General features: G+C 59.5%; 102 protein-coding genes and 1 pseudogene (2 of these 103 running past the window's edge). 48 read left to right on the forward strand and 55 right to left on the reverse strand.

Annotated elements, in window-relative coordinates:
* The 3 genes from FS804_RS09740 to aroQ form a co-directional block, all read left to right on the forward strand.
* Nucleotides 1–383, forward strand: partial view of an amino acid ABC transporter ATP-binding protein gene (locus FS804_RS09740; protein ID WP_063947049.1) — the 3' portion only. The gene continues 376 nt to the left of window position 1, outside the view; 383 of the gene's 759 nt are visible here — the last part of the coding sequence; its start codon lies off the left edge, out of view; the stop codon is at nucleotides 381–383.
* Between the two features lie 72 nt (nucleotides 384–455).
* Nucleotides 456–1,325, forward strand: coding sequence for a shikimate dehydrogenase (locus FS804_RS09745; RefSeq protein ID WP_144576433.1), 870 nt, complete (start codon nucleotides 456–458; stop codon nucleotides 1,323–1,325).
* Nucleotides 1,322–1,765: a type II 3-dehydroquinate dehydratase gene (aroQ, locus tag FS804_RS09750; RefSeq protein ID WP_063946984.1), complete on the forward strand. Its 444-nt coding sequence runs from the start codon at nucleotides 1,322–1,324 to the stop codon at nucleotides 1,763–1,765. The genes FS804_RS09745 and aroQ overlap by 4 nt, the downstream gene beginning before the upstream one ends.
* Here the strand turns inward: aroQ and FS804_RS09755 are convergent.
* Entirely contained in the window at nucleotides 1,740–2,432 is a 693-nt protein-coding gene (locus FS804_RS09755) for a TetR family transcriptional regulator (protein ID WP_144576434.1), read from the reverse strand. The two genes, aroQ and FS804_RS09755, sit on opposite strands and share 26 nt — an antisense overlap.
* A 124-nt stretch (nucleotides 2,433–2,556) precedes the next feature.
* Here FS804_RS09755 and FS804_RS09760 point away from each other — a divergent pair, with 124 nt between their 5' ends.
* Entirely contained in the window at nucleotides 2,557–4,458 is a 1,902-nt protein-coding gene (locus tag FS804_RS09760) for a bifunctional sugar phosphate isomerase/epimerase/4-hydroxyphenylpyruvate dioxygenase family protein (protein WP_144576918.1), read from the forward strand.
* A gap of 63 nt (nucleotides 4,459–4,521) precedes the next feature.
* Here FS804_RS09760 and FS804_RS09765 read toward each other — a convergent pair.
* Nucleotides 4,522–4,820 (reverse strand): annotated as a pseudogene (locus tag FS804_RS09765) (putative quinol monooxygenase).
* A gap of 478 nt (nucleotides 4,821–5,298) precedes the next feature.
* On the opposite strand from FS804_RS09765, the gene FS804_RS09770 reads away from it, so the two are divergent.
* The 5 genes from FS804_RS09770 (at nucleotide 5,299) to FS804_RS09790 (ending at nucleotide 12,290) form a co-directional block, all read left to right on the forward strand.
* Nucleotides 5,299–7,119, forward strand: a complete 1,821-nt coding sequence (locus tag FS804_RS09770) for an ABC transporter ATP-binding protein (protein ID WP_144576435.1) — start codon at nucleotides 5,299–5,301, stop codon at nucleotides 7,117–7,119.
* 41 nt (nucleotides 7,120–7,160) lie between these two features.
* Nucleotides 7,161–8,696 (forward strand): ABC transporter substrate-binding protein, encoded by a 1,536-nt coding sequence (locus tag FS804_RS09775; RefSeq protein WP_144576436.1) that lies wholly within the window; start codon nucleotides 7,161–7,163, stop codon nucleotides 8,694–8,696.
* A 77-nt stretch (nucleotides 8,697–8,773) separates the two neighbouring features.
* Nucleotides 8,774–9,697: an ABC transporter permease gene (locus tag FS804_RS09780; protein WP_063946978.1), complete on the forward strand. Its 924-nt coding sequence runs from the start codon at nucleotides 8,774–8,776 to the stop codon at nucleotides 9,695–9,697.
* Between the two features lie 6 nt (nucleotides 9,698–9,703).
* Complete coding sequence (locus FS804_RS09785; protein ID WP_144576437.1) at nucleotides 9,704–10,552, forward strand: ABC transporter permease; 849 nt, start codon at nucleotides 9,704–9,706, stop codon at nucleotides 10,550–10,552.
* 4 nt (nucleotides 10,553–10,556) lie between these two features.
* The gene (locus tag FS804_RS09790; RefSeq protein ID WP_144576438.1) at nucleotides 10,557–12,290 is read left to right on the forward strand and encodes a M14 family metallopeptidase; all 1,734 of its coding nucleotides are present in this window, start codon (nucleotides 10,557–10,559) and stop codon (nucleotides 12,288–12,290) included.
* A gap of 27 nt (nucleotides 12,291–12,317) precedes the next feature.
* Here the strand turns inward: FS804_RS09790 and FS804_RS09795 are convergent, their stop codons facing one another.
* Nucleotides 12,318–12,692 carry a hypothetical protein gene (locus tag FS804_RS09795; RefSeq protein WP_144576439.1) on the reverse strand — a complete coding sequence of 125 codons (375 nt, stop codon included), beginning with the start codon at nucleotides 12,690–12,692 and terminating at the stop codon, nucleotides 12,318–12,320.
* A 289-nt stretch (nucleotides 12,693–12,981) separates the two neighbouring features.
* Between FS804_RS09795 and FS804_RS09800 the strand changes: the two genes are divergently transcribed.
* The 5 genes from FS804_RS09800 to FS804_RS09820 all read left to right on the forward strand — a co-directional run bounded on the left by FS804_RS09800 (nucleotide 12,982) and on the right by FS804_RS09820 (nucleotide 17,576).
* Complete coding sequence (locus FS804_RS09800; RefSeq protein ID WP_144576440.1) at nucleotides 12,982–14,154, forward strand: ABC transporter substrate-binding protein; 1,173 nt, start codon at nucleotides 12,982–12,984, stop codon at nucleotides 14,152–14,154.
* Nucleotides 14,155–14,245: 91 nt separating this feature from the next.
* Entirely contained in the window at nucleotides 14,246–15,109 is an 864-nt protein-coding gene (locus tag FS804_RS09805; RefSeq protein ID WP_063946974.1) for a branched-chain amino acid ABC transporter permease, read from the forward strand.
* Between the two features lies 1 nt (nucleotide 15,110).
* Nucleotides 15,111–16,118 carry a branched-chain amino acid ABC transporter permease gene (locus tag FS804_RS09810; protein WP_144576441.1) on the forward strand — a complete coding sequence of 336 codons (1,008 nt, stop codon included), beginning with the start codon at nucleotides 15,111–15,113 and terminating at the stop codon, nucleotides 16,116–16,118.
* On the forward strand, nucleotides 16,115–16,879 hold the full coding sequence (locus FS804_RS09815) for an ABC transporter ATP-binding protein (protein WP_063946972.1): 765 nt from the start codon (nucleotides 16,115–16,117) through the stop codon (nucleotides 16,877–16,879). The genes FS804_RS09810 and FS804_RS09815 overlap by 4 nt, the downstream gene beginning before the upstream one ends.
* Nucleotides 16,860–17,576: an ABC transporter ATP-binding protein gene (locus FS804_RS09820; protein WP_063946971.1), complete on the forward strand. Its 717-nt coding sequence runs from the start codon at nucleotides 16,860–16,862 to the stop codon at nucleotides 17,574–17,576. Before FS804_RS09815 ends, FS804_RS09820 begins: the two co-directional genes overlap by 20 nt.
* A gap of 114 nt (nucleotides 17,577–17,690) precedes the next feature.
* Here the strand turns inward: FS804_RS09820 and FS804_RS09825 are convergent, their stop codons facing one another.
* Both FS804_RS09825 and FS804_RS09830 read right to left on the reverse strand, forming a co-directional pair.
* Entirely contained in the window at nucleotides 17,691–19,541 is a 1,851-nt protein-coding gene (locus tag FS804_RS09825) for an ABC transporter ATP-binding protein (RefSeq protein WP_144576442.1), read from the reverse strand.
* A gap of 47 nt (nucleotides 19,542–19,588) precedes the next feature.
* The gene (locus tag FS804_RS09830; protein WP_063946969.1) at nucleotides 19,589–20,752 is read right to left on the reverse strand and encodes a M20 aminoacylase family protein; all 1,164 of its coding nucleotides are present in this window, start codon (nucleotides 20,750–20,752) and stop codon (nucleotides 19,589–19,591) included.
* A 306-nt stretch (nucleotides 20,753–21,058) separates the two neighbouring features.
* Between FS804_RS09830 and FS804_RS09835 the strand changes: the two genes are divergently transcribed.
* From FS804_RS09835 to FS804_RS09845, 3 genes are all read left to right on the forward strand, one after another.
* A complete protein-coding gene (locus FS804_RS09835) occupies nucleotides 21,059–22,768 on the forward strand; it encodes a peptide ABC transporter substrate-binding protein (protein ID WP_144576443.1) in 1,710 nt (569 codons plus the stop codon).
* Nucleotides 22,769–22,909: 141 nt separating this feature from the next.
* The gene (locus FS804_RS09840; protein WP_144576444.1) at nucleotides 22,910–23,920 is read left to right on the forward strand and encodes an ABC transporter permease; all 1,011 of its coding nucleotides are present in this window, start codon (nucleotides 22,910–22,912) and stop codon (nucleotides 23,918–23,920) included.
* Complete coding sequence (locus FS804_RS09845; protein ID WP_144576445.1) at nucleotides 23,913–24,833, forward strand: ABC transporter permease; 921 nt, start codon at nucleotides 23,913–23,915, stop codon at nucleotides 24,831–24,833. The genes FS804_RS09840 and FS804_RS09845 overlap by 8 nt, the downstream gene beginning before the upstream one ends.
* Before the next feature lie 38 nt (nucleotides 24,834–24,871).
* Here the strand turns inward: FS804_RS09845 and FS804_RS09850 are convergent, their stop codons facing one another.
* The 14 genes from FS804_RS09850 to FS804_RS09915 form a co-directional block, all read right to left on the reverse strand.
* A complete protein-coding gene (locus FS804_RS09850) occupies nucleotides 24,872–25,222 on the reverse strand; it encodes a ribbon-helix-helix domain-containing protein (RefSeq protein WP_065117712.1) in 351 nt (116 codons plus the stop codon).
* Nucleotides 25,223–25,294: 72 nt separating this feature from the next.
* Nucleotides 25,295–25,861 carry a DJ-1/PfpI family protein gene (locus FS804_RS09855; RefSeq protein ID WP_186376750.1) on the reverse strand — a complete coding sequence of 189 codons (567 nt, stop codon included), beginning with the start codon at nucleotides 25,859–25,861 and terminating at the stop codon, nucleotides 25,295–25,297.
* Nucleotides 25,862–25,958: 97 nt separating this feature from the next.
* Complete coding sequence (locus FS804_RS09860) at nucleotides 25,959–27,353, reverse strand: amidase (protein WP_144576446.1); 1,395 nt, start codon at nucleotides 27,351–27,353, stop codon at nucleotides 25,959–25,961.
* A 56-nt stretch (nucleotides 27,354–27,409) separates the two neighbouring features.
* Complete coding sequence (locus FS804_RS09865) at nucleotides 27,410–28,231, reverse strand: ABC transporter permease (protein WP_186376751.1); 822 nt, start codon at nucleotides 28,229–28,231, stop codon at nucleotides 27,410–27,412.
* Entirely contained in the window at nucleotides 28,228–29,178 is a 951-nt protein-coding gene (locus FS804_RS09870) for an ABC transporter permease (RefSeq protein WP_144576447.1), read from the reverse strand. Before FS804_RS09870 ends, FS804_RS09865 begins: the two co-directional genes overlap by 4 nt.
* A 193-nt stretch (nucleotides 29,179–29,371) precedes the next feature.
* Nucleotides 29,372–30,907, reverse strand: coding sequence for an ABC transporter substrate-binding protein (locus FS804_RS09875; RefSeq protein ID WP_144576448.1), 1,536 nt, complete (start codon nucleotides 30,905–30,907; stop codon nucleotides 29,372–29,374).
* Between the two features lie 186 nt (nucleotides 30,908–31,093).
* On the reverse strand, nucleotides 31,094–31,996 hold the full coding sequence (locus tag FS804_RS09880; RefSeq protein WP_144576449.1) for a LysR family transcriptional regulator: 903 nt from the start codon (nucleotides 31,994–31,996) through the stop codon (nucleotides 31,094–31,096).
* Between the two features lie 167 nt (nucleotides 31,997–32,163).
* Nucleotides 32,164–32,913, reverse strand: a complete 750-nt coding sequence (locus FS804_RS09885; RefSeq protein ID WP_144576450.1) for an ABC transporter ATP-binding protein — start codon at nucleotides 32,911–32,913, stop codon at nucleotides 32,164–32,166.
* Complete coding sequence (locus FS804_RS09890) at nucleotides 32,910–33,746, reverse strand: ABC transporter ATP-binding protein (RefSeq protein ID WP_144576451.1); 837 nt, start codon at nucleotides 33,744–33,746, stop codon at nucleotides 32,910–32,912. The genes FS804_RS09885 and FS804_RS09890 overlap by 4 nt, the downstream gene beginning before the upstream one ends.
* Nucleotides 33,743–34,675: an ABC transporter permease gene (locus FS804_RS09895; protein WP_144576452.1), complete on the reverse strand. Its 933-nt coding sequence runs from the start codon at nucleotides 34,673–34,675 to the stop codon at nucleotides 33,743–33,745. Before FS804_RS09895 ends, FS804_RS09890 begins: the two co-directional genes overlap by 4 nt.
* Nucleotides 34,672–35,739 (reverse strand): ABC transporter permease, encoded by a 1,068-nt coding sequence (locus FS804_RS09900; RefSeq protein WP_004445291.1) that lies wholly within the window; start codon nucleotides 35,737–35,739, stop codon nucleotides 34,672–34,674. Before FS804_RS09900 ends, FS804_RS09895 begins: the two co-directional genes overlap by 4 nt.
* Before the next feature lie 18 nt (nucleotides 35,740–35,757).
* Nucleotides 35,758–37,398, reverse strand: a complete 1,641-nt coding sequence (locus tag FS804_RS09905) for an ABC transporter substrate-binding protein (protein WP_144576453.1) — start codon at nucleotides 37,396–37,398, stop codon at nucleotides 35,758–35,760.
* A gap of 50 nt (nucleotides 37,399–37,448) precedes the next feature.
* Nucleotides 37,449–38,504 (reverse strand): dipeptidase, encoded by a 1,056-nt coding sequence (locus FS804_RS09910; RefSeq protein WP_144576454.1) that lies wholly within the window; start codon nucleotides 38,502–38,504, stop codon nucleotides 37,449–37,451.
* A gap of 205 nt (nucleotides 38,505–38,709) precedes the next feature.
* Nucleotides 38,710–39,417, reverse strand: coding sequence for a phosphoribosyltransferase (locus FS804_RS09915; protein ID WP_144576455.1), 708 nt, complete (start codon nucleotides 39,415–39,417; stop codon nucleotides 38,710–38,712).
* A 209-nt stretch (nucleotides 39,418–39,626) separates the two neighbouring features.
* Here FS804_RS09915 and FS804_RS09920 point away from each other — a divergent pair, with 209 nt between their 5' ends.
* Nucleotides 39,627–40,799 (forward strand): M20 aminoacylase family protein, encoded by a 1,173-nt coding sequence (locus FS804_RS09920; protein ID WP_186376752.1) that lies wholly within the window; start codon nucleotides 39,627–39,629, stop codon nucleotides 40,797–40,799.
* Between the two features lie 216 nt (nucleotides 40,800–41,015).
* The gene (locus tag FS804_RS09925; protein ID WP_144576457.1) at nucleotides 41,016–41,717 is read left to right on the forward strand and encodes a DNA helicase; all 702 of its coding nucleotides are present in this window, start codon (nucleotides 41,016–41,018) and stop codon (nucleotides 41,715–41,717) included.
* 51 nt (nucleotides 41,718–41,768) lie between these two features.
* Here FS804_RS09925 and FS804_RS09930 read toward each other — a convergent pair whose 3' ends face one another.
* From FS804_RS09930 to FS804_RS09965, 8 genes are all read right to left on the reverse strand, one after another.
* Complete coding sequence (locus tag FS804_RS09930; protein WP_144576458.1) at nucleotides 41,769–43,562, reverse strand: adenine deaminase; 1,794 nt, start codon at nucleotides 43,560–43,562, stop codon at nucleotides 41,769–41,771.
* Nucleotides 43,559–44,479 (reverse strand): nucleoside hydrolase, encoded by a 921-nt coding sequence (locus FS804_RS09935; protein ID WP_144576459.1) that lies wholly within the window; start codon nucleotides 44,477–44,479, stop codon nucleotides 43,559–43,561. The genes FS804_RS09930 and FS804_RS09935 overlap by 4 nt, the downstream gene beginning before the upstream one ends.
* A gap of 2 nt (nucleotides 44,480–44,481) precedes the next feature.
* The gene (locus FS804_RS09940) at nucleotides 44,482–45,507 is read right to left on the reverse strand and encodes an ABC transporter ATP-binding protein (protein ID WP_144576460.1); all 1,026 of its coding nucleotides are present in this window, start codon (nucleotides 45,505–45,507) and stop codon (nucleotides 44,482–44,484) included.
* Nucleotides 45,500–46,279 (reverse strand): ABC transporter permease, encoded by a 780-nt coding sequence (locus FS804_RS09945; protein WP_006315562.1) that lies wholly within the window; start codon nucleotides 46,277–46,279, stop codon nucleotides 45,500–45,502. The genes FS804_RS09940 and FS804_RS09945 overlap by 8 nt, the downstream gene beginning before the upstream one ends.
* Nucleotides 46,276–47,103 (reverse strand): ABC transporter permease, encoded by an 828-nt coding sequence (locus tag FS804_RS09950; protein ID WP_144576461.1) that lies wholly within the window; start codon nucleotides 47,101–47,103, stop codon nucleotides 46,276–46,278. Before FS804_RS09950 ends, FS804_RS09945 begins: the two co-directional genes overlap by 4 nt.
* A 161-nt stretch (nucleotides 47,104–47,264) precedes the next feature.
* Nucleotides 47,265–48,287, reverse strand: coding sequence for an ABC transporter substrate-binding protein (locus tag FS804_RS09955; protein WP_063946947.1), 1,023 nt, complete (start codon nucleotides 48,285–48,287; stop codon nucleotides 47,265–47,267).
* Complete coding sequence (locus FS804_RS09960) at nucleotides 48,284–49,345, reverse strand: LacI family DNA-binding transcriptional regulator (RefSeq protein ID WP_063946946.1); 1,062 nt, start codon at nucleotides 49,343–49,345, stop codon at nucleotides 48,284–48,286. Before FS804_RS09960 ends, FS804_RS09955 begins: the two co-directional genes overlap by 4 nt.
* A gap of 133 nt (nucleotides 49,346–49,478) precedes the next feature.
* The gene (locus tag FS804_RS09965) at nucleotides 49,479–50,399 is read right to left on the reverse strand and encodes a LysR family transcriptional regulator (protein ID WP_144576462.1); all 921 of its coding nucleotides are present in this window, start codon (nucleotides 50,397–50,399) and stop codon (nucleotides 49,479–49,481) included.
* Between the two features lie 96 nt (nucleotides 50,400–50,495).
* Between FS804_RS09965 and FS804_RS09970 the strand changes: the two genes are divergently transcribed.
* Nucleotides 50,496–51,683 carry an acyl-CoA dehydrogenase gene (locus FS804_RS09970; protein ID WP_063946944.1) on the forward strand — a complete coding sequence of 396 codons (1,188 nt, stop codon included), beginning with the start codon at nucleotides 50,496–50,498 and terminating at the stop codon, nucleotides 51,681–51,683.
* 340 nt (nucleotides 51,684–52,023) lie between these two features.
* Nucleotides 52,024–53,937, forward strand: a complete 1,914-nt coding sequence (locus tag FS804_RS09975; protein WP_144576463.1) for a PhoX family phosphatase — start codon at nucleotides 52,024–52,026, stop codon at nucleotides 53,935–53,937.
* Nucleotides 53,938–54,151: 214 nt separating this feature from the next.
* On the opposite strand, the gene FS804_RS09980 is transcribed toward FS804_RS09975, so the two are convergent.
* Nucleotides 54,152–55,186, reverse strand: coding sequence for a LacI family DNA-binding transcriptional regulator (locus FS804_RS09980; protein ID WP_063946942.1), 1,035 nt, complete (start codon nucleotides 55,184–55,186; stop codon nucleotides 54,152–54,154).
* Between the two features lie 139 nt (nucleotides 55,187–55,325).
* On the opposite strand from FS804_RS09980, the gene FS804_RS09985 reads away from it, so the two are divergent.
* The 6 genes from FS804_RS09985 to FS804_RS10010 all read left to right on the forward strand — a co-directional run bounded on the left by FS804_RS09985 (nucleotide 55,326) and on the right by FS804_RS10010 (nucleotide 61,491).
* Nucleotides 55,326–56,360, forward strand: coding sequence for a Gfo/Idh/MocA family protein (locus FS804_RS09985; RefSeq protein WP_063946941.1), 1,035 nt, complete (start codon nucleotides 55,326–55,328; stop codon nucleotides 56,358–56,360).
* Nucleotides 56,361–56,371: 11 nt separating this feature from the next.
* On the forward strand, nucleotides 56,372–57,274 hold the full coding sequence (locus tag FS804_RS09990; protein WP_144576464.1) for a sugar phosphate isomerase/epimerase: 903 nt from the start codon (nucleotides 56,372–56,374) through the stop codon (nucleotides 57,272–57,274).
* Nucleotides 57,275–57,336: 62 nt separating this feature from the next.
* On the forward strand, nucleotides 57,337–58,569 hold the full coding sequence (locus FS804_RS09995; RefSeq protein WP_144576465.1) for a sugar ABC transporter substrate-binding protein: 1,233 nt from the start codon (nucleotides 57,337–57,339) through the stop codon (nucleotides 58,567–58,569).
* Between the two features lie 113 nt (nucleotides 58,570–58,682).
* A complete protein-coding gene (locus tag FS804_RS10000; RefSeq protein ID WP_063946938.1) occupies nucleotides 58,683–59,585 on the forward strand; it encodes a carbohydrate ABC transporter permease in 903 nt (300 codons plus the stop codon).
* Entirely contained in the window at nucleotides 59,582–60,409 is an 828-nt protein-coding gene (locus FS804_RS10005) for a carbohydrate ABC transporter permease (RefSeq protein WP_144576466.1), read from the forward strand. The genes FS804_RS10000 and FS804_RS10005 overlap by 4 nt, the downstream gene beginning before the upstream one ends.
* Nucleotides 60,406–61,491, forward strand: a complete 1,086-nt coding sequence (locus tag FS804_RS10010; protein ID WP_144576467.1) for an ABC transporter ATP-binding protein — start codon at nucleotides 60,406–60,408, stop codon at nucleotides 61,489–61,491. Before FS804_RS10005 ends, FS804_RS10010 begins: the two co-directional genes overlap by 4 nt.
* A 58-nt stretch (nucleotides 61,492–61,549) precedes the next feature.
* Here the strand turns inward: FS804_RS10010 and FS804_RS10015 are convergent, their stop codons facing one another.
* Nucleotides 61,550–62,221 carry a transglutaminase-like cysteine peptidase gene (locus tag FS804_RS10015; RefSeq protein WP_144576468.1) on the reverse strand — a complete coding sequence of 224 codons (672 nt, stop codon included), beginning with the start codon at nucleotides 62,219–62,221 and terminating at the stop codon, nucleotides 61,550–61,552.
* Nucleotides 62,222–62,267: 46 nt separating this feature from the next.
* Between FS804_RS10015 and FS804_RS10020 the strand changes: the two genes are divergently transcribed.
* The 4 genes from FS804_RS10020 (at nucleotide 62,268) to proP (ending at nucleotide 66,626) form a co-directional block, all read left to right on the forward strand.
* Complete coding sequence (locus FS804_RS10020) at nucleotides 62,268–62,609, forward strand: hypothetical protein (RefSeq protein ID WP_144576469.1); 342 nt, start codon at nucleotides 62,268–62,270, stop codon at nucleotides 62,607–62,609.
* Entirely contained in the window at nucleotides 62,545–64,506 is a 1,962-nt protein-coding gene (locus tag FS804_RS10025; RefSeq protein WP_186376753.1) for a bifunctional diguanylate cyclase/phosphodiesterase, read from the forward strand. Before FS804_RS10020 ends, FS804_RS10025 begins: the two co-directional genes overlap by 65 nt.
* Nucleotides 64,507–64,638: 132 nt before the next feature.
* Nucleotides 64,639–64,935, forward strand: coding sequence for a PRC-barrel domain-containing protein (locus tag FS804_RS10030; protein WP_144576470.1), 297 nt, complete (start codon nucleotides 64,639–64,641; stop codon nucleotides 64,933–64,935).
* 170 nt (nucleotides 64,936–65,105) lie between these two features.
* On the forward strand, nucleotides 65,106–66,626 hold the full coding sequence (proP, locus tag FS804_RS10035; protein WP_063946932.1) for a glycine betaine/L-proline transporter ProP: 1,521 nt from the start codon (nucleotides 65,106–65,108) through the stop codon (nucleotides 66,624–66,626).
* A 133-nt stretch (nucleotides 66,627–66,759) separates the two neighbouring features.
* On the opposite strand, the gene FS804_RS10040 is transcribed toward proP, so the two are convergent.
* The 9 genes from FS804_RS10040 to FS804_RS10080 form a co-directional block, all read right to left on the reverse strand.
* Complete coding sequence (locus tag FS804_RS10040) at nucleotides 66,760–67,485, reverse strand: SDR family oxidoreductase (RefSeq protein ID WP_144576471.1); 726 nt, start codon at nucleotides 67,483–67,485, stop codon at nucleotides 66,760–66,762.
* Between the two features lie 57 nt (nucleotides 67,486–67,542).
* Nucleotides 67,543–69,153, reverse strand: a complete 1,611-nt coding sequence (locus tag FS804_RS10045) for an FGGY-family carbohydrate kinase (protein WP_144576472.1) — start codon at nucleotides 69,151–69,153, stop codon at nucleotides 67,543–67,545.
* Between the two features lie 89 nt (nucleotides 69,154–69,242).
* Nucleotides 69,243–69,974 (reverse strand): SDR family oxidoreductase, encoded by a 732-nt coding sequence (locus FS804_RS10050; RefSeq protein ID WP_144576473.1) that lies wholly within the window; start codon nucleotides 69,972–69,974, stop codon nucleotides 69,243–69,245.
* Between the two features lie 39 nt (nucleotides 69,975–70,013).
* Nucleotides 70,014–70,991 (reverse strand): ABC transporter permease, encoded by a 978-nt coding sequence (locus tag FS804_RS10055; RefSeq protein ID WP_063946929.1) that lies wholly within the window; start codon nucleotides 70,989–70,991, stop codon nucleotides 70,014–70,016.
* On the reverse strand, nucleotides 70,981–72,483 hold the full coding sequence (locus tag FS804_RS10060) for a sugar ABC transporter ATP-binding protein (protein WP_144576474.1): 1,503 nt from the start codon (nucleotides 72,481–72,483) through the stop codon (nucleotides 70,981–70,983). Before FS804_RS10060 ends, FS804_RS10055 begins: the two co-directional genes overlap by 11 nt.
* Nucleotides 72,484–72,554: 71 nt before the next feature.
* Nucleotides 72,555–73,466: an ABC transporter substrate-binding protein gene (locus FS804_RS10065; RefSeq protein ID WP_003522008.1), complete on the reverse strand. Its 912-nt coding sequence runs from the start codon at nucleotides 73,464–73,466 to the stop codon at nucleotides 72,555–72,557.
* A 96-nt stretch (nucleotides 73,467–73,562) separates the two neighbouring features.
* A complete protein-coding gene (locus FS804_RS10070; RefSeq protein ID WP_144576926.1) occupies nucleotides 73,563–74,447 on the reverse strand; it encodes an AraC family transcriptional regulator in 885 nt (294 codons plus the stop codon).
* 369 nt (nucleotides 74,448–74,816) lie between these two features.
* Nucleotides 74,817–75,869: an NAD(P)-dependent alcohol dehydrogenase gene (locus FS804_RS10075; RefSeq protein WP_144576475.1), complete on the reverse strand. Its 1,053-nt coding sequence runs from the start codon at nucleotides 75,867–75,869 to the stop codon at nucleotides 74,817–74,819.
* A 246-nt stretch (nucleotides 75,870–76,115) separates the two neighbouring features.
* Nucleotides 76,116–76,709, reverse strand: coding sequence for a TetR/AcrR family transcriptional regulator (locus FS804_RS10080; RefSeq protein ID WP_186376754.1), 594 nt, complete (start codon nucleotides 76,707–76,709; stop codon nucleotides 76,116–76,118).
* A 121-nt stretch (nucleotides 76,710–76,830) separates the two neighbouring features.
* Between FS804_RS10080 and FS804_RS10085 the strand changes: the two genes are divergently transcribed.
* The 9 genes from FS804_RS10085 (at nucleotide 76,831) to FS804_RS10125 (ending at nucleotide 87,750) form a co-directional block, all read left to right on the forward strand.
* Complete coding sequence (locus tag FS804_RS10085; RefSeq protein WP_144576476.1) at nucleotides 76,831–78,057, forward strand: MFS transporter; 1,227 nt, start codon at nucleotides 76,831–76,833, stop codon at nucleotides 78,055–78,057.
* Between the two features lie 503 nt (nucleotides 78,058–78,560).
* Nucleotides 78,561–80,438: a TRAP transporter large permease subunit gene (locus FS804_RS10090; protein WP_144576477.1), complete on the forward strand. Its 1,878-nt coding sequence runs from the start codon at nucleotides 78,561–78,563 to the stop codon at nucleotides 80,436–80,438.
* 63 nt (nucleotides 80,439–80,501) lie between these two features.
* Entirely contained in the window at nucleotides 80,502–81,512 is a 1,011-nt protein-coding gene (locus FS804_RS10095; protein WP_144576478.1) for a TRAP transporter substrate-binding protein, read from the forward strand.
* Nucleotides 81,513–81,587: 75 nt separating this feature from the next.
* Nucleotides 81,588–82,391: an SDR family NAD(P)-dependent oxidoreductase gene (locus tag FS804_RS10100; protein ID WP_186376755.1), complete on the forward strand. Its 804-nt coding sequence runs from the start codon at nucleotides 81,588–81,590 to the stop codon at nucleotides 82,389–82,391.
* Nucleotide 82,392: 1 nt separating this feature from the next.
* Nucleotides 82,393–83,253 carry an IclR family transcriptional regulator gene (locus FS804_RS10105; RefSeq protein ID WP_063946922.1) on the forward strand — a complete coding sequence of 287 codons (861 nt, stop codon included), beginning with the start codon at nucleotides 82,393–82,395 and terminating at the stop codon, nucleotides 83,251–83,253.
* Nucleotides 83,250–84,419, forward strand: a complete 1,170-nt coding sequence (locus FS804_RS10110; RefSeq protein WP_144576480.1) for an acetyl-CoA acetyltransferase — start codon at nucleotides 83,250–83,252, stop codon at nucleotides 84,417–84,419. Before FS804_RS10105 ends, FS804_RS10110 begins: the two co-directional genes overlap by 4 nt.
* Nucleotides 84,416–86,056, forward strand: coding sequence for an acyl-CoA synthetase (locus tag FS804_RS10115; protein ID WP_144576481.1), 1,641 nt, complete (start codon nucleotides 84,416–84,418; stop codon nucleotides 86,054–86,056). The genes FS804_RS10110 and FS804_RS10115 overlap by 4 nt, the downstream gene beginning before the upstream one ends.
* A 30-nt stretch (nucleotides 86,057–86,086) precedes the next feature.
* Nucleotides 86,087–86,866: an SDR family NAD(P)-dependent oxidoreductase gene (locus tag FS804_RS10120; protein WP_144576482.1), complete on the forward strand. Its 780-nt coding sequence runs from the start codon at nucleotides 86,087–86,089 to the stop codon at nucleotides 86,864–86,866.
* Entirely contained in the window at nucleotides 86,863–87,750 is an 888-nt protein-coding gene (locus FS804_RS10125) for a DUF296 domain-containing protein (protein WP_144576483.1), read from the forward strand. Before FS804_RS10120 ends, FS804_RS10125 begins: the two co-directional genes overlap by 4 nt.
* A 133-nt stretch (nucleotides 87,751–87,883) precedes the next feature.
* Here FS804_RS10125 and FS804_RS10130 read toward each other — a convergent pair whose 3' ends face one another.
* The 6 genes from FS804_RS10130 to FS804_RS10155 all read right to left on the reverse strand — a co-directional run bounded on the left by FS804_RS10130 (nucleotide 87,884) and on the right by FS804_RS10155 (nucleotide 94,967).
* Nucleotides 87,884–88,258: a VOC family protein gene (locus tag FS804_RS10130; RefSeq protein ID WP_144576484.1), complete on the reverse strand. Its 375-nt coding sequence runs from the start codon at nucleotides 88,256–88,258 to the stop codon at nucleotides 87,884–87,886.
* A 285-nt stretch (nucleotides 88,259–88,543) separates the two neighbouring features.
* Nucleotides 88,544–89,809, reverse strand: a complete 1,266-nt coding sequence (glyA, locus tag FS804_RS10135; RefSeq protein WP_144576485.1) for a serine hydroxymethyltransferase — start codon at nucleotides 89,807–89,809, stop codon at nucleotides 88,544–88,546.
* Between the two features lie 17 nt (nucleotides 89,810–89,826).
* Nucleotides 89,827–90,381, reverse strand: coding sequence for a sarcosine oxidase subunit gamma family protein (gene soxG, locus FS804_RS10140; RefSeq protein ID WP_186376756.1), 555 nt, complete (start codon nucleotides 90,379–90,381; stop codon nucleotides 89,827–89,829).
* Nucleotides 90,382–90,395: 14 nt separating this feature from the next.
* Nucleotides 90,396–93,386 carry a sarcosine oxidase subunit alpha gene (locus FS804_RS10145; protein WP_144576487.1) on the reverse strand — a complete coding sequence of 997 codons (2,991 nt, stop codon included), beginning with the start codon at nucleotides 93,384–93,386 and terminating at the stop codon, nucleotides 90,396–90,398.
* Nucleotides 93,383–93,703, reverse strand: a complete 321-nt coding sequence (locus FS804_RS10150; protein WP_144576488.1) for a sarcosine oxidase subunit delta — start codon at nucleotides 93,701–93,703, stop codon at nucleotides 93,383–93,385. The genes FS804_RS10145 and FS804_RS10150 overlap by 4 nt, the downstream gene beginning before the upstream one ends.
* A gap of 10 nt (nucleotides 93,704–93,713) precedes the next feature.
* The gene (locus FS804_RS10155; protein ID WP_144576489.1) at nucleotides 93,714–94,967 is read right to left on the reverse strand and encodes a sarcosine oxidase subunit beta family protein; all 1,254 of its coding nucleotides are present in this window, start codon (nucleotides 94,965–94,967) and stop codon (nucleotides 93,714–93,716) included.
* Nucleotides 94,968–95,052: 85 nt separating this feature from the next.
* On the opposite strand from FS804_RS10155, the gene FS804_RS10160 reads away from it, so the two are divergent.
* On the forward strand, nucleotides 95,053–96,099 hold the full coding sequence (locus FS804_RS10160) for a GlxA family transcriptional regulator (protein ID WP_186376757.1): 1,047 nt from the start codon (nucleotides 95,053–95,055) through the stop codon (nucleotides 96,097–96,099).
* A gap of 173 nt (nucleotides 96,100–96,272) precedes the next feature.
* Entirely contained in the window at nucleotides 96,273–97,202 is a 930-nt protein-coding gene (locus FS804_RS10165) for an MYG1 family protein (protein ID WP_144576491.1), read from the forward strand.
* A 40-nt stretch (nucleotides 97,203–97,242) separates the two neighbouring features.
* Here FS804_RS10165 and FS804_RS10170 read toward each other — a convergent pair whose 3' ends face one another.
* Both FS804_RS10170 and FS804_RS10175 read right to left on the reverse strand, forming a co-directional pair.
* Nucleotides 97,243–97,923, reverse strand: coding sequence for a DUF2161 domain-containing phosphodiesterase (locus tag FS804_RS10170; RefSeq protein ID WP_144576492.1), 681 nt, complete (start codon nucleotides 97,921–97,923; stop codon nucleotides 97,243–97,245).
* Between the two features lie 83 nt (nucleotides 97,924–98,006).
* Nucleotides 98,007–99,290, reverse strand: a complete 1,284-nt coding sequence (locus FS804_RS10175; protein ID WP_144576493.1) for a cystathionine gamma-synthase family protein — start codon at nucleotides 99,288–99,290, stop codon at nucleotides 98,007–98,009.
* Between the two features lie 120 nt (nucleotides 99,291–99,410).
* Here FS804_RS10175 and FS804_RS10180 point away from each other — a divergent pair, with 120 nt between their 5' ends.
* Nucleotides 99,411–99,869, forward strand: a complete 459-nt coding sequence (locus FS804_RS10180; RefSeq protein WP_144576494.1) for an Lrp/AsnC family transcriptional regulator — start codon at nucleotides 99,411–99,413, stop codon at nucleotides 99,867–99,869.
* 67 nt (nucleotides 99,870–99,936) lie between these two features.
* On the opposite strand, the gene FS804_RS10185 is transcribed toward FS804_RS10180, so the two are convergent.
* Nucleotides 99,937–101,625, reverse strand: a complete 1,689-nt coding sequence (locus FS804_RS10185) for a dihydroxyacetone kinase family protein (protein ID WP_144576495.1) — start codon at nucleotides 101,623–101,625, stop codon at nucleotides 99,937–99,939.
* 199 nt (nucleotides 101,626–101,824) lie between these two features.
* Here FS804_RS10185 and FS804_RS10190 point away from each other — a divergent pair, with 199 nt between their 5' ends.
* Nucleotides 101,825–102,187 (forward strand): hypothetical protein, encoded by a 363-nt coding sequence (locus FS804_RS10190; protein ID WP_144576930.1) that lies wholly within the window; start codon nucleotides 101,825–101,827, stop codon nucleotides 102,185–102,187.
* Nucleotides 102,188–102,384: 197 nt separating this feature from the next.
* Here the strand turns inward: FS804_RS10190 and FS804_RS10195 are convergent, their stop codons facing one another.
* The 5 genes from FS804_RS10195 to FS804_RS10215 all read right to left on the reverse strand — a co-directional run bounded on the left by FS804_RS10195 (nucleotide 102,385) and on the right by FS804_RS10215 (nucleotide 109,171).
* The gene (locus FS804_RS10195) at nucleotides 102,385–103,647 is read right to left on the reverse strand and encodes a hypothetical protein (RefSeq protein ID WP_144576496.1); all 1,263 of its coding nucleotides are present in this window, start codon (nucleotides 103,645–103,647) and stop codon (nucleotides 102,385–102,387) included.
* Nucleotides 103,648–103,709: 62 nt separating this feature from the next.
* Nucleotides 103,710–105,677, reverse strand: coding sequence for a glycosyltransferase family 2 protein (locus FS804_RS10200; protein WP_144576498.1), 1,968 nt, complete (start codon nucleotides 105,675–105,677; stop codon nucleotides 103,710–103,712).
* Between the two features lie 128 nt (nucleotides 105,678–105,805).
* Nucleotides 105,806–107,266, reverse strand: coding sequence for an HlyD family efflux transporter periplasmic adaptor subunit (locus tag FS804_RS10205; protein ID WP_246665868.1), 1,461 nt, complete (start codon nucleotides 107,264–107,266; stop codon nucleotides 105,806–105,808).
* Between the two features lie 358 nt (nucleotides 107,267–107,624).
* Entirely contained in the window at nucleotides 107,625–108,440 is an 816-nt protein-coding gene (locus tag FS804_RS10210) for a sugar phosphate isomerase/epimerase (protein ID WP_144576499.1), read from the reverse strand.
* Nucleotides 108,437–109,171 carry a GntR family transcriptional regulator gene (locus FS804_RS10215; RefSeq protein ID WP_144576500.1) on the reverse strand — a complete coding sequence of 245 codons (735 nt, stop codon included), beginning with the start codon at nucleotides 109,169–109,171 and terminating at the stop codon, nucleotides 108,437–108,439. Before FS804_RS10215 ends, FS804_RS10210 begins: the two co-directional genes overlap by 4 nt.
* A 241-nt stretch (nucleotides 109,172–109,412) precedes the next feature.
* Between FS804_RS10215 and FS804_RS10220 the strand changes: the two genes are divergently transcribed.
* Genes FS804_RS10220 through FS804_RS10235 form a run of 4 tightly spaced genes read left to right on the forward strand, consistent with a single transcriptional unit; the run spans nucleotide 109,413 to nucleotide 112,557 of the window.
* Nucleotides 109,413–110,306, forward strand: coding sequence for an intradiol ring-cleavage dioxygenase (locus FS804_RS10220; RefSeq protein WP_144576501.1), 894 nt, complete (start codon nucleotides 109,413–109,415; stop codon nucleotides 110,304–110,306).
* Between the two features lie 14 nt (nucleotides 110,307–110,320).
* The gene (gene hpaH / locus FS804_RS10225; protein WP_144576502.1) at nucleotides 110,321–111,103 is read left to right on the forward strand and encodes a 2-oxo-hept-4-ene-1,7-dioate hydratase; all 783 of its coding nucleotides are present in this window, start codon (nucleotides 110,321–110,323) and stop codon (nucleotides 111,101–111,103) included.
* 9 nt (nucleotides 111,104–111,112) lie between these two features.
* Entirely contained in the window at nucleotides 111,113–111,883 is a 771-nt protein-coding gene (gene hpaI, locus FS804_RS10230) for a 4-hydroxy-2-oxoheptanedioate aldolase (RefSeq protein WP_144576503.1), read from the forward strand.
* 2 nt (nucleotides 111,884–111,885) lie between these two features.
* Entirely contained in the window at nucleotides 111,886–112,557 is a 672-nt protein-coding gene (locus FS804_RS10235; RefSeq protein ID WP_144576504.1) for a transporter substrate-binding domain-containing protein, read from the forward strand.
* 26 nt (nucleotides 112,558–112,583) lie between these two features.
* On the opposite strand, the gene FS804_RS10240 is transcribed toward FS804_RS10235, so the two are convergent.
* The 3 genes in view from FS804_RS10240 to FS804_RS10250 are tightly spaced (at most 4 nt apart) and all read right to left on the reverse strand, a layout consistent with a single transcriptional unit that may run on beyond the window.
* Nucleotides 112,584–113,621, reverse strand: coding sequence for a sensor histidine kinase (locus FS804_RS10240; RefSeq protein WP_063946897.1), 1,038 nt, complete (start codon nucleotides 113,619–113,621; stop codon nucleotides 112,584–112,586).
* 4 nt (nucleotides 113,622–113,625) lie between these two features.
* Nucleotides 113,626–114,063, reverse strand: a complete 438-nt coding sequence (locus tag FS804_RS10245; protein WP_063946896.1) for a response regulator — start codon at nucleotides 114,061–114,063, stop codon at nucleotides 113,626–113,628.
* Nucleotides 114,060–115,343, reverse strand: partial view of a CHASE3 domain-containing protein gene (locus tag FS804_RS10250; protein WP_144576505.1) — the 3' portion only. Its footprint extends 171 nt past the window's final position; 1,284 of the gene's 1,455 nt are visible here — the last part of the coding sequence; its start codon lies off the right edge, out of view; the stop codon is at nucleotides 114,060–114,062. The genes FS804_RS10245 and FS804_RS10250 overlap by 4 nt, the downstream gene beginning before the upstream one ends.

Here is a 115,343-nt window from a genome sequence, read left to right on the forward strand (position 1 = left end):
CGCGCAAATATCTGGAACGCGTACGGATTCTCAATCAGGCAGACAAATACCCGGCCCAGCTGTCCGGTGGCCAGCAGCAGCGTGCGGCGATCGCGCGTGCGCTGTGCATGGAACCGAAGGCCATGCTGTTTGATGAGCCAACGTCGGCGCTCGATCCGGAAATGGTCAAAGAAGTGCTCGACACCATGATCGGTCTTGCCCGCGACGGCATGACGATGATCTGCGTGACCCATGAAATGGGTTTCGCCCGGCAGGTTGCCGATAGAGTGATCTTCATGTCGGAAGGCGAGATCATCGAAGAAGGTCCGCCGGACGAATTTTTCCGCGACCCCAAGCACCAGCGTACGCGCACGTTCCTCGGCGAAATTCTCGCACACCACTGAGGTTCGCGCGCTCTTAAGGCGGGCGGGCACCGTCCCGCCTCTCCCACACCGTCCGATGAGCGACACCTGATCATGACAGAAAAAACATCCTTCAAGGTCGGCCTAATAGGCGCCGACATCCAGCTATCGAAATCGCCTGCTCTGCATATGCGCGAGGGGACGGCCCATGGTCTCGATTATTCCTATGAGCTTGTGGATGTCGCCGCCCGCAAACTGCCGGAAACGGCGCTTCCGGAGCTTCTTTCCGAGCTCGAAGCACGCGGGTTTGCCGGCACAAACATTACCCATCCGTTCAAGCAGGCGGTCATCGCGCATCTGCACGAACTGTCGGACGATGCCCGGATGCTGGGAGCCGTCAATACGGTGGTCTTCCGCGACGGACGACGGATCGGCCACAATACGGACTGGTATGGCTTTCACGAAAGCTTTGTCCGTGGCCTGCCGGATGCGAAGCGCGATCGGGCACTGTTGGTCGGCGCAGGTGGCGCGGGGGTCGCCGTCGCACACGCGGCGCTGAAGCTCGACATTGCTCGTGTTGATATTTTTGATCGGGATATGGCAAGGGCTGAGCGCCTGGCCCAGGATCTCAACGGCCGTTTTGGTGAGGGCCGCGCCTTTGCGGTGAAGGACCCGGAAGTGTCCCTGCCCTATGCAGATGGCCTGATCCACGCAACCCCGATGGGCATGCCCGCCCACCCCGGCATGCCGGTTGACGCTGATCTCATCGAACAGCGGCATTGGGTGGCCGACATTGTCTACATGCCGCTCGTAACAGCGCTTTTGGCAACCGCGGCGCAGAAGGGTTGCCGCACCTTGCCAGGCGGCGGCATGACCGTGTTCCAGGCCGTTGGCGCCTTCCGGCTCTTCTGCGGGCGCGAGCCGGACGCCGAGCGCATGACGGCGCATTTTACCGAACTATGCATGGCGGAGGGCGTAGCATGAGCCTCTTCACGATCCTCAACGGTCCCAATCTTAACCTGCTTGGCCAGCGCCAGCCGGAAATCTATGGCTATGAAACGCTTGCCGACGTCGAAGCAAACTGCCGCGCCATCGCCGACGCTGCCGGCCACACGCTGTTTTTTGCCCAGAGCAACCGGGAATATGAGATCATCGACTGGATCCATGAAGCCCGCGGCAAGTCCGCGGGCATCGTCATCAATCCCGGCGCGTTCACACACACGTCTGTTGCAATCCTCGATGCCTTGAATACCTTCGAGGCTCCCGTCATCGAGGTGCACATCTCGAACATTCACAAGCGCGAGGCCTTCCGGCACCACTCCTATATTTCGCCCCGTGCAGAGGGCGTGATCGCTGGATTGGGGATCGAAGGATACGAGGTGGCTCTCAGCCACCTTATCAAGCGTCTTTCACGATCTTCGTGAGATGGGCGGGCGCCAGCACATAACGCAGCACCATGTCGCTGGCGTGCCGCGACAATGTCTCCTGACCGTCATCGGTAAAGAGGCTGTCGCCAAAGATAAAAGAGAAAGTCGCGGCGTTGGAAACGTTGAAAAACGACAGCGCGCTGATCTGCCAGTGCAGCTCCAGTGGATCGATGCCCTGCCGGAATACACCGCTCTTCTGGCCACGCAACAGAACGCTTTCCAGCGCATCGATGGCCGGGCGGTTGAGCTGGCGGATCGTTTCCGACGACTGCATGTGCCGACCGTGATGGATATTCTCAATCATCACCATGCGGATAAAAGCCGGATTACGCCGGTGGTGATCGAAGGTGAACCGACAGAGCTTGTCGAGTGCCGCCACGGGCTCCAGATCGTCCAGTTGCAGATCGCTTTCACCACCACGAATCTTGGAATAGGCCTCCTGCAGCACATGCTGGTAAAGGCTCTCCTTGTCGGTGAAGTAATAATAGATCATGCGCTTGGACGTGCGCGTGCGCGCGGCGATCTCATCGATCCGCGCTCCCGACAGACCGTTTTGCGAAAATTCTTCCATCGCCACGGACAGAATATCGCGCCGCACACCCTCCGGGTCCCGTTTCGCCGGGCGGGTCTCTGCTGCGCCTTTGGAAGTCGCGGTTTTCGTCATGGTCGATCAATCCACCCTTGGGCTTGCGGTTCCCGCCCACGCCCCTATTATTAACCAATCAGTACATAAGGCTGAAAAGGAAGGCAATATGGCGAGCTATGACACAGGAAGACACGGCATGCCAATGCGCACATCCATTGCAACCGTATCGATCAGTGGCGAATTCCCCGAAAAACTAGCGGCGATTGCCAAGGCGGGCTTTTCGGGCGTTGAGATTTTCGAAAACGATTTCCTGACCTACGATGCTTCGCCGCGCGAGGTGAAGGCGCTGGCCGCCGATCACGGCCTTGAGATTACCCTTTTTCAGCCCTTCCGCGACTTCGAGGGCATGCCGGAGCCGCACCGCGCTCGCGCCTTTGAGCGCGCTCAACGCAAATTCGACATCATGGGCGAACTCGGCACCGATCTGATGTTGATCTGCTCGAATGTGTCGCCGGTCTCGCTCGGCGGCATCGACCGGGCCGCCGCCGATTTCCATCAGCTGGGAGAGCTTGCCGCAAAACATGGCGTGCGCGTCGGTTACGAGGCGCTGGCCTGGGGCCGCCATATCAGCGACCACCGTGATGCCTGGGAGGTGGTGCGCCGTGCCGACCACGCCAATGTCGGTATCATTCTTGACAGTTTTCACACGCTGTCGCGCAAGATCGATCCCAATTCGATCCGTTCCATTCCCGGCGACAAGATCTTCATCGTGCAGCTGGCCGATGCGCCGCTGATCGACATGGACCTGCTCTACTGGAGCCGCCATTTCCGCAACATGCCGGGCGAAGGCGATCTACCTGTCGTGGATTTCATGCGGGCTGTGGCGGCAACCGGCTATAGCGGGCCGCTTTCGCTCGAAATCTTCAACGACCAGTTCCGTGGCGGCTCGGCCCGGCTACTTGCCGAAGATGGTCACCGCTCGCTGATCAACCTCATGGACCAGGTGCGGCGTCTCGAACCCGATATCCGCATCGACGTACCAGCGATGCCGGAACGGGTTAACACGCAGGGCGTCGAATTCGTCGAATTCACCACGGCGCCGGAGGAAAAGGCCAATCTGGAAGCGTTGCTTGCCACGCTCGGCTTTGAGAAATCGGCGCAGCACCGCAACCGCGCGGTCGATCTCCATACGCAGGGCGACATCCGCATCGTCATCAATACCAGCGATGACGGCGACAGCTTCGCCGGCGCCTCCTATTCGATCCACGGCACGAATGCCTATGCCTTCGGGTTGAAGGTCGATGATGCCCAAGCGGCACTGGCGCGGGCAGAAGCGCTGGGGGCCCCGACCTTTGCCGAACCGCGCAGATCTGGCGAAGTCGCCGTTCCCGCCATTCAGGGCGTGGGCAACGGCGTCATCTATTTCCTCGATGCTTCGCCGGCGCTCGCCTCTATCTGGGACACGGAATTCGTGCCGACACAGGGGCACAAGACGGGCAGCGATGCCGGCCTGACGCGTATCGATCATCTCGCGCAAACAACGCATTATGATGAAATGCTGACCTGGCTCCTGTTTTACACCTCGCTGTTTTCCTCCCGCCGGACACCGATGATCGATGTGGTCGATCCGGGCGGGCTGGTGCGCAGTCAGGCGATTGAAAGCGTACCCTCGCCGCATTTCCGCCTGACCATGAACGGTGCCGACAATCGCAAGACCTTCGCCGGCAAATTCCTGGCTGAAGGTTTCGGCACCAGCATCCAGCACATCGCCTTCGCCACCAACGATATTTTCGCGACGGCCAAGACGATGCAGGCGCGCGGTTTTCAGGCCCTGCCGATCTCGCGCAATTATTACGACGATCTGGAGGCCCGTTTCGGTCTGGAACCGGAATTTTCCGATGCGCTCAGAGCGGCAAGCATCCTTTATGACCGCGACGACAATGGTGAATACTTCCAGATTTACAGCCGCACCTTCGGCGAAGGCTTCTTCTTCGAGATCGTCGAAAGGCGTGGTGCCTACGGCGGCTATGGCGCCATGAACGCCCCCTTCCGCATCGCCGCGCAACGACGCCTTGCGCCGCCCGTCGGCATGCCGAGGGAATAAGTCTCGGCAGCGAAATCCGAACAGGCCGCAGCGGGCAGGAATGTCGCTGCGGCCTGTTCTCATTTATTCCAATGTCGTTATCTCGTAATCGCGTGGAATGGCACAGGTCGCCATAAACCACTCCGACGCCCGCGTCCGCCGCTGATGAAAATCAAAGGCGGCACGATCAGCAAAAAGCTCCTCAACCCGCCAGATCAGGGGATCGTCTGTCTCGGATACCTCAAAGGAAATGCAGCCGGGTTCCTCTCACGTCAGACGAAGATGTTCAGGTGGCGCCGGACCAGTTCGACATCATCCCTGGACAAGCATCGTAGAAAGCCCCTCAGCCTAACTGCGCCTGCACTATTGTTCACGCTAGGCATTCCCTTTCCTCTTCATTCTTCTCAGCGTTTTAGTGACACCAAGGCGGAATACGCGCCTCTTTGCGCAGCATTATGCAGGATCACGGGTTCAAAATCGGTGCATTTGCGCATTTGTAGAGCAGTACACAAAAATTGTTCAACACTATGGACATGATTGTTCTGTTTTGTTAGCTTTTTTCTATAAAACAAAGGTGGGGAGAATAAGGTTTCATGCGCATTGTCGAATTGGCGTCCGGCGTTTCGCGTCGGGCGGTGGCCATCGATGTAAAAGGCACGGCTGCGGGAGTAGTGCGGCTACTAATCCGGGGCATCGCTTGTCGTACGGCCCTCTGTGAAAAAACATCCTAAAGATGCGATCTCACCCGACATTTTCGACATTTCCGCCCGGCGTTGCGCGAAGCTCGCCTGACCATCACTCTTTTCTTTTTCCAGACCACCGCGCCCTTTCACCGGCGCAAGCCACGCCGGAGAAACTGCCATGACTGCCGCATACGCAAACGCCCTCCTCTCCGTCGAAGGCCTGAGCGTCGAGTTTGGCAACAGCCGCGTCGTGGACGATATTTCCTTTCGCGTCGAGCCTGGCCGTACGGTGGCGATCGTCGGCGAATCCGGTTCGGGAAAGTCGGTCACGTCGCTCTCCACCATGCGCCTTGCGGACATGATGGGCGCGACCTACCCCACCGGCAAAATCATGTTTGAAGGCAGGGACTTGCTGAAGGTCTCTCAGAAAGAGATGCGCTCGATCCGCGGCAAGGAGATCGCCATGATCTTCCAGGAGCCGATGACCTCGCTCAACCCTGTGTTCACCATCGGCGACCAGATCTGCGAAGTGCTTGTCCTGCATGAGAAGATGAGCAAGCAGGCAGCGATGGCAGAAGCACAGAAGCTGCTCGAAATGGTGCGCCTGCCCGATGCAGCCGAACTTCTGAAGCGATACCCGCACCAGCTTTCCGGCGGTATGCGTCAGCGTGTGATGATCGCCATGGCGCTCGCCTGCCGGCCGAAGCTGCTGATCGCTGACGAGCCGACGACGGCTCTTGACGTGACCATTCAGGCGCAAATCCTCAACATCATGCGCGACCTGCAAAAGAAGCTCGGCATGGGCATGGTCTTCATCACCCATGACATGGGCGTGGTGGCGGAAATGGCCGATGAAGTGGTCGTCATGTGGAAGGGCAAGAAGGTTGAGGAAGGGCCGGTGAAGGATATCTTCGCCAACCCACAGCACCCTTACACGCGCGCCCTGCTTTCCGCCGTTCCGCGCCTCGGCAGTATGGAAGGCGAAGAATACCCGAAACGCCTGCCGCTTACCGTCCTACAGGATGGCCAGCCGATCGTAATCGGAGAGGAACGTGTCCAAAACACCGTGAAATCTGGTGAAAAGCCGCTGCTCTCGGTCAAGGACCTGTTCGTGCGCTTCGATATCCGCAAGAACCTGTTCGGCAAGGCAACGCACCGCCTCAGCGCCGTGCAGAAGGTCAGCTTCGATATTCATCCCGGCGAAACGCTGGCGCTGGTGGGCGAATCCGGTTCCGGCAAATCCACCATCGGCCGCACCATTCAGCAGTTGCAGTCGGCCATCTCGGGCGAAATAACCTTCAACGGCCGCAGCTTTGCGCAGATGTCGGCGGCGGAACGCTTCCGCATGCGTCAGGAGGTGCAATATATCTTCCAGGACCCCTTCGCCTCGCTCGATCCGCGCAAGACGGTCGGTTTTTCCATTGCCGAGCCGATCAACACCCATGGTTTGATCAATGATCAGAAGGCGGTAAAGCGGCGGGTGGATGAATTGCTGGAGCGTGTGGGTCTCTCCTCCGAGCACGCCGCACGCTATCCGCACGAGTTTTCCGGCGGTCAGCGCCAGCGCGTCTGCATTGCCCGCGCGCTTGCCTCGGATCCGAAGCTGATCATTGCCGACGAGGCTCTGTCGGCGCTTGATGTTTCCATTCAGGCGCAGATCATCAATCTGTTCATGGATTTGCAGGCCGAGCGTGGCCTCGCCTATCTCTTCATCAGCCATGACATGGCGGTCGTGGAAAAGATGAGCCATCGCGTCGCCGTGCTTTATCTTGGCCAGATCATGGAAATGGGCAGCCGCCGCCAGGTCTTCGAAACGCCGACGCATGATTATACGCGCCGCCTGCTTTCAGCTGTGCCGGTTGCCGATCCAACCATCGAGCGCCGCATCGCCATGATCGAGGGCGAAATACCCAATCCGGTGCGCCGTGTCGGCGATGAGCCAGCCATTCTCGCTCACGAGGAAATCAATCCGGGCCACTTCATCGCGAAGAGCGCCTGAGCAACAACCAGAACCACAACCATCTGAAGAGGAACAGGTAGATGACAATGATAAAGAAGGGGATGACGACAACGTTCGTCGCACTTGCCATGGCCGCAACGGCCTTGACCGCCGCACCGGCTTTTGCCGCCGGCAAGATGACCATTTCCAGCCCGCAGGATCCGGGCAGCTGGGATCCGATCGACACCTTCCTCGTGCAATGGGCAGCTGTCGCCACCAACATCTTCGATGGCCTCACCTATCGCGGCCCGGATCTGAAACTTGTGCCCGGCCTTGCCGAATCCTGGGAAGAGCTGGATGAGGGCAAGCGCATCCGCTTCAAGCTGCGCCAGAACGTCAAGTTCCACAATGGCGAGCCCTTCAACGCCGCCGCCGTCAAGTTTACCTTCGAGCGCCTCCTCGGCGAACAGGGCGCCAAGGGACCGCAGCGCTCTAACTATGTCGCCATCGAAAGCGTTGATGTCATCGACGATTACACCGTCGACATGAAGCTGAAGGCGCCGGATCCCGTGCTTCTGACCAAGCTTGCCGGTTATGGCGGCATGATCGTGCCGCCGAAATACATTCAGGAAAAGGGCGAGGACAATTTCAACCTTAACCCCGTTGGCACCGGCGCATTCAAATTCGTCTCCTATGCGCCGAAGACCAACATCAAGCTGGAAGCCAACCCGGATTACTGGGGCGGTGCACCGAAGCTTTCCGAACTGGAATACCGCTTCATCTCCGAGCCAGCGACCGCCGTTGCCGAATTGCAGGCCGGTCGCGTCGATCTCGTCATTCCGCCCACCATACCGATCGGCATGATCCCGGTCATTGAAGGCGATTCCAAGCTTCAGATCGTCAGCGTTCCCGGCCCGACGGTCGATGCGCTGCGTTTCAACACCCGTGACGGCATTACCGCCGATCCGAAGGTGCGCAAGGCCATCATCATGGCGGTCGACCGTGGCACCATCGTCAAGTCGATCCTTGCCGGTCAGGCCTCGGAAATCGCCAGCTTCCAGAGTGCACTGTCCTTCGGTTACGATGCCGATCTGAAGCCGCTGCCTTACGATCCGGAAGGCGCGAAAAAGCTGCTCGCGGAAGCCGGCGTCAAGCCGGGTGCGGCGTTGCAGATCGACATCCGCGGCAATGACGCGACGATGAACGAGGTGGCGCAGGTCATTTCCAGCTATCTGTCCATGGTCGGCATCACCGCCACCATCAAGCCCTATGAGACCAACGTTCTCTTGAACGACATCATCCCGCAGGGCAAGACCGGCGCGATGTTCCAGCAGAAATGGGGCGGCTGGACCTTCGATTACGACAACACCGCCTACTCCATGTATCACTCGGGTGAAAAGTGGAACCCCTATGACAAGGACGAAAAGCTGGACAAGCTGCTGGAATCCCAGCGTCCGCTGACCGACCGTGCCGAGCGCGAAAAAATCCTCAAGGAAATCGGCAGCTATACCGCCGAACGCGCGCTCGAAATCCCGCTTTACAACACCAATGCCATTTACGGCATCAACAAGCGGGTCAAGGGTTTCGTCGCACCGCCGGATAACCGTCTGAAGCTGACCGACGTCACCGTCGAATAATCAGGCTGGTTTTCTGATCAACACACCTTGCCCGCCGCGACGCGGGCAAGGCCGGGTCTCTCTTCAAGGTAAAAAACGTGGCCGGTTTCCTCATCAAGCGATTGCTGCAGGCGATTTTTGTCGTCATAGCCATCACCCTTCTCGTTTCCTTCGCCATCCGCCTAACGGGTGACCCCGCCGTCACCATGTTCCAGGGCGGCGGCAGCATGACGGAAGATGATCTGGCGCGCATCCGTGCGGCGCTCGGAACCGACCGGCCCTTCTTCGTGCAATATTTGAGCTTCCTGAAGGGTCTCGTGACGCTGGATTTCGGCCGCAGCTTCACCGGCAGCACGCCGGTCTCGCGCCTCATTGCCGATGCCCTGCCCGCAACGCTGCTTCTCGCCTTCATCTCCATGGCGGTGTCAATTGCGCTTTCCATTCCGCTCGGCATCAAGGCGGCGACCTCGCGCGGCAAGACGGCCGATCAGGTGATCCGCATCTTCTCGCTCATCGGTCTGTCCTTCCCGAATTTCTGGCTGGCCACGATGCTCGTGCTCCTGTTCTCCATCACGCTCGGCTGGCTGCCGCCCAGCGGCATGGGTGGTTTTGCGAGCTACATCATGCCCGCGGTCACCATGGGCGTCATCCTCACCGCCACCAATGTCCGCCTTGTGCGTACCGCCATGCTCGATACGCTGCGCTCGCAATATGTCATGGTGGCGCGCGCCAAGGGGCTGAGCGAAAGCAAGGTTCTCTACAAACACGCGCTGCGCAACTGTGCCATTCCGCTCATCACCTATTTCGGCCTGCAATTCGGCGGGCTGCTCGGCGGCATCGTCGTCATCGAGCGCGTCTTCAACTGGCCGGGCCTCGGAACGCTCGCCTTCGATGCCGTCGGTGCGCGTGATTATCCTGTGCTCCAGGCCGTCATCACCGTGCTGTCGCTGATGATCGTCGGCATCAACCTTCTGGTCGATATCGCCTACGGGCTTGTCGATCCGCGCATCCGCACGGAGTAAGTGACGATGGCTGCCAAAACCTCGCGTCTCGCGCGCTTCACCAATCTCGAATTCGTCCTCGGCGCGTCACTGACGACAATCATCTGCCTCGCCGTCCTCTTTTCCGACGTGCTGTTTCCGGGCGGGGCCGACAAGATCGACCTGATGGCGCGCCTTGCCAAACCCTTCGCCAATGCCGCCCATCCTCTCGGCACCGATCCGCTCGGGCGTGATGTGCTCGCCCGCGTTGTCGCCGGCGGCAAGATTTCGCTGCTGGTCGGTTTCACCTCGGTCATCGGTGCTGTCATCTTCGGCGTCGCTGTCGGACTTGTTGCCGGTTATTATCGCGGCTTCTGGGATATGCTGGTCATGCGCTTTGCCGATATCCAGCTCGCCATGCCCTTCATCCTGCTTGCCATCACCTTTATCGCCATTGTCGGCGGCAGCCTCACCAACACCATCATCCTCCTGATCGTCTCGCAATGGGTGCAATATGCCCGCCTCGTGCGCGGCTCGGTACTGACGCTGCGGGAGCGGGAATTCATCCTTTCCGCCCGCGCTATTGGCGTGAAAGACTGGCGCATCATCCTTCAGCACCTGCTGCCGAACCTCATCGGCCCCGTCATCGTGCTGATGACGCTGAATGTCGCCAACAACATCCTGCTGGAAAGCAGCCTCACCTTCCTTGGTCTCGGCGTTGATCCGACAATTCCAAGCTGGGGCGGCATGCTGGCGGATGGGCGTACCTATCTGCAGACGGCATGGTGGGTCAGCGTCTTTCCAGGCCTTGCTATCCTTCTCACCGTGCTTGGCCTTAACCTTCTCGGCGACTGGCTGCGCGACAGCCTCGACCCGACAGGCAGAACCTCGAGGTAACCAGATGAGCCAGATTTTCGACCAGACTTTCGCGCGCACTCTGGATACCTTGATCGCCCGCGCCGAGCCCGGCCAGTCCTTCGAGGTATGGACCTTCGATGACGCCAAAAGCCGCCGCGAGACCGAAGAGAGGCTGAAGAAAAAAGGCGTCTGCGCCCGCATCCGCAGCGCCTACAAGCCGCTTCTCTTCACCTTTCTGGAAGAGATCAATTTCGATGGCGTCGACGCCATCGAGGTGCGTTACCCGGTGCACGAAAACGCCCCCGCCAACCGATTCCGGCTGGAGGCCTATCCGCTGGCGGCGCTGGTAGGCGATGCGAAGCTGGATTTCATCGCCCGTAAGGACGATGCCTTCCATTATGACGTTACGCTAAGCCGCAACGGCAAAACGGAAACTCTCAAGGTTCTCGCTCCAAACCGGGTCCATACCGATATCGTGGGTGAAACCAATGTCTCCCCCACCGGCTGGTTCCGGCTTGCCGGTGATGCCTCGGGCGAGCGGCTGGAGACGGAATACGAACAACTTTTCGAAGCAGCAATTCATGCCGTCGCCAATCATGGCTGGGGTAATGACGAGCCTTATTTCGAAGAACTGAACATCCGCGTCGCTCATCCTGCCGAGGAAATGGCCCTGCCGATCGGCGACGAAGTGATCAGCTTGCGCGAAGCGCTGCATGAGGATTTTTACTTCTCGCTGCTGGAGTTCTTCCAGAAGAAGTCTGGCCGTCCATTGGGTGACAGGGGCCTGAAACCGGGCCAGATCGTACCGGAAATCGTGAAAAGTGAAGGCGAGGTCTCCGTTCGCATCGAGACACGTCCGCTCACCACAGCCTTTCTTGACGGTGGCGAACAGCTGATCGATGAGGCACGCGAACCGATCGCTGCGGGCCAGATCGCAAAACTGCTCTCAGGCATCGGCGGCGAGGCTTTCGAGGCACGTTCCCGCTCCGGTCGCACCCTTGCCGCCCGATATTTTGCCGGCAGCGATGCTGCCGTGATGATCAGCGGTGGCCAGCATCCGAACGAAACCACAGGCGTCGTCGGCGCGATTCGCGCGGCCCGCAAACTCGTCGCACGCGAGGGCGCGCATTTCACGATTTCTCCGCTGGAAAACCCTGACGGTTATGCCCTGCACCAGCGCCTTCGCGTCGATAATCCCCGCCATATGCACCATGCCGCGCGCTACACGGCACTCGGTGATGATCTCGAATATCGCACGCCGGAAAATTCAGGCAGCCACCTGAACGAGAAGGAAATCCGCTTCAAGGCGCAGGAGATAAGCGGCGCGAAGCTGCATGTGAACCTGCACGGTTATCCTTCGCATGAATGGACCAGACCACTATCCGGTTACGTGCCGCGCAATTTCGCCATGTGGACGCTGCCGAAGGGTTTCTTCCTCATCATCCGCCACCATGCGGACTGGGAAAGGCAGGCCGAAGCCCTGCTCGACAGGGTAACCCGTCATCTCGGCGCCATTCCCGGCCTGCTCGACTACAATAACCGCCAGATCGCGCTTTATGAGACCCACGCCGGCGAAACCGGTTTCCGCATCATCAACGGCTTCCCTTGTCTGTCGTCCATCGACGACCGCCACACCGTGCCGATGACGCTGATCACGGAATATCCAGATGAGACCATCTACGGCGACGATTTCATCACCGGCCACACGGCGCAAATGGAAACGGTTCTATCGGCCTATGATGCCTGGCAGGAGATTATGTCCGCCGAAACCGCCTGAATTCTCAGCCGCCCCGCAGTGGGCGGCTCATTTCGCCGGATTCGCGGCAGCGAGCTTCTGATCCCGCTGCTTCTCAAGCAACTTCTTGCCCTTGCTGAGAATGTGAAGATTAGCAGCGTCGAGCTTGTTGTAACCGGCTTGAATGATATCGAGATCGGCGACATGGCCGATGGCCGCCAGATTGTGCATGACATCGCCAACCGCGACATCGATGCTTAGGGCTGGCTTAATCCCCATGTCCTTTGCCGCAGCTTGTAGGTCTTCTACCGTTCCGCCCATGACGTGATACAGGGTGAGCGCCTTGCGCAGAAACTCTTCCCGTCGCTCCACTTTATTGTTGAGCATCTTTTCCCCGACGAGCGTCCGCATCAGCTCGACAGCTTTGTTCTGATATTCGCCCATCAAGACACCGAATAAAGTTCAAAAATATGCTTTGGGACACTACCGAAAATCCCCTTAGAACTCGTTAAAGCGTGGGTTGCACCCAGCGAGGGGTCAGGCTGCGGCCTCAGCTGGTTTGCGACGCGGCCGCGCTCTGAAGTCCTAAACGCGAATAACGCCAAGCGACGGCTTATTGATAACCATCAGGTTATCTATTTTCCCCCTTAATTCATTTTACATCAGCGACTACACTCCTCACTCTGCAGGCTGGGCCAGTGGATGGGAGCCAAGGGCCGCTTGGGAGGAAATCATGAAGTTGCCGATTATCGCCGCGCTCGCGGCCACTCTTTTCAGTTCCGTCGCCGCGGCAGACACGATCAAGGTCGGTGTCATTGGGCCGATGTCGGGTCCCTTCGCAATCCACGGCAAAAATTTCAAGGCGGGCATCGATGCATGGCTTGCGCTGAACGGTAACAAGATCGGCGATAACACGATCGAAGTTGTCTACCGCGATGTTCCGCAGCCGGACCCCGCGCAATCCAAGGCGCTCGCACAGGAACTCGTGGTCAAGGAAGGCGTGCAATATCTGGGTGGTTTCATGTTCACGCCCGATGCGATGGCTGTGACGCCGCTTTTGAAACAGGGCAACGTTGCTATGGTTGTCATGAACGCTGCAACCTCCGCCATTGTGACCAAAAGCCCCTACGTCGTGCGCACTTCCTTTACGACGTGGCAGACCTCGACCCCGATCGCGAAGGTGGCGTTTGATGGTGGTGTGAAGAAGGTGATTTCGCTTGTCACCGACTACGGTCCTGGCGTGGACGCCGAAAACGCCTTCAAAGCGGCATTCACCGCAGCGGGGGGCGAAGTGGTGGAAAGCATTCGCATGCCACTTGCCACCAACGACTTCAGCCCAATCATGCAGCGCGCGAAGGATTCTGGTGCGCAAGGCGTCTTCGCCTTCTTGCCATCCGGCCCCACGACGCTTGGCTTCGTCAAGGCATTTAACGACAACGGCCTGAAATCGGCAGGCATCAAGCTTTTCGGTCCCGGCGATCTTACGCAGGAGCCAGATCTGCCAGCGCTCGGCGAAGCCGCGCTCGGGATGCAGACGACCTTCCATTATTCAGTCTCGCACGATTCGCCTGAAAACAAGGCCTTCATCGAAGCTGTCGGCAAGGCCATCGGTAATCCGAAGGACATCTCGTTCACGTCGGTCGGGGCTTACGACGGCATGTACGTCATCAGCAAGATGATCGAAGCGACCGGCGGAAAGCAGGATGCGGAGAAGGCGGTCGACGCCGTGAAAGGTCTGTCCTGGACAAGTCCCCGTGGCCCTGTCAGCATCGATCCCGAAAGCCGGCATATCACCCAAAACATCTATCTGCGTGAAGTCGCCAAGGCGGATGATGGGTCCTATTATAACAAGGAAACACGGACCTTCGAAAAGCAGGGCGATCCGGGCCTTGCGGCGGCGAAATAAAGCAAGGCTTCCAGCAAGCTTGTCGGGCCGCCGGTAGCGGCCCGTCTCCAGCCCATAGGGGCGTATGTGGCACGGGAGGAGCTCTTTCAGTATGCAGACGGTTTTCAGCATCCTCATCGATGCGCTCGCCTATGGCATGGTCCTGTTCATCATCTCCATCGGACTTTCCGTCACGATGGGGCTGATGCGTGTGGTCAACCTCGCGCATGGCGCCTTTGCCATGATCGGCGGCTATCTCGCTTCCTACGCTGCCCATGGCCTTGGCCTTGGTTATGCCGTTGCGATCCTCGTCGCCATCGTCGGCACCATCGTCATCGCCATTCCGCTTGAGCGTTTCCTCTACCGTCGCATCTACGGTGCGCCAGAGCTGACGCAGGTGCTGATGACCATTGGCATTACCTTCTGCATCATCGGCATCGCCAACTTCGTGTTCGGGCCGACGCTCAAGACCATCCCCTTACCGCCGCAGCTGGCGGGGCCGACCGATCTCGGTTTCCGTACCATCGCGACCCACCGCATCTTTGCAATTGCCTGCGGCCTCGCCGTGGCCGGGGCGCTTTGGTTCACATTTGAAAAGACCGCGTTTGGTATCAAGCTGCGGGCGGCGGTCGACAACGCCGCCATGGCGGCGGCACTCGGCGTGCGCACCGAGGTCATCTATGCCGTCAGCTTCGCCATCGCAGTGGGCCTTGCCGCCATGGGCGGGGTCATCGGGGCCGAGCTGCTGCCGGTCGAACCCTATTATGCGCTGCGCTACATGGTCACCTTCCTCGTGGTGGTTTCGGTCGGCGGCGCAGGCTCCATTCCGGGTGCGCTGATCGCGTGCCTCCTGCTTGGCGCCATTGACACAACCGGGCGGTATCTTGCACCCGAATACGGCGAATTCTTCTTTTATCTGGCGGTCATCGTGATCATCACGCTGTTCCCGCGCGGCCTTCTTGGAAGGGCGAAATGAGATGGCGGTGCTCATGAACGAAGCGACTGAAATTGCCGCAGCTTCCACGGCACGCTCGCCGCTGCGCGCGCTCGTGGGACCAGCGCTCATTATCGCTGCCGCCACCATCGGCTATTTTCTGTTTCCCGATAATCTGGCGCTCCTGACCCGTATCATCGCCATTGCACTTCTGGTGCTTTCGATCGATCTGGTGACCGGCTATTGCGGTGTCGCGACGCTCGGACACGCGGCCCTGTTCGGCGCGGGCGCCTATGCCGCCGGCATCGCAGCCGCGCATTTTGAAATCACCGATCCGCTTCTCATGACAGCGATCGGCGCCGTCGCAGGCGGCATTTCCGGTCTTTTATCCGGCGCCGTGTTGCTGCGTGCCCATGGCCTGCCGCAGCTCGTGCTTTCCATCGCCGTCATCCATCTGTTTCACGAGGCGGCCAACAAGGCATCAGGCTGGACGGGCGGCAGCGACGGCCTCTCGGGCATTTCTCCCGACGCCCTTTTCGGCACGTTCGATTTCGATCTCTTTGGACGTACCGCCTATATTTATGGCGTTTGTCTTTTGCTCCTCGTCTTCGTAGCTCTGAAGATCGTGGTTCACTCTCCCTTCGGCATGTTGTGCCGCGGCGTCAAGCAGGACAGCATTCGCATCCAGGCCATGGGCGGCTCCGTCAACGGTACGATCTTGAAGATGTTCGTGATATCGGGAATCGTCGCAGGCATCGGGGGCGCGCTCAACGCCATTTCCACACAGGTCGTCGGTCTCGACAGCCTCTCCTTTACGCTCTCTGCCGAGGGCCTGGTCATGCTGGTGCTGGGCGGCGCAGGTTCCCTTTACGGCGCACTCATCGGAACCGTCACCTTCATGTGGTTTGAGGATGTCGTTTCCGCGGCCAATCCCTTCCACTGGCTCACAATTGTCGGCCTGCTGCTGATCGCCGTGGTGCTTTTTGCACCGCGTGGACTTTACGGTGCAGGCGAGCAAATCATTGCTCGCATCCGGGGAGGCCGCACATGAACGCCATTTTCGAGGTCTCTGGCCTCCAGAAAAATTTCGGTGGTCTCGTCGTCACCAACAATGTCTCGCTGTCGCTTTCGCCGGGCGACCGCACGGTACTGATCGGCCCCAATGGTGCCGGCAAGACGACCTTCGTCAACCTCGTCACCGGCAATATCAAGCCGTCAGCCGGCACGGTTCGCATTGCCGGGGAAGACGTCACCGGCCTCAGCGCCAGCCAGCGGGTCAAACGCGGCCTCGTGCGTTCCTTCCAGGTTACCCGTCTGTTTCAGGATATGACGCCGGAAGAACACGTCGCGCTCGCCATCCTCCAGCGTGAGGGCAAGACGGGTCGAATTTTCGGCCGTTACCGCGCCATGCCCTCGGTCATGAGCGAAGCCCGCGATATTCTTGGGACGCTCGGACTCCTCGCCCTTTCGCAAACCCGGGTGCGTGAGATTGCCTACGGCCAGCAAAGGCTCATCGAGATTGCGCTTGCCATGGCACTTCGCCCGAAAATCCTGCTGCTCGATGAGCCCGCCGCAGGCGTGCCTTCCACGGAAACGGCGCGCATCGAACAGGCGCTCGACCGGCTGCCCGCAGACCTCGCCATCCTGATGATCGAGCACGACATGGATCTGGTCTTCCGTTTTGCCAAACGTGTGGTGGTGCTTGCTGCAGGTGCGGTGATCTTTGATGGTTCGCCTGAAGACGTCACCAGCAATGCGGAAGTCCGCCAAGCCTATCTGGGAAGTTACGCCGATGCCCGCAGCGCCGCTTGAAATCGTCAACCTCACGGCCGGTTATGGCCCGACAAAGGTCATCGAGGGCATGTCGCTTTCCGTGCCATCAGGCTCGCGTTTCGCCGTGCTCGGCCGCAACGGCGTCGGCAAGACAAGCCTCTTCGCCACGCTGGCCGGTCAGACGAAGCGCTTTTCCGGCGATATCCGCATCGGCGGACTGGATATTGCCACCCTGCCGAGCGCCGCGCGTGCACAGGCTGGCCTCGGTTACGTGCCGCAAACACGCGATGTCTTCCCGACGCTGACTGTCGAGGAAAATCTATTTGTCGGCCTCAAGGGGCGTCCAAAGTCCGCGATCGACGAAGCCTACACGCTGTTTCCGCGTCTGAAGGAGCGCCGCCGAAATCTCGGTTCGCAGCTATCTGGCGGCGAGCAGCAGATGCTGTCGACAGCAAGAACGATTCTTGGCCAGCCGCGCGTGCTGCTCCTGGACGAGCCACTTGAGGGTCTTGCGCCGGTTATCTGCGAAGAGCTGATGGCCGCCTTTTCCAAACTCGCCCAGTCAGGCGAGATGACCATTCTTCTCGTCGAGCAGCGCATTCAGATGGCCATCGATTTTGCCGATCACGCCATTATCATGGAACGCGGCCGTATCGTCTGGAACGGGCCATCAGGCGATCTTGTTGAGAACCCTGCGCTCATCGATACCCATCTCGGCGTGGGTGGGCTGCACTGAGCGGCTTGTCTCTTGCTTCCGTGCCCTGCCGAGCAGGCACGTAGTCCGTTGTCTCATCACCGTGTTCATCGGTCCGGTGCGCAAGGCGCCCTCGCTGATGAGGAACACCATCGATTATGCCGCCTCCTGCACCAGATGCCCGGCCGAAACTTCCCGATAACGTCGTTCAGGTGCCACATAGTCCACCGGCCGTATCGGGCTTTTGATCTCATCTGTCGCCATGTTGCGCTTGATCTGTCGCCGCGCGGGATCTGGCACTGGAACGGCGGACATCAATTTCTTCGTATAGGGATGTTGCGGGTTGTCGAAGACTGCCGCACGTGGGCCGATTTCGACAATTTCACCCAGGTACATGACTGCCACACGATGGCTCACGCGTTCTACCACCGCCATGTCATGGCTGATGAAGAGAAAGGCGAGGTTCAGGCTTTGCTGCAGATCGAGCAGCAAATTGCAAACCTGGGCTTTGATTGAAACGTCGAGCGCCGAGACCGCCTCATCGGCCACGATGACCTTCGGATCGAGCATCAGTGAGCGGGCAATGGCGACACGCTGGCGCTGACCGCCGGAAAATTCGTGCGGAAAACGCCGCATCATATCCGGATTTAGGCCCACCTTTTCGATCAGGTCCGCGGCTTTGTCACGTGCCTGCTGCTTACTGCCGAGCCGATGCTCCACGAACGGCTCCATGATCGCCGTGCCGACGCTCATGCGCGGATCGAGGCTGGCAAAAGGATCCTGAAAGATCATCTGCACGCTACGGCGCATCGTGCGCAGCGTCATCCTGTCGAGCTTCAGCACCTCGTAGCCGTCGAGCGTAACATCGCCCGAAGTCGGCTCGATCAACCGCGTGATAGACCGGCCCGTCGTGGATTTGCCGCAGCCGGATTCGCCAACCAGCGACAGGGTTTCCCCCTCAGCCAGATCGAACGAGACTTTCTCCACCGCATGGACAGCGCCGGATTTGCGACCGAAAAGACCTGAGCGAATATCAAATCGGGTCGTCAGGTCTTTGACCGAAAGGATCGGCGTCTTGCCGCCAGCAACGGTATCTTTCACCTCGACTGCTGGCTGGCTTTCGCCGGTCTTGATGTCGATGATCGGGAAACGGGCGGGGAGTGCCCTTTCCTTCATTGAGCCAAGCATCGGCACTGCAGAAAGCAGCGCGCGCGTATACGGGTGCTGGCCGCGATGGAAGATATCGTCCGTCGTACCGGTTTCCACCACATCGCCGCGGAACATGACGATGGTACGATCGGACACTTCCGCCACAACGCCCATATCGTGCGTGATGAACAGAACCGACATGCCCTCCTCTTCCTGCAACTGCTTGATGAGGTCGAGGATCTGGCCCTGAATGGTAACATCAAGCGCCGTTGTCGGTTCGTCGGCGATCAGCAATTTCGGTTTGGAGGCCAACGCCATGGCGATCATCACACGTTGGCGCATGCCACCGGAAAACTGGTGCGGATAATCGTCGAACCGATTTTTTGTATTGGGAATTCGGACCTTCTCGAGCAGCCGAATGACTTCAGCCTTGGCGGCCGAGGACGAGATATCCTGATGCACGGTCAACGCCTCGGCGATCTGTTTGCCGATCGGAAAGATGGGGTTGAGGCTCGTCATCGGCTCCTGGAAGATCATCGAAATGTCCTTGCCGCGGACCTTGCGCATCTCCTCTTCCGGCAGTGCAAGCAGGTCGCGCCCGCCGAGCATGACCTTGCCTTCGATACGGCTCGTCTTTTTCTCGAGCAGCCGCATGATGGAGAGCGACGTCACACTCTTTCCCGAACCGCTTTCGCCGACGATCGCCACCGTCTCACGCGGCGCAATGTCGAAACTCATATTGCGCACAACGGATTTCCAGCCGCCATCGACGCGGAAGGACGTGGTGAGGTTTTGAACCGACAGAACCGGGGTTACCGAACCGCCGGTCTGTTCCATGGACGTTGCCGCCAAAAGCATGCCGATCTCCAAAAAAGCAGAAGGCGGCCACGAGGCCGCCGAATGTCTTATGCAGCAAGTGCGGTTTCGGCCATCGAAACCCAGTAGCTGATGCCGTAAGGCAGCGCGTCGTCGTTAAAGTCATAGGCCGCGTTGTGAAGCCCTGCGGTATCGCCATTGCCGATGAATATGAAGGCGCCGGGGCGCGCTTCCAGCATATAGGAGAAATCCTCCGCCCCCATATGCGGGTTGGGATTGGTGTTGACGGCATTCGCGCCGGCGACTCCCATCGCTACACCAGTTGCAAATTCTGTCTCGTCACTATGGTTGAAGGTGACGGGATAACCGCGATCGTATTTCACCTCGGCCGTTGCGCCATGCGCCATGGCGGTGGCTGTCGCCACTTCTTTCAGGCGCTTTTCGGCGAAGTCGCGGGTTTCCGGCAACAGGGTGCGCACCGTTCCCGTAAGTGTCACTGATCCGGGAATGACGTTGGAAGCCGTGCCGCCATGGGTGGTGGCGACGGTGACGACCAGCGATTTCAACGGGTCCGTCTCGCGCGAGACGATGGATTGAAGCGCGATAATGATATAGGCCGAGGTCAGAACGGGATCGACGGAAAGGTGGGGAGCCGCCGCGTGGCTGCCCTTGCCGGTGACGACGATCTCAAAGCTATCCGCGGCCGCCATGGTGGAGCCCTTGCGGATGGCGAACTGGCCGACAGGAATGCCCGGCTCATTATGCATGCCGTAGACCTGCGAGATGCCGAATTTCTCCATCAAGCCGTCGTTCAACATGGCGAGCGCTCCCGCGCCCCCCTCTTCCGCCGGCTGGAAGATCACGGCCACAGACCCTTTGAAATTGCGCGTCTCGGCCAGATATTGCGCCGCCCCCAGAAGCATTGCCGTGTGCCCGTCGTGGCCGCAGGAATGGGCCTTGCCGGGAGTCTTCGAAGCCCAGGGCTTCCCGCTTGTCTCCAGAATTGGCAGAGCATCCATGTCGGAGCGGAAACCGATGGTCGGGCCATCTCCGTGCCGACCCTTGATGATGCCGACGACGCCGGTTTTGCCGATGCCAGTTTCCACCACGTCACAGCCGAAGGATTTCAGTTTTTCAGCCACGAATTTCGAGGTCTCGAAGACATCATAGAGAAGTTCCGGGTGCTCATGCAGATGGCGTCTCCAGCCGGCAACGTCTTCCTGCATTTCAGCCACACGGTTCAATATCGGCATTCTGTTTTTCCCTTTTTTTGTTCCCCGCCGGGTTGTCGGACGACATATTGCGTTTGGAATTTCCGCTTTTGCAAGCGTGAATTTCAATAAGTGAGCGAAAAATAGGCCAAAAGTCGAGCGGCTCAAATTTTGTTCATCAATACGACTTTTGGACTTGCTTTTCAAAAAAACTGACAATAGCATCACGTGAAATGAAGGATTATTCCTAAGCAAAGTCAAATACTTACAACAAAAGACCTTGCAGATGACGACGGGAAAAGCGTCAAACATTCAAACAGATAAAATCCAAAAAGGGGAAAAATCACCATGAAGAAGCGCAGCATTCTGTTTGCCAGCACGGTGGCGGCTATGGCCTTGGCAGGGTCTGCCGCCCATGCCGAACGCGGCAGTGACGGCGAGTTGAAAATCCTGTTCTGGCAGGCCGTATCGACACTCAATCCCTACCTCTCAGGCGGCACGAAAGAAATCTACAGCTCCTCCGTGGTTATCGAGCCGCTCGCACGCTACGATGAAAAGGGCGAGCTGGTTCCGACGTTGGTGAGCGAGATTCCAACGGTTGAGAATGGCGGCGTCGCCAAAGATTTGCTCAGCATGACCTGGAAGCTGAAAAGCGACGTCAAATGGTCCGATGGCACACCGTTCACAGCCGATGATGTCGTGTTCACCTGGAAATATTGCACGGCGCCTGATGGCGGCTGCGCGCAGGCGGCGCAATATGAGGGTGTGAAGAATGTCGAGGCCATCGACGCCCACACGGTCAAGGTCAGCTTCACCGAACCGAAGCCCTACCCCTATTCCGCCTTCGTTGGCGCACAATCACCCGTCATTCAGAAGAAGCAGTTCGAAAACTGCGTTGGCGCTGCCGCCCCGGGCTGCACATCCGCCAATTTCGGCCCCATCGGCACCGGCCCCTTCGTGGTCAAGGATTTCAAGCCAAACGACGTCGTCAGCTACGTTGCCAACCCCAATTATCGCGACCCGGCCAAGCCCGCCTTCGCCACGCTAACGCTGAAGGGCGGCGGCGATGCGGCCTCCGCTGCGCGGGCCGTTCTTGAGACCGGTGAATTCGACTATGCCTGGAACATGCAGGTGGAGCCGGAGATTCTGGCGACCATGGTCGCCGCCGGCAAGGGCAAGCTGGAAACCGCCTTCGGCACCCAGGTCGAGCGCATCAACCTCAATTGGTACAACCCCGATCCTGCTCTCGGAGACAAGCGCTCCACCAAAGAAGCCGGTCCTCATCCGGCCCTGTCCGACCCGGCCGTCCGTCGTGCCCTCTCGCTTGCCATCGACCGCGACATCATCGATGAAGCAGGTTATGGCGAAGCAGGCAAACCGACCTGCAACATCGTGCCCGCGCCTGAAGCCGTCGCTTCCACCAAGAACGACAGCTGGTGCCTGAAGCAGGATATCGAAGGCGCAAACAAGCTGCTGGACGATGCGGGCTGGGTGAAGGGTGCAGACGGCATCCGCGCCAAGAATGGCGTGAAGCTTTCCTTCCTCTATCAGACCTCCACCAACTCCGTTCGTCAGGCCGCGCAGGAACTGGTGAAGGACATGTGGTCGCAGATCGGGGTTGCGGCTGAACTGCGCAATGTCAGCGCCTCGGTCTTCTTCGGCGGCGATCCGGCAAGCCCGGACACGTTCCAGAAGTTCTACGCCGACGTTGAAATGTACACCAACAATTTCGATGGCACAGACCCCGAAAAATATCTCGCGGAATGGCTTTGCGACAAGATTCCCGCCCCATCGAACGGCTGGCAGGGTCAGAATGTGCCGCGTTATTGCAACCCGGAATTCGACAAGCTGGTGGGCGTGCTCTCCAAGACGACGGATTTCGCCAAGCGCGCAGAAATCGCCAAGCAGCTGAACGACATGCTGACGGAAGAAGGCGCGCATATTCCGCTCATCCACCGCGGCAACGTCTCCTCGCATTCGCTGACGCTCGAAGGTGTTCGAATGAATGCCTGGGATTCGGAACTCTGGAACGTCGCGGACTGGTCCCGCAAGAAGTAACACGCGGATGCGCCGGCTTCTGTTGCAGGGGCCGGCCTTTTGCATGCCCCCTGGACCATGACCTGAAGACACGGTTGCAGCGTCATTGCGGAAAAGCTCTCTCTTTTTGTCGCGCCGCGCTCCGGGTCTGGAGAGTTTCAGATGTTTACCTTTACGCTCCGACGGCTTGCCTTTGCCGTACCGACGTTACTCGTCATCAGCTTCGTCATCTTCACGCTGCTTGATCTCGCGCCCAACGACCCGACCGGCGACCTGCCGCTGACCATTCCGCCAGAAGTGCGCGAACAGATCCGCGCCTCGCTTGGCCTTAACGAGCCCTTCTTCATCCGTTATCTGATGTGGCTGCAGCAGTTCTTCATCAACGAACCGTTGAACCTCTTCGAAAAGCTGACCGGCTGGCAGATCGGCGATGGCAGCCGCACGCGGGTTCTCTCATGGGCGACACGCAGCCCCGTGGTCGATCTCGTCATCCAGCGCATGCCTCAGACACTTTGGGTCGTCGGCCTCGCCTATCTCTTCGGCGCGCTTCTGGCGATCCCGATCGGCGTCATCTCCGCCTATAAGCAATATTCGATCTTCGATCAGATCGGCACCTTCATCTCCATGATCGGTTATTCGGTGCCGACTTTCTTTACGGGCGTGTTGCTGGTCGTCATCTTCAGCTCCTATCTGCAATGGTTTCCTTCGGTCTACGATACCAATCTGCAGGTCATGGACTGGGCGAGCTTCGTGGCGCAGGTGAAGCAGATGTTCCTGCCGGTTCTGGTGCTGACACTCTACAACGTCTCGCAGATCAGCCGTTTCGTGCGCGCCTCCATGCTCGACAATCTGCATCAGGACTATGTTCGTACCGCGCGCGCCAAGGGCGTGAAGGAAAAGTCCGTTCTGCTGGTTCACGTTCTGCGCAACAGCCTGATCCCTGTCGTGACCGTCATCGCACTCGGTGTACCGACGATCTTTTCCGGCGCTATCATCACCGAGCAGATTTTCCGCGTGAACGGCCTTGGTCAACTGCTGATAACGGCCGTTCAGGGTGCGGATATTCCACTGGTGCAGACGCTGACATTCATCTTTGCGGTGCTGATCGTGCTCTTCAACCTGATTGCCGACGTGCTTTACGGCATTCTCGACCCGAGGATCCGCTATGACTGATGCCACCATCGCAGCGCCGACAGTTGCGGCCACGCCAGTCAAATCCGCACTCGCCGATATTTGGAAGCAGTTCCACGCCCACAAGGGCGGCGTGGCCGGACTTGTCGTCTTCATCTTCATCCTGCTCGCGGTCTATGTCGGCCCCTATATCCACACCGTCGCGCCCAACGCCATCAATGTGAGGGAGCGCAACCAGTGGCCGTCGCTGGCGCATCCCTTCGGCACCGATAATCTCGGCAAGGACATGCTGGCACAGGTTTTGGCGGGCGGACGCATTTCGCTCGCCGTCGGCATCACTGCCATGCTTCTGGCGCTGTTTCTCGGCACGCTGGTCGGTGTTCTCTCAGGTTATTTCCGCCGGCTTGATGGACCGCTGATGCGGTTGACGGACCTGTTCCTGGCTCTGCCGCTGCTGCCGCTGTTGCTCGTGATCCTGTTGCTGTTCCGCGATACGCTGCGTGCGGCCTTCGGGCCGGAGACCGGCATCTTCATCCTTATCGTCTTCGTGATCGGGATCACCAGCTGGATGCACACGGCGCGCATTGTGCGTGGCGACGTGTTGACGATTAAAAGCCAGGAATTCATCATGGCGGCAAAATCGAGCGGCATGCGCGAATATCGCATCATCATCAGGCATATTCTCCCGAACGTGCTGAGCTCGATCATGGTCTCGGCCACGCTCGGCATCGCATCTGCCATCATCACCGAATCCGCCCTCTCCTTCCTCGGCCTCGGTTTCCCGTCGGATTTCCCGACCTGGGGACGGCTGCTGTTCGACGGGGCCAATTTCCTGCAACTGACACCGTCGCGCGTGTTATGGCCGGGGCTGGCGATTTCGCTGACGGTTCTGAGCGTCAATTACATCGGCGACGCCGTGCGCGATGCGCTCGATCCGCGGGCGTTGAAGAACTGAAGAGACGCGCGGCGCATCCCCGCGCCGCGTATCCGTCGTCAATGATAATTCACCTTTTCAGCATCGAGAATGCTGTCCGCATCCAGCGCCGCAATCGGAATATCTGTCCGCGCCGGAATATCGCCGGAAAGCTGAAGCGCGAGATAACGCCCGCAGCAGACCCGCAGGAACGAGGTGAAGTTGCCGAGATCGTGCCCGGCATCGATCGATTCATTGTAAAGCTTGGCGATCAGCTGCACGCTGTTCATGCCATCGCGGCGCGCGATCTCGTCCAGCGTCGTCCAGAAGAAGTTCTCAAGCCGCACACTGGTCACCATGCCGTCGATCCGGAGCGACCGCGTATGGCTTTCCCAAAGCGTGGGGTCTGCCTTGATGAAAAGTTTGCACATGGTTTCCTCCCTCACCACGCCTCAAAAGATAGGCGGAAAAATGGGGCTGGCAAAAGCCCCGTTCCACAGGTCTCATTTGGCAAGCACGGCCATGAATTGCGACAGCCAAGCCGGATGGGCGGGCCACGCGGGCGCCGTCACCAGCTTCCCGTCCGTCACCGCCGCATCGATCGCAATATCCGCGTAGGTGCCGCCGGCCAGTTCCACCTCAGGGCGGCAGGCCGGATAGGCGGAACAGGTGCGGCCCTTCAGGACGCCGGCCGCTGCCAGCAATTGCGCGCCGTGGCAGACGGCCGCAACAGGCTTGTCGGCCTCAAAGAAATGTTTCACCGCCGCGAGCACATCGGCGTTCAGCCGCAGATATTCCGGCGCGCGACCGCCCGGAATGACCAGCGCATCGTAATCCGCCGGTTTGATATCGGCGAAGGTGGCGTTTAGCGCGAAGTTATGGCCACGTTTTTCCGAATAGGTCTGGTCGCCCTCGAAATCGTGGATGGCCGTGGCGATGGTTTGGCCCGCCTTCTTACCGGGGCAGACGGCGTGCACCGTGTGGCCGACAGCAGCCAAGGTCTGGAACGGCACCATGGTCTCGTAATCCTCGGCAAAATCGCCGGTGATCATCAAAATCTTCTTCGGCATGTCTGCTCCTCCCGTTTTCGAATGCCTTTGGGCACCCTAACAGTTGGGATCGAGATGCGGGTATTATGGCAATACTACATGCCGAACAAAGGTGATATCAGCCGGCCGGCGGCTCCGGCCAGCGCCGGACACCGCCGCCCCAATTCTCGAACGCTTTCGAAAGCCGGAGCACAAACAGATCCTCATAACGCGGGCCGACAATCTGCAATCCGATGGGCATGCCGGATGCCGAGAAACCGCAATTGATCGAGGATGCCGGCTGTTCCGACATGTTCCACGGCACGGTAAAGGCGATATGTTCGAAGGGCCGTGCAGGATCGTTGGTAGGCGATGCCCAGTCGGCCGGATAGGAGACGATGGGATTGGTCGGTGAAATCACCGCATCAACCGACTGCATCAACCGTCCGCAGACCTTTCGCATTTCCATGGTCTGGTTGAAGCCGAAAACGGCACGCGCGCCGGAAACATCAGCACCCTTTTCCGCCCATTCGTGAATATAGGGAAGGATCGCGGCACGACGATCCGCGCTCAACGCAACCATGTCGCCCCAGAATTTCGCCCGCCAGAAGTCATCCAGCCCATCCAGCATATCCCGTGTCAGCACCGGCTCGACGGGAATGATGATGGCGCCCGCCTGTTCGAACAGCTTCGCTGCCGCCACCACCGCGTCACGCACCTCTCCATCCACAGGAAGGCCGCAGCCGGCATCCGGCATCAAGCCGATTTTCAGGCCCTTCACATCGATATCGAGATCCATCCAGTCGATTGTGTTGGGTGGCAGCGACGTACCGTCCCGCCAGTCCGGGCGGGAGAGCGTTGCCATGGCATAAGCGGCGTCGGCAACGGTACGAGTCATCGGCCCCGCGCAGCGGCCGGTATAAAAGGGATCGACCGGGATGCGGCCCTGGCTTGGCTTGAAGCCGAACAGCCCTGTCCACCCTGCCGGCAGCCGCACCGAACCGCCAATATCCGTTCCTATATGCAACGTGCCATAACCCGCAGCGCCCGCCGAGGCCGCGCCGGCGCTGGAGCCGCCAGGGTTCTGGCTCGGGTCCCACGGGTTGCGGCTAAGCTTGTGGAAGCTGGAAAGGCCGGAGGAGAGCATACCGTAATCCGGGCAGGTCGTCTTGGCATAGAGGATCGCACCGTCTTCCCGGCAACGGGCAGCAACCGGGGCGTCCTCCAGCGCCGGGACAAGCTCCACCGCCTTTGTGCCGAGGGGCACAGGGTGGCCTTTCGTGGCGATGAGTTCCTTCAGCGAGACCGGAAGCCCATCGAGCGGACCGAGCGTTTCGCCGCTGTGCCAGCGCTGCGTCGAGGCCGTTGCCTGCCTGCGGGCATCTTCCGGGTCATAGGCATAAAGCGCGTTCACGACGGGCTCGAAAGCCTCGATACGCGCTTCCACCGCCTGCCAGTATTCCGAGGGCGACAGCTTCCTTTCCCGGTAAAGCGCCAGGATTTCAAGCGTGTTGAGGTCTATGAGATCGGTCATGGCATCGTCTTCTCGTCATAAAAACAGGAAATTGCGGCCGTATCGGCTTGAAGCGATCAGCTGGTATCGCGCGGGTCGAGCAGATCACGCAGGCCATCGCCGAGAAGATTGAGGCCGAAGACAGCAAGCGCGATAGCAAGGCCGGGCATGATGGCGAGCCAGGGCGCCGCGCCGAGATAGGTCTGAGCATCCGCCAGCATCCGCCCCCAGGTGGCGGCGGGGGGCGGCATGCCGAGACCGAGGAAGGAAAGGCCTGCTTCCGTCAATATCGCCAGGCCGAGCTGGATCGTCACCTGCACGATGATCTGGTTGGAAATATTCGGCACGATATGGAACAGCGTGATCTTGGCGCGGTTCTGGCCGATGCTGGTGGCGGCGGTGATGTATTCCCGCGCCCAGATTTGTAAGGCCGCCCCCAGCGTCAGTCGCGCAAAGACCGGCACCATGAAGGTGGCGATGGCGATGATGGCGGTAAAGCGCCCCGTGCCGATAAATGCGCCGAGCATCATGGCCGACAGGATCGGCGGCACGGCGAAGATGATGTCGCAGACGCGCATGACGACGGTTTCGGTAAAGCCGCGCAGGGCCGCGACCGTAACGCCGATCGCCGTGCCGATAAGGGCACCGATGGCGACGGCGGCGATGGCGGTGGAGAGCGAGTTCCACGCACCGGCCATCAACATGGAGAGCACATCGCGGCCGAAATGATCCGTGCCGAGACCGCCATAAACGAAAGGCGATTTCAGCTTTTGCACGATCTGCATCTTGGTGGGCGAGACCGGTGTCCAGACCAGTGACAACAGTGCGACAGCGACGAGAAAGGCCGTGACGACAATGCCGACGACGAAGGCCGGGCGACGGCGGATCAATCGCATCATCGCGCACCTGCCCGCAGTCTCGGGTCGATGAAGAGATAGGCTATATCGACCACGAAATTCATGATGATGACCAGCGCCGAGAAGAACAGCACGACGGATTGCATCACGACGATATCCCGTTGCGTCAGTGCCTGATAGGCAAGCCGGCCAAGGCCCGGGAGGTTGAAGACATTTTCCACCAGCACCGCACCCGCAATGAGGAAGGTGAATTGCAGGCCGATCATGGTAACGACGGGGATCATCGCGTTCGGCACCGCATGTTGCCACAGCGCCACCCGCTCGCTCAGGCCCTTGGCCCGGGCGGTTCGCACGAAATCCTCGTTCATCACCTCAAGCACGGCGGAACGGCAGACGCGGGTGAGAACGCCGGCCTGCGACAGTGCCAGGGCGATTGCCGGCAGAACCAGCGCCATGAGACCTGCCGAAACGCTTGGGCTCCAGCCGGGAAACCCACCTGATGGCATCCAGCCGAGCGTGGTGGAAAAAACAATGATCAGCAGCAGCCCGACCCAGAAGCCCGGAACGGCAATGCCCACATGGGAAAACAGCCCGGCCGCGAAATCCACCGCCCCGTTGCGGTTCTTCGCCGCCGCCACGCCAAGCGGAATGGCAATGGCAACGGACAGGCAGACGGCAAGCAGCGCAAGCGGCAGCGTGACGGCCAGCCGCTCGACGATCAGGCCCGACACGGGCACGCCATAGGTATAGGATTGTCCGAGATCGCCGCGGAAGACGCCACCCAGCCAGTGGATGTAGCGCAGCAGCAGCGGCTGGTCGAGACCCATCTGCTTCTGCAGCGCGGCGAGCGTATCCGGACTGGCCGAAGTTCCGAGCATGATGGCGGCGGGATCACCCGGTAGGAGGCCCATGACAAGATAGATGATAAGCGAGACGGCAAACAGCGTGATGACGAGGCTTACGAGACGCCGGATGAGGACGGCTAACATCTGGCACCTTCTCCTTGCGTGGTTCTGTTTGCTTTGGCGTCCGCCGCTCTCGTCCCCGTCATTCCGGCCTTGAGCCGGAATCCAGCCGTCGCGCGTCTGCGCGGCGAAAAGAGTCTTTTCAGCCCAACGACTTGGACTGGACTAGATGCCGGATCAAGGCGGGCATGACGGAGGACACGGCGACTGGCAAACCCTACTCTTCCCAATGCACATCCGTCAGCACATTCGAAGGAATGGGCTCGTTTTCCCACAGCCCCTTCACCTTCTTGTCCCAGACCCCGAGCTTCGGCATCACGAACAGGAACAGCGCCGGCACATCTTCGGCGAGGATTTTCTGGGCGTCGCCATAAAGCTTTTCCTGCTCACCGGCATCCGCGGTCTTTTCGACGCTGGCTATGACCTCGTTGAAGGACGGGTTCTTGTAGTTGAAATAATAGGGATCACGGGAGTAGATATCGATATCCATCGGCTCGGCATGGGCGACGATGGTCATGTCGTAATCCGCCCCCTTCAAGACATCCGCCACCCATTTGGCCGGAAATTCCGTGGTCTCGATGGTCATGGTGACACCGATTTCGGCCAGCATCGCCTGCAGGATTTGCGAGGTGCGCTGGGCATAGGCCATCTGCGGGGCCTTGATGGTGAAGCTGAAACCGTCGGCATACCCAGCTTCGGCAAGCAGCGCCCTGGCCTTGTCGACATCATAGGGATGAACGCCAGTCGTATCGATGTATCCGCGATCATTCGGCGTATAGTGACTGCCGATAGCCGTGCCGTAACCGGACCATGCACCTTCTATGACAGTGCCGCGATCCACCGCCATCATCAACGCCTGGCGTACGCGCTTGTCGCTGAAGGGTTTGCGGGCGCTGTTCATGCCGGCCACGACCTTCAGTTCGGTATTGCCGACGAAGGTGCCAAGGCGCTTGTCGCCGTCAAACGAGATCATCAGTTCCGGCGCGCCGAATTCCGGGAAGGCATCGATATCGCCCGCCTTCAGTGCCGCTGCCTGCGCCTGCGGATCGGCGACGAAACGGAACGTCGCCTTTTCCAGCTTTACCGACACGGCCTTGTCCCAATAGGCGGCGTTCTTCTCCAGTTCCACCTTGTCGCCCTTGGCCCAGCTGATGAATCTGAACGGGCCGGTGCCGACGGGCGTGGTGCGGTTCGTCTCTGCGCTCTTGGGAGCGACCATGACGGATGCCGGCCAGCCGAGCCAGTAGATGAGGCTGCCGGCGGGCTGCTTCAGCTTCAGCACCAGCGTGCCGGCATCCGGTGCCTCGATGCTGTCGATTGACGCAAAGAAGCGCTTCTGCGGATTGACGGAGGCTTCGCCGCGCGCCCGGTCCAGCGAGAACTTCGCGACCGAGGAATCGAACGCCTCCCCGTTATGGAAGGTGACACCCTTGCGCAGCTTGAATGTGTAGGTCTTGCCATCAGGGGAAATTTCCCAGCTTTCGGCTAGCTGCGGCTTCACCTTGCCCTTGCTGTCGATGGTGACGAGACCTTCGAAAATATTCTGCCAGGTGACCTGACCGATGGCGACGGGAGCGGCAATGGTCGGATCGAGACCGGTCGGCTCCACCGTCATGCCAAGCGTCAAAGCTGTTTTCGGCGCGGCTTGCGCCTCCGCAACCGAAAGCGGCAGCCAGAGCGCCGTGCAGAGAGCAAGCGCCAGCGCGGTACGGCGCGAGAGCTTTGCCGCCTGCGAAAGATTGGTACGTGGCATCCTTAGTCCCCTGTCTGGCGGCCGGGGCATTTTTGCCCTTCCAAAGACCACCCGTTGCAAAAAGAGTGTCATGTTGCAGGCGCACACACAATCATGATTTTTGTGTGCTCCGTGTAGCTGAAATGGCTACACGGAAATGCGGGTGGAAATCAACCTTTCCGGATGAAATACGGGGAGCGTCTCGGCTCAGCCTGCCGTCACCTCACGCATGAAGCGCTCAATGAAATCCGCGAGCTTGGAAGCGGCGAAGGATAGTTGCCTGTCCGGCGCCACACAGAGGTCGATCTGGGTATGGATACCCTTTTTGCCGGAGAGCGGAACGGCGACCATCTGCCCGCTGCGGATTTCCCGCGCCACCGAAAGCGCCGGTAAAAGCGTGGCAGCGGCGTGGCCCAGAACCAGCTCTTTCAGCATTTCCAGCGAACTGGTGATGAAAACGGGGTCAAGTTCAATACCCGCCTCGGCGAAAAGGGTATCGAAGGCCTGCCGCGCGGCAAAACTCTTGTCCGGCAGGGCAAGCGGCAGCCCGGCCAGCTCCTTCAGAGAGACCTCAGGTTGACCAGCAAGCGCATGGCCGGCGGGAAAGATCACATCGTAATTGATGCGGGTTCGCGAACGCACCTTCACTCCGGCAACCTTTGGAGCGAAGAGGCTGACGACCAGGTCCGCTTCGGCAGCGCCCAGCGCCTCCAGGGCCTGGCGTGCACTGGTAATATGCACCTCGAAACGGAGCTTGGGGTATTTGAGACTGAACTGCGCCAGCACTGGCGCCAGAAGGTTCGCGACCGTCGCGCCATTGGCGTAAATGGTCACCCGACCCCGCTGCAAGCCCTTCAGATCGTCGATCAGCTGGTGTACGTGGTCGAGTTCGCGCAGCGTTTTGCCGGCACGGGCGGCGAGCAGCTCACCCGCCGCCGTCAGCTTCACGCCACGGCTCGAACGCTCCACCAGGGGCGAGCCGAAATAATATTCGAGATTTTCGATCTGCCGGCTCACCGCCGTCGGCGCGACATTCAGGTTTTCCGCTGCGGCGCGCATGGAATTGGTGCGGACGAGTTCGTCGAAATACATCAGGGCGCGCAGTTGCATGAGGGGTACCTTGTTTTGGCCGACACAGTCCGTCATGCCGGGCTTGACCCGGCATCCAGCGCGATCAAGTCATTGATCGCAATAGAGTCTCGGACCGCGCGGTCGCTGGATTCCGGCTCAAGGCCGGAATGACGGAGGATGTCATTTGACCCGACTATAGCGGCACCTCAAGCGCGCTTGAAACCCTCGCTCGCCACCAGCAGCTGCCTCGTATAATCCGCGGTGAATTTGCGGCTTTCCAGCGCCTCGGCCTCCAGCATTTCCACCACCTTGCCGCTTTTCATCACTGCAAGACGATCGCACATATGGCTGATGACGCCGAGATCGTGGCTGACCATGACGAAGGTGAGGTTACGATCCTTGCGGGCCTGTTCCAGGAGGTTCAGGATTTCGGCTTGAATGGACGCATCCAGCGCCGAGGTCGGCTCATCGAGCAGCAGGATCTTCGGCTCGACGATCAGTGCGCGGGCAATGGCGATGCGCTGGCGCTGGCCGCCGGACAGCTGGTGCGAATAACGGAAGCGGAAACCGGACCCGAGGCCTACTTCGTCCAGCGCACGCGCGATACGTTGCTCGCGATTGTCGAGACCATGGATGACGAGCGGTTCCAAAAGCAACGCATCCACCGTCTGGCGGGGGTGGAGCGAGCCATAGGGATCCTGAAACACCATCTGCACATCGCGATAAAAGCTCTTGTCACGATGCTTGCTGGAATAAGAGCGCCCCGCCACCATCAGCGAGCCCTCATCGAAATGGTTGAGGCCGGCAATGGCGCGCAGCAAGGTAGACTTGCCGGAACCGGATTCGCCGACGATACCGAAGGATTCGCCCTCGGCCACATCGACGTTCACACTGTCGAGCGCGATGTAACCATCGAAATCCACCACCATATCGCGGACAGAAAGAACTGTGCTCATGCGCGCCACTCCGGCTTGCGTTCCAGAACGGGCAAGGGGTGCCGGTGACCGCCGATCTGCGGCAGACAGTTCAACAGGCCCTGCGTATAGGGATGTTTCGCTTCCCTGAGGTTAGCGGAAGCAAGCTCCTCCACCACCTTGCCGGCATACATGACGAGAACCCGGTCGCAGAAGGAGGAAACGAGCCTGAGATCATGGCTGACGAAGATCAGCCCCATGCCACGGTCGCGCACCAGCTTGTCGAGAATGTCGAGCACTTCCAGCTGCACCGTCACATCGAGCGCCGATGTCGGCTCGTCGGCGATCAGCAGTTCCGGGCCACAGACGAGCATCATGGCGATCATGACGCGCTGGCCCATGCCGCCGGAAACTTCGTGTGGAAAGAGATCGAAGACGCGCTCGGGATCACGGATCTGCACTGCCTCCAGCATGGCAAGCGTGCGCTGGCGCGCTTCGCCGGAGCCAATCTTTTCGTGGGTTCGCAGCGTTTCCATGATCTGGCGGCCAATGGTCATGACCGGGTTCAGCGAATATTTCGGATCCTGCAGGATCATGGCCATACGCTTGCCGCGCATGAGCCGCCGCTCTTTGGCCGATGACTTGAGCAGGTCGATATCGCCAAAACGCAGCGTATCGGCCTCGATCCGGGCATTTTTCGGCGTCAGACCCATGATGGCGCGCCCAGTCTGCGACTTCCCGGAGCCGGATTCGCCGACGATGCCAAGGCGCTCGCGCCCCAGCGTGAAGGACACGCCGCGCACCGCCTCCACCAACCCGGTGCGGGTCGGGAAAGAAACGCCCAGGTTCTCAACCGTCAGAAGAGACGCACTCATTGGGCCGCCTCCTTGGGATCAAGCGCATCGCGCAGACCGTCGCCCAAGAGGTTGAAACCGAGGCTGACGATCAGGATCGCAATACCCGGCATGGCAGCCACCCACCATTGATCGAGAATGAAGCGCCGTCCCGATGCGATCATTGCGCCCCATTCCGGCAACGGCGGCTGTGCGCCAAGACCAAGGAAGCCGAGGCCTGCAGCAGTGAGGATAATGCCCGCCATATCGAGCGTAACACGCACGATCAGCGACGACATGCAAAGGGGCATCACGTGCTTCAAGACGATGCGGAAGGGCGACGCGCCCATCAGCTTCACCGCGGCGATGAAATCGGAATTGCGGAACGTCATGGTTTCGGCGCGCGCGATGCGCGCATAGGGCGGCCAGGAGGTGACCGCGATGGCGAGCACCGCATTTTCAATGCCTGGCCCCAGGGCCGCGACCAGCGCGAGCGCCAGAACCAGCTTCGGAAAGGCGAGGAAAATATCGGTGATGCGCATCAGAACCGCATCCACCCAGCCGCCGGCATAACCCGAAACGGTGCCGACGATGAGCCCAATGGGTGCGGCGATGATGGCCACCAAAAGGACGACGAACAGGGTCAGCCGCGAACCGTGAATGAGGCGCGAGAGAATATCACGGCCCTGATCGTCGGTGCCGAGCAGATAGCCGGCAGTGCCGGGCGGCAGAAGCCGGGCATTGCGCAGATCACCCTGCACCGGGTTATGCGGCGCCAGCACATTGGCAAAAATCGCCACGAACAGCAGCGCGATGATGATGCCAAGGCCGAGCAGCGCCAGCCGGTTTTCAGAAAAACGCCGCCAGATCACATAGGCGCGACCAAGCCTTGCCTGCCTGCGCGACGCCGGTCGGTCGGAAAGCAGCCATTCGCGGCTGTAGGGTTTGAGTGTATCGGTCGAAATCGTCATCGGCTGCGCGTCCTTGGATCGAGCGTCCGGTAAAGCAGATCGGAGAAGAGATTGATGCCGACGAAGATGGCGCCGATCACGATCGTGCCGCCGAGCACGGCATTCATATCCGCATTCTGCAGGGAATTGGTGATGTAGAGGCCGAGCCCCGGCCAGGCGAAGATGGTTTCGGTCAACACCGAACCTTCCAGCAGGCCGGCATAGGAGAGCGCAATCACGGTTACCAGCGGCACGGCGGCGTTGCGCAATGCGTGGAACCAGATGATACGGGTTTCCGAAAGCCCCTTGGCGCGGGCCGCAACGACATATTCCTGGGCGAGCTCGTTCAGCATGAAGGAGCGCGTCATGCGGCTGATATATGCCAGCGAGAAATAACCGAGGAGAGAGGCCGGCAGGATGATGTGGCGGAAAAGATCCCACAACACGTCCCATTGCCGCTGCCAGATCGCGTCGATTAGGAAGAAGCCCGTGACCGGCGTGAAGGTGAATTCGTAGACGATGTCCATACGCCCGGGATAAGCCACCCATTGCAGCCGGGCATAAAAGACCAGCAGCGCGAGCAGGCCGAGCCAGAAGATCGGCACTGAATAACCGATGAGGCCGATGACACGCACCACCTGATCGGCAAAACTGCCGCGTTTCACGGCAGCGAGAACGCCGAGCGGTATCCCGAAGACGGCGCCGATGATCGTGCCGATCGTGGCAAGTTCGATCGTCGCCGGGAACACCCGCTTGATATCCTCCATCACAGGATTGGTGGTGAGGACGGAGGTGCCGAAATCACCCGAAAGAGCCTGCTTCAGATAGATAAAAAACTGCTGCCAGAGCGGCAGGTTGAGGCCGAGCTGCTCACGCACCCGCTCGACCACATGCGCAGGCGCGCGGTCGCCGACGATCGCCAGTGCGGGATCGATCGGCACAACGCGGCCAATGAAAAATGTGACCGCCATCAGCCCCAGAAAGGTGGTGATGACGGTGACGGCGAAGCCGAGAATGGCCTTCGCACGGGCGTTGGCACGGCGTTTGCCCTGCCTCGCCCGGCTGTTTGCTTCAACGATGCTCAAGAGACCGACCCTTCCGGATCATTCCTTGGAGATCGTGTAGACGTAGTTGGTGTCGAAGCTCGGACCGAGCTTCAGGCCCTTCAGCTTGTTCGAGTAACCGGCAACTTCCGTCTGCTGGAAGATGATAACGAAAGGACCCTTCGCCAGGACTTCCTTCTGCAGGTTTTCATAGATGGCGGCGCGCTTGGCGCTATCCTTTTCCAGCAGAGCCGACTGCGTTTCCTTGGTCAGATCAGGAACATCCCAGGCATTGCGCCAGGCGAGCGTCTTGTTCTTGCCTTCATCCGAATTATCGTAGTTGATGGTGAAGGTTTCCGCATTCGAGTTCGGGTCGAAATAGTCCGAACCCCACTGGCCGATGTAGATATCGTGCGTGCGGGCGCGGTACTTCGTCAGCGTCTGCTTGCCGTCGCCGGGGATGATTTCGAGCTTGATGCCAGCCTGTGCCAGCGTCTGCTGCACGCTTTCGGCAATGCCGGTCACCGGCTGGGTGTTGCGCACATCCATGGTCACCGTGAAGCCGTCCTTCAGGCCTGCCTTCGCGAGCAGTTCCTTCGCCTTGGCAACGTCCAGCTTGTAGGGATTGTCGTTGAGCGCGCCCAGCTGGCCCTTCGGCAGGAAGGTCTGGTGAATTTCGCCGATACCCTTGATGATGGTTGCGCCGATTGCGTCGTAGTCAACGAGATATTTGAAGGCCTCAACGACTTCGGGCTTCTTCAGGTTCTCGTTCTTCTGGTTGAGGCTGAAGTAATAAACGGTGCCCTTGGGCGCGGAGGTAATCGCGAGACCTTCCTTCTTGGAAACGGCTTCCATGTCACCCGGCTCAAGGTTACGGGCAACATCGATATCGCCATTTTCAAGCGCCAGGCGCTGGCCGGAGCTTTCCTTCATGTGGCGATAGACGACGCGCTTCAGCTTCGGCTTCTCGCCGTAATAGTTCGGGTTGGCCTCCAGAATGACGGCTTCGTTGGCCTTCCAGCCAAGGATTTTGTAGGGGCCAGAACCGGCATAACCGGTCTTCAGGAACTCGTTGCCGAAATCGGTATCATATTTGTAATCGGCGCTCGGCGTGACTGACTTCGCCTTCTCCATCACCAGCTTCTTGTCGACCACCGAAGCGACGGTCGCCGTGAGCACGTTCAGCACAAAGCTCGGCGCATAGGGCTTGTCGACTGTCAGTACGAAAGTGTTTGCGTCTGTTGCCTTCGCCTTTTCGGTGACGTTATCACCCTTGAGGCCGAACTGCGTCAAAAGGAATGCGGGCGACTTGTCGAGCTTTACGGCACGTTCAAACGAGAAGGCTACATCGTCAGCGGTGACCGGATTGCCGGAAGCGAACTTCAAACCGGACTTCAACTTGAATGTATAGGTCAGACCGTCCTCGGAAGTCGTCCAGCTTTCGGCGAGGTCGCCGACAACCTTTGACGTGTCGTTGAGATCGATGGAAACGAGCTTGCTATAGGTGTTGCCGGTAACTTCGGCAGCAGACAGTTCGAAAGCCTCACCCGGATCGAGCGTGATGATGTCGTCGATGGCGAAACCTTCCACCAGCGTATCGGCTGGCGTTGCGGCAAAAGCATGCGGTGCAGACAACATCATCAGCGACAGGGCAGCGCTGGTGCTGAGGATCCGCATGGATTTGTTGAGCGATTTGATCATAGGATCTCCCCTTTTGTTATGAGATTGATTTGGTTCGCTTAAACTGTTTATCAGGCCGCTTCGTGCCAGGCCTCGGACAAAACGCGCAGCCAGTTTGCCCGGCATATTTTAGCAAGTTCTCCATCACCGTAGCCTGCCGATTTCAGCGCCGCAACCAGATTGTGGTTGCCGCTGGCATCGGTAATTCCGGCTGGCACGGTCGCGCCATCGAAATCCGATCCGAGCGCCACGCAGTCGATGCCCATCCGCTCCACCATGTAGTCGACATGGCGCACCATGTCGGACAATGGCGTATCGGCAATGTCCCGCGCATCGTCTCGCAGCATAGTCACGGCGTAGTTGAGGCCGACGAGACCGCCGCTCTCCTTTATGGCATCCATCTGTCGGTCAGTGAGATTGCGGGCGACCGGAGTGAGCGCATGCGCATTGGAATGGCTGGCGACCAGCGGCTTGTTAGTGGTCTTTGCCACATCCCAGAAGCCCCTTTCGGTAATATGCGCGAGGTCGATGAGAATGCCGAGGCGATTGCATTCCTTCACCAACGCAAAACCGGCATCGGTAAGACCGGGCGCGGTGTCGGGCGACATGGGATAGGAAAAAGGAACGCCATGGCCGAAAATATTGTGCCGGCTCCACACCGGGCCGAGCGAGCGCAGGCCGGCGGCATAAAACACTTCCAGCGCGTCGAGATCGGCGCCGATCGCCTCGCAGCCTTCCATATGCAGCACAGCGGCGAAGACATCCTCGGCAAAGGCCTTGCGGATGTCGGCCGTGGAACGGCAGAGTCGCCACGCGTTAGCCTGATCGAGCCGCAGCGCAATCGCCGCCTTTTCCATGGCAATATCAAGGGAAGGCAGGCGCTCCAGCGGCGCAGCGAGCGGCGTGTCGTAGTGCCCTTGCGCGTCGGGTTCCTGCAGGATCAGATCGCCGGAGGGAATATAGATCGCGCAGATGCCGCCGGCCAGACCGCCTGCTCTCGCGCGCGGACCGTCGATATGACCTTCCCGCGTACCATTTTTGAATTCGGCCACGGGATCGGCACCGGCCTTGCTGTTGCGCCACAACCGAAGCAGCACATCATTATGACCGTCAAACACTGCATGCATGGGAAGAAATTCCAGTAATCGGCAAGAACAAAGGGAGCGGGCAGACGCCGGGATGACACCGCGCGAAAGCAAACCGGCGCAATTTTCGCCGACCGCTATTGTCTGTCGGAGTTGATCTTAGGACGATCTCCCGGAGCTTCGCAAGACGGAAATTAGGCACCGGTGAAATTATCACCACTTGCCTTTTGACGGAACCTGCGCTTCGTCAAGCGCGCCAACCGCCTTCCGCTTTCCTGAGCAACGGCGTCGCGAAAACACCCCTCACCCGTTCCGGCCACTCCGGCCCGAAAGCGGCGATTTTTTCCCGCCAGCGATCCGATTGCAGCATGGCCGCGCCGATGACGGCGGGCCGAATGCCGGAGGCCGCCAGAAGTGAAAGACCCGATATGATGGAACTACCGCTGGAAATGACATCATCCACCAGCGCCACTCGCGGGCCCTCGATCAAGGGCAGCATCCGCGGATCGATATAAAGCCGCTTTTCCTGCCTCGTCGTGATGGAAGACATCGGCACCGACAGCTCATCCAGATACCAGAACTTGCGCGAGGTACCGAGCGGTACATAACGGGAATGGCCGAGATGGCGGGCAACGGCGGCGGCGAGCGTCAAGCCCAGCGTTGGCAGGCCGATCACCACGTCGGGGCTGAAGGGTGCGAGCCTGGCGGCTAGATCGGCGGCCAGCGCCTCCAGCACCTCAAACGAGGCCTGATTGACGATGAGCGAGGCGAGCGCATGCTCACCATCCGCAAGCGACCGAATGGGCAGGCAGATCTGTCTCTTGTCATCCAGTTCCGCCGGAAAGAAGCCGGAATGCAGACCTGCCGTTGCAAAGGTGCCGGGTGGATGAATATCCTGCCAGAACTCGTGCGGCGCAGCGGGAGACTGGGCGGCGGGCGATGCGGATGACGGCATCGGTTTTCCTTTCAGGATTGGGATCGCAGGGCGGATGCGGTTTTCAGCCGCCCCAAATCCCTTTCGAGATACTCGGTATTTCAGCAACCGCAAACATGCGGCGGGTTCATTTCATTGGCTTTTTCCGCTAGAACAGAAACAAAGCAACAGGCATTCGGACAAACCCACCTATGACGCGGGTTTTTCCCACATTCAAGGACAAGCTTCCCATGAGACTGCTGGACCGGATCGGCGAGGACCTGCCATTTCTGACGGAACTTCGTCATGATCTGCACGCCCATCCGGAATTGGGTTTCGAAGAGGAGAGAACGAGCGCCATCGTCGCCGATCTTCTCGAGCGCGCCGGGCTGAAGGTGCATCGCGGTCTTGGCGGCACCGGCGTCGTCGGCACGTTGCAGGTGGGCAACGGCACCCGCAGCATCGGCCTTCGGGCCGACATGGATGCGCTTGCCATGCCGGAGGTGCCCGAGCGGCCCTATAAATCGAAATTTCCCGGCAAGATGCATGCATGCGGCCATGATGGCCACACCGCCATGCTGCTTGGTGCGGCGCGTTACCTCGCCAAAACCCGCGACTTTTCCGGCACCGTGCATTTCATCTTCCAACCCGCCGAAGAAGGCCGTGGCGGCGCAAAAAAAATGGTCGAAGACGGGCTGTTCGACCTTTTCCCCTGCGATGCTGTCTATGGCCTGCACAACATGCCGGGGCTGGGGGTCGACGAAATGGCCGTGGTGGAAGGCCCGCAGCTTGCCTCTTCCGACAGCTGGCGCGTCACCTTCAAGGGCATCGGCACCCACGGCGCCAAACCGCATCTCGGCCGCGACCCGGTAACAGCGGCCGGCACCTTTCTCTCTTCGCTGCAAAACATCGTCGGCCGGGTGGTTGACCCGTTGCAGCCTGCCGTCGTCAGCGCTTGCTCGGTGCAGGCGGGCGACCCGAAGGCGCTCAACGTCATTCCCGATCTGGTCAAGATCGGCGGCACGGCGCGCGCCTATGAGGCAAATGTGCGCGACCAGCTGGAGACGGAAATCGGCCGGCTGGCCAAGGGCACCGCGGCGATGTTCGGCATCGAAGCAAGTTATGAATTCATCCGCCGCATTCCTCCCGTCATCAACGAGGCGGACGCGACGAAGCGGGCTCTGCGCGCCGCCAAAACCGTCTTCGGCAACAAGGCCCGCACCACCTTCCCGCCCTCGACCGCCGGCGACGATTTCGCCTTTTTCGCGGGCGAAGCTCCCGGCTGCTATGTCTGGCTCGGCAACGGCCCGGCGGTGGACGGCGCGCTGCACCACAACACCTCCTACGACTTCAACGACGCGGCCATCGTGCCCGGCGTGGCATTTTGGGCGACATTGGTGGAGCAGGAACTGGCGGGGGAATAGACCCATCCTGCTGCCCGCCGTTTTTCGAACGGCAACATCTCGGACGCTTGTGGCGAATCATCCGGCGCGGTAAATTCCGCGCACAGGCTCGACCCAAGCCTCCCCCCTCCTTTCGGGGAAGCATTCGACATGCGGGGCAATCTCATCATTGAACCATCTGTTCGGGCATTCGCATAAGGAGGGATTGCGTTTCAGACCCGCAATAGAGGTCTTGTGATGAAACTTTCTACTCCGATTTTTCAGTTGAAACGACGGGCCAAACTTATGGTCCGAAACAATGCCATTCCCCTGCATGAAGCGCTGGACCAGATTGCGCGTGAGGAAGGATTTGCACGGTGGAGCCTCCTTTCCACTCACGTTGCGGCGGGCTCCCTGTCCGAAGACCTGTTCTCGCGCATCGTGGATGGCGACATGCTTCTGCTTGCGGGCCGGCCAGGCCAGGGTAAGACAGCGCTTGGGTTTGACCTTTTGCGCGCGGCAGCCGACGACGGGAGGCAGTCTGTTCTGTTCACGCTCGAAATGTCGGAGAAACAGGCAAGGAAGCGTATCAAAAAACACGCGGCCGGTCAGAGAGAAACCGAGATCGTGGCATCGGACGAGATATGCGCGGATTACATCATCCGCCATTTGTCACCGGCCACACCCGGCACCTTCGCCGTAATCGATTACCTGCAAATACTCGACCAGCAACGGCACAAGCCGGACCTGTCGCAACAGGTAACCGCCCTTGGGGAATTCGCACAAAAGACCGGCGTCATTTTCGCATTCATCTCGCAGGTTGACCGCTCGTTTGATCCTGAAGTCAAACGGCTTCCAGATATGCGCGATATCCGCCTCCCCAACCTTCTGGATTTGCGCCTCTTCACCAAAGCCTGCTTTCTCAACAATGGCGAAACGCAGCTTCACAATGTGAACTGATAGGCTCCGGCTGCCACGACAGCGACACCGCGGCAGCCGGTCCTGATGTCATTATCCCAAAACCTCGATCACCGGGCTCTCCATCACCTGTCCCGTCAGCACATCAGCAATGCCCATATCCGTCTGGTGGGGGCCGATATTGCAGGCGAGCGTGGCGCCGAAGCAGGCTTTGAAGACGAGATAGGGTGGCTGCCATTCCACCACTTGGCCGACAGCGTCGCGTACCTCCTCGAAGTCCCGCGCCACATCTTCGAGCGGCGCATCGGACACGAGGCCGGAGAGCGGCAACGGGAGAACTGCGGTGACCTTGCCCTTGGAGGCGACGGCCATGCCGCCGCCGGTCTCGATCACTGCATTGGCCGCCAGCGCCATGTCCTCTGCATTGCCACCGAAAACGGTGAGGTTGTGGCTGTCATGCGAGACGGTGGTGGCGAAGGCGCCGTTCCAGCGTCCCCAGCCCGTGAGGAAACCGGTTTTCGTGACTGGCTCGGCCTTACCGTGGCGGTGGGTGACGGAGATCATCGCGACGCCTTCAGGTGGAACGACAACACCGTCCTTCACGTCGGCCTCCACCTCACCCCATTGGGTAAACCGCGGGCGGTCGATGGTGGCGAGGAGGACCTTTTCGCCTCCGGATTTAACTCGGAAGTCATCTGCCGAGCGCGACGGCAGCTTCATCGAGCCTTCGAGCGCCGTTGTATCACAGACGTGAGTGTCTACGAGCATGCGCCCGTATTCCGCAACCGCCTTTCCCCCGGCCAGGACATGGCGGGCCGCGAAAGCGCTCAAATCCTCAAGAACGACGATATCGGCGCGGCGACCGGCGGCGATGAGGCCTAGATCGGAGCGGCCGAGCCTTTGGGCGGCATTCAGTGTTGCGGCGCGCAGCGCCCATTCGGGCTTCAGGCCGTAACGCACAAGGCGGCGCACCACATCATCCAGCCCGCCGCCCTTGAGCAGGTCGTCGGGGAAGACATCGTCGGTGCAGAGTGTCACCGTCTGTGGCAGGTGGCCGAGCTTATTCAGTGCCTCCACAAATTCCGGCAGCAGGTGATCGTGCGAGCCGCGCAGCTCGATCGTCATTCCCGCCCTGAGCTTCGCCATGAGGTCTTCGCCCGAGACCAGTTCATGATCGGAAGAGACGCCCGCCGCCATGAAGGCATTGAGATCGGCGCCACCAAGACCGCGTGCATGGCCGCAGACCAGTTTCCCAGAGGCAAGTCCGGCCTGCACGATGCCGCTCATGCGCGGATCGCGTTCGATGACGCCGCGCATGTTCATGATTTCCGCGACGCCGCCGATTTCCGGCCAGGAGAGGAGATCGGCGAGAGTGGCGGCATCGAAATCCGCACCGCCACGCTCCAGCCCCGGTGCCGACGGCACGCAGGAAGGGGCGAGCAGAATGGCGCGCAGCGGCAGGTTTTGGATTGATTTCGCTGCCCAGCGTACGCCATCGACACCATGCACGTTGCCGAATTCATGCGGGTCCCAGACGATGGTGGTGACGCCGCGGGCGACAACCGCTGCCGCATAGGCTGCCGGCGTGATCATCGAGCTTTCGACATGCATATGCGTGTCGATCAGCCCCGGCGACACGTAGGCCCCGCCCGCGTCGATCAACTGCGCGGCATCCCTGCGGCTTGCCGGTTCGTGCACGCTGGCGATCAGCGCGCCGACAATGCCGATATCGGCGCGGCGACGCTCGCCCGTTACCACGTCCAGTAATGTTCCGCCGGTGATCAGAACATCAAAAGGCTGATCGCCACGCGCGGCAGCAACCGCACGGGTGCGCAGGGCCTCATCGTTGAGATCGGCGGGTTCCGCCAGGCGGACTTTCGCGCTCATCGGGCGGCCTCCCGGCGCAGTGCCTCCAGTATGGCCACCTTCGCGGCTACAGCATCAACGGTCACGGCAAACTGAGCGTTAAAGCCTGTCACCTTCTCCGCACGTGCCTCGACCACGGTCCTTCCCCGCGTCAGCGAAGCATGAAGTTCGACATCGATGCGCGCCTGCTGCCAGCCAAGATGATCGGAGGTGAAGCCGACTGCGGCGACTGGATCGTAAAGCGCCATGGCGGGTCTGCCACGACTGGTGGCGATGCCGATGAAACCATCAAGCAGATCGGCGATCAGGCCGGCATTCCTGCCTCCGGCATTGCGGATCGGCAGCACATCGGCGGGCGAGGCCGTGACCTTGCGGCAAGCGTCAAGATCGACCATGCGCAGCGGCAGGCCGTGGGAAAGCACGATGGCCAGCGCTTCCGGATCGGCAAAGGCGTTGAATTCGGCCGAGGCCGTGTGGTTGCCGCTGGTAAGCCCGCCACCCATCCAGGTCAGGTCGGGAATTCTGGCGGCAAGATCGGGTCGCGCGAGACACAGGGCGGCGATATTGGTGAGCGGGCCGAGCGCGAGAATGCGCTTTTCGCCCTCTTCTTCCAGCCAATTGCAAAGTGCGGCAAAGGCATCACTTTTCGGCAGAGCCGGCGCATCCGGCAGACTTTCCCCAACGGTCGGAATGCCGCTATCCCCGAGAATCGACTGCGCGGTTTCAAGTGCGCCGAGCACCGGCATGGCGCGGCCCTGATGGATCGGCATGGACCAGCCGAAGCTTGCTGCGGCACCGGCGGCGTTGCGGCAGACCGCCTCCAGCGTCGCATTTCCGAAGACAAGCGATATTCCATCAATGGCAAGGCCTGCCGATTGCACCACCATGACCGCGGCGATATCGTCGAAGCCCATATCAGTATCGATCCATACACCCATGGTCAGTTGAACACCTTTAGGGCCGCCGCTTTCTCGACCGGCAGGTCGAAGGCGAGCGTATCACCAATGGCGTGAGCGCCAAGCGCCGCATCGGTTTCCGCCTTGATGGGGCCAAGCGGCGTATCGAGCAGATATTCGCGGCTGTTCCCGGCAAAGGATGTACCGCGCACGGTTCCCTGGAAAGGACCTGAACCGAGGGTAACCATGCGCGGCCGCCAAGCCAGTCCAGATGCTGAACGGACTGGTCCGGGAAGCTGTGTTGTGCCTGTGGCGGTTTTCAAAGCGCCGCCTTCCAGCGCGAAGATGTTTTCAAAGCCGACAAAGTCAGCCACGAAAGCGGAAACCGGCGCGTTATAAATCTCTTCGGGCGTGCCGATCTGCTCAATCTTGCCGCCCTTCATGACGACAATACGGTCGGCGAGCGCGAGCGCCTCGATCTGGTCATGGGTGACGAAAATCATCGTCACACCCGTCTCCTTCTGCACGCGCTGCAGCTCGGTCCGCATTTCGAGGCGCAGGCGGGCATCGAGATTGGAGAGCGGCTCATCGAGAAGCAACACTTTCGGCTCCATGACCATGGAGCGCGCCAGCGCCACACGCTGCTGCTGGCCGCCTGACAGTTCCGCCGGCTTGCGCGAGGCGAAATTGGAAAGGCCGACCGATTTCAGGCCGGAGGCGACTTTGTCCTCCAGCGCCTTGCCGCTCATGCCCTTGAGTTTCAGGCCGAAGGCGACGTTTTCATAGACCGTCAGATGCGGGAAGAGCGCATAGGACTGGAACACCAGCCCAACGGCGCGCCTGTTGGCGGCGACGCGGGTAATATCGGCGCCATCGAGATCGATACGGCCGCCCGCCACCGGCATCAGCCCGGCAATGGCGCGCATCGTCGTGGTCTTGCCGCAGCCTGATGGTCCGAGAAGCGCAAGCAATTCGCCCTTGCGGATATCGAGATCGAGATCCTTGACGGCGACATTGCCGCCATAGGCGAGCGAGATTTTTTGGAGCGAAAGATAGTTTGCGTCAGACATAACGGGAGAACCCCAGGAAACGTTCGGCCATGAAGACGATGCCGATGGAAAGGAAGGCGAGCAGCGAAGAAAGGGCAGCCACGGAAGGATCGAAGACGATTTCCATGTAGCCTAACATATCGATGGGCAGCGTGCGCACACCGGGACCGGACAGGAACAGCGATACCGGTACCTGATTGAAACTCGTCACGAAACCGAGAATGAAAGCCGACAGGATGCCGCCGCGGATATTCGGCAGCACCACGCGGAAAAATGCGCCAAGCCGCGACGAGCCGAGCAGCACCGCCGCCTCCTCGATATCGGAGCGCAGATTGTTGAGGCTGGCAGAAACCACCCGCACCGCATAGGGCAGGATGAGCGCGGTGTGGGCGAGAAACAAAGCAAGCGTGATGCCGATGCCGAAAGGCACGACGAAATAACGCAGCAGCGCGAGACCCACGATGATGCCGGGCACGATTATCGGCGCGGAAACGATGGTGCGCACGGTTTCTGCGAAGGGCAGCTTGTAGCGCGACATGGCGTAGGAAGCGGGAATGCCGAGGATGAGCGCCGTAAACGTGCCGCCGATGGCAAGGAACATCGACATTGCGAAGCTCTCGCGAAAACTTTCCACCGTGAAGACCTTTGCGATCCACTTCAGTGAAAAGCCCTGCGGCGGAAAGGCGAGCGTATCGCCGGCCGAAAACGAGGCCGCGACGATGATGAGGAACGGCCCGATCAGGAAACCGACGACAAGCAGAAGCGTGAGCGGAATGAAGAGCTGCCGGGTCATTTCTTGTTCCTCGCGGTGGCGATGCGCTTCAGCAGGATATTGGCGGCAAAGCTCATGACGATCAGGATGAAGGCGATGACGCTGGCGGCGACGAAATTGTTGGAAACCGTGACCTGCTGGTAAAGCAGGGTTTCCAGCATCAACACCTTCGAACCGCCGAGAATGGCAGGCGTGATATAGGCAGTCAGCGAACCGGTAAAGACCAGCGTACCGCCAACAACCAATCCTTCCTTGGTGAGCGGCAAAATGACCTTCCAGAACACCTGAAACCAGTTTGCGCCGAGCACGCGGGCGGCCGCGATCGTATCCTTCGGCATGTTTTCCAAGGCGCTGATGAGCGAGATGATCATCAATGGCAGGAAGAGCTGCAGAAGGCCGACGAAGACGGCCGTTTCGGAAAAGAGGATGCGGATCGGCCCGTCACTCAGGCCCACCGCCTGCAGCGCCTGGTTAACGATGCCGGTTCTGCCGAGAATGACGATCCAGGCATAGGTTCTCGCAACCGGCGAGATCATCAGCGGCAGCACGACGAGATTAACGACATGGCCCTTCGTGCCCGGCGACAGGTTGACGATGGCGAAAGCCGCCGCATAGCCCACCACCGCCGAAGCGACAGTGACGAGCGCGCCGAGCTTCAGCGTACGCAGGAAAACCGTCTGGTTCAGCGGATCGGAAAAGAAAGCGGCATAGGCCGATAACGTCCAGCCGTCAGCGGTGCGAAAGCCCTCCGACAGAAGCATGAAGACCGGCACGAGAAAGACCGCCGCCGCGAAAATCGCAGCGGGCAAGGCAAGCGCCAGCGCTTCGGCCCGGTTTTGAAACATGGGTTATTTCCTGAACGGCCATGAGGCCGGTTGTTACGGCAGCCGGACGGACCGGCCTACGATCAAAAGAGGCGGAAAAGCGGTCAGGGGACGACCGAACCGCTTTTCCGGGAATGGAGCCGCCCTTCCGGACGATGCCCCATTCCAAACGGTAAAACGACTTACTGGCCGACCTTGGCGTTCCACTCCGACAACCACTTGTCGCGGTTATCGAGCGTCACGTCGGAAGGAATGAGCTGCAGACTCTTCGCGGTCTCGTCGCCATAGGTGATGTTGTTTGCCACCTCGTCGGAAACCTTGACTTCCCTGTTGGTCGGGCTGTCCACCAGCTTTTCGGCGAGAGCCTTCTGAACGTCGGTCGAAAGCCAGAAATCCATGAACTGCAGCGCGAGATCTTCGTTCTTCGTACCCTTCGGTACGACGAGCACGTTCATGCCGCCGGTCTGGCCTTCCTTGGGCGTCGCCCAGGCGAGCGGCAGGTCGAGCTTGGTGAACGGCGCCCAGGAGAAGCGGCCGATCGGGGCTGCCCAGATTTCTTCCTGCTGCATGAGCTGCACCAGCTGCGAGGACTTGACGTAGAAAGTGACGATCTCGTCCTTCTTCTCACCCACGGCCTCGATGGCGCCGGCAAGATCAGGCGTATCCTTGCCGATGGCCTTGCCCAGCATGTAAAGCGCCGGCGGGCCCTGATTGGTGGTAACGTTCGGGAAGGCGACGTGGTCAACAATGCCGTCCTTCAAAAGATCGGCCCAGCTGTCGATCTTCATCTTGTCGGTCCGGTAAACGATTGAGGTGGCGTAGAAATTGACGCCGACGCTCATGCCGTCGCCATTCGGATCCTTGGCGATGTCATAGAGCTTTCCAATATTCGGAACCTTGGAAGCATCTATCTTCTGGATCAGGTCCTTGCGGGTGGCCGACAATGCATCGGCCATGGAAACGATAGCGAGATCGACAACCGGATTGGCCTTGTTGGCTTCCATCTTGGCCAGACGCTCGACGCTGTTGCCGGTCTCGACGACCAGCTTGCAGCCGCATTGCTTTTCGAACGGCGTATAGACCAGCTCCTTGAATTCATCCTGCGCGAAGGCATAGACGGAAATCGTCAGAGTCTTGTCCTGCGCCTGCGCCGCTCCCATCGTCAGCATCAGGGCGGTGCCCGATGCAAAAATGAACTTTTTCATGGTGTGAGTTCTCCTGCTGTCGTTTTTTTGGCTTCAATCGCATCATGCTTTGTCTTGCCGGTGGAGCCGCGCATGATCAGCGCCATCGGTACTTTCGAGATGTCTGCGGTCACTTCGCCCGCGATGCCGTTTTCGCCCGCGCTGTCGATGGCGCGCAGCAACGCTCCAACCGCCAGATCGGCGATGCGGCCCATATCCATGCGCATGGTCGTGAGCGGCGGGGTGACGACGGCGGAAAAGATGAGATCGTCAAATCCGGTGACGCTTGCCTTCTCCGGCACCTCGATACCCTCGCGCTGCAATTCGGTTAGCACCCGCAACGCATGCAGGTCGGAGATGGCGGCAAAGGCGGTGAAGCCTTCCGCAACCAGATCGGCAAGTCCCAGCCGGCAGCCGGCACCATCAACCTCTTCGAGGCTGTCGATCCAGAGCGTCCGGGTCACACAGGCCTTGCCGAGACCATCACGAATGCCGCCGAGACGGTCGTTCTGCACGTTGGAGTCGCGGTTCTTGCCGACAAGCACCACCTTGCGGTGCCCAAGGCTCGCCAGATAATCGCCCACCTGCCGCCCGCCATCCCAATGGTCGGCGGCGACGGTGTTTCCGGGCGTTGATGGACTGTCGATGACCGCAACCGGACAATCGACGTTGGCGATACGCGTGCCGCGGCGGGGAACGATGACCATACCATCCACCCCGCGCTCGATCAGACGGTTGATGGCATCCGTCTGCATGGCGATTTCGCCGCGCGCATCGGCAATCAGCACGCCGTAACCGGCATTGACCGCCGCCTTTTCGATGGCCTGGGCGATCTGGGGGAAAAGAGGGTTGGCGATATCGGGCAGTACCAGCCCCAGAACGCCCGATTTACCGGTGCGTAGCGCCCTGCCCGCAGAACTCGGCACGTAACCCAGTTCGCTTGCCGTCCTGCGGATACGCTCCACCAGCTCCGGTGAAACACGGCCCTTGCCGGAAAGCGCATTGGAAACGGTTGCCACCGACACGCCGAGTGCCGCTGCTATCGCGCTCAGATTGGTGGCAGGCCGTGACAATGCCATGAATGGTCCGGAGAGTAGATTAAACGTTTAATCAGGATAAGCGAGGCGTGCCCCGCTGTCGAGTCCTGCCCCGTCAAAATAAGGCGAAAAGCTGGGCACAAAGGTTAAATGCCCGAAAAAAGAGCGATTATTTTTACAGGGTCGGCGTGTTGGCGGCGCGATAAGCCTCTACCTGACGCACCAGCCAATCCCGAAACAGAACGACCGGAACGTGATTGGCGCGCGAAAGCGGCGCCACCGCATAGTAAGAACTGGGGCTTTTTGCCTGATGGTCGAAGGCTTTGACCAGCTGTTTGGATTTCAGCTCGTTATCGATCAGGAACAGCGGCATGAGCGCCACGCCAAGACCGGCGATGCAGGCCTGCGCGACGCTTGAGAACTGCTCAAACCGCATGCCCTGCGGCAGAGCGAGTGACAGGCCGAGGCTCTCGAACCAGTGTCCCCAGGCCCCCGGCCGCGAGGCCATGTGCAGCAACGGCAGGGCAGCTATATCCTCGCCCCTTTCCACCGGGTGGGAGCTGAGGAATTGCGGGCTGCACACCGGGGCCACCATTTCATGCATGAGAAAGGTGCTCTCCGCTCCCGGCCAGTCGGCCTGACCGATATGGATTGCCATGTCCAGCTGCTCGCGCTCAAAGTCGAACTGGCCGATGCGAGTGGCGAAATTGATGGTGATTTCCGGATGGTTCGCCACGAAGTCCGGGATGCGCGGCAAGAGCCAGCGGGTGCCGAAGGTTGGCAGCATGGCGAGGTTTAGCGTATTGCCATGCGTTTTGGTCATGATCTGAAGTGAAGCTGAGCGTATCTCGCCAAGCGCCGCCGCGATCGATTTTGCGTAGACCCGTCCTTCGGCGGTCAGCGCGACGCCTCGGGCACCGCGCTCGAACAGGCGCACACCAAGCTGTTCTTCGAGTGACATAACCTGCCGGCTGATCGCCCCCTGCGTCAGCGCCAGCTCATCGGCGGCGGCGGAGAAACTGCCCAGCCGCGCCACGGAATCGAAAGCGGCGAGCGCGCTGGTGGATGGCAGGAGTTTACGGCTGAGTGATGTCATGAGCTATTACTATAGGTAATGCAAAAATGAGTAAACATGGCTTGTGTGCAGGGGGTCGAATAAGAATAATCCGGCCAGCAAATCCGGAGACATCACGTGAGCGAACGCGCAGCATTCAATTGGCAGGACCCTTTTCTGCTGGAAGACCAACTGACCGATGATGAGCGGATGATCCGCGACAGCGCCGAGGCCTTCGGCAAATCCGAATTGCTGCCGCGCATCTCGGAAGCCTATCTTTCTGAAACCACCGAACCGGAACTCTTCCGCCTGATGGGCCGCACCGGCCTGCTTGGCGTTACCCTGCCGGAGGAATATGGCGCGGCCAATGCAAGCTATGTGGCCTATGGTCTCGTCGCCCGCGAGGTGGAGCGGATCGACAGCGGTTACCGCTCAATGATGAGCGTGCAGTCCTCGCTCGTCATTCACCCGATCTTCGCTTACGGCTCGGACGAACAGAAGAAGAAATACCTGCCGGGCCTCGTTTCCGGCGAACTGATCGGCTGCTTCGGCCTCACCGAGCCGGATGCCGGTTCCGATCCCGGCGGCATGAAGACCCGCGCCGAGAAGATCGAGGGCGGTTATCGCCTGCGCGGTTCGAAGATGTGGATTTCCAACGCCCCGATCGCCGATGTCTTCGTGGTCTGGGCCAAATCCGAAGCGCATGGCAACGAGATCCGCGGCTTCGTGCTGGAAAAGGGCATGAAGGGCCTTTCCGCTCCCAAGATCGGCGGCAAGCTTTCGCTGCGCGCCTCTATAACGGGCGAGATCGTCATGGATGGCGTGGAAGTCGGCGAAGACGCACTGCTGCCCGACGTCTCCGGCCTGAAGGGCCCGTTCGGCTGCCTCAACCGCGCCCGCTACGGCATTTCCTGGGGCGTGATGGGCGCTGCGGAAGATTGCTGGATCCGCGCCCGCCAATATGGTTTGGACCGCAAGCAGTTCGGCAAGCCGCTCGCCGGTACCCAGCTTTACCAGAAGAAGCTCGCCGACATGCAGACGGAAATCGCGCTTGGCCTTCAGGCATCGCTGCGCGTTGGCCGGCTGATGGACGAGCACAAGATGGCGCCGGAGATGATTTCCATCGTCAAGCGCAACAATTGCGGCAAGGCGCTGGACATTGCCCGCCAAGCCCGCGACATGCATGGCGGCAACGGCATCCAGATCGAATATCACGTCATGCGTCACGCCCAGAACCTCGAAACGGTCAACACCTATGAGGGAACGCATGACGTCCACGCGCTTATCCTCGGCCGGGCGCAGACGGGAATTCAGGCGTTTTTCTGAGATCCATCGCGAACATATCTTTTGCTGAAACGCGAAACCGCCCGGGCACGCCAGCCCGAGCGGCACAGTGACATACCAAATCAGGTAATTCGCGCTATCGGCACCTCTCCCCGCCTCCGATAATCTCTAAGCGCAACCCGAAGGAGTGGCGGTTCACACCGGCCCTCAGGCCTTCACTTGCGCTCCAGTTCCGGCCGACTTCGCGCAATGCGGGCAAACTGGCGTTCTCGTCGCCCGTAGACTCCATATTAAAAAGCTCCATTCCCGTCATCCGAGTGAAACAATCGACCGATACGCACCTATCTGGAACGATTCCAGATTGAACGGTGGAGACACGGATATGACCAACATCGATACAAGTAAACTGTCCTGGGACGAGTGGGACGAACTTCAGAACCCCCCGCCGGCCGAAACCGACTTCGACCGAGTCGTTGAGACCGCACTTTCCCGCCGCGGTTTTCTCGGCGGCGTACTCGCCTTCGGTTCGGCCGCAGCCGCCATGGGCACGCTCGGCAATCTGATGAGCAGCACCTCGGCTGAGGCGCAAGAAGCCGCCGTCGGCCGTTTCCCCTTCAAGCCGGTTTCCGCCGCCACCGACCACACCATCCATGTTCCGGAAGGCTATAACTGGAAGCCGCTGGCGAAATGGGGTCAGCCGCTTTTCTCCAACATTCCGGATCTCGACCCCGCCAAGGGCGTCAACGTTGAAAACTCGGACAAGGTCTTCGGTGAAAACACCGATGGCATGGAGCTTTTTGTCGTCGGCAACCATCAGCTGATTGCCGTCAATCATGAATATGTGAACCCGGAAACCAACCTGCCGCACACTGACAAGGGCAATCCGAAGACGGCTGACGACGTGAAGATCCTGCAGAACATGCAGGGTGTCACCGTCATGGAAGTGGCGGAAGACAAGGATGGCTGGAAGATCGTTCTCGACAGCCCCTTCAATCGCCGCATCCACCACAATACGCCGATGAAGCTTTCCGGCCCGGCCGCAGGCTCCGACCTCGTCAAGACCGCCGCCGACCCTGATGGTGTCGACTGTCTCGGGACCTTCAACAATTGCGGCGCCGGCCGCACGCCCTGGGGCACCTATCTCACCTGCGAAGAAAACTTCAACGGCTATTTCGGCACCACCGACGCCGCCTTCAAATTGCCTGACGATTACAAGCGTTACGGCATCGTCGCCGAGACGCGCTACGCCTATGAGAAGTTCGACGAGCGCTTCGACGTCGCCAAGAACCCCAACGAACCGCGCCGCGCCGGTTACGTGGTCGAGATCGATCCTTCGGACGCCAAATCCACCCCCATCAAGCGCACTGCGCTTGGCCGCATCAAGCATGAAAACGCCGCCGTGGTGATTGCCCGTGACGGCCGTGTGGTCGTTTACATGGGCGATGATGAACGCGGTGAATTTCTCTATAAATTCGTCTCCAACGGCATTTACGTGCCCGGCGGCGACACCTCTAAGCTGCTCGACGAAGGCACTCTCTTCGTCGCCAAGTTCTCCGATGACGGGGCCGGCGAATGGCTCGCCCTGACGCCGGAAACGACAGGCATGAAGATCGACGAAATCTGCGTCTTCACCCGTCAGGCCGCTTCCAAGGTCGGTGCGACGACAATGGACCGCCCGGAATGGGTTGCCATCAACCCGGTCGCCATCGAAGCCTATTGCGCGCTGACCAACAACAGCCGTCGCGGTGAAATGAAGGACGGCAAGCTGCGCAGCAATGCGGGCGGCGACGCCATGGCAATCAATGCCGCCAACCCGCGCGAAAAGAACGAATACGGCCAGATCGTGCGCTGGTACCCCGAAAATGACGACCACGCGGACGCAAAGTTCAAGTGGGACCTGTTCTGCATGGCCGGCAACCCTTCCGTTCACAAGGATGCCTATGCAGGGTCCTCGAACATCAACGAAGGCAACATGTTCAATTCGCCTGACGGTATGATGTTCGATAGCACCGGCCTGCTCTGGATCCAGACCGATGGCGAGGACACCAACGAAGGCAATTTCGCCGGCCAGGGCAACAACCAGATGCTGGCAGGCGACCCGGCAACCGGTCGTATCGAGCGCTTCCTGACTGCACCGAAGGGTTCCGAAGTTACCGGCCAGACCTGGTCGGCGGACAAACGCACTCACTTCGTTGGCATCCAGCATCCCGACGCGCCCTTCCCCGACGGCGAGGGAAAGCTGCCACGCTCTACCATCATCGCCATCAAGCGCGATGACAACGTGAAAATCGGCTGATCGGCACAGGATGAAGGCTCAGCCTCCTTCACTGTTCTCGTCGCAACACATCAGAACACCGTGCATCTCCAAGGTGCGCGGTGTTCCTCATGTGCGATGAATAGGCCGCTTGGAAATGCTAAAGCACGGCAAGTCTGGGTGAGCCGTCGGGCCTGCTCATCCTCCCGCCATTGCACAGTCCGCCTTACCCATGACATTTCTGCTTGCAGCAGCTCTACGAGCCCGGAGCCTGATCGCTCTCTCCCGGGACGAGCAGCATCGGCCAAATGCAATGTCTGGGCTGATCTGGATAGAAGGGCGCGTAAGCCGGCATGGTCGATAACAATGTCTGTGCCACAGTCACACCGAGATCGTGCAGGGACATGCGAAAACTGGTGAGGCGCGGTTCCAGAAACTGGCCGCGCGGCCCGTCGCGGAAACCGACGACGGCAAGATCCCGCCCCGGTTTCAGACCAGCTTCCGCAAGGCGGCGATAAAGACCGACCGCCATCAGCTCGTAGATCAGCACGATCGCGGTTGGCCGGGGCCGCATCTGCAGCCATTCGCTGGCGGCGTGATAACCGCCTTGCTCGCTGGATTTCGCCCGGATGACCAGAGAGGAGTCATAGGCAATGCCGTTGTCTTCGAGCGCCCGCCTGTATCCTTCGAGGAAAACGTAACCGAGATTGATATCGCTGTCCGGTGCGGCAACCGCGATCGAACGATGCCCCGCTGCGGCAAGCCGATCGACGGCACTTTTTGCTACCCCCTCGAAATCGAGATCGATCCAGGCGTGATTGTCGCTGGAGGCCGTGCGGCCGAGCGACACGAAAGGCAGCCGGTTCTGCTTCAGGAAATCCACGCGTTTGTCGGTACGCCGGGTGGCGGAAATGATCATCGCATCCACCATGCGCCGCGCCACCATGCGCTTCAGATATTCATCCGGGTCCTCTTCACCTGGGCAAGGCAGAACGATGAGATCGAGATTATGTGCTGAAAACACGCTTTGCAGACCATCCGTCACGCCCAGGAAGAAGTTGTCGGAGTTTTCAACCGTCTGCGCGTCGCTGCCGGTCATCAGGCCGATGACATTGGTGGTTCCCTGCCGTAGGCTGCGGCCGGACTGGTTTGCGACATAACCCAGCTTTTCGGCCGCTTCCAGAACACGCCGTCGCGTCTCTTCGTTCACATCCGGCTTGCCGTTCAGAGCGCGGGAAACGGTGCCTATCGATATCTCCAGATAATCGGCAAGCTGGCGAATTCCTTTCATGCACTCCCCTCCCTGGCCCGGCGCGCAAACAACGCGCCCCTCAACGGTCTTGACATATCTAACATCATCGTCATAGTCTCGTAAACGTTTACGACGCTCTGCGCAAATAGGAGTTTGCAAAAGAGCCCGGGGAGATGAGATGAATTTTAATGCCGTTTTATGCGGGTGCGGAGCCATGGCCAAAGGCTGGTTGCGCGCCATTCAATCGACGCCAGACATTGCCGGCGCGATCAAGATCGTCGGTCTGGTGGATCTGAACGAGAACACGGCCCGCGCGCTTGCCGAAGAATTCGCTCTTACCGATGCGGTCATCGGCACCGATCTTCGCGCCGTTATTGCTGAAACGAAAGCCGACATCCTTTTCGATATCGTCATCCCCCAGGCGCGCTTCGCCGTGGTTGAAGCCGGTCTCGCGGCCGGGTGCCATGTGCTGAGCGAAAAGCCGCTTGCCGCCTCGATGGAAGAAGCTGCGACGCTGGTGGAACTGGCGAAAAAAGCCGGCAAAATTCATGCTGTGGTGCAAAACCGGCGATTCGTAGCCGGTATCCGGCGGCTGCGCCGCGCACTGGAAGACGGGATCATCGGTGATCTGACAGCCATCCATTGTGATTTCTTCCTCGGGCCCCATTTCGGCGGCTTCCGTGAAGAAATGAAGAACGTCCTGCTTCTCGACATGGCGATCCACACCTTTGATGCGGCCCGTTTCGTCGCCAATGAGAAGCCCATCTCCGTCTTTTGCGTGGAGAAGAACCCTGCTGGCTCCTGGTATGCCCATGGCGCGAGCGCCAACGCCATTTTCGAGTTCTCGAATGACGTCGTCTTCACCTATCGCGGTTCCTGGTGCGCCGAAGGCGAGCGGACCAGCTGGGAAGCCCGCTGGCGGCTGATCGGTTCTAAGGGCATGATCGTCTGGGACGGGGAAGACAATTTCTCCGCCTCGGTGGCCGGTGACGAACAGGGGCTTCTGCGCGGATTCAAGACCGTAAACGTTTCCGAAGCCATTTCCGAGAAGGATACGCGGGGCCATGCCAGCGTCATTCTCTCATTCCTCGACTCCATTCGCACGGGTGAGATGCCGGAAACGGCCTCCTTCGACAACATCAACAGCCTTGCCATGGTAATGGGCGCGATCGAAAGCGCTCGCCTCGGCCAGCCTGTGTTAATTGCAGCATAAGGACTGAAAGCGTGAGCAATCCGGCAACATCCATCCGCATCGGTACCATGGTCAGCGCCAGCAAAGGCCAGGCGGCCGAACGCATCGGCCAGATCGCCGATCTCGGCTTCGAAAGCTTCGAGCCGTTCTTCTGGCAAACGACCAATGGTCAGGATCTTGCCGAGCTCGGCAAGCGCTGCCTTGACGCCATCGGCGAGCGCGACATCACCATCGGTACGCTCGGCATGTTCGGCAATCCGCTGGAAGAGACCGATATCGACCTTGAGACATTGCAGGGCTGGAAAGACTGCATCGACAACGCCCATCATTTCGGCGCCACCTGCGTTGCGGGTTTCACCGGCCGCTTGCGCGGCAAACCGCTGCCGGAAAGCCTGCCTCGATACAAGGAGATCTGGAGCGAGCTTGCCAAGCGCGCCGCCGACAAGGGCATAAAGATTGCCTTCGAAAACTGCGCCATGGACGGTAACTGGCAGACCGGAGACTGGAACATCGCCCATAACCCAGATGCGTGGGAGATGATGTTCAACGAAACCCCCGACGAGAATATCGGCATCGAGTGGGAACCCTGCCACCAGATGGTCTACCTCATCGATCCGCTGCCGCAGATCCGCAAATGGGCGGACAAGATTTTCCACGTCCACGGCAAGGATGCGACCATCCGTTGGGACGTCATCCGCGAGCATGGCATTTTCGGCAAGGAGAAGTTCGTCTTCATGCGCACGCCCGGCTTCGGCGACAGCAACTGGACGGACATTATTTCCGAACTGCGCCTTGCCGGCTGGTCTGGCTCGATCGACATCGAAGGCTGGCATGACCCCGTCTATCGCGATGCGCTTGAGATGACGGGGCAGGTTCACGGCCTGAACTATCTGAAAAAATGCCGCGGCGGCGATTTCGTCGTCGACCCGACATAACCGAAACCTTTTGGGAGAAGGTTTCCAGAGATTGCAAAGACGATAACCAAAAGGAGGAGATTATGGGTATCGCGAAATGCATTATGGCCGGCGCTTTCTTGCTCGCGGGCGTATCGGCTGGCGCCATTGCAGCACAGGCGGAAGATGTGACGTTGACGCTGTGGTCGCTGGATCGCGATATCCAGCCCGCACCGAACCTTATAAAGGAATTCAACGCGCTCAATAACGGGATCAAGATCGAATACCGGCAACTGCAGTTCGATGATGTGGTCAGCGAATCCATGCGCGCCTATTCTACCGGGAATGCGCCTGACATCATCGCCATAGACAACCCCAACCACGCCATGTTCGCGTCACGAGGCGCGTTTCTCGACGTAACGGACATGATCGCCGAATCGGATGTCATCAAGACGGAGAACTACTTTCCGGGTCCGCTGAAATCCGTGACGTGGGACGGCAAATATTACGGGGTTCCGAAAGCCACGAATACGATCGCGCTTTATTACAACAAGGATCTGTTCAAGGCCGCCGGTCTCGATGCGGCAAAACCGCCGCAGACCTGGGACGAACTGGTGGACACTGCCCGCAAGCTCACCAACCCCGCCAAGAATGTCTACGGCATCAGCTTCAGCGCCAAGGCGAACGAGGAAGGCACCTTCCAGTTCCTACCCTGGGCTCAGATGGCGGGAGCGACATATAAGAACATCAATACGGACGGCGCGGTAAAGGCGCTTGAGACGTGGAAACTGATGCTGGATGAAAAGCTGGCATCGCCTGATACGCTCACGCGCAGCCAGTGGGACTCCACCGCCACGTTCAATGCCGGCAACGCTGCCATGGCGATATCAGGTCCGTGGGAAATCGACCGCATGCTCAAGGACGCCAAGTTCGATTGGGGCGTGGCGCTGCTGCCTGTGCCAACGCCTGACGCACCACGCTCTTCGGCCATGGGCGACTATAACTGGGCGATCTTCTCGAAGACGAAGCATCCGGAAGAGGCTTTCAAGGCAATCGAATTCTTCGCCTCCAAGGACAAGGACATGTTCAAGAATTTCGGCCAATTGCCGGCGCGTTCCGATATTCCGGTTCCGCCGACCGGCAATGCGCTGAAGGACGAAGCATTGAAAACCTTCGTCGAGCAGCTGAAATACGCCCAGCCGCGTGGCCCTTCGCCAGAATGGCCAAAGATTTCCAAGGCCATCCAGGATGCCATTCAGGGTGCGCTTTCGGGTCAGATGACGCCGAAGGCGGCCCTTGATCAGGCCGCTGAAAAGATAAAGCTGATCGAAGGCTGATCTATCGGGGCGGGCGGCAGGTTCATCCTGCCCCCACCCAAGGGTTCCTCCCGGTGGGGCTGTCTGTCGCGACAAGCGGCGGCGGCCCCGACTGGAGCGTGTGAGGATGTTTCATGAAAAAACTGTTTTCCAGCGTCAGTGACGGTCGCGGTTTCGACATCGTCCTTGTCGCATTTCCTTTGGGCTTCCTGTTCGTCATGGCCGGGCTGCCGCTCATCTACAACATCGTCATGAGCTTTCAGGAAGTCGACATGTTCAGCCTGGGCACCTTCGTGCGCCCATTCGTCGGCTTCAAGAACTATGTCGACCTGTTCAAGCAGCCAGAAACCCTGCCGATCCTGATGAATACCGTCACCTTCGTCGTGGCCTCGATCGCCGGGCAGTTCGCAATCGGCTTTGGCCTCGCACTGTTTTTCTGGGTGAACTTTCCCGGCGCAACCTGGTTGCGCGGCCTATTCCTCGTCTCGTGGGTCATGCCCGGCCTTGTCGTCGGGGCCATCTGGAACTGGATCCTCTCAGGCGATTTCGGTGTGCTAAATTTCTTCCTGCGCGAAAGCGGTCTGATATCAGGCAATATCTTCTGGCGTTCGGATGCGAATTTTTCGCTCTGGGCGGTCGTCATCGCCAATATTTGGCTCGGCACCTCCTTTAACATGATCCTGCTCTCGGTCGGCCTCGCTTCCATTCCCGGCGATCTCTACGAGGCTGCGGAGCTGGACGGCGCCAATGCCTGGCAGCGCTTTTACACCATCACCCTGCCGATGATGCGCTCCACCATCGGCGCGATCGTCTCGCTCGGTCTGATCTTCACGCTGCAGCAATTCGATCTTTTTGCCGCCATTACCGATGGCGGGCCGAATAACAGTTCCAACGTGGCGCAATATTGGGCCTGGGACCTCTCATTCCGGCAATATGATTTCGGCAAAGGCGCGACGATATCGGTCATCATGATCGTATTCGTCATGCTGGCCTCCGTCGTTTACGTGCGCTCTACACGGCATGAGGTGCGCGGATGAGCATCACCAACCGCAACCGCCTGATGCTGGTTATCGCCATTGTGCTTGCCATCATCTACCTCTTCCCGCTTTACTGGATGTATCTGACGTCGCTTAAAAGCGGCTCTGAAATGTTTGCCAACCCGCCTTCCTTCTGGCCCGGTGATCCGCAATGGCAGACCTATGTCTATGTGTGGGAAAGCCGCAACATGGGGCGTTACCTGTGGAATTCGGTGCTGATCGCCTCCAGTGCGGTGCTGCTGATCACCATTCTCGGTGTCGGTTGCGCCTATGTTCTGGCTCGGTACCGCAATGTCTGGGTGGATATCGGCCTGTTCCTCATCCTCATGCTGCAGGTGCTGCCGGCGTCGCTGATGATCACGCCGATCTTCGTCGGTTTCTCGCAATTCGGGCTCCTGGATTATCCGCGCCTGTCGGTCATCCTCGCCATCGCCGCCAAAAGCATGCCCTTCTTCGTCGTGCTTGTCCGCGCCACCTTCATGGCCGTTCCGCAGGAGCTGGAAGAGGCCGCACTTGTGGATGGCAACTCCCGCGTCGGCGCGTTTTTTAACATCGTGCTGCCGCTTGCCAGAAATGGCATCCTCGTCAGTGCCATTCTCATCTTCATGCAGGCTTTCGGCGAGTTCGTTTATTCGAAATCGATGATCCAGGCGGCGGAACTGCAGCCAGCCAGCGTCGGCCTCAATTCCTTCATGGGCCCCAATACCAGCGAATGGAACAACATCATGGCCTATGCGACCATGTATGTAACGCCCATTCTCGCCCTCTTCATTCTCTTGCAGCGCCGCATTGTGTCCGGCCTGACATCAGGAGCGCTCAAATGACCCTTCAGATCGAACTATCCGGCGTCAACAAATATTACGGCGCCTTCCACGCCCTGAAAAACATTGACCTTTCCATCAAGAAAGGCACCTTCGTCGCACTTGTCGGTCCCTCCGGCTGCGGCAAGTCCACGCTTCTGCGTTCGCTGGCGGGGCTGGAAACCATTTCGGCAGGCGATATGCGTATTGCCGGCACGCTCATGAACGGTGTGCCGCCGCGCAAGCGCGACGTGGCCATGGTGTTCCAGTCTTATGCGCTTTACCCGCATATGACGGTGGAGGAAAACCTCACCTATTCGCTGCGCATGCGCGGCGTTGCCAAGGCGGAGGCCCGCAAGGCCGCAGAGGAAGTAGCCGCCACGACCGGACTTTCAAAACTGATGAAGCGCTATCCGCGCGAACTCTCCGGCGGCCAACGCCAGCGCGTGGCCATGAGCCGGGCGATCATCCGCAATCCGCAGGCCTTCCTTTTCGACGAGCCGCTCTCCAACCTTGATGCAGCCCTACGCGTCCACATGCGCAAGGAAATCCGCGCGCTGCATGATCGCCTGCACGCCACCTCCGTTTATGTCACCCACGATCAGATTGAGGCGATGACGATGGCCGACCATGTCGTCGTGATGCGCGATGGCGTGATCGAACAGCAGGGCACGCCGCTTGAACTCTACGACCGCCCCGTCAATCGTTTCGTTGCAGGTTTCATCGGCTCGCCGGCAATGAATTTCATTCCGGCCGTTGTCAGCCCGGATGGCACTTCGCTTCTGCTGCAGTTCGGTGAAGGCGAACCGCAGCAGTCGATCGGGGCTCCGGTTTCCCTGCCGCCGGGCAAGCGGGTCATCGTTGGCATTCGACCTGAGCATATCCGGCCGACGGGAGCGCAGGACGCGGCGTTGACGCAGCCTGTGTCTGCCGTCGAAACAACCGGCTCGGCCACCTTCCTCACCCTTGGCAACACCACCGAACTGGTTATCGCGGTGCAGGGACGCAGCGCGGTCAAGGCCGGTGAGATGATCGGCCTCGACATCAACCCGGCCGACATGCACCTCTTCGATGAGGAAACAGGTGTTGGCCTCGCAAAGCGGTAGGCCGTGATCCCGGGACGTATGCGTTGCGGGTCGCGTCAAACGGTCCGCTCTCGTCGCATCAACGCGATTTGAAGATGTCAAACAAGCTACGGCGGGCAGCTGCAGAGGTTGAGGTGGCTGTCGCCTCGCCAACCTCGCGTGCTGCAATCGCCGGAGCAGCAGGTCCATCAATATCCACCCAGCGACCGGCATGGTCCGTGGATTGACGTTTCAAGTAGGTGTAGGGCGTTTCATCCCAGCGCAGAACCTTGGCCTGCATATTGTCGAGGATAAAGTCCCCCCGGTCCGTTCTCACTGTCAGGATGGCATGGCCCGCCCCGCGTTCATCCCGCACTACCGTTATCAACAGGTCCGAAACATCGAGACCAGCCTGCATCAGGCGCCTACGCTTCTCCAGCGCCAGGTCTTCGCAATCTCCCGCGCCGTTATCGGGATATTCCCAATAGTCCTCGTAACCCCAGACTTCCATATCGCTTCTCTGATCGATCTCAACATTGACGGCATTGTTGACCGACACGATAGTCGCCCAGAGATCAGGCGTCAGATTAAGCGGTGGCATTGACTTGACTGGCTGGCATTCTGCGGAATGCCTCTGACAAAACTCGTAATGTCCGATCGGCTGAGATGTGATCCTGCCCGTCTGCATCGATGGAGACGCCTGCGCCGGCGCGGCCAGAGCGACGACAGTCAGAATGAAACATGCTTGAAGCGATTTGATGAGATAGGTCATGTTCGTCTCCTGACGACATGAGCTATCCGTGGCCGCTTGAGGTCACATGAAACAAAACGTTCGATTTTTAACGACCGCAAAAATTGAGGTGCAGAAGTTTCGAAACGGAATTCAGACCGACGAGATCGCTAACCTGACGAGCCGAAGTGACGGTATCGTCGTCGCGCTCGCAGGAACGCCGGCCGGGGAGAAGCTTAAACGTTGCGACGAACGGCTATTACATCTTTCGGTTGCCAGCCTTTCTTCTCAGTTAACCTTGCATCTTACCGATGATGTAATGATGGGCATGTTAAAAATTGCGCATGTACTTGAAGAGCGCATGAATGACGATACTCACTGCCTTACAAAAACTGCGGGACTTCATGTCCGTGCGGTCCGACAACCCTGATCTGCTGAAAGCACAACATCAAGCTTTCACGCGACAGATGCCGATGATGTATTTCATCCTGCTTTCCAGCACATGGGCGCTGGCCGCGACGCATATTCGGTTTGCACCGCTTTGGCTGACCGTCGGCGTTCCGGCTCTATTCACGCTTGGCTGCACGCTCAGGATAGCCTTCTGGTGGAGAACGCGGGGCATAGAGCCATCGGCTGGGGTTGCTCATGCCATATTAAGGCGGACAAATCGACTGGCCGGCGGTATCGCCATCGCATTTACGATCTGGTCCTTTTTGCTGGTGCCCTATGGCGATGCCTATACGCGTTCCCATGTTGCCTTCTATATGGCGATCACCGTCATATCGTGCATCTTCTGTCTGATGTATGTCCGCTCGGCCGCATTTATGGTGACAGTCATCGTCAACGGTGCCTTCATCGCCTTCTTCCTGGCCTCGCGGCAACCGACCTTCGTCGCCATTGCCATCAATATGTTGCTGGTGTGCACCGGCATGATGTCGATCCTGCTCACAAATTACCGCAATTTCGAAAACATGGTCATTTCGCAGAAGCGCACCGAGGCACTCAGCAACGAAAACCTGCTGCTTGCCAACAGGGACAGTCTGACCGAACTGCCCAACCGTCGCGCTTTTTTTGCGCATCTGGAAGCGGAGCTTGAAAAGGCGAAAGCCAATGGCACGCGGCTGGCTTTGGGCGTTATCGATCTGGACGGTTTCAAGCCGGTGAACGACCTCTACGGCCACTCGGTGGGCGACAGGTTACTGATAAATGTCAGCAAGCGCCTCAGTGAGAGCCTGAAAGCAAGCAAGGCTTTTCGACTGGGCGGCGACGAATTTGCCATCATCGCTCCGGTCATTCCTGACGACGCGCAGCTCGTGGCCAATGCCAATGCGATCTCCGAGCGATTAAGAGCGCCCTACCATATGGCGGAGGGCACGGTTCATGTTTCCGCATCCATGGGCATTGCCGTGTTTCCACATCTCGCCTCGACACTCGAGGAGCTTTTCGACCGGGCGGATTACGCGCTTTATCATGCCAAGAGGACCCGGCGTGGGGACGCCGTTCTGTTCGACGCCGAACACGAGAAGCAGATCAACATCGAGGCCCGCATCGTACACCTGCTCAAACAGACGGAGATTGAAAAAGAGCTATCGGTTGTCTTCCAGCCTGTGGTCGACATACGCGACGGAACAACGGCGTGTTTTGAAGCGCTGGCGCGATGGAGTAGTCCCGTTCTTGGACAGGTGCCACCTTCCCAATTCTTCGCCATAGCGGAACGCGCGGGTATTGTCAGTTCGCTGACGCGGCCGCTTTTGAAGAGGGCGCTCGCATCGGCGTCACAATGGCCGCCGTCGGTGCGACTTTCGTTCAACCTGTCGGCCCAGGATCTCAACGCCTGCGAAGGCGTGCTCTCTCTGATCGGCATCATCGAAAACAGCGGATTCGATGCCCGCCGTCTTGATCTCGAAATTACCGAGACAGCTTTTGCCCATGATTTCAAACAGGTCAAACAGTCGGTCGAAATGCTGCGGCGGCTCGGCTGCGGTATCTCACTCGATGATTTCGGCACCGGCTACTCGAGCCTCACCCGGCTGCACGCGTTACCGCTCACCAAAATCAAGATTGACCGCAGCTTCGTAACCGACCTGCATGAAAAACCGGCCAGCTACAAAATCGTGAAATCGCTTCTCGCCCTCAGCCGGGACATGGAGCTGGAATGCGTGGTCGAAGGGGTGGAAACACCCGCCGAACTGGCGACACTCGAAAGCCTCGGCGCCACGCTGGTACAGGGCTACATTTTCGCGCCACCGCTTAAAGAGCGGGATGTAGTGGAATTTCTGTCGGTACAGGCTGCCACGCAAGGTAGCCTCACCCAAACCGGGCAGTGAATCCCGTGTAAGCCGCTTCTCTCACTTTAGCAGTAAAATTGCGACGTGCACACGTGCAGCATTGCAGAAACGATGGAACGGTTTTTCCGCGCATGAGTTTATTTTTCGTGAACCAAGACAGGAGGAAGAACCATGGACCACAGCAATCATGTCCGCCTTGCGGAAACCGAACTGACGCCTTCCGTGCTTGAAGGCGCGACCGTTTATGGCGCAGATGACCACAAGGTCGGTAAAGTCGACCACGTGCACGGCGCTGGTGCGAGCAGCACCGCAATCATCGACATCGGCGGATTCCTCGGGATTGGCGCAAAGCCCGTTGCCGTTCCCCTCAGCGATCTCGACTTCATGCGTGATGAAGACGGTGATGTACACGCCGTCACATCCTGGACGAAGGATCAGCTGAAAGAGATGCCAGAGCATCATCACTGAGTTCGATTTAACCCATCCTTAAACGCCCGGCCAAGCCGGGCGTTTTTGCGTTGGGAGCTTTTCCCCTTTGTCCAAAGACCGCGCGGCGCTCACCAAATGGAACCGTTGGGCCGATCAGGCATTTTTAAGACGCGCGATATTTGGTCGCGGGCAATTGAAGGGGACGACAATTGAACGATGAAATACAGGCGACGCCGCTCAGCATCGATGACGTGACTGTGATCGACGACCAGAAGGTCAAGAAGGCCGTGACGGCGGCGGCGCTCGGCAACGCCATGGAATGGTTTGATTTCGGCGTCTATGGCTTCGTCGCCTACGCCGTGGGCAAAGTCTTTTTTCCCGAGGCAGCTCCAGCTGTACAAACCGTTGCGGCACTGGCTACTTTTTCAGTTCCGTTTCTCATTCGTCCACTTGGTGGGGTTTTCTTTGGCGCGATGGGCGACAAGTTCGGGCGTCAAAAGGTACTCTCCCTTACAATCATCATCATGGCGGCCAGCACCTTTTGCATTGGCCTCATTCCCGGCTATGCAACGATTGGCATATGGGCGCCCATCCTGCTGCTGCTTTGCAAGCTCGCACAGGGCTTTTCGGTCGGCGGCGAATATACCGGTGCCGCCATTTTCGTTGCAGAATATGCACCCGACCGTAAACGAGGTTTCCTAGGCAGCTGGCTGGATTTCGGGTCTATCGCCGGTTTCGTCCTGGGCGCGGGCTTTGTCGTTTTGCTGAGTGCCTCGTTGGGAGAGGCAACGTTCCTCGACTGGGGTTGGCGTATTCCCTTCTTCCTGGCCGCACCACTCGGATTAATCGGCCTTTACCTGCGCCACGCGGCGGAGGAAACGCCTGCCTTCACCGAGCGCCTTCAACGCGCTGAAGAAGAGGATCGCCAGGCGCTGAAAGAGCGGCCGATGGTTCCAATCAGAGAAATCGCCAGCAAGCATACGCGCTCCCTCGCCATCTGCATCGGAATGGTTCTCGTGACCAACGTGACCTATTACATGCTGCTCACCTATATGCCGACTTATCTGTCGAAGACGCTGAACTACAGCGAGGATCACGGCGTCCTCATCATCATCGCTGTCATGGTCGGTATGCTTTTCGTGCAGCCTGCCATTGGTCTTTTAAGTGACCGGATTGGACGAAAGCCGTTTCTCGCTGTCGGCAGCACCGCGATCCTGTTCCTCTCCCTGCCGGCGTTCCATCTGATCGCCAGCGGACAAGTGGTCCGGATCTTCTTCGGCCTGCTTATTCTCGCCGTTGCGCTAAACTGCCTGATCGGCATCATGGCTTCCACCTTGCCTGCCCTCTTCCCGGCCCGTATCCGGTACAGCGCACTGGCAATCTCGTTCAACATCTCGATCATCGTGGCAGGCCTCACCCCCACCATCACGGCGTGGCTGGTGGAAGCGACCGAGAACATATACATGCCGGCTTATTACCTGATGGTCGCCGCCGTCTTCGGTATCGCAACGACCTTCTTCCTCAAGGAAACGGCCAACCGGCCTCTCTACGGTGATACGCCCAACGCCTCCAACCGCAAGGAAGCGAAATCGCTTCTGGCGGAGCAATATCTGCACATTGAAAAGAGTGTTGAAGAGATTGATGAAGAACTCGAGAGGCTGGAGGAGCAGAAGTCGATCTTGCAGGCCAAACGAGATCAACTCGTCGGCCGGCACCCGGATCTGACCTGAGCCGCGCACCTACTGGCCTGTTTTCAGACCAGATGTCTCTGTGTTTCACAAGCGAAATGCGCGGCGGTGCTTCCGCACGCCGCGCACCGAAGTGTCGAAATAAGCAAGAATGTTTAAGCGACCGGACCGCAGATCAGACGGCGAGAAAGCCACCATCTATTGGCAGCACGGCGCCCGTAACCATCTTGCTGTCATCGGAGAGCAGCATCGCGATGCTTTCCGCCACCTCTTCCGCCTCCGCAAAGCGGTTGAGAGGATGACGCACCATCATCGGCTGGCTCTTGACGGGATCGTTCCACGCTTCGGCGGCGAGTTCGGTAAGCGTGATGGTCGGGGCGACAGCGTTGACACGGATGCCATGCGGGCCGAGTTCCTTGGCAAGCACGCGGGTCGCACCCTCAAGCCCGGCCTTTGAGGCCGCATAGCAAAGGTGATCCTGAAAACCGCGATGGCCGGCAATCGAGGTAATGTTGACGATAGCACCGCCCCCGCCCTTCGCGACGCGGGCGCGGGCAAATTCCTGACACGTGATGATGGCAGCGCGCAGATTGATGCCAAGCACAGCCTCGTAGCCCCCATCGCTCATATCCAGCACGCTCTCCAGCACGTTGATGCCGGCGCTGTTGATCAGAAAATCGCAGGTGCCGGCTTCGGCCATGGCAGCGCGGGTAGCCGTAACGTCGGCAAGATCGGCGCGGATCGAACGTCCTCCGATTTCGCTTCTCAGGCTATCGAGATCGGACTGCGTGCGGCTGATCGCCACGACCTCAGCGCCGCGAGCGGCCATCAGCTGTGCGCAGGCGCGGCCAATGCCTTTGCCTGCACCGGTAATGATCACGGACTTTCCGGAAAACTGCATGGAATCCTCGTTATTTGGCGACCGACACGGCCGGATGATCTAAGCTTGTGACGCGGTTCAGGCATGGCTGGCGGCGCGAATGGCGCGCGCCGCATTCTGAAGCGATAGAAATGCGTCGTAGCGTGCCTGATGAACCTTCTGGAAAGCGGGATCGGGAGCCGCACAGCTGGCGATCCGCGACATTGCGGGCATCGCTGCCATCAGGTCCGGATAGGTTCCGGCGGCGACGGCACCCAACATGGCCGAGCCGAGAAGTACGGGCTCCTCGCATTCGGTGAGTTCGACCGGGAAACCCGTCGCATCGGCCAGCAACTGTCGTGCAAGCGGGTGGGCACCCGCACCGCCGCTAACGCTGATGGTTTCCACCGGCGCTCCATTGCGGGCCTGCGTTTCGATGATCTGGCGAAGACCGTAGCCGAGGCCGAGAAGCCCGGCCACATAAAGCGCGACAAGGGAATCCACGCCGGTTTCCATGCCGTAGCCGGCAATGACCGCGCGGGCATGCGGATCGGCGAAGGGTGCGCGGTTGCCGAGAAACTCCGGCACCACATGAAAATCCTCTGCGAGCTTTGCTGCAGCGGAAGCAGATGCAGCAAGGCCGATGGCGCGGTCGGCCAGCCAGACCGGCAAGGCCTTGCCATCCTTCTCGGCCAGCGACTTCGCCTCACCAAAAGCCGGGTGCAACTGAACCAGGTAATCTATTGCGGCGCCAGCGGCGGACTGACCGCCCTCATTCAGCCACGCGCCGGGAACCATGGCGGAATAATATGGCCCCCACACGCCCGGCACAAAGGCCGGCTCAGTTGTGGTCGTCATGGTGCAGGACGAGGTGCCGAAAACATAACCAAGGCATTTCGAAGCGTCGCCGCCGGCAGCCACTGTGCCGACACCGCCAGCATGGGCATCGATCAGGCCCGCGGCAACGGCGGTGCCTGCTCTAAGCCCCATCGCCTTTGCGGCATCTTCGGTTAGCCCACCGCCCAGTGCCGTTCCGGGATGGACGACGCTTTCGCCGATGCGGCGGAAGCCTTGCTCGGCCAGATCTCCAAGACCGATCTTGGCGAAATATTCCGAATCCCAGCGGTTTTCATGGGCGAGATAGGTCCACTTACAGGTAACAGTGCAGGCAGAGCGATCAAGCGCGCCGGACGCCTTCCATGTCAGAAAATCCGTAAGATCGAAGAAGTGCTGGGCCCGGGAATAAATATCCGGCCGATTTTCCCGAAGCCACAAAAGCTTCGGCGTCTGCATTTCGGGAGAGATGCGTCCACCGACATATTTAAGGACCGCGTGTTCTCCGGCGTTGATGCGCTCCGCCTGTTCCACGGCGCGGTGGTCCATCCAGACGATGATGTCGCGCTCCGGATGACCGGCATCGCCAACCGGCAAGGTCTCATCATCCGGCCCACGAACTACGAGTGAGCAGGTCGCGTCAAAACCGATGCCGGCGACCTCCGCCGGATTAATACCAGCTCGGGAAACGCTTTCGCTCACGCTATCGCAAACCGCCTGCCAGACCTCTGCGCTCGATTGCTCGGCAATGCCGCCATCCTCGCGGTGCATGCTGATCGGGCGCTTGGCCGTGGCGAGAAGCTTGCCCGCGACATCAAAGACACCGGCCCGCGCCGAACCGGTCCCGACATCGACACCAACGAGATAGGAAGCCATTTGTGATACTCCTCGGAGCGGATGATCCGGTACTTGAACAGATTTGAGCGGCGGAGCCGTTTCCGGTTTTTCCGCCGCTCCAGACGTTTTTAAACGCGGTCGAAGTTGGTCGGCAAGACCAGCATGTCGCGGATTGTGACGGTGCGCTTGCGCGTCAGCATGTAGACGACGGCATCGGCCACTTCGCTGGCATCGATGAGGCTGCCCGATTCCTTGGCCTTGCGGAGATTTTCCTCCGGCCAGTCGGCCAGAAGTGCGGAGACGACCGGGCCGGGGGAGACCTGCGCAACGCGCACGCCGTGGGGGATCATCTGGCGGCGCATGCCCTGTACGAAGCTGGTGATCGCCCATTTCGAGCCCGAGTAAACCGGCTCCCAATAGGTCGGGAAGTGGCCGGCAATCGAGCAGGTGACGATGATATCGCCGGTTTTCCGCTCCGACATGTGCGGTACAACGGCATGAACATTCTTCATGACCGCGTTGACGTTGAGGTTCAGCATCTTGTCGATGGCTTCCGGCGTCGTCTCGGTGAGATCGCCGCCGATATAGGTGCCGGCATTGCAATAGAGAATGTCGATATGATCGACCTTCTTGAGGATCTCAGGGATCATCGCGTTGCAGCTGTCGGCATCGAGCAGATTGGTGACCTGCGGGATGGCGCGGTCGCCGAGCTTGGCGACCAGATCATTCAGGGCCTTCTCGTTCCAGTCGACCATGACCACGGTCGCACCCTGTTCCAAGAGCGCTTCTGTGGTGGCAAGCCCGATGCCGGATGCGGCGCCGGTGATGACCGCAATCTTGCCTTGCAGCGATTCATACATTTAATTCTCCTGCGTTTATGAAGATGTTTCCGGGCCGGCTCAGCGCCATTCGCGCCCGATATAAATGGCCAGCAGGATGATGCCGCCCTTGATGACATCCTGCAGATAAGGGTTGATGCCCATCAGGTTGAGGCCGTTGTTCAGAATGCCGAGCAGCACCGCGCCGATGAGCGTGCCGAGAATGAGGCCCCTGCCGCCGGCAATCGCCGTGCCGCCAAGCACGACGGCCGCGATGGCATCCAGTTCGAAGCCGACGCCTGCATTGGGCTGGCCACTCATCAGGCGACCGGTGAGGATCAGCGCGGCAAAAGCCGCCGTCACACCCGAAATGCCATAGACGGCGAGCTTGACGCGCTGGGTCTTCACGCCCGAAAGACGGGCCGCCAGCTCGTTTCCGCCGAGGGCATAGACGTGGCGGCCAAATGCGGTCCGCTGCAACAGTACCCAGGCAATGCCGTAGATCACCACCATGATGACGACAGGGACGGGAACCACACCGATACGGCCGACACCGAACCAGGAAATCCAGCTCGGAATGCCGCTGACGGGATAGCCGCCGGAATAGATGAGGCCGAGGCCACGCGCCATGCCCATGGTGGCGAGCGTGACAATGATCGCCGGCATCTTGCCCCAGGCGACAAGCGCCCCGTTAAAAATGCCGATGCCCAGACCGATGAAAAGGCCGGCCGGCAGCGCAATTGCGGGCGAGAGGCCAGTGTTCACCATGAGGCCGGCAGACAGCGTGCCGATAAGCGCCATGACAGCTCCGACCGACAGGTCGATACCGCCGGTGAGGATGACGAATGTCATGCCAACGGCCAGAATGCCGACGACGGAAACCTGCCGCAGCACGTTCATGATATTGTTAACGCTGAAGAAATTGTCGCTCGCAAGCCCCATGAGGATCGATACGACAATAAGACCCGCCAGTGGCAGGGCGAGCGGGGAACGCAGCATGGCGCTGAGACTGAAACCGCCCGTTTTCGCGGCAGTGCCGGTGTTTGCATCAAGCGACATGTTCAACTCTCCCGGTGGTGGCGTTTGTCATTATTGTTTCTGAATTGATGTCGTCTCCCTCGACCGTGGCGACGATGCCGCCGGAGCGGAAGACGCAGACCCTGTCGGACATGCCGATCACTTCCGGCAGCTCCGAGGAGATCATGATGATCGAGTAACCCTTGGCGGCGAATTCCCGCATCAGCGAGTAGATTTCCGCCTTTGCGCCCACATCGATGCCGCGTGTCGGCTCATCGAAGATCAGCACGCGCATGTCATGGTTCAGCCAGCGGGCAATGACGATCTTCTGCTGGTTGCCGCCGGACAGGGTATCGACACGGGCGTAAGGGCCTTGCGCCTTCACCTGCACCTGCGCCATTGCTTTCGTCGTGTACTCCAGTTCCTTCTTGAGATCGAGGAACCAGTGGGCCTTGCGGTATTTGCCATAATTGTTGAGCGAAATATTTTGCAGGATGGAGAAGCTGGTGATCAGGCCCTCTTCCTTGCGGCTTTCCGGCAGCAGGCCAATGCCGCGCATCAGCGCATCGTCCGGACCGGAAAAACGCGTCTCCACACCATCGAGCTTGATCTTGCGACGGGAGGCGGAATGCGCCCCGAGCATGGCGAGAACAGTTTCCGTACGACCCGAGCCGACAAGCCCGGCAAAGCCAAGGATTTCGCCCTTGCGCAACGCAAAGCGCGAGACAGGGCCGCCCTTCTTCAATTGCAACTCTTCGACTTCAATCACCTTTGCGGCGGAAGGATCGAGCTGCGGTTTGGGCGGAAAGCTGGCTTCGATGCGCCGGCCGACCATCATTTCAACCAGACGGTCATTGTCGACCTCCGAGGTCAGGCAGGAGCCGATCAGTTCACCGTCGCGAAGGACGGTGATGCGGTCGCAGATCTCGAATATCTCTTCGAGGTGGTGCGAAATGAAGATGATTGCCACGCCCTGACGGCGCAACTCACGCATGACCTTGAACAGATGTTCGGTCTCGGAAGGCGTCAGCGTGGCGGTCGGCTCGTCGAGCACGAGAATGCGGGCATCGAGCGACAGCGCCTTGGCGATTTCCACAAACTGCTGCTGGGCGACGGATAGCCGATGCACCGGCACGTCGAGCGGCACATCCACAGCCAGCCGGCTCATTATTTCTGCTGCGCGCTTGCGCATCGCGCCCTTGTTCAGAAGGCGCAGCGGCCCGCGGATTTCGCGGGCAAGGAACATGTTTTCGACGGCGTTGAGATAGGGGATCAGGCTGAATTCCTGAAACACGATGCCGACACCGGCGGCAATCGCCTCATCATAATTGGCAAAGCGGCGATCCTTGCCGTCAATGCGGATCGTTCCTTCGGATGGCTGCAAAATGCCGCACAGGATCTTCATCAGCGTCGATTTGCCGGCGCCGTTTTCGCCCAGAAGCGCATGCACCTCACCGGCGCGCGCCTCAAGGTCGACGCCGCGCAGGACTTCGATCTTGCCAAAGCTTTTTCTTATTCCATTCAGTTCCAGCATTTCACCCTCCTCAATGGTCGGGATTTAACCCCGCCCCCATACGAGATGGGGACGGGGTCTGGGAGGAGTTCTTACCAGCTGAACTCGCCGGCGTTCTTGCTGTCGACGACCATAACGTCGATCGGGACTTCCTTCGGCACCACGCGAGCGCCCCACTTCTGGGCGAGCGCCATCGCCAGGCCAACGCGAACCTGGTCACGCGGGAACTGCGCGGTGGTTTCGATGAAAGGGCCACCCTCGGCAATCGCTTTCACAGCTTCCGGAGCACCGTCGACCGAGGTCAGCTTGATGTCCTTGCCGGAACCCTGGATCGCAGCCAGAGCGCCCATCGCACCGCCGTCATTCACAGAGAAGATACCGGCGAGGTTCGGACGCGACTGGATCATGTTTTCAACGACGCCGAGAGCAACGGAGCGGTCCTGACGGCCGTTCTGCGTATCGACCAGCTTGATCTCGGGGAATTCGGCGAGAGCTGCCTTGCAACCTTCGACGCGCTGCAGGATCGGAACGACCGGGATACCGTCGAGGATCGCGACTTCACCCTTGCCGCCGAGCGCGTCACCGAGATGCTTGCACGACTTGTAACCCGCGTCACGGTTCTTCGAGCCGACGAAGGTGTCGACCGGACCGTTGGCGTTGGCGTCAACAGCAACGACGATTACGCCGGCAGCCTTGGCAGCGTGAACGGCGGCTTCGATGCCGGCGCTGTCGGTCGGGTTGAGAAGCAGGATGTCGATCTTCTGCTGAAGCATGTCTTCAACGTCGGAAATCTGCTTGGCCACATCGTGGCCGGCATCGGTCACGACAACGTCGGCGCCAATGCTTGCTGCGGCTTCCTTCAGCGCTTCCTGCATCGACACGAAATAGGGGTTGTTCAGCTCCTGGAAGGTCATGCCGATCTTCAGCTTTTCCTGCGCCAGCGCCGGAGCGGCCATCATGGCAATTGCGGCTGTCGCCATCAGAAACTTGGATTTCATTTTCATCTCACTCTTCCTCCCATTAGGAAAGTTGGGGCAACAAGTGCCCGTTTCCGGACAGACCTCTGCCCGAATTGGTAAAAATCGGCGATGTGTCGCTGGTTACTCCGCCATGACAGCTGCCTTCTGGGCCGCAAAAATGGTTCGGAACCTCGACGGTGACATTCCCTTGAGTTTCAGGAAATGCCGGTTGAAATTGGAAAGGTTGGAGAAGCCAACATCGTAGCAGACCTCCGCCACCTTCACGTCCTGATCCGCCAAAAGCATCTGGCAGGCGAGATCAATGCGTAACTGATTGCGATACCGCACCAGCGTCGTTCCCGTATGGCGCTTGAAGGCGCGGGAAAAGGCGCTCGGGCTCTGCCCCACCATGTCGGCCAGATCGATTTCCTCGACCTGTTCGGTCAGATGTTCGCGCAAATGCGACAAAGCGCGGTTGATGCCGCTATCGCCGATGCCCGTCAGATCAAGCTCATAGCTAAGGCTTGCCAGCACCTCGGATGTCGGCGCATTGACCAAGAGATCGAGAATTTCCCAAAAAAGCGCCAGACGCGTCAGCCCCTGCGCCTCGATAAGCCGGAGGATCAGCGGACGAACCCGATCGCTCGTCTCGTCGTCAAAGAGAATACCGCGGCGGCTGCGATCCAGCAGCGCGCGCACCACCTCCATCTCGGACATGGAGGCGCAGGCATCTTCGATAAAGCTCTCCGGAAACTGGATCACGAGGGAGCGTGTCGGCACGATTTCGTCCGGCTCGATCTCGCTGATCCAGTTCTGGGGGAGATTGGGGCCGGTCATGATGAGCTGACCGGGGCCGAAACGGCCGACGAAATCACCGATATAGAAGGTGCCTGACGTCGCGACGACCAGATGAATTTCATATTCGGGATGATAATGCCAGCGCACGGTGCGGAACGGATAGCCATGCCGCCAAGCAGCGAAAGATTCGCCCTTGCGGATGTGCACCAGTTCCAGATCGGGCTGCATCATAGTTCCTCCCATTCATACGTCCGCCGCATTCACGGAGCGGGCCATTCCTCTTTATGGCTCGTCCCAGGCGTTGATGGGAGCATATGGCGTGCGGCATCTCTGCATCCACATCACGCCGAAGAAATTGCTGATACTTTTTTGACTCATTTTTGTCGAGAAATGAATAGCCGTCCGATAGGACTGATTACGGACGTGGCGAAGGCGGCGATTTTTTCGCTCAATTTGCCGTGATGCGCTCAAACAATGCGCAACCGAAGAGGATTTCTGGTGAAATTTTGACGTGTGGCCCACCGGATGCCGGCAGGCCACACTCATACTTTTCCGTAACGTCTCTGCCGCTCATTCATCAGCGGCAAGCCATGTCCGTTATTGCGGCATCACGATCTGCAGTTTCACATCCGTTTCGCGCGCTTCCACTGCGCGGTCGAAACCGGCAATGCTGTCCTCGAAGGGAATGGTGGCCGAAATCAGCGGCTTCAGGTCGACCTTACCGGATGCGATGAGGGCCACCGCCCGGTCATAGACATTGGCATAACGGAATACCGTCTCCACCCGCAGTTCCTTGGCCTGCAGGCCGACAATATCGACCGGAACCGGATCGACCGGCATGCCAACGAGCACGACGGCGCCGCCCGGTCGAGCCACGGTGGCAACGCCAAGAATGGCTGGCGCTGCCCCGGAGCATTCAAAGACGATGTCACAGCCCCAACCGTCCGTCGCAGCCGAAACTGCTTCGGCGAGGTTTCGCTCGCGGATGTTGACGGTCTCGATGCCGTCATAGGCGGCGATGATGTCCAGCTTCGGCTGAGCGAGGTCGGCAACGATGACCTTGGCGCAACCGCCGGCAAGCGCTGCCAGCGCCACCATCATGCCGATCGGACCTGCGCCCGTGACAACGGCGATATCACCTGGCTGAATGCGTGCCCGCAGCGCTGCCTGCATGCCAATGGCGAAGGGTTCGACCATCGCGCCTTCGGCAAAGGAAACGTTGTCCGGCAGCTTGTACGTGAATGCCGCAGGGTGAACGATTTCCGGTGTCAGGCAACCGTGGATCGGCGGCGTCGCCCAGAAGCGAACGGCAGGATCGACATTATAGATGCCAAGCTTCGATGCCCGCGATGTGGCATCGGGAATACCCGGCTCCATGCATACGCGGTCACCCGCCTTCAGATGGGTGACGTCGGAACCGGTTTCGATCACCGTACCAGACGCTTCATGGCCGAGCACCATGGGCGCGTTGACGACGAAATGGCCGATCTTGCCATGGGTATAATAATGGACGTCAGAGCCGCAGATGCCGACCGTATGGGTGCGAATGCGTACATCCTTCGGTCCGAGTTCTCCCGATCCTGCTCCACCCGGAATATCAAAATCCCTGAGCGAGAGCTTGCCTTTTTCTTCCAGCACCAGTGCCTTCATCTCATCCTCCGTCGTTTGCGATACGCCTGGCAGCGAATTCTGTAAGCGTGATGGCGTGCAACTTCGGCAAAAGTAAACTTAAATCACCAGGATCGACCCGTTTTTTTGCTGGACGGAAAAACTGTATCGGTAGGCGCGGAATTTCTCATTAATGGCAGGCGAATGAAGTTGTCCGCCGCGACCGGGGCACCTGCGATTCGCCAGGAAACATCAGGCTTGCCCTATGGAGGAATTTGCCCGGCCCGTTCAAACTTTTCTGAGCCGCAACCCTTCCAGAAGGGCCCTGAAACTTTCAATCGCCCGTTTCGACGTTGCTTCGGGGTCACCGGAATTGGCGATCCACTGCGCAGCGCTGCTGCTTGCCGCATTGATGAAGCGGGCGCAGGCCTCGGGATCGATATCGCCGATAGTGCCTTCTTCGTGAAGTGCCGCAAGGCTCCGGGCGACGGCGGAAATGCAGCCATTGGCGTTAGGCCAGCGCGAAGGATCACCGAGCACCGCAGGGCCGTCGCGAAACATGATCCGCTGTATCTCCGGCTCGAGAGCCATGCGCACATAACCGAGATTTTCTTCGACAAAGCCCTCCCAGCGGGAGCTGGCCTTTGAGGAAATCTCACAGAGCCTCTTCGTCATTTCCGCGTCGATTTCAGCCACCACTGCCGACAGGAGACCCTTTTTGTCGCCGAAATGATGATAGAGCGCACCGCGCGTCAGACCGGCCTCCGCGGTGAAATCGTCCATGGATGCTTCCGCATAGCCCAAGCTGCCAAAGGCCTTGCGACCGGCAGCCAGCAGCTTTGTCCGCGTCTCGGCGATCATTTCGGTGCGAGGTTTGCGCATTTTTTCTCCATGTCCGACATACGGCACGTATATTAGTTGACATACGCCGCGTATGCAATTATTTCATTCACATACGCCACGTATGTTTGTGGTGGATACGCTCAGAACAAGGTGCATCCCGATGTCCAATCCATACAGCGAAATCTTCCGGGCTCCAGGCGCAAAAGGATTTTCCGCCGCCGGCTTCTTCGCGCGCCTCCCCATTGCCATGGCCCCGATCGGCATTGTCGCCATGCTGTCTCAAACTCACGGTGAATATTGGCTGGCCGGCGCAGTCTCGGCGACCTTTGCGCTCACAAACGCCGCCGTCTCGCCGCAGATTTCCCGTTTGGTGGATCGCAAGGGACAAAGCGCCGTCCTTATTCCGGCCACTATAATCTCGGTCATCGCCTTTGCCTTCCTCCTTGCCGCTACAAACCAGAGATGGCCGGTTTGGACGCTCTTCCTTTCCGCCTTTCTTGCCGCTGCCATGCCCAGCATTCCGGCGATGATGCGTGCCCGGTGGACGGAACTCTTTCGCGACCGGCCGGAACTCAACACCGCCTTCGCATTTGAATCTGCGGCGGATGAACTTGTCTACATTGCAGGCGCTTCACTCTCGGTCGGCCTAGCGGTTTCGCTATTTCCAGAGGCCGGCATGATGGTCAGCACGACCTTCCTGGCGCTCGGCAGTCTCGCCTTTCTGCTGCAAAGGTCCACCGAGCCAAAAGTGCGGCCAGCGGAAAGCGGTCGCGCGGAACGGTCAGCCATATTCCTGCGGCCGGTCCAGATCATTACAATTGCGCTTGTTTTCGTCGGCTCCACATTTGCAACGGCAGAGGTAAGCGCGGTTGCAATCACCAAGGAATTGGGCAAGCCGGAAGCTGCCAGCCTCGTTATCGGCGTTTATGCGATCGGGTCCTTAATTGTTGGTCTTGTTCTCGGCGCGCTCAATCCCAAACTGCCACTGCAACGGCAGTTGCTGATCGCCGTCAGCGTGCTTGCGCTCACAGCCCTGCCGTTACTCGTTGCCAACACATCCGTTGCTATTCTGGCCTCTGCCGTCTTCCTCAGCGGCGTTGCCATTTCCCCGATTTTCATAACGTCATTTGGTCTCATTGAACGGCGCGTGCCCGAATCGATGCTGACAGAGGGCGTGACCTGGGTGATGACCGGGATTGGCATCGGCATGGCCCTGGGCGCATTCATCTCCGGCTGGGTGATCGATAAATTTGGGCCTGACAACGGTTTCTGGGTGTCGGTGGCTGCAAGCCTGACAACGGTGGTGATCGTCACGCTCGGTCAGCGCAGCCTCGCCGGGGACCGCGAAAGCCGCAGGTCAAAGGCCACACCACAACCGGCCGAATAACGACCCTACAGGGCTTTTTTCATACGGGACCGCCCGCGGGTCTGATGTCGGAACCGTAAAGGTCCGATAGCGGGCCTGCAAGGCGATCCTGCCTCTGGAGATAGGCAAAGCGGCTCATATGTTGGGAACACCAGGAACCGCCTCGCCCGAGTTGCCGATCTATTGAATAGGGGCGCGTCCCTTGCCAAGCTTCTAGTGGCGGTAGCCGAAAGAGTGATCGCTCACACTCCCGAAAATTTCCAGGTCCACTATATGGATCGTTATTGAGAGAGAAATTGCTGGGCAAACTGGCTATTTTACGGTTGATTTGATGACACTTCCTCGCTATCTCCAATATATCGCTTTATGACGGTCCATATTGTGGAGGCAATAAACCGTCGCATCGGACTTTTGGAGGGGTCTGGCCAGTCTGGCAACGATGAGTTCTGATGTCGCGCCGCGGCCTCGTTTCCGTTGCCCGCCATCTTCATTGCGAAGGTTATTCAGTGGGAGAGGAGGCCCCGATGACCATGACTGCAGATGCGAATGACGACGTATTTGTGCTGGATGGTGAGCTGTTGCACAGCGGGCCCGTGACGGGCTCGCGGTTCATGCGACCCATCGAGGCTATCGCCGCAGTACTGCTCGCGACGATGATCGGCCTTCTGCTGCTAGGCGTGGCGTCACGCTACGCACTCCACCTGCCAATCGTCTGGATCGATGAGGCGGCGTCGCTGTGCTTCTTATGGTTTGCCATGCTGGGTGCGGCAATCGCCATCGATCGCAGCGAGCATCTGCGCCTGACGCTCTTCCTCAACATGTTCCCGCAGCGCATCCTGGGTTACATCAACTCTCTCGCCCTGGTGCTGGTGGCGACATTCCTTGCGGCGATCATCAAGCCTGCCATGGAATATGCCATCGAGGAATGGGTAGTGACGTCGGCGGCGCTGAATATTCCGATGACGTTTCGCGCAGCCGCGCTCCCGGTCGGCGCCTGCCTCATGCTGCTTCTGGTCCTCAACAATCTCTTCCGGCGCGAAACCATCCGCGACATCGTCGCTGCGTTTCTAACGGTTGCCGCCGTTTCTGGCCTGCTCTATCTGGCTTCCCCGGCATTGGAAAACCTCGGCAACCTCAATCTGGCGATCTTCCTCGGCCTGTTCGTCGCGCTATTTCTGGTCGTGGGCGTGCCGATCGCCTTCTGCTTCGGCCTGGGGACCCTCGCCTACCTTACATTCACCACCTGGGTTCCGACCATTGTCATGATCGGGCGGATGGATGAGGGCATGTCGGGTATCATCCTGCTCTCGGTACCGGTTTTTGTGCTGCTGGGATGCGTTCTTGATGCCACCGGTATGGGCCGGGCAATCGTCGAACTGCTGTCGTCAATGTTCGGCCATATCAGGGCCGGCATGTCCTATGTCCTGCTCGGCTCGCTGTTTCTGGTGTCCGGCATTTCCGGTTCCAAGGTTTCCGATATGGCAACCGTAGCCCCGGCGCTCTTTCCAGAAATGAAGCGTCGAGGCCACAAGCCCAAGGAAATGATCGCACTTCTGGCAACCGGCGCGGCCATGGCCGATACGGTTCCGCCTTCTATCGTGCTGATCGTTCTCGGATCTGCGGCGGGTGTATCCATTGCCGGCCTCTTCACCTCCGGCTTCATGATCGCCATGGTGCTGCTCCTCGTGCTGGCCGTTCTGGCTCGCTGGAAGGCACGCCATGAAAACATGGAGGGTGCGAAGCGCACGCCCTGGCCGCTGGTTGGTAAGGCGGCCCTGATCGCCGCCCCGGCGCTGGTTCTGCCTTTCCTTATCCGAAGCCTCGTCGGCGGCGGTGTGGCAACAGCCACCGAAGTCTCTACCATTGCCGTATTGTACGCCATGATTATCGGCGCGGTGCTCTATGGCGGCATCAGCTTCAAGAAGCTCTACTCGATGCTGGTCGAAACGGCGGCCCTTTCCGGCGCCATCCTGTTGATCCTCGGTTGCGCATCGGCCATGGCATGGGGGCTGACCCAGAGCGGCTTCGCGTTCCAGCTGACCGCGATGATCACCGATCTTCCGGGCGGCTGGATGACTTACATGGTGGTGTCTATCCTGATTTTCATGATCCTCGGCTGTGTGCTCGAAGGGCTTCCCGCAATCGTCCTGCTCGCGCCGATCATGTTCCCGATAGCCCGTACCCTCGGCATCAACGACATCCATTATTCGATGGTGGTGGTGGTTGCCATGAATATCGGCCTGATGGCGCCGCCGATCGGCATCGGCTTCTATATCGCCTGTAAGATCGGTAACGTCTCACCGGACGAGGCAATGGCCGCCATCTGGCCGTACCTTGCGGCAATGGTTGTCGGCCTGCTGCTCATCGCGGCCATTCCGGGGCTGTCGACCATTCTGCTTTGAGACCGCCGCGGGTCCGCCCGCGGTGTCGATGAAACCGCTGCTTTATTTTGGGAGGAAAAAGCATTGAATATCAACAGACGTACTATCCTCGCCGGTGCCGGATCCGCCGTTCTGGCGACGGCCTTCGTGTCACGCGCCCGTGCGGCGCAGTATAACTACAAATATGCCAACAACCTGCCCGCCGCGCATCCGATGAACATCCGCGCCAAGGAGGCAGCCGACCGCATCGCCAAGGAAACCGACGGACAGGTCAACATCAGTATTTTCCCCAGCAGCCAGCTGGGCGCCGATACGGACGTTCTAAGCCAGGTGCGCTCGGGCGGCGTTGAATTCTTCACGCTGTCGCCTCTGATCCTGTCGACGCTGGTGCCGAACGCCTCCATCAGTGGCATCGGCTTCGCCTTCCCCAACTACGATTCCGTCTGGGCGGCGATGGATGGCGATCTCGGCAAATATGTCCGCGGCGAAATCGCGAAGCAGAACCTCGTTGCGATGGATACGATCTGGGATAACGGTTTCCGCCAGATCACCAGCGCGTCCAAGCCCATCGCCACGCCGGCCGATCTCGAAAGCTTCAAGATCCGCGTGCCGGTGAGCCCACTGTGGACATCGATGTTCAAGGCCTTCAAGTCGGCCCCTGCCTCGATCAACTTTGCGGAGGTCTATACCGCGCTGCAGACCGGCGTCGTCGATGGGCAGGAAAACCCACTGGCGATCATTTCCACAGCCAAGCTGTTCGAAGTACAGAAGTTCTGCTCGGTCACGAACCATATGTGGGACGGCTTCTGGTTCCTGGCCAACAAGCGCGCCTGGGAGCGTCTGCCGGATGACCTGCGCACCATCGTTGCCAAGAACCTCAACCAATCAGGCAAGGACGAGCGTGCCGACGTGGCGAAGCTGAATGCTTCCGTGAAGGAAGACCTGATTTCAAAGGGGATGACCTTCAACGACACGGATGCGACGCTCTTCCGGGCCGCCCTGAAAGACGCGGGCTTCTATTCCGAGTGGAAAGGCAAATATGGCGATGAAGCCTGGGCCATTCTTGAAAAGGCTGTCGGCGCAAGCCTGACCTGACACAGCTTGAAAGCAACTGGTCCTGCCCTTGGCAGGGCCAGCCTCCTATGTCTGACGAGTGGAATGGAGACTGTTTTGACAGGTCGCCTGACGGGAAAACGCGCGCTGGTATTCGGCGCAGGATCATCAGGTCCAGGGTTCGGCAATGGCAAGGCTGCAGCCGTGCAGTTTGCCCGTGAAGGCGCACGTGTGGCCTGTGTCGATCTTTCCGCCGAAGCCGCCGAAGAAACCGCTGAAATTATCCGCAATGAGGGCTTCGAGGCGTTGGCAATTTCTGCCGATGTCACAAATCTCCAGTCGGTCTCAGCCAGCGTCTCCCGCACCTGCGAAACCTTTGGCGGCATTGATATTCTGCACAACAATGTCGGCGTCACGCATATGGGCGGTCCCGTCGAGCTGGACGAGGAGCGCTTTCGCGCCTCTGTCGATCTAAATATCGGCTCGGTTTACCGCACCGCCAAAGCTGTGTTGCCGGTCATGCTTGAGCAGGGTGGCGGCGCCATCGTCAATATCTCCTCGCTCGCTTCCATTCGCTGGACCGGCTATCCTTATTTCGCCTACTACGCCATGAAAGCCGCCGTGAACCAGGCGACTGTGGCGCTTGCGATGCAATACGCCAGGCAGGGTATCCGCGCCAATTGCATTCTTCCGGGCATGATCGATACGCCGCTTATCTACAAGCAGATCAGCAGCCAATATTCCTCCGTCGAAGATATGGTGGCAGCACGCAATGCGGCCGTGCCTGTGGGACGAATGGGAGACGCTTTCGATATTGCCAGAGCGGCCGTATTTCTGGCGTCCGACGAAGCTAAATTCATTACAGGTATCTGTCTGCCGGTCGACGGCGGGCAAAGTTGTGCTGTGGGAGCTTTTTCCTGATATGGGGACGACAATCATCCCGGTTGAAAGTGATCTGACGGGCGCGCGCGCGGTGGATCGGGCTCTGGCGCTGCTCTCCCTGGTAGGCAGGCACGCGGAACGCGGCGCAGCACTTTCAGTCATCGTTACCGAGAGCGGTCTCAACAAGCCGACAGCCCGCCGCCTGTTGCTGGCGCTGATCCGCGCCGGCCTTGTCGAACAGGACGAAGAAACGAGGCGTTATTATCTGGGCGAGGAAGCCTACGTGCTGGGCAGCCTGTCATCGCGCCGTTTCGGCCTGCTGCAGATGGCGCAGGACGGGCTGACGCGGATCTCGCGCCGCACGGAGGATTCGAGCTTCCTTTCCGTGCGTCGGGATACATTTGCGCTTTGCCTTTACCGGGAAGAAGGCACCTGGCCGGTGCGCACCCATGCGCTTCAGGCCGGCTTCGAACATCCGCTCGGCATTGGCGCCGGTTCACTCGCCATGCTGGCGGCGCTTTCCGATGCCGAGGTGGAAAGCGTTATCGCGGCCAATAGCGGGCTGATTGCCGCCAATTATCCTGGGATCACCCTCGAGGGCCTTCGCCGCGACGTCGAAACCACGAGGGCGAATGGCTACTCGCTTAATCCGGGCCTGATCCTCTCGAATTCCTGGGGCATCGGGGTCGCGATCCGCACGCCCGATGGCGCGGTGGCTGGCGCATTGAGCATCGCCGCCGTTGACAGCCGCATGCGGCCGGAGCGCCAACCCGAACTCGCAACGCTGTTACGCGATGAAGTTACCCGCATCGAAACACGCATCGCAGAAATGATGGCCAGCCGCGCCCGAACGCGCGGTGAAGGCGACACGAAACGTCAGATACGGAGAACGAGCAAATGAGCAAAGCACAGATCGTCGGCTGGGCGCATTCGCCTTTCGGCAAGTCGGCACTCGAAAATACCGAACAGTTGATGGCTTCGGTCGTGGCGCCCGCCATCGACCATGCCGGCGTCGATGCCGGCGATATCGACGGCATTTTTGTTGGCGTCATGAATAACGGCTTCTCAAAACAGGACTTTCAGGGCGCGCTTGTAGCGATGGGCGATGAGCGCCTCGCCTATACGCCCGCCGTGCGGTTCGAAAACGCCTGCTCGACGGGATCGGCCGCCCTTTATAGCGCCATGGATTTCATCGAGGCCGGGCGTGGACGCATCGCGCTCGTTGTCGGCGCCGAAAAGATGACGGCGCTTCCTACTGCCGAGGTCGGCGAAATATTGCTTTCCGCCTGCTACCGTGCGGAAGAGGACAATATTTCCGGCGGCTTCGCCGGCCAGTTCGGACGCATTGCCCAGGCGTATTTCCAGCGTTACGGCGACCGCTCGGAAGAGCTCGCGATGATCGCCGCCAAAAACCATGCGAACGGCGCGGTCAATCCTTACGCTCATATGCGCAAGGATTTCGGCTTCGAATTCTGCAACACCGTATCGGACAAAAACCCCTACGTCGCAGCGCCTTTGCGCCGCACCGACTGCTCGCTAATATCAGATGGAGCGGCCGCCATCGTTCTCGCCGACGAGGAAACGGCTGCCACGCTGAACCGCGCAATAGGTTTCAGGGGGCGCAAACATGTCAACGATATCATGGCGCTCAGCCGCCGAGACCCGCTGGCTTTCGAAGGCGCGCGACGCGCCTGGGCGGGCTCGCTCGACCTCGCAGGGGCAACCCTCGACGATCTCTCCTTCGTCGAAACGCACGACTGCTTCACCATCGCAGAGCTTATCGAATACGAGGCGATGGGATTGGCGAAACCCGGCGAAGGCCATCGGGTCGTGCGTGAGGGAACGGCGCTGAAAACCGGGCGCTTGCCGATCAATCCATCGGGAGGTCTGAAATCCAAGGGCCATCCTGTCGGCGCAACAGGCGTCTCGATGCATGTCATGGCAGCCATGCAGTTGATGGGCGAGGCCGGTGAGATGCAGATCCCCGGCGCTTCCCTGGCAGGCGTATTTAACATGGGCGGCACTGCGGTTGCCAATTATGTCTCGATCATGGAGCGCGTGAAATGACGACACCGAACGCCGTGCAGCATCCTGCGGGCGGGGTCGCGCCTTCAACGACGCGGGTGATGAACCTTTCGCATTTCCTGACACAGGCGGCGCGGCGGAACCCTCACCACATTGGGTTCGTCTGGGGCGAAAAGACGTGGACCTGGGCTCAGATGGAAGCCCGGGTTGATGCCATGGCCCATGCGCTGATCCATGAATTCGGCGTCGCGAAGGGAGACCGCATTCTGGTGCAGTCCTCCAACAACAATCAGATGTTCGAATCCATGTTCGCTTGCTTTCGGGTGGGTGCTGTGTGGGTGCCGACCAATTACCGCCAGTCACCTGATGAGGTCGCCTATCTGGCAAAGGCGAGCGGTGCACGCGGCATGATCTGCGCCAGCGCCTTTCCTGACCATGCACAAGCGAGCCGTGCGGCGGCGGCCATCGACTTCACGATCGCTATCGGACAAGCGGAGTTCGGCGAAGATTATGACGCCATCGTTGATCGCCACCAGGGGATGAGGGTGAAGAGCCAGGCTGTGGATCGCGACGATCCCTGCTGGTTCTTCTTCACGTCAGGCACCACTGGCCGTCCCAAGGCCGCTGTTTTGACGCATGGCCAGATGGCTTTCGTCATCACCAACCACCTTTGCGATCTGATGCCCGCTACCGGGCCGGATGACGCCTCCATCGTCGTCGCCCCGCTTTCGCACGGCGCGGGTGTCCATCAATTGGTGCAGGTGGCGCACGGCGTGAAAACCGTCCTACCGGCGTCGGAAAAACTCGATGTTGCGGCGGTATGGGCACTGATCGAGAAGTGGCGTGTCACCAATGCCTTCACGGTGCCGACCATTCTCAAAATGCTGATCGAAGATCCTTCCGTCGATCAATACGATCATTCTTCGCTGCGCTACGTCATCTATGCCGGCGCCCCGATGTATCGCGCTGATCAGAAACGGGCACTCGCCAAGCTCGGCCCGGTGCTGGTCCAATATTTCGGGCTGGGTGAGGTCACCGGAAACATCACCGTGCTGCCTCCTTCCTTCCATAGCGCCGAGGACGGTCCGCAAGCGCGCATCGGCACCTGCGGATTCGACCGTACCGGCATGGAAGTGCAAATCCAGAACGACGCGGGCGAGGAGGTTGGCGCGGGCGAAACCGGCGAGATCTGCGTTATCGGTCCCGCTGTCTTCGCCGGTTATTACGAAAACCCGGAGGCGACTGCGAAGGCCTTTCGCAATGGCTGGTTCCGCACCGGCGACCTTGGCCACCGTGATGAAAACGGCTTCGTTTACATTACTGGTCGCGCCTCCGACATGTATATTTCCGGCGGCTCGAACATCTACCCACGGGAAATCGAGGAGAAAATCCTCATGCATCCCGATATCAGTGAAACTGCAGTTCTTGGCGTGCCGGATGCGGTGTGGGGCGAGGTCGGCCTTGCCGTCTGTGTTGCCCGGGACGGTGCAGATATCGGCGGCATCGACCTCAAGGCCTATCTCGAGGGCAAGATGGCCCGTTACAAGCTACCAAAGACCGTGGTGTTCTGGGAGGCCATGCCAAAATCCGCCTATGGCAAGATTACCAAGAAGATGATCCGTGAAGAACTGGAAAAGCGTGGCCAACTGCCTCTCTTCGACGAAAAGCGGACAGGCTGACAGCACGACATTCAACCGGGAGGAGACGGTATGACGCAGCAGACGACAGGGACAAAGGGGGCGGTTGCAATTACCGGCGGTGCATCCGGTATAGGCCTTTCCACCGCGCGGCTTCTGATGGCGCGCGGATGGCAGCCATGGCTGCTGGACCTCAAGCGCGACGCTCTCGATGCGGCCTGTGAAAAGCTGGGTTTGGAGCCCTCGCGTGGCATCGTGTGCAATGTGGCGGAGGAGGCTTCGATTGAACAGGCTTTCGCTGCTTTGACCGCGGGCATGTCGGGTCGGTCATTCGATCTGGTCGCCGTCGTCAACAGCGCCGGCATCGGCATCGACAAGCTTTCCGTCGACACAAGCGTCGAGGAATTCCGACGTATTATCGACGTCAATCTCGTTGGCAGCTTCGCAGTGGCGCGAACCGCGGCGCGATATTGGCTGGAACGAGAGCTTGGCGGCTCCATCGTCAATATCAGCTCCGTCTCCGGCATGTGCGGCAATCGCGGTCGCAGCGCCTATGGCGCATCGAAAGGCGGCGTCAATCTTCTGACGATGGTCATGGCAAACGAGTTGGGCCAATCCGGCATTCGCGTCAACGCGATTGCGCCCGGGCCCGTCGACACCCCCCTCACCCAGGCCGTTCATACGGAAAACGTCCGCACCCAATGGCATAGCCGCGTTCCCATGCACCGCTATGGCCGGACGGACGAAATTGCCTCCGCCGTCGCCTTCCTCGTGTCGGATGATGCAAGCTATGTCAACGGACAGGTGCTTGCTGTCGATGGCGGCTTCATAACGGCCGGGCTCGCCGTATGACTGGGATGGACACGGTGGAGCTCCCCCGTCGCATCGTCCATCCTGGACCCGTAACGGCCGAGCGTTTTCGTGCCATTGGATGCCATGCCCATTCCGTCACTCTGACGGCGAAGCCTGGAATATCCGTCAATCAGGCAATTGCCGAAGCCTTTGAGGAACAGGGTTTCGAAGGCGGTTATGTCTGGCTGAAAAACGTGCCAATGAAGCAGTTGAACTACGTCATGCCCGCCGCCTCACCCGATGGTGCCCATGCCGCCTGGTACAGCGAAACCTTTTCCATGCCCGGAGGGATAATTAACGAGGCGGGCCTGCATATGGGCCGGCGAGACGGTGCGCCTTTCATGCACTGCCACGGTTCATGGCAATCCGCCGAGGGAATTGTTTCCATGGGACATCTATTGCCTTTCGAAGCACAATTCGCCCGCGAAACCGCCCTTGAGGCACTTGCCCTCGATGGCGCAATCCTCGATGTGCAAAAGGACGAGGAAACCAACTTCCCACTTTTTACACCCGTCGCCCGACCGCGTTGTCGCACCACGTCAGGACTGCGGGCAATCTTATGTACCGTACGGCCAAACACAGATATCTGCATGGCCCTTGAAGCGGCTTCTTCCCAGTTCGGTCTGCACGAGGTCGATATCAACGGCATCGGCAGCCTGATCGGTGCGGATTACGAGGACGGGACGAGCCTGACCGCTTTTGCCAGCGAAATACTTATCCGCAATGGCTCTATAGAGCCCTCCGTCGGCGGAGGACGGCAGGCAATGCTGGATATCGCGATGGTGGACCTCACCAATCACATCAGTGGTGGGCGGCTCGTCCGCGGCAAAAATCCGGTCTGCGTCACCTTTGAACTGCTCCTGACCGAACGGCAGAGAGTTTGATTTGCGTCGAGCGGGTTTGTTTACAGCCGCCCGCAACTCCTGTCACAGACAAGCCGCAGAATCCGCGCCGTTTCGGCGCGTGGACCTCCGCCACAGCGAAACTCTCAAGCGAAGGTCACGGTTGCGCGCCGGCTTATCGCGTTGACGCTGTCCTGGCCGTCAACTTGTTTCCATCAGGATCGCGGAGATAGGCGACAAACGCGCCGTTCGGCCGTTCCGCCGGCGGGGTTTCAATCGACGTGCCGCCATGTGCGACGCCGGCTGCATGCCATGCAAGCACGTGGTCAGGAGTCCTCGCCGCGATGCCGATCGTTCCTCCATTGGCTGCGGTTGCCGGTTTTCCATCAATCGGGGTCGTGATCATAAGCCGCCCGCCTTCGTGGAGGTAGATCAGCCGCCCTCTCGCATCCACCTGACCGGCCTTGCCGCCGAGGGCAACAAAGGTGGCATCGTAGAAATTTTTGGAGCGCTGGAGGTCGTTGCTGCCAATCATAACATGGGTGAACATGTTTATCTCCTCACGGATGGAAACTGGTGTTGCCTGCCATCTAACGGGCGATTGACAATTAAAGGGCCGGCAGGCGACGTGCCAAGCGCTTTGTTACACAGTTTCACAATCAGAAGCGATTAAGTCTTGCCATGGCCCACACGCAGCAACTACCGCCGGTAAGCGACATGCTCCGCCAGATGCCCGAAAGCGCAAGGCAGAGCAAATGCCTAATCGTTCAAAAAGCGCCGATCCCACTTTGGGACTAACGCACCAGCCTGACTCTTTGCAGACTGGTGCGCCCGATCACGAAACATAAATCGGAAAAGCGTCGCAAAGGGCGGCAACCTCTGCCCGCACGTCGGCCTCGACTGCGGCGTCACCTTCGGCATTCACGGCCAGCGCATCGATGACGCGCAGAATCATCATGCCGATTTTTTCGAATTCAGCCACACCGAAGCCGCGCGTCGTGCCGGCCGAGCTGCCGAGGCGGATGCCGGACGTGATGAAAGGCTTTTCCGGATCGTTCGGAATGGCGTTCTTGTTGCAGGTCAACCCCGCGCGCTCCAGGGCGATCTCGGCCACTTTGCCGGTCACACCTTTCGGGCGCAGATCGACCAGCACCATGTGGCTATCCGTGCCGCCAGAGACGATGCCGAGGCCGCCATCCCTCAGGACCTTGGCCAGTGCCTGCGCATTGGCGATCACCTGACCGGCGTAGTCGGAAAATTCGGGCCGCAGCGCCTCGCCGAAGGCAACCGCCTTGGCGGCGACGTGCATCAACGGACCGCCCTGATTGCCGGGGAAGACCGCCGAGTTCAGCTTCTTGGCAAGATCGGCATCATTGGTCAGGATCACGCCGCCGCGCGGGCCGCGCAGGGTCTTGTGGGTGGTCGAGGTGGTGACGTGGGCATGCGGCACCGGGTTCGGATATTTGCCGCCGGCGATCAGTCCGGCATAATGGGCCATGTCGACCATCAGATAGGCGCCGATTTCATCGGCGATCTTTCGGAAGCCGGCGAAATCGATCTGGCGCGGATAGGCGGAGGCGCCCGCTATGATCAACTTCGGCTTCGTTTCCAGCGCTCGCGCTCGCACCTTCTCCATGTCGATCAGATGCGTGTCGGCATCGACCTCGTAGGACACGACATCGAACCACTTGCCGGACATCGTCACCGGCGAACCGTGCGTGAGGTGGCCGCCATGGGCGAGCGAAAGCCCCATGATGCGGTCGCCCGGCTGCAGCAGTGCCAGGAACACGGCCTGATTGGCCTGCGCGCCGGAATGCGGCTGCACATTGGCGAATTCCGCGCCGAAGAGCTGCTTCAGCCGGTCGATGGCGACCTGTTCGACCTTGTCGACGAATTCGCAGCCGCCGTAATAACGCTTGCCCGGATAGCCCTCGGCATATTTGTTGGTCAGCACCGAGCCTTGAGCGGCCAGAACATCGGCCGACACGATGTTCTCCGAGGCGATCAGCTCGATCTGCGTCTTCTGGCGGTCGAGTTCCTCGGCGATGGCCTCGGCGATCACCGGGTCCGAAACGGTATTATGCGACAGGCGGTTGAGCATGGTTTTCTCCTCCAGGATCAGGCGATGTCGGCTGCAAGTTCCTTGCAGCCCGTTTCAAGCAAATGGCCGAGATGCGACACGAAGCTGTTCCAGACATCCATGCGGAAACGGTTCTCCGCATCGCGCCACAGCACCACGGTCACGCCGTCGAAAATCGTCCGGCGGCCCTCGCCGACGGCAATGGTCTCGATGTCGCGGGGGCAGCCCAGCGTCAGCAGTTCGGAAGCCCGAGGGCCCTCGATCAGCAGCGTCACCTCGCGCCCGGAAATATCGACGAGACTGTGCGGATGGCTGGCGTAAATGCCGGCGCAGGCGGCGATCAGCCGGCCGGTTTCGGTGATCGGTGCAAGGATGGTCCATTCATCCGGGCCAAGCCGCAGCGTCTCGGTTTCGCCGGAAGCGGCGCGGGCGCCGATCCGTTCGGGCAAGGTCAAGCCAAGGGTGGCGTTGAGCGGCGCCAGATCGCCGCGCGCCCTGAGCGACAACCGCGCCGACGCGGCCAGGACGCTGACCTTGGCAGCTTTGCTCTCGGCCAGCACGCCTGGAACAGGGGAGGAAACGCGCATGTTCATTGTCATCTCCAACTTCAGATTTTCAGGCGGGTGTTTTCGGGATCGACAAAGACCATCCCGGTGATTTTCGCGGCGATGGTGCGATCCAGCATCGGAATATAGACGGTCTCGCCCATCCGCTCATGCCCGCCTTCGACCAGGGCGAGCGCGATCGGCTGGCCAACGGCGTCCGAATGATAGGATGACGTTACATGGCCAACCATCTTCATCGGGATTGGCTGTTTGGGATCGAAGACGATTTGCGCGCCCTCTTCCAGCTTCGAGCGGTCTTCCGTCAGAAGGCCGACGAGGTGGCGGCGGCCCTTGGCGACGAGATCGGGGCGGGCAAGGCCGCGCTTGCCGACGAAATCGGGCTTCGACTTGCCGACCGCCCATCCCATCGCGGCGTCATAGGGCGTCACCGTGCCGTCGGTATCCTGCCCGACGATGATATAGCCCTTTTCGGCGCGAAGAACGTGCATGGTCTCCGTGCCGTAAGGCGTGATGTCATATTGCCGGCCGGCCTCCCAGAGGATTTCCCACAGCTTGCGGCCGAGAGGTGCCGGCACGTTGATCTCGAAGCCGATCTCGCCGGTGAAGCTGACGCGGAACAGCCGCGCCGGCATGCCGGCGACCGTGCATTCCGCGCAGGACATATGCGGGAAGGCCTCTTCCGTGAGCTCCACGCCTTCCACCAGCGGCGAAAGCAGCTTGGCCGCATTCGGACCGTTGAGAGCGATGGTGGACCATTGCTCCGTGGTCGATGTCAGCCAGACCTTGAGGTCGGGCCATTCGGTCTGGAGGTAATCCTCCATCATGTTCAGCACGCGGGCGGCGCCGCCTGTCGTGGTGGTGACGTGGAAACGGTCCTCGGTCATGCGGCCGATGACGCCGTCGTCGCGGATGAAGCCGTCGTCGCCGAGCAGCAGGCCGTAACGGCAGCGGCCGGGCGCGAGCTTCGTCCAGGGATTGGTATACATGCGGTTCATGAACTCGACCGCATCGGGACCGACCACCTCGATCTTGCCGAGCGTCGAGGCGTCGAAAATACCGAGGCTCTGGCGCACCGCCCGGCATTCGCGGCCGACCGCTGCATCCATGTCTTCGCCGGGCTTCGGAAAATACCAGGCGCGACGCCATTGCCCGACCGGCTCATAGACCGCGCCATGGGCCTCGGCCCAACCGTCGATCTGCGTCTTGCGTGTCACCTCGAAATGCGCGCCACGATGGTAACCCGCAAAAGCGCCGAAGGTCGTCGGCGTATAGGGCGGACGGAAGGTGGTGAGACCCACGTCCGGCTGGCGCTTGCCCAGAGCCTGTGCCGCGATGTTCAGGCCGTTGATGTTGGACATCTTGCCCTGATCGGTCGCCATACCGTTGGTCGTATAGCGTTTGACATGCTCGATGGAGCGCATGCCCTCGCGCACGGCAAGCCGCAAGTCCTTGGCCGTCACGTCGTTCTGGTAATCGACGAAGGCCTTGGCCTTGCCGGCGTCGCGGTCGCTCGGCAGTTCCGTGTGGGAGACACCGCTGCCGGGACGATCGTGTTCCACCGCCTGGCTGGAAACGTTAGTGGTCTTGCCAAGCGCCGCGACGATTTCGCGACCGCGCTCCGCGCCGTCCTTTAGCGCGGCCTCGATGCCCCAGAGCCCGCGCCCGGCGCCGGCGATCACGCAATCCTCGTTCGTCATGGCGGGCAGGAAGGTGGTCCACTCATTATCCCAGGCGAGCTTGCCCTGCGTGTGGGAGAAGAGATGCAGAGACGGCGTCCAGCCGCCCGACATCAGCAAGGCGTCGCAGGCAATCTCCTGTCCCGCAGCGACTGTCGAGCCATTCACCGGATTGACGCGGACCGACTTGACGCGCAGCCGTCCCGACGTCGCCGTGACGGTATGCGACAGCTTGACCGGAATGCCGAGCGCGCGCGCCTCGTTCACCAGCTCCTCGCGCACTTTGTCGCGGGTATCGACAATCGCCTGAACGCGGGCGCCGGCACCGTGAAGATCGAAAGCCGCATACCAGGCGCTGTCATGGCTCGTCACCACCACCGGGCGATTGCCGGCCTTGACGCCGTAGCGGTTGAGATAGGTCTGGGCAGCGCCCGCCAGCATCACGCCCGGCCGGTCGTTGCCGTGAAAAATCAGCGGCTTTTCCAGCGCGCCCTGGGCCAGCACCACCTGACGCGCCCGAACGCGCCACAGGCGTTCGCGCGGCACATCCTTCGGCACGGTTTCGAGATGGTCGGTCAGCTTTTCGCAAAGGCCGATCATGTTCTGGTGATAATAAGCAATGGCGGTGGTGCGCGTCATCACCCTGACGTCGCGATCCTTCAGGGCCTTCAATTCATCCGCAAGCCAGGTCCATGCGGGCTTGTCGTTAATCTTCGCCTGGGGTTCGGACAAGAGCGTGCCGCCGGCTTCGGCATTTTCATCGACCAGCACGACCTTGAGGCCATCGACCGCAGCCGCGCGCGCGGCTGCGAGACCGGCGGGACCGGCGCCGACGATCAGCACGTCGCAATGCAGGTTGCGCGATGCGTAGGTATCGGGGTCTTCCTCCTTGGGAGATACGCCGAGACCGGCCGCCGCGCGGATGAAGGGCTCATAGACCTTGTTCCAGAAGCTCTTCGGCCACATGAAGGTCTTGTAGTAGAAGCCGGCCGAAAACAGCATATAGGCCATGTCGTTGACGGCGCCGATATCGAATTTCAGGCTCGGATATTTGTTCTGCGAGGTGGTCTCCAGGCCGTTCCAGATTTCCTGCACCGTGGCGCGGGTATTGGGCTCGAACCGGCCGGTGCCGCGGCGGGTGCCGATCAGCGCATTCGGCTCCTCGGAACCCGCCGCCACCGGGCCGCGCGGGCGGTGGTATTTGAACGAGCGGCCCATCAGATGCACGCCATTGGCAAGAAGCGCGGAAGCGACGGTGTCGCCCTTGAGGCCGCGATAGGTCTTGCCGTCGAAGGTGAAGCTCACGGAGCTTGAAGCATCCACCCGGCCACGGCCGGAAACGCGATAGGGGTTCATTTCGACACCTCGGAGCTTGCTGGTGCACGTGTCAGCGTAGACAGTTCAGGGCGCGGCTCGCCCGCGCGATAGGTCGTGAGAAACCGGTCGCTCACCGTGTCGCGCACGGCGTTGAAGAATCGCCCGCAACCATGCAGGTGCCGCCAGCGCTCGAAATGCGGACCTTTGACGTTTTCGCGGATGTACAGGAATTCCTCCCATTGTTCATCGCTCTGCGACGACGGGTCGGCCGGGCGCACGATATGGGCCTGCCCGGCATAGGTGAATTCGGCTTCGGGCAGCGTTTCGTTGCAATAGGGGCAGCGGATCAAAAGCATCGTTGTGTCCTCAGTGCGCCACGGCGGCGGCGGCGGCCTCGTCGATCAGGCGGCCGGAGCGGAAGCGCTCCAGCGTAAACGGCGCGTTGATCGGGTGCGGTTCGTTCTTGGCGATGGTCCAGGCGAAGGTGTGGGCAGCGCCCGGCGTGGCCTTGAAGCCGCCCGTGCCCCAGCCGCAATTGACGTAGAGCCCGGCGACCGGGGTCTTGCCGAGAATGGCCGAGCGATCCGGCGTCACATCGACGATGCCGCCCCATTTGCGCAGCATGCGCATGCGGTTGAAGATCGGGAAGATTTCGACGATGGCGGCGATCGTATGCTCGATCAGCGGCAGGCCGCCGCGCTGCGAATAGGACGTATACTGGTCCGTGCCCGAACCGATCACCAGCTCGCCCTTGTCCGACTGGCTGATATAGGCGTGGACCGCGTTCGACATGACGACGCAGGGGAAGATCGGCTTGATCGGCTCCGACACCAGCGCCTGCAAGGGATAGCTTTCGAGCGGCAGGCGCACGCCGGCCGTATCCATGACGACGGAGGTGTGGCCGGCGGCCGAGACCCCGACCTTCTTCGCCTTGATGAAGCCGCGCGCCGTTTCCACACCGGCCACGGAACCGTCGGCATTGCGGCGAATGGCGGTGACCGGGCAGTTCTGGATGATATCGACGCCACGGGCGGCGGCGGCGCGCGCATACCCCCAGGCAACCGCATCGTGGCGCGCCGTACCGGCCCGTTCCTGAAGCGCGCCGCCCATGACCGGATAGCGCGCATTCGCCGCGATGCTCAACGGCGGGCAATAGTCCTTGCATTCTTGTGCGCTGAGCCAGCGATTGTCGACGCCGTTCAGGCGGTTGGAATGGATATGACGCTTGAAGCTCTGAACGTCGTGCACATTGTGGGCGAGCATCAGCACGCCGCGTTTCGAATACATGACGTTATAGTTCAGTTCCTGGCTCAGGTTCTCCCAGAGATCGACGGCATGGTCGTAAAGACGGGCGCTCTCGTCATAGAGATAGTTGGAACGGATGATGGTCGTGTTGCGGCCGGTATTGCCGCCGCCGAGCCAGCCCTTGTCGATGACGGCGACATTGGTGATGCCGTGCTGGCTGGCCAGATAATAGGCAGCCCCCAGGCCGTGGCCGCCGGCGCCGACGATGATCACGTCATATTCGGATTTCGGCTGGCTGTCCGGCCATTGTTCTTCCCAATTTTTATTGCCCGTCAGGGCATTCTTCAAAAGACTGAAAGCATTAAAGCGCGTCATGATCGGACCCGACGGTTGGAAAATCTGTTGTCGTAAAAGCTAAGATCATTTGCCATCGCCCGGCTGGACAATCGCGTCTGTTTGCATGAATATTTGCGTCATGAAATCGCACGCCGCAAAAAAACGCCTCAGCGTCGCCTTCCTCCTTGCAGACCGCTTCACGCTGTCGGCCTTTGCAAATTTCGTGGATGTGCTGCGCCTTGCCGCGGACGAAGCAGACCGCTCCCGTCCCATCCTGTGCGAATGGTCGGTTCTGTCGGCGACGCTCGGCAGCGTGCAGTCGAGCTGCGGCGTAAAAGTGCAGCCGGATACGCGGCTGATGAACGCAGGGCGCTACGATTACATCGTCGTCGTCGGCGGCTTGATCAGCGACCACAGCGCGCTTGCACCTGAAGCCATTCGCTTTCTCAAGGATCGTGCGAGAGAGGGCGTCCCTATCGTTGGTCTCTGTACCGGTGTCTTCATTCTGCACGAAGCGGGTCTGCTCGACGGCTATCGCTGCTGTGTGAGCTGGTTCCACCGCCAGGATTTTCTGGACCGTTTCGCTACCGTGCAAATGGTCTCGGACCAGATTTTCGTCATCGACCGGGACCGGCTCACCTGCTCCGGCGGCCATGGAGCGGCCCATCTCGCGGCCTTTCTTGTGGAGCGCCATGTCGGCCAGTCCGCCGCCATTAAGAGCCTCAACATCATGATGATCGACAGCGCGCTGAGCGGTGAAAAGCCCCAGCCCGGCCAGCAGAGCGCGCGAAAGGCTACCGATCCGCTTGTCAAAAAAGCGATCCTGCGCATGCAACAGAATATCGAGGTTCCGAAAACAGTGCTGGAACTGGCGAGCGATCTTGGGCTTGGCCGCCGCAGTCTCGAACGGCGTTTCCTCATCGACCTCAAGGCGACACCGTCAAAAGTTTACCTCGAACTTCGTCTGGACCGCGCGCTTTCTCTTTTGCGCGCGACGCAGGATCCGATTACTCAGATTGCGCTTGCCACCGGGTTCTGCGACGCACCGCATCTTTCCCGCACACTCAAGACCGAGCGCGGCTTTACACCCAGCGAATATCGTAAAACGCAGGTTGGCCACACGGTGGCGGACGAAGAATTCGCTGTTGGGGTGCTGCTGCCTCAAATGTAAGCAGCTTCGGCCATTGCAATTATGAGGGCGCGTTTTCTCACTGAACCACCGCTATCGCACCCTATGTTTTACCGTCGAAGGCATCAATCGCCTGTTGAGGTGGCGTCCGGCAACGGATATCAGGTGCACAAAATCCCTGCGGACGTTCCGCACGCAATAAGGCTTATCCTCCTATGATCCCGGACTTCCTCGTCACCCATTCCGGCGGCTTCCATGCCGACGAACTTCTCTCAAGCGTCGTGCTCACCCGGCTTTTCCCGCAGGCCCGCCTTGTCCGCAGCAGGGCAGCCGAGTGGATCACCCCGGCCACGGATCGCATCATCTATGACGTCGGCGGCGCATATGATCCTGAGGCCGGCATCTTCGATCATCATCAGCGCGGCGCCCCGTTGCGCGATGACGGCCAACCCTTCAGCTCATTCGGCCTGATCTGGAAACATTTTGGCCACGATTTTCTTGCCGCGTTCGGTATTCCTGAAGAACATATCGAAGCAATCCATGCCTCGTTCGACAAGAGCTTCGTGCTGCCGGTCGATCTGGTCGACAATGGCGCGCTCAGCCCCTCGACGGCTGGACCGCTTGCCGGACTGACCTTGCCTGTTCTTCTGGAAACGCTCAAACCTGTTTTCGACGAGACGGATCCGGAAGCGGACGATCGTTGTTTTAACGCGGCGCTCGCCATTGCGCGTGCTTTCGTTGAAGCCAAGATCGCAAACAGCGCTGCAAAACTGCGGGCCGAAGCGCTTGTGCAGAAAGCGATCGTCGATGCAGGTCAGGGACAGGTTCTGGAACTGCCGATGGGAATGCCATTTCGTCCCGCCATCATCAAGGCCGGCGCCGAGCACCTGCTATTTGTCGTTCACCCACGTCAGAACGACTGGTGCCTGACCGGCATTCGCCGCGCGGATGACGGGTTCGAACTGCGCGCGGACCTTCCGGCGGGCTGGGCGGGCCTGACGGGCAAGGACCTGGAAGCGGTTTGCGGTGTCGAAGGCGCGACCTTCTGCCATAACGGTCGCTTCGTTGCCGCGGCCAGAACCCGTGAGGCGGCGCTTGCCATGGCGGCGATAGCGGTCAGGCAGGCAACCGCCGCAATCTCATAAGACAGCGTCACCTTTTTTGGTGTGGGGGTTCGCCTGGAATTCAGCGGGTGACAGACGCTGTTGCCGGCTCGCCCTCCTGCGGCCATCGCCGCAATGCGTCTTGTCCCGCCTCTGTCAGGCCATAGACCCCTCTGTCCTGGCGCTCGAACCAGCCATAAACGTTCGAAAGCAGGATCTTGCCGGCATCGGGTACACTCGATCTGACCTCACGAACGCGCAACGGGCCTGAAGCCAGCGCCTGGGCACAGCCGAGCGCCTGCTGACGGTACGCCGTCATGACCGGCGCGCGGGTACTGCCGCCGATTGCCGGATCGCCGCGCCTTTTCTGATGCTCACGCATCAGCCGCGACCGACGTTTCGGATTGGTCCGCGGCATGGGTGAGATTGAACCGACGATCACGCTCACGTCTCCATGATCGGAGACGCCGAGCATGCCGATGCCGAGCCTGCGGCACAGGTCGCGATAGCGCCTGTCGGATTCGCGGCCTTTTCCCCGTGCAGACACCCGAGCCGCAACCCAAACCTCGTCGGCAACCGCCGCACGATCAACAGCCTGCAGGATGAGTTCCAGATTGAAACTCAGCTTCAGTTCGCAGATCACGACGACAGGCGGATCATCATCACTGAGGCCCACGAGGTCGCAGCCACCAACCTCGCCCTTGACGGTGTAGCCAGCCTTTTCGAGAAAGCCCTTGATTGGCAGATAAAGCGACGTTTCCATGGGCCTGCGGGTTCGTATCAAGTTCCCCCAGTTACATCGATCCGCGTATGCTGGACAAGCCTTAAGCAGCTCGATGCAAAAGCTCAGGCCTGATCGAGCGCAAGGGTGAGGTCGGCCACGAGATCATCCGGATGTTCGATGCCGATCGACAGCCGGATCGTGGAGTCGAGAACGCCGATGCGCTGGCGGACATCGGCAGGAACGCCCGAGTGGGTCATCGTTGCGGGGTGCGACGCAAGGGACTCTGTGCCACCGAGGCTCACGGCCAGTTTGAATATATTGAGCGCATTGAGAAACCTGAAAGAAGCAGGCTGCCCGCCGACGATATCGAACGAAAAGGTGGAGCCCGCGCCCGAGCACTGTGCGGCGAACACTTTTCCAACCGCGGATGCTGGATCGCTGAATGGCAGATAATGAATTTTGTCGACCTTCGGATGTCCTCTTAAAAATTCTGCCACAACCCTGGCATTGCTATCGGCGCGTTCCATGCGAATTTGCAGCGTTTCGAGCGATCGCCCGAGCATCCAGCATGAATGTGGATCGAGCTGCGTTCCGATTGCTCCGCGCAACGCCTTTACCTGTTTCATCACATCCTTACGGCCCAATGCCGCACCGGCGATGAGGTCAGAATGACCACCGACATACTTGGTCAGCGAGTAGAGCGAGATGTCGGCGCCATGTTCGATGGGCCGCTGAAAAACAGGCCCGAGAAGCGTATTATCGCAGGCGATGATCGGCCTGTGGCCCTGCCTGTTGGCAATGGTCTCTGCAACCCGGCTCATCATCGCGATGTCAACGATGCTGTTTGTTGGATTGGCCGGGGTTTCGATGAGGATAACCGACACCCTGCCCTTCGCCATCGCCTCTTCAGCAGCGGCCATCACGGAGGCTTCGCTCACGCCATCGGCAAAGCCCACCGCGGAGACGCCAAAATTATGGAACGTTTTCGCCAAGAGCGTCTCCGTGCCACCATAAAGAGGCTGGGAGTGAAGCACGGTGTCGCCCGGCCGGACGAAGGCGAAAAGCGTTGTCGAAATGGCCGACATGCCGGAGGAGAAAAGCGCGCAGCTCTCGGTTCGCTCATAAACGGCGAGGCGATCCTCAACAATCTCGCTGTTGGGGTGATTGAAGCGCGAGTAGACGAGGCCAGCACCCCTGCCCTCTGGCGGTTCCTTGCGCCCGGAGACATAGTCGAAGAAATCACGTCCGTCTTCCGCCGATTTAAAGACGAAGGTCGATGTCAGGAATACGGGTGGCTTGACGGCACCCTCCGACAATTCCGGATCGTAACCATAGTTCAACATCTGGGTTTCGGGATGCAGAGCGTGGTTGCCGATATGGGTTTTGGACGGGTGCGGCGCGGTCATCGATAATCCCTCGGATATTGTTGAACTCACCGCAGATTACACACATTTTCACAGAAATACCTTGCATTTTGATGCGCGAAAAGTTTGATAAAGACAATTTGTTGCGGAGAAGTGCCGACTATGTCGCAGAAAATTGCGGACCCCATCGACAGCAGAATCCTCAAGGAGCTGTCGGCCGACGCGCGGATCACCAACAACGAACTCGCAGAGCGGGTCGGCCTGTCAGCATCGGCGTGCCTGCGTCGTCTGCGACGCCTGGAGGAGATTGGCGCGATTAAAGGTTATTCCGCCATCATTGATCCTGCGGTCGAGGGATGGACCATGACCGCCCTCGCCTCCATCCGCCTCAGCCGCCAGCACGATGACGAAATCCGCATGTTCGAAGCCGCCATTCTCGACTGGGATGAGGTTCTCGAGTGTCATCTGGTGACCGGCCCGCGGGATTATATGCTCAAGGTCATGTGCGGCGGACTGGAGGATTACGAGCGCTTCATAAAGGACAAGATTGCGAAGCTGAAATGCGTCGACACCATTGAGACCAGCTTCGTCATGAACACGATCAAGACGCGACGGGTCTAAGTTTGGTTGTGTCCGAGCGGCTTCGAGGATGGCGTCCAACTTCAGCCACGTCTGGCCGATGGCTCTTCTAGCCGGCAGTGATTGCTTCTAGCCAGATGCTAACGGCAACGGCTCCCGCATCCTGATGTCCGACAGCCCTCTCTCCGAGATAGCTCGCGCGACCGAGACGCGGCTTCATGGACGCTGTGGCTTCAGCACCCGCGACACCCGCCGCCACTGCCGAGCGCCACGCATCCTCTGAAGATGCGCCGCCGCCAAGTTTTTCCCTGAACGTTTCCGCCGCGGGATACAGCGCGTCAATCATGGTGCGGTCGCCTGGCCCGGCGCCACCAAGTTCCGAGACGGCTGCGACAGCAGCTAGAAACGCGTCGGCCATTTGTTCGGCGGTCGGCTTTTCGATCCCGGCAAGCTGGCGCGAAGCGCGCATCAGGCCGGTGGCGTAGAATGGTCCCGAGCTTCCGCCGATCGCTTTTCGCATCGCGTTTGCCATCGCCATCAATCCATCCGAAACGTCGCTGAAACTCTGCTCCGGAAGTGCAAGAATTGCTTCGGCACCGCGCACCATGCTCATCCCCAGGTCGCCATCGCCTGTGATGCTGTCAAGCTCCGTTAGCCTGGGCTCCGCGGCGATCAACGCGTTAGCCACATGCCGTGAGACTGCATGTAATCGATCTCCGGCTGTGGTTCTTCTTCTTTTAGCGGCCTCGCTCTTTTCAATATTGTGCGACGGCAGCACCCGCTCCCTGTTCACGGCGCCGCCTCGGGGCCACGCGGTGGCCACGGTCGGCGCGTCGATGAGGCTTAGGGTTTCGGCATCGACAGGTATGACTGACAGAGAGAAGCCTGGCATATCCAGCGCCGAAAGGAAGGTGCCTGCCCAGGCCCGCTCGACGGATATGCCCAATGATTCGAGACGCTCCACCGCGGAGCGTGCCACGATCGCAAGTTCCATCGGCGGCGTTGATCCCAATCCGTTGACAAGAAGCGCCACTCGATCCCCGCTTTTAAGCTTACCATCGGCCTTGATGGTGTCGAGGACCAGCGTCACTAGCTCGTCCACCGGCGCGAGGGGCATCCTCCGGACGCCCTGCTCGCCATGAATCCCGAGCCCCACTTCGATTTCCGCCTCCCCGAGCACGAAGCCCGGCTTGCCGACGGCCGGAAGCGTGCAGGAGCCCAGCGCAACTCCCATCGAAGCCAATTTCCCAGCGGCCTCGCGCGCAATACGGGCCACGTCTTCAAGAGGAAGCCCCCTCTCGGCCGCCGCGCCGGCGAGCTTATGGACCAGCACCGTCCCGGCGATGCCACGGCGTCGGTCTGCGGACACCGTATCCCTCAACGCGACGTCGTCTGCGACGACGACGATCTCGACGGGGATACCTTCGGCCCTTGCCAGCTCTGCCGCCAGACCGAAATTCAGCCTGTCGCCTGTATAGTTCTTCACGATAAGGAGGGCACCGGCAGGCCCTGCCGCGGCCCTGATACCCCCGAGAACCGCATCAGTGCTGGGCGAGGTAAAAACGTCACCTGCGACCGCAACGGTCAGCATGCCCGCCCCGACATAGCCTGCATGGGCGGGCTCATGTCCGCTGCCGCCACCAGACAGCACCGCCACCTTCCGCTTATCCGGTTCGGGAAGGCCGGACTGAATCACGACGTTGTCATCAGCAAGCAGGATCGTCGCAGGACTAAGGGCTACGACCCCTTCAAGCATCTCCCGCACGACCGTTACTGGATTGTTGATGAGCTTCTTCATGCCTTCTTCCTCCGTGCGGTTCCTCAACCGGGGACGCAAACGCGCGCTGCCGACCGAAAACAAGCACGATCTGAAAGCCGATTTCAATTTCCCGACGCTCGCGTCAGGGGTACATTTCCGCCATTGCCTCTCGCGACGGACGCGCTATCATGTCGCCACTACCGGACGGCAGCTTTGGGAGGAGCGATACGTGAGACGGATGTGGCCAGACGAATATGCCTTTCTGCTTGATGGTGCTGAAGAGGTCGACCTTCATATTCCACCGGTAGCCAGAGACGATGGTTCGACCGGCAAGGCGACAACCAGGAAAGCCCTGCGTGCCCGGATCAGCCAGGAAAATTTTGAAAAAATCTGGAGCCTTGCCGAGGCCCGCTACAGGCTGGATGGCAAGTTCACGGGCAAGGCTATCACCCTGATCACGAATAATCCCCACTACAAGGAGTGGCACCCCGCAGACGGTGGCGCCGTCGAAGGCGTTGCCGACAGCGGTCATAAATATTCAACACGCTATGTTATCGTGCACTTCCTTCTGGATGACGTGAGCGAGCCTGTCGAAGCATAGGTTTTCAACCTTCGCCCTTTCCCCGACGGGTTCTCGGACGGGGTTTCCTGCTGTCTGTCAGTTGGAAGAAAAGCGTCGCGCTGCCGCCTGACTGCCCGGATTCCGCGCCGGGCCGGATCGCATGTGAAGTTTTGAGGCCCTGATTGCTGAACCAAGGGAGGCAAACAGCAAGCGAAGCGCGAAGACCCGCGACATGCTCACCTGAGCAGGGCGGGTGCAACACCATTACCAGTAAATGGATTCCAGTCTTTGGCCGCAAGAATGGCCCATGCCGTGGCTCCGATATGCGGCAACCTGAAATACTTGAAGTCGGCGGAGTTGGAGTCGGGACCGATTTTCAGGCCGGTCGTCAGTTCGCGATCTTGGGTCGCATAAACAAGTCCGCTCGGCGAAATATTCGCTTTTATTGTCTCGAGCAGACTGTCGGCTTTCCCTTTCTGTCCAGTACGCTGAAACGTCAGCGCCGCCTGTGCGGTGCCTTCGAGCCAGACGCCATCGCGATCGTCATTGAAATCGAACCCGCCATTGACGGCGTAGTGCCTATCAACCCAGTTTAAAACCCGTGAGGCGCGGCCCTCAAATTCTGGCACAGCAAGAAGCGGCCAAAGTTCGGAATCGATACCTGACTGGCTGGTGTTTGGTAGATCGCTGCCGGGCAGGCTACCGACGTAGAAGTGGCCTTCCCGCTCGTTCCACATGGCGTCGAGGAACGATCCGGCTTGATCCCGCACGACTTTCCACTGTCTCGTGTCATCGATTGCCGCAAGCCAATTGGCTGCTGCATAAATATCGAGATTATGTTCAGTCGATTTCCAATCCAGTGTGGTTGGCGCGGGCTCCTGACCGAAAGTACCGCCGGCGTAGCCGACACCGCTTTTTCCCCTCGTACTGGTGTCGATCCACCCAACCAGTCTTGCCGCAGCGGCCCGGTAGGTTTGGTCGCCAGATTGTTCATGCGCGGCTAAAAGTGCAAGTGCTGCCCAGGCAACGTTGCCGGTCGCAGTTCCAACCTGATAATCGTCTTCGATCCAGGCATTGAGCCTGGCATTCCAGAACCCGGGCAGAAGCATGGGCTCCTTGATATCCGTTACGGCACCGGAACGATATGCATTGCGGATTCGGCCGTCGCGGTAATGCCTGTCATGATCAACCGCGAGGCGTAAAGCATCGGCAACGCGCAGGGCTTTTGCATCCTGGCGACAGGCAAAAAGCGCGATGGATGCCAGGGCGTTGTCGTAGGTGAAAGCCGCATTCTCCAGGGCCGGGTCAAGTGGCTGTCTACCTTCTCCAGGCTCATAGCTGGGGAAAAGAAAGGGCCCGACCGAGCCGTCCATCCTTGCGGCAAGTCCGGCGCACAACCTTGTGGCAACGACATCTCTAGCAGTTTCGGTCGCGGTGACCGGGTCCGCCGCCACGAGACTGCAAAATAATGAGCCGATGAGGATAGTCTTGTTGGACATGCAGTTTCCCTCAAGCCTTGTCGAGCCTCATGCTATCCAGCCGCTCTAAGGGGACCAGCCCGTCAGCTGAAAGCGCGGGCGAACAACATCCGCATTGATTGCATAAGATCCCCCTGCCCGGCGACGTTCTCAGGAGCGGTCCGGAACAGAAGTCGCAAAACAGCCCTGTGCTGTTCCTCCGTGAGACGCAAATTATATTTGCAAGGCGCCTGGGGCGTACCGCCGGCCTCCACCTGCAGCCAGCCAGCCTCCGGTACGAAAACCGACTCGGCATCAGCGACGCCCAGGGAGATCTCCGAGAGAGTAACACTTTCGGTCGACAGTCTCGATATACGAACGGGCAGGATTGAGTCGGCGCTGCGGATTTTTCCGGGAATATCGACTTCGATCGGCTCTTCTTTGTCGAAGCGGGGCAATTCTATGCAGCATATGAGGCTGGTGAAAGCAATCACCATCGCGACGGCCGACCAGATGAGGTTCATGCAGTCGCGTGCGGACATTTCCGAAGGAGAATCCCAGCTGTAGACGGCCAGCACGATCGACACGGCCGAGGCCGCCGAAACGAAGGCGAAAAACAATGCCGTGGGCGCATGAACCCGCACATGCGATCTGTCTCCACCCTTTTCCGTCACTTTAAAGGGCCGTCCGAACGGCTTTCGAATAGCTTGAAAAAGGGTGATTGTGATTGGTACCGCCGTCAGGGCATGTGTCACTTCCGTGAAAAGAGGAAGGGTGCGTTTGCCGGAAATCCAGGTGGAATAGGTCCAGAACAGCGCAAGAGAGGACAGCCCCAGCTTCATGAACATCAATTCATCGGCTTGAAGGGCCGAAACGCCGGTGAGCCAGTAGATCGAAGGGGCGAGGAGCAAGCAAAGGATAAAAGGCTTCGACAACCAGCAGAAAAGGCCATGCAGATAATGCAGCCGCTGGGTCAGCGTGAAGTTGCCGCGCCAGAGCGGACCGGTGCGCAGGAGACCAATCTGGATCGTACCGAGACACCAGCGCGTTCGCTGGGTAATATATTCCGGTATACCCTCGGCCGATAAGCCGACACTGAGTTTCTCATTTAGCCAGCGTGTGACATATCCCTGTTCCATCAGCCGATATGTCAATAGCATGTCCTCGGAAAGTGCTTCCGAAGGAAAGCCGCCAAGGTCATTTACGGCAGAGCGACGCACGACGAAGCTGGTGCCGACGCAGAATGCGCAACCAGCCGCGTCTTTCGCCGGTTGGAATACATCGAAGAAAACACGCTGGTCATCGACGAAGCTTTTACCAATGCCCAGGTTGTGTTGGATGGGATCTCTGTTGAAATAAAATTGCGGCGTTTGCACCACCGCCACCTTTGGATCCGAGAAAAGCCCCGTGACGCGTTTGAGGAAATTTGCCTGCGGCGCGAAGTCGGCGTCAAGCACCATGATGAGATCCGACACCTCCGCCAGGGCATTGCTGTGGCGAAGGGCATTGTTCAGATTTCCCGCCTTGGCATGTTTGTTGTCGGGACGGGTGACGTAGTTGACGCCGACCCTGTCGCAATAATCGCGGACCTCCGGTCTGCGCGTATCGTCACAGACGAAAACACGGAGCTTCGGATAATCCATGGCTTGAGCTGCAATGATCGACTTTTCGAGGACGTTCAACGGCTCATTGTAGGTGCAGATGACGACGTCCACCAAGGGAGCGTCTCCATTTTTTTCGAGTTCGGCCTCCCCACGGTCGGCGATGGCGGACCAGTCCGTTCGCCGGATCAGGATAAGGATAGAACCGATCGCATAGAGCACCGAGATGAGTTCGAATGTGAAGTATGTATAGTTCCACAAGGCCTCCAGCGAGAATTCCACGGGCGGCAAAGTATCGACGGCTCGCCACACGATGTATGTTCCAAGCGAAAGAAGCATGATGACGCTGAATGCCAGCCTGTCGACGAACCTCTTGGGATCGGCAAGCATGGCGAAAAGGATTGCGCCAAGTGCGATGACAAGGTTGACGTAAAGTATGGACTGGATGTCACCTTCGGAGCTGAAATACATCGAACTAACCTCAACAAGGTCCTTCCGCGCTTAGATGCGGGCGCAGGCAAGAGCGTAATGTGGAAGATGAGGCGCTTGCCCTACGGGCCAATAAACGGGCCCGCAGGGCTCACCCAATCCGTGCGGTGTCAGGATTGAGTTCGCGAGACGGTTTTTGCCGCGCTGGGGCTGGCCGTCGTTTGATGCGGCAGGACCCCTTGTTGAGGCAACCGTTCAGCAATCTGCGGCTGGCGCGCCTGTTTGGCTGGCCTGATGCCCATGTAGTCGAAGACCCTGTCGCGCGAGGTTTCGATAAGCGACCAGGTAGCCTCGGTGACGCCAGGAAGCTCATCGACGGAGGTTTGGGCGAGTTTTAACAGGCTGCTGGATGCCTCATGAACATAGTCCTGCGTCTTTCCGAGCCACTCATTCGGCAGACTTACGCTCACCCATGTTCCGACCGAACAAGCGGTATCACGCGCAAGTTTTTGCTGGTTGGCGCCGTCGACGCGGATGAAAGCGTAGAGCTCGCGCCTTTCTGTCGGCGGAAAAGGCACGGCGTAGTCCAGGTCCACCCGTTCCGTCGTGCGCGGCACCAGCCGCTCCACCAGACCGTCGGCTTCCTGGTTCCAGCCATCGGCATTAACCTTAACCCGCGAGCCGACGGAGAGGGCCTGCGCCTGGCGCTCGGAGAAAATGGCAACCACGAAAGCATTGCGGCAATCCAGCGCTTCCGCGAGCGTATCGCCAGCGACAACCTCGCGTCCGGTTGCCGCGACCGGCTTGTAAAGTGTCGTTCCGGCCGGGATCGCGAGATCTGCGCGGGTAAGACGCTCGATGCGGGCCGCCTCTGCCGAGGCCAGCGTTTTCAGTTCGCTGCGTCTGGTCTCCAACGTCGTCATCTGCATCTGGATCTGCATCAGGTCGGCTGAACGTGTGCGGATTTCCTGCTGGAGATTTTGCAGCGACTGCAGATCAGAGCCGATATAAATTCCTTGCCGGGCAAAGCTCATTTCCTTGTTGAGTTTGTCCACGGCAACCCTGGCCGCCTGCAATTTTACATCTTCAAGCTGTATCGTGTCGGCAATATCATCGCCGATACCGAAATAGACACCCTTCGCTACCAGCTTCTGTTTTCTCGTTGCCTCAGCTTTTGCGATGCGGGTGGAATAGGTCACCATCTGCAAGGCAGCCTCCGCAGCCGCAAGATCGGATTGAGTCCGGATGAGCAGCGCCGCCTGCTGGCTGGAGAGATCCTTGTTCAAATCTTGGATCCGGGACGCATAATCTCCGATAATCGAGTTCTTCTGGTGCATTTCATTATCGAGCGCTGCCAACTGCACCTTCAAGCCGATGAGGGTCGTTTTGTCGACCTTGTCGTTTTCGATGGTTGCCTTGCCTTTATCATCCGATAATTTGACCACGCCGCTAATCGGGGTGGTCAAAGGAATGATCGGCGCGTTGATCAGTGCACGACTGGTCTGCGACGTGAACACAGGTGGAAATACAGAAGAAGAAAATACCGTAGCGACGACACCTAGAACAGTATAGGACGCCAGCCTCACAGACGCCCCATTATTTCTTTCCTTGGACTTATTACGGAACAGCATGAATCAACTCCTGTGGTTGTTAAGCAAGCGTTCCTCCCTCAGTATTGAAATCGTGTCGCAAGTTTTTGTGCGGCGCAACATCGTTAAGATTGCATTAATGTATTTTTGATGGATGATAAAACTTTGGGCTTTCGCCTATTTAGTGGACGCAAAAATTCATCCATGAGAACTTATCGGGCAGATTTTTAATCTCTTCATATTAGAAGGTGCGCGTAAAACTTCTCAGCCGTGTAGAGACCAAAAAAGCGGCAGAAGTCGAATGCAACCCATGGGCGCAATCGCTTGTTCTTGGCGTCCGGCGACAAACAGGCATGCAGTCGATGCGCGCGGGAATCGCGTGCCCGAAACGCCGGCTCCTTCATTGGAAAGACCGCAGAAGTCTTCGAGCCTTGAGATTGAGATTTCGCAGATGCTCCTTGGCATCGGAGGTTCCGACCAAGGGCACTTCAACTGAAATGGCTGCCCCATCCTCAACGGCAGCGAGGAGGTCGTGCAAGGGCAGGATACCCTCGCCCGGGGCGAGACGGCCCGATCTAGCTTCGTTTATCATCCCTTCAGGTGTCGCCGGTGCAGCACCGGAGACATCACAGAGCTGCACGTGCCTGACGATGTTGCGATCGATCTCATTGACGTTTCCGCCGTTGCGAAAGAAATGAATGGCGTCGACAAGCACGCCCGCATTGGTCTGGGCACAGTCATTTATGATGGTAGCGCTTTGGCGATAGGTGCTGACTGTGCGCCAACCCATGTTTTCCAGATCGACGGCCATGCCGTGGCGAGCAGCGACGGTGCAAAAGCTGCCGAGGTTATCGACAAGACGTTGTCGGTCGGCATCATCGCCGCAGGCGGACAGGCGTCTGGCGCCAATGTCCGCCGCCGCAGCGACGATCGCTTCGACAGCGGCCGCATCGAATTGCGGGTCAATAACAAAAAACTCGATGTCGAAGACGCTCATGCCTTCGCTGTCGAGAAGTGCGCGAAATTCCGCTGCGGACTTGCTGCCCTTCGGCAGCTCGTAATAAGGCGCGCCGGGAAAGGCAGGATGCAATCTCAATCCAACCGCATTGAAACCTGCTTTGGCGGCGCAGCGCACAAACTGTGACGGTGGCAGCGTTATTGCGGAAAAATGGGCAACACCGAGCACCTTCTGCAGGGTTGGTTTGCTGTCTGTCATCGTACCACCCCCGCGCGGGCAAGATGCTCCAGGAGATTGCTGCCCGTGCGATGAATATGCTGGCGAAGCTTGTCGGTCGCGAAATCGCTGTCCCGGGCGACCGCACCCTGGGCTATCTCGCTGTGTTCTTGATTGACGTTTCTGTCACCGGATGTCTGTGAAAGGAACGCCCTTCGATAACGATCATTGAGATTAAGCAGGGTGTTGCAGAACTGAAGAAGAAGCGGTTTGCCACATCCCGATATCAAAGCGAGGTGGAAATCGCGATGCACGGTTTCCCAGTACTCCAGAGTCCCGGGCCTTGCTGCATCCCGCTCGGCGCGGTTGAGCTTGTGCAGGGCGCGCATGACGTTTCCCTCCCACTCCACATTACCCACCCGAATGGCTTCCTTCAGGGCGAAAACCTCGAGTTCTTCGCGCAGGCTGGTGACTTCCTCCAGATTGGCGAGCGACACAGGCGAGACACGGTAGCCACGATTATCCTCAAACTCGACAAGACCGTCGGATATCAGGCGCGCAAGGCCCTCGCGAAGCGGGCTCAGGCTGACGTTGAAGGATTGTCGCGCCTTGTCGAGATTGATCTTGCTGCCCGCTTCCAGATCACCGGAAATGATCGCTTCGCGTAGCCGCGTGGCAAGCTGGCTGCCGATGGTATTCTTGCCATCGTCCGAAAATCCACCGCTGGCGGTTTGATTGCCCCCTCCGATCGGATCGTTGGCCTGCTGTTTCATGACACCCCGCGTGACAAAACTTGATGATGAGCGGTAGAATAAACGATTATTATTGTCAACGGATTGTAGGAAAATCGCTCGCGACATTCCCAAAGAGGCGTGATGATGACGAAAATTGCCTTCGTAAGGCCCAGAAATCTCCGGCATCGACTACAAGACCATTCCAGCAACCGCTTTCGCTTGATCGACGCTTGACAAATAATCGATTATTTTCGTACTGACTCTGCATTGGGAGGTGCCTATGGTCATCAAAAGCGAAAGCGACATCACGCCTGCGGTCATCGGGGCGATGAGTCAGACATCCGATCCACGAATGCGTGAAATTCTGGTGGCGCTGGTCAAGCACCTCCATGCGTTCGTTCGGGAAGTGCGTTTAACGGAGCCAGAGTTCCGCGAGGCAACGGCCATCTTGAACGAAATCGGTCAGCTGCAGACCGATACGCACAATGAGTTCGTTCTGATCTCGGGCTCCCTTGGCGTATCCTCTCTCGTCTGTCTGTTGAACAATGGTGATAACGGCCAGACGGAGACATCGCAGTCGCTGCTCGGCCCCTTCTGGCGCCTCAACTCCCCGCGGGTAGAAAATGGCGGAACGATCATCCGCTCCAGTACTCCGGGAGATCCGCTCTTCGTTCGCGCCCGCGTCATTGATCGGCACGGCAATCCGATTTCAGGTGCGGAGGTCGATGTCTGGCATGCTTCTCCTGTCGGTCTCTATGAAAACCAGGACCCTGATCAGGCAGAGATGAACCTGCGCGGAAAATTCACCACAGACGAGGATGGCTGCTTCTGGTTCCGGACCGTGAAAATGGTCGGTTATCCTATCCCCGTCGACGGCGTCGTCGGGCGGATGCTCAAGGCGCAGGGTCGACATCCGTATAGGCCGGCCCACCTGCACGCACTCATATTCAAACCGGGCTTCAAGACACTGATCTCGCAGGTTTTCGACCCGAGCGATCCTCATATTGATTCCGACGTGCAGTTCGGCGTGACGGCCGCCCTCACGGGAGATTTCATTCGCCATGATGAGCCCCACCCCAGCGACAAAGATGTTGTGGGACCGTGGTTCTCGCTTGATTACACCTACACCATGGAGCCGGGCGAAGCCGTTCTGCCGCGCCCGCCGATCAAATAATTCCGGAGCCATTTATGATCACCGAGGAACAACGCCAGGCCGCTGCTGATGCTATTCTGAAAGCCGAGACCGACAGAAAGCCGATCGTTCAGCCCAGCAAAACCTATCCGGAACTCGATATCGAGGACGCCTATCGCATTCAGGGGCTCTGGGCCCAATCCCGCGTCGCTCGCGGCGCCCGGATCGTTGGCCACAAGATCGGCCTCACGTCCCGCGCCATGCAGATGGCGTCTAAAATGACCGAGCCCGACTATGGGGTCATTCTTGACGACGCGCTTTATAACGACGGTGCACAGATCAAGGCTGAGCTGTTCATCAAGCCGCGCCTCGAGGTCGAGTTGGCCTTCATCATGGGAGAAGACCTGCATGGCACAGGCACGCGCATCTACGACGTGATGCGCGCGACCGAATTTGTCGTGCCGGCCCTCGAGATTATCGACTACCGCACCGAAGTACCCCGCGCGATCACCGATACTATCGCTGACAATGCGGCGTTCGGCGCCATCGTGGTCGGTGGACGTGTTATCCGTCCGATGGATATCGACGTACGCTGGGTCGGCGCTACGCTTTCCAAAAACGGGATTATCGAGGAATCCGGCGTGTCGGCGGCGATCATGGGGCATCCTGCCGCTGGCGTTGCGTGGCTGGTCAACAAGCTGCATGCCGTGGGCGGTGGCCTGAAGAAGGGGCAGATCGTCCTTGCAGGGTCCTTTACGCGGCCCGTCGATATCGTCAAAGGTGATGTCATCCAGGCAGATTACGGCCCGATCGGCTCGATCGGCGTCTCTTTCGTGTAAGGTGGGAACATGGATCTTCCGGTCAATCAATTCAAAGCAAAGCTGCGCGCGGGCGAAAGCCAGATCGGGCTGTGGTGCGGCCTGCCGGGCAGTTATGCGGCCGAGATCGTCGCGCCCGCCGGTTTCGACTGGCTGCTCTTCGATACCGAACACTCGCCGAGCGACGTTTTGACCGTCATGCCGCAGTTGCAGGCCGTCGCTCCTTACAAGGTTTCGCCAATCGTGCGACCGGCCGCCAACGACCCCGTCCTCATCAAGCGCTTTCTTGATATCGGTGTCCAGACACTGCTGATCCCCTTCATTCAGAACGCCGACGAGGCCAGGGCTGCCGTTGCCGCCACCCGCTATCCGCCCGCCGGCATCAGGGGCGTGTCAGCACTCACGCGCGCCACACGGTTTGGCCGGGTCAAAAACTACGCCCAACAGGCCGAACGGGAACTCTGCGTTCTCCTGCAGGTCGAAACCCGTGAGGCCATGGCCAATATCGAGGCGATAGCTTCGGTGGAAGGCGTGGATGGAATCTTCATCGGGCCGGCAGACCTTGCGGCAAGCTTCGGTTATCCCGGTCAGCCGGGGACGCCAGAGGTGGTCGAAGCGATCGAAAATGCGATCGCACTTTTGAAGCGGTTGGGGAAACCCGCTGGAATCCTCACACCGGACGAGAAATTTGCGAAACGCTGCATCGAGCTCGGAACCCTCTTCACGGCCGTCGGCATCGACGTCGCCCTCTTGGCGCGCGGGGCAGAAGCGCTTTACGGCAGGTTCTCGGAGCCGGCATAAAGATGGCTGATCGGACCGAGATTGCCCATGAGATCGCGCCAACGGGCGCGATCCGTGCGGCGGTCAACATCTCCAACGCGGCGCTTGCCCGCATCAACGCTGCGACGGGTGTTCTCACCGGGCCAAGCATCGATCTCGCTCAGGCATTGGCGGCCGAAGCCGGATTCCCGCTCACGATTCTGGAATATCCGTCCGCAGCAGCGATATTGGCTGCTGCGGATCGCAGCGAATGGGATGTCGCCTTCATTGCCGCAGATCCATCGCGCGTTGACCGGTTTTCGTTTTCGCCGCCCTATGCGTTTGTGACGGCTACATTTCTTGTGCCGGCACAATCGGAATACATGCGGGTAGCGGATGTCGACAAACCCGGCTCTATCATCGCGGCTGCGCAAGGGGCCGCTTATACAAAACAGTTGGAACGCCTGATCAAGCACGCGACGATTCTTCATGTCGGCACCGCAGCTGAAGCAACTGAACAGTTGAAGGCCGGAGCCTGTCATGCTGCGGCAGGGCTGAAACAATCCCTCGAAGCGGCGGCAGCGGAGGACGCCAATCTTCGTAAACTGGACGACGCGTTCTCCGAGATTCCCCAGACCATCGCGGTCTTAAGGGAGATGGAACTCGCGGCTGCTTTTCTGGAAGAGTTCGTAACGCGCTACACGGAAACCCTCTGAGCGTGCGCGGCGGCGGAAACCCGTCGTTATTTTTCGTTCCAGATCATCGACAGACGGGTGCCTTTTTGCAGCTCCGGATGGGTGTGGGTCTGTTCAACCCGCGCGCCGAGATTTTGCGCCATTGCCATGATCAGCTTCGTACCGAGGCCTGTGCCGCGAGGAATTGAGCCCGGCTGCACGCCCACGCCGTCATCCTCGACAACCAGAACAAATTGGCCATTATCCTCGGAGAGGTTGACGCGAACTGTGCCAGTCTGGTCAGGATAGGCATATTTAAGGGCATTGGTCAGAAGCTCGGTGATGATGACACCAAGCGCCACGGCATGGTCGGCGTTGAGGTCCACCTCGCAAAGCGACGTTTCAATCGTGATGGAGGACGATCCGGGCACGGCCTGGAACAGATCCCCGATGATCGAGGTCAGATAGGAGTTCAGCGAAACGAGGCCGACATTGGCAGTATTATAGAGGCTGCGGTGAACGCCGGCGATGGCGGAAATCCGGCTCTGCGTTTCCAGCAACGCAGTTTCCGCTTCCTGGGAATTCAGCGTATTTATTTGCAGCCGGATCATGGCCGACACCAACGACAAACTGTTTGCGACACGATGGTTCATTTCTTTCACCATCATTTCCGCATGCTCTTTCGCCGTCACCAGCAGACGGTCCGCCTCCTCCTTCGTCTGGCGGAGGCGATGATTTTCCAGTGCCTGATTGATGGCGGTCAGCAAAAGCGGAAAAAAGTCATCCCCGACATTCTTGATGACGTAGTCAGCAGCGCCTGCCTTCAGCGCATCGATGGCAATCCGGGCTTCGTTGGATCCGGTGACATAAAGAACAGGGACGCGCGACGGTATGGAGTGTATCGCAGCAAGGAACTCCATTCCGGTCGACGTCTGAAAATAGTGGTCGAGAACAACCACATCGAACTGCCCGTTTTGAAAAAGCTCGAGTCCGGAAGCGACGGAGGCGGCGTGAACCACCTCCATTCCATGGCGACCAAGGACTCGGCTCGAAAGCCTTGCCAAAGCCGGGTCGTCATCGACATACAAAACGCGCAGAGCCATCATGCCTTCAAGGTATCTGAATTACGGAGAAGAACAGGCCGAGATTTTTGATGGCACTGGCGAAGCCCTCATAATCGACCGGTTTGGTTATATAGACATTCGCGCCCAGATCATAACATTTCTGGATTTCCGTCTCGTCATCGGTGGTCGTCAAAACCACGACAGGCAAACGACGGGTGTATTCGTTGCTCTTGATCTGCTCAAGAATAGTGATGCCCGACATATCAGGCAGATTGAGGTCGAGCAGCACCAGAAGATAGCGGTCCTTGCTGACAAGGCCATCCCGACTTTCGCCCAAGATGTAATCGAGTGCTTTTGCGCCCAGTGTGAATGGCACGATCTCGTTGTTCACGCCAGCCCGCCGCACATTTTTCTCGATCAGACGGGCATGGCCCTCGTCGTCTTCGATCATCACGATCGTTACTTCCTGACCGGTCGCTTTCATTTGTCGCCTTCCTTTGTCACTCGTCTGAGGTCACTCGGCAGCAGCAAGAGGAACTTGCTGCCCTCACCAAGTTTCGACTCAACTTTAATATCACCTCCTAAATTTCTGATTAGCGAGCGAACATGCGCGAGACCTATGCCCTCCCCCGGCTGATCCTGGTTTCCGGCCCGCCGGAATAGTTCGAAGACCCGTTCGAGATCCTGCTCGCCGATCCCACGTCCATTGTCTCCCACCTCGATGCAGATCGCGCCCCGCCCCGCCGGGTAAGCGCGTGCCGTCAGACGCAGCGGGCGGCCGGGCATCTGGTACTTCACGGCGTTGTCGAAAAGATTGCCAAGGATCTGGTCGAGGGATATCCGGTCGGTGATAATCGTCAGCTTCGGCGTATCCACTTCGATTTCACCGCCATTGGCGGTGATCTGATGGCGAACCGTCTCCGACAGTGACGACAACAATGTCTCGATATCCACCTTTTCGGGCTGCAGCTTGCGCTGGCCATCGCGGGATATCTTCAGAATGGCGTTAATCAGTTGATCCATTTTTTTGGTGGATGACCGAATGAAACCAATCGCCTCCGGTATATCCTCATCAACCGCCAGCCGCGCTTCGCGGATGACCTCTTCTGTCGGACCTTTGCCGTCAGCCAGAATATAGCTCGTGACGGGCTTCAGCGACGTGTCGAATTCAGAGAGGAAGCCCATGATATTAACCAGCGGGGCGCGCAGGTCATGGGTGACGATATAGGCAAAACGCTGGATTTCCTGATTGGCACGACGAAGATCCCGTGTTCTTTCCTCGACGCGTTCCTCAAGATGACGGTTGAGTTCGTCCACGTCCTCCCGCGACTTGGTCAAAGCGCGGATATACGTGAAGACAAGAAGGATCGAGCCGCCGACGACGGCAAGAATCGCGACCGCACCACCAATCGTCACCCAACGCAACGTGTTGGCCGCCTGAAGTTGGTCGGCGACGATGATACGAAGGCGATCGTCGGTATGAGACTGCAGATCCGATAGCACCGTCCTGATTTCGTTCATGAAGCGTTTGCCGTCATTGTTGCGAACGACCTCAACCGCCTCCATGATGCGACCGGCGCGCTGCAAATCGATCGTTTCTCGGGTTTCCGCGAGCTTCGCATCGATTGCCTGCTCCAGGCCTGAGAGAGATGCCTTATACTGTTCTTCGTCCTTCAGAAGATCGAGAAGTCTCGACTGCCGTGCGGGGAGGCCACGCAGCGCCTCCTCATACGGCCCCAGATAATCGGGATTGTTCGTAAGCAG

Source organism: Agrobacterium sp. DE0009 (genome assembly GCF_007680755.1).
Lineage (GTDB): Bacteria > Pseudomonadota > Alphaproteobacteria > Rhizobiales > Rhizobiaceae > Agrobacterium > Agrobacterium tumefaciens_B.

Bases quoted from the DNA above. Each gene is read 5' to 3' on its own strand.
- FS804_RS10130 (WP_144576484.1), bottom strand. From the start codon at position 88,258: ATGTTCACCCATGTTATGATTGGCAGCAACGACCTCCAGCGCTCCAAA.
- FS804_RS09940 (WP_144576460.1), bottom strand. From the start codon at position 45,507: ATGTCTGACGCAAACTATCTTTCGCTCCAAAAAATCTCGCTCGCCTAT.
- FS804_RS09875 (WP_144576448.1), bottom strand. From the start codon at position 30,907: ATGCCACGTACCAATCTTTCGCAGGCGGCAAAGCTCTCGCGCCGTACC.
- FS804_RS10145 (WP_144576487.1), bottom strand. From the start codon at position 93,386: ATGAACCCCTATCGCGTTTCCGGCCGTGGCCGGGTGGATGCTTCAAGC.
- FS804_RS09810 (WP_144576441.1), top strand. From the start codon at position 15,111: ATGGCGGTGCTCATGAACGAAGCGACTGAAATTGCCGCAGCTTCCACG.
- FS804_RS10015 (WP_144576468.1), bottom strand. From the start codon at position 62,221: ATGACCTATCTCATCAAATCGCTTCAAGCATGTTTCATTCTGACTGTC.
- FS804_RS09960 (WP_063946946.1), bottom strand. From the start codon at position 49,345: ATGGCATTGTCACGGCCTGCCACCAATCTGAGCGCGATAGCAGCGGCA.
- FS804_RS09950 (WP_144576461.1), bottom strand. From the start codon at position 47,103: ATGTTTCAAAACCGGGCCGAAGCGCTGGCGCTTGCCTTGCCCGCTGCG.
- FS804_RS09910 (WP_144576454.1), bottom strand. From the start codon at position 38,504: ATGCATGCAGTGTTTGACGGTCATAATGATGTGCTGCTTCGGTTGTGG.
- FS804_RS09935 (WP_144576459.1), bottom strand. From the start codon at position 44,479: ATGGGTGTATGGATCGATACTGATATGGGCTTCGACGATATCGCCGCG.
- FS804_RS10190 (WP_144576930.1), top strand. From the start codon at position 101,825: ATGTGGCCAGACGAATATGCCTTTCTGCTTGATGGTGCTGAAGAGGTC.
- FS804_RS10175 (WP_144576493.1), bottom strand. From the start codon at position 99,290: ATGACCGCGCCGCACCCGTCCAAAACCCATATCGGCAACCACGCTCTG.
- FS804_RS10170 (WP_144576492.1), bottom strand. From the start codon at position 97,923: ATGGAAACGTCGCTTTATCTGCCAATCAAGGGCTTTCTCGAAAAGGCT.
- FS804_RS10245 (WP_063946896.1), bottom strand. From the start codon at position 114,063: ATGAAAGCGACCGGTCAGGAAGTAACGATCGTGATGATCGAAGACGAC.
- FS804_RS09955 (WP_063946947.1), bottom strand. From the start codon at position 48,287: ATGAAAAAGTTCATTTTTGCATCGGGCACCGCCCTGATGCTGACGATG.
- FS804_RS09835 (WP_144576443.1), top strand. From the start codon at position 21,059: ATGAAGAAGCGCAGCATTCTGTTTGCCAGCACGGTGGCGGCTATGGCC.
- FS804_RS09855 (WP_186376750.1), bottom strand. From the start codon at position 25,861: ATGCCGAAGAAGATTTTGATGATCACCGGCGATTTTGCCGAGGATTAC.
- hpaI (WP_144576503.1), top strand. From the start codon at position 111,113: ATGGATCTTCCGGTCAATCAATTCAAAGCAAAGCTGCGCGCGGGCGAA.
- FS804_RS10075 (WP_144576475.1), bottom strand. From the start codon at position 75,869: ATGAAGGCACTGGTGCTGGAAGAAAAAGGCAAGCTCTCGCTCAGGGAT.
- FS804_RS10155 (WP_144576489.1), bottom strand. From the start codon at position 94,967: ATGACGCGCTTTAATGCTTTCAGTCTTTTGAAGAATGCCCTGACGGGC.
- FS804_RS10165 (WP_144576491.1), top strand. From the start codon at position 96,273: ATGATCCCGGACTTCCTCGTCACCCATTCCGGCGGCTTCCATGCCGAC.
- FS804_RS10115 (WP_144576481.1), top strand. From the start codon at position 84,416: ATGACGACACCGAACGCCGTGCAGCATCCTGCGGGCGGGGTCGCGCCT.
- FS804_RS10150 (WP_144576488.1), bottom strand. From the start codon at position 93,703: ATGCTTTTGATCCGCTGCCCCTATTGCAACGAAACGCTGCCCGAAGCC.
- FS804_RS10040 (WP_144576471.1), bottom strand. From the start codon at position 67,485: ATGCAGTTTTCCGGAAAGTCCGTGATCATTACCGGTGCAGGCAAAGGC.
- FS804_RS09945 (WP_006315562.1), bottom strand. From the start codon at position 46,279: ATGACCCGGCAGCTCTTCATTCCGCTCACGCTTCTGCTTGTCGTCGGT.
- glyA (WP_144576485.1), bottom strand. From the start codon at position 89,809: ATGCTCAACCGCCTGTCGCATAATACCGTTTCGGACCCGGTGATCGCC.
- FS804_RS09985 (WP_063946941.1), top strand. From the start codon at position 55,326: ATGAATTTTAATGCCGTTTTATGCGGGTGCGGAGCCATGGCCAAAGGC.
- FS804_RS09755 (WP_144576434.1), bottom strand. From the start codon at position 2,432: ATGACGAAAACCGCGACTTCCAAAGGCGCAGCAGAGACCCGCCCGGCG.
- FS804_RS10180 (WP_144576494.1), top strand. From the start codon at position 99,411: ATGTCGCAGAAAATTGCGGACCCCATCGACAGCAGAATCCTCAAGGAG.
- FS804_RS09865 (WP_186376751.1), bottom strand. From the start codon at position 28,231: ATGATGCGATTGATCCGCCGTCGCCCGGCCTTCGTCGTCGGCATTGTC.
- FS804_RS10110 (WP_144576480.1), top strand. From the start codon at position 83,250: ATGAGCAAAGCACAGATCGTCGGCTGGGCGCATTCGCCTTTCGGCAAG.
- FS804_RS10235 (WP_144576504.1), top strand. From the start codon at position 111,886: ATGGCTGATCGGACCGAGATTGCCCATGAGATCGCGCCAACGGGCGCG.
- FS804_RS09785 (WP_144576437.1), top strand. From the start codon at position 9,704: ATGGCTGCCAAAACCTCGCGTCTCGCGCGCTTCACCAATCTCGAATTC.
- FS804_RS09800 (WP_144576440.1), top strand. From the start codon at position 12,982: ATGAAGTTGCCGATTATCGCCGCGCTCGCGGCCACTCTTTTCAGTTCC.
- FS804_RS09745 (WP_144576433.1), top strand. From the start codon at position 456: ATGACAGAAAAAACATCCTTCAAGGTCGGCCTAATAGGCGCCGACATC.
- FS804_RS09980 (WP_063946942.1), bottom strand. From the start codon at position 55,186: ATGAAAGGAATTCGCCAGCTTGCCGATTATCTGGAGATATCGATAGGC.
- FS804_RS10210 (WP_144576499.1), bottom strand. From the start codon at position 108,440: ATGACAGACAGCAAACCAACCCTGCAGAAGGTGCTCGGTGTTGCCCAT.
- FS804_RS09775 (WP_144576436.1), top strand. From the start codon at position 7,161: ATGACAATGATAAAGAAGGGGATGACGACAACGTTCGTCGCACTTGCC.
- FS804_RS10200 (WP_144576498.1), bottom strand. From the start codon at position 105,677: ATGTATTTCAGCTCCGAAGGTGACATCCAGTCCATACTTTACGTCAAC.
- FS804_RS09895 (WP_144576452.1), bottom strand. From the start codon at position 34,675: ATGACGATTTCGACCGATACACTCAAACCCTACAGCCGCGAATGGCTG.
- FS804_RS10070 (WP_144576926.1), bottom strand. From the start codon at position 74,447: ATGCAGCCCGATCTGGAACTGGTGCACATCCGCAAGGGCGAATCTTTC.
- FS804_RS10185 (WP_144576495.1), bottom strand. From the start codon at position 101,625: ATGAAGAAGCTCATCAACAATCCAGTAACGGTCGTGCGGGAGATGCTT.
- FS804_RS09925 (WP_144576457.1), top strand. From the start codon at position 41,016: ATGAAACTTTCTACTCCGATTTTTCAGTTGAAACGACGGGCCAAACTT.
- FS804_RS10050 (WP_144576473.1), bottom strand. From the start codon at position 69,974: ATGTATGAATCGCTGCAAGGCAAGATTGCGGTCATCACCGGCGCCGCA.
- FS804_RS10005 (WP_144576466.1), top strand. From the start codon at position 59,582: ATGAGCATCACCAACCGCAACCGCCTGATGCTGGTTATCGCCATTGTG.
- FS804_RS09825 (WP_144576442.1), bottom strand. From the start codon at position 19,541: ATGCTTTTGGCGGCAACGTCCATGGAACAGACCGGCGGTTCGGTAACC.
- FS804_RS09770 (WP_144576435.1), top strand. From the start codon at position 5,299: ATGACTGCCGCATACGCAAACGCCCTCCTCTCCGTCGAAGGCCTGAGC.
- FS804_RS09885 (WP_144576450.1), bottom strand. From the start codon at position 32,913: ATGAGCACAGTTCTTTCTGTCCGCGATATGGTGGTGGATTTCGATGGT.
- FS804_RS10215 (WP_144576500.1), bottom strand. From the start codon at position 109,171: ATGAAACAGCAGGCCAACGATCCGATCGGAGGGGGCAATCAAACCGCC.
- FS804_RS09830 (WP_063946969.1), bottom strand. From the start codon at position 20,752: ATGCCGATATTGAACCGTGTGGCTGAAATGCAGGAAGACGTTGCCGGC.
- aroQ (WP_063946984.1), top strand. From the start codon at position 1,322: ATGAGCCTCTTCACGATCCTCAACGGTCCCAATCTTAACCTGCTTGGC.
- FS804_RS10220 (WP_144576501.1), top strand. From the start codon at position 109,413: ATGGTCATCAAAAGCGAAAGCGACATCACGCCTGCGGTCATCGGGGCG.
- FS804_RS09760 (WP_144576918.1), top strand. From the start codon at position 2,557: ATGCGCACATCCATTGCAACCGTATCGATCAGTGGCGAATTCCCCGAA.
- FS804_RS10080 (WP_186376754.1), bottom strand. From the start codon at position 76,709: ATGCGCAAACCTCGCACCGAAATGATCGCCGAGACGCGGACAAAGCTG.
- FS804_RS10045 (WP_144576472.1), bottom strand. From the start codon at position 69,153: ATGGCTTCCTATCTCGTTGGTGTCGATGTCGGGACCGGTTCGGCGCGG.
- FS804_RS10020 (WP_144576469.1), top strand. From the start codon at position 62,268: ATGAAACAAAACGTTCGATTTTTAACGACCGCAAAAATTGAGGTGCAG.
- FS804_RS10160 (WP_186376757.1), top strand. From the start codon at position 95,053: ATGAATATTTGCGTCATGAAATCGCACGCCGCAAAAAAACGCCTCAGC.
- FS804_RS09820 (WP_063946971.1), top strand. From the start codon at position 16,860: ATGCCCGCAGCGCCGCTTGAAATCGTCAACCTCACGGCCGGTTATGGC.
- FS804_RS09930 (WP_144576458.1), bottom strand. From the start codon at position 43,562: ATGAGCGCGAAAGTCCGCCTGGCGGAACCCGCCGATCTCAACGATGAG.
- FS804_RS09995 (WP_144576465.1), top strand. From the start codon at position 57,337: ATGGGTATCGCGAAATGCATTATGGCCGGCGCTTTCTTGCTCGCGGGC.
- FS804_RS10010 (WP_144576467.1), top strand. From the start codon at position 60,406: ATGACCCTTCAGATCGAACTATCCGGCGTCAACAAATATTACGGCGCC.
- FS804_RS09920 (WP_186376752.1), top strand. From the start codon at position 39,627: ATGAGACTGCTGGACCGGATCGGCGAGGACCTGCCATTTCTGACGGAA.
- FS804_RS09790 (WP_144576438.1), top strand. From the start codon at position 10,557: ATGAGCCAGATTTTCGACCAGACTTTCGCGCGCACTCTGGATACCTTG.
- FS804_RS10060 (WP_144576474.1), bottom strand. From the start codon at position 72,483: ATGCTGGAACTGAATGGAATAAGAAAAAGCTTTGGCAAGATCGAAGTC.
- FS804_RS10025 (WP_186376753.1), top strand. From the start codon at position 62,545: ATGACGATACTCACTGCCTTACAAAAACTGCGGGACTTCATGTCCGTG.
- FS804_RS09890 (WP_144576451.1), bottom strand. From the start codon at position 33,746: ATGAGTGCGTCTCTTCTGACGGTTGAGAACCTGGGCGTTTCTTTCCCG.
- FS804_RS09905 (WP_144576453.1), bottom strand. From the start codon at position 37,398: ATGATCAAATCGCTCAACAAATCCATGCGGATCCTCAGCACCAGCGCT.
- FS804_RS09915 (WP_144576455.1), bottom strand. From the start codon at position 39,417: ATGCCGTCATCCGCATCGCCCGCCGCCCAGTCTCCCGCTGCGCCGCAC.
- FS804_RS09815 (WP_063946972.1), top strand. From the start codon at position 16,115: ATGAACGCCATTTTCGAGGTCTCTGGCCTCCAGAAAAATTTCGGTGGT.
- FS804_RS09840 (WP_144576444.1), top strand. From the start codon at position 22,910: ATGTTTACCTTTACGCTCCGACGGCTTGCCTTTGCCGTACCGACGTTA.
- FS804_RS10000 (WP_063946938.1), top strand. From the start codon at position 58,683: ATGAAAAAACTGTTTTCCAGCGTCAGTGACGGTCGCGGTTTCGACATC.
- FS804_RS09845 (WP_144576445.1), top strand. From the start codon at position 23,913: ATGACTGATGCCACCATCGCAGCGCCGACAGTTGCGGCCACGCCAGTC.
- FS804_RS09870 (WP_144576447.1), bottom strand. From the start codon at position 29,178: ATGTTAGCCGTCCTCATCCGGCGTCTCGTAAGCCTCGTCATCACGCTG.
- FS804_RS09965 (WP_144576462.1), bottom strand. From the start codon at position 50,399: ATGACATCACTCAGCCGTAAACTCCTGCCATCCACCAGCGCGCTCGCC.
- FS804_RS10030 (WP_144576470.1), top strand. From the start codon at position 64,639: ATGGACCACAGCAATCATGTCCGCCTTGCGGAAACCGAACTGACGCCT.
- FS804_RS10090 (WP_144576477.1), top strand. From the start codon at position 78,561: ATGACCATGACTGCAGATGCGAATGACGACGTATTTGTGCTGGATGGT.
- FS804_RS09880 (WP_144576449.1), bottom strand. From the start codon at position 31,996: ATGCAACTGCGCGCCCTGATGTATTTCGACGAACTCGTCCGCACCAAT.
- FS804_RS10205 (WP_246665868.1), bottom strand. From the start codon at position 107,266: ATGCTGTTCCGTAATAAGTCCAAGGAAAGAAATAATGGGGCGTCTGTG.
- FS804_RS10055 (WP_063946929.1), bottom strand. From the start codon at position 70,991: ATGTCGCTTGATGCAAACACCGGCACTGCCGCGAAAACGGGCGGTTTC.
- FS804_RS09805 (WP_063946974.1), top strand. From the start codon at position 14,246: ATGCAGACGGTTTTCAGCATCCTCATCGATGCGCTCGCCTATGGCATG.
- FS804_RS10240 (WP_063946897.1), bottom strand. From the start codon at position 113,621: ATGATGGCTCTGCGCGTTTTGTATGTCGATGACGACCCGGCTTTGGCA.
- FS804_RS10120 (WP_144576482.1), top strand. From the start codon at position 86,087: ATGACGCAGCAGACGACAGGGACAAAGGGGGCGGTTGCAATTACCGGC.
- FS804_RS09850 (WP_065117712.1), bottom strand. From the start codon at position 25,222: ATGTGCAAACTTTTCATCAAGGCAGACCCCACGCTTTGGGAAAGCCAT.
- FS804_RS10085 (WP_144576476.1), top strand. From the start codon at position 76,831: ATGTCCAATCCATACAGCGAAATCTTCCGGGCTCCAGGCGCAAAAGGA.
- FS804_RS10195 (WP_144576496.1), bottom strand. From the start codon at position 103,647: ATGTCCAACAAGACTATCCTCATCGGCTCATTATTTTGCAGTCTCGTG.
- FS804_RS09795 (WP_144576439.1), bottom strand. From the start codon at position 12,692: ATGGGCGAATATCAGAACAAAGCTGTCGAGCTGATGCGGACGCTCGTC.
- FS804_RS09860 (WP_144576446.1), bottom strand. From the start codon at position 27,353: ATGACCGATCTCATAGACCTCAACACGCTTGAAATCCTGGCGCTTTAC.
- hpaH (WP_144576502.1), top strand. From the start codon at position 110,321: ATGATCACCGAGGAACAACGCCAGGCCGCTGCTGATGCTATTCTGAAA.
- FS804_RS10125 (WP_144576483.1), top strand. From the start codon at position 86,863: ATGACTGGGATGGACACGGTGGAGCTCCCCCGTCGCATCGTCCATCCT.
- FS804_RS10105 (WP_063946922.1), top strand. From the start codon at position 82,393: ATGGGGACGACAATCATCCCGGTTGAAAGTGATCTGACGGGCGCGCGC.
- soxG (WP_186376756.1), bottom strand. From the start codon at position 90,381: ATGAACATGCGCGTTTCCTCCCCTGTTCCAGGCGTGCTGGCCGAGAGC.
- FS804_RS10065 (WP_003522008.1), bottom strand. From the start codon at position 73,466: ATGAAAATGAAATCCAAGTTTCTGATGGCGACAGCCGCAATTGCCATG.
- FS804_RS09975 (WP_144576463.1), top strand. From the start codon at position 52,024: ATGACCAACATCGATACAAGTAAACTGTCCTGGGACGAGTGGGACGAA.